This is a genomic window from Streptomyces sp. NPDC058646 (assembly GCF_042716875.1).
Lineage (GTDB): Bacteria > Actinomycetota > Actinomycetes > Streptomycetales > Streptomycetaceae > Streptomyces.
The window spans coordinates 56,756-172,098 of the sequence record NZ_JBHXRK010000014.1 but is presented as its reverse complement, the minus strand read 5'-3'; the positions used below and the strand labels follow the sequence as shown (position 1 = coordinate 172,098).

The following is a 115,343-nucleotide window of genomic DNA, read 5'->3' as shown; positions in this document are numbered from 1 at the left end:
ACCCGCGGCATCCGGAGTGGCCGTGCCGGTGGCCGTCGAGCGGGCCGTGCACCGGGTCGTCCAGGAGGCGTTGACGAACGTCGCCCGGCACGCGCCCGGCCGGCGGGCGACCGTCGCCGTCCGGTACGGGCCGGAGCGGACCGAGGTCACCGTGACCGACGAACCGCCGCCCGGCGCCGCCGCCCCGGCCGGGCCGCCCCGTGCCGGACCTGGCGGCCCCTCCGACCTCGGCGGTCCCGCCGTAACCGGAGCGGGCCACGGCTTCGGACTCATCGGCCTGGACGAACGGGTCCGGCTGGCCGGCGGCACCTTCGCCGCGGGCCCCGAGGGCTCCGGCTTCGCCGTGCGGGCCACGCTCCCGCACCACGCCGGAGCCGTCTGCGCACCGCCCGCCGGCCCCGGCGGGGCGCTGCCCGCCGAGCACCGTACGGCCCGCCGCAGACTGGGCCTGACCGCCGCCGCTGCCGTACTGGTGCCGCTGTGCACCACCACCCTGCTCCTCGGGGGGATCCGGCTGTGGGACACGGCCACGGCACGGCAGTCGGTCCTCGCCCCGCAGGACTACGCCCACCTGCGCGTCGGACAGGCCCGCGCGGACGTGGCGCCGTACCTGCCCCGGCGCCAGACGACCCGCCGGCCGGCCGCACCCACGCCCGGACCGCCGGCCGCTGCCTGCGAGTTCTACGTACAGACCGCCGACCCCTTCGACGACCGCTCGGGCGACCTCTACCGCCTCTGCTTCCAGGCCGGCCGCCTGGTCTCCACCGACGAGTTCACCGGGAAGGACGTCCGATGATCCGGATCCTGATCGCCGACGACGAGCCCATGATCCGCGCGGGCGTCCGCGCCGTCCTCGCCACCGACCCCGGCCTCACCGTCGTAGCCGAGGCGGCCGACGGCCGTCAGGCGGTGGAACTGGTCCGGCGCCACCGCCCCCACGTGGCAGTCCTCGACATCCGGATGCCGGGGACGGACGGCATCTCGGCCGCGGCCGAGATACGGAGGACCGTGCCCGCGACCGGAGTCGTGATGCTGACGACCTTCGGCGAGGACGAGTACATCCTGCGCGCGCTCGGCGAAGGGGCCACCGGCTTCCTGATCAAGTCCGGCGAGCCGGAGGAACTGGTCGCCGGAGTCCGGGCGGTGGCCGACGGCGCGGCCTACCTGTCACCGAAGGTCGCGGCCCGCGTCGTCGCGCACCTCGCCGCCGGCGGCGCGGGGGTCCGGGCCGGCCGCCGCTCGGCGGCCCGCGCCCGCGTCGACGCCCTGACCGCACGGGAGCGGGACGTGCTCGCCTTCCTCGGTGGAGGGCTCTCCAACGGGCAGATCGCGCGCCGCCTGAAACTGGCGGAGGGAACGGTGAAGGCCCACGTCAGCTCCATACTCGCCCGCCTCGGCGTCGACAACCGGGCCGCGGCGGCCGTCGTCGCCCACGAGGCCGGGGTGGTCCCGGTGGCGCCCGGCCGGCTGCCGTACGAGGAGGGCTGACGCAGCCCGGCCCGCGACGGGCAGCGCCAGCAGCCGTACGGTCACCACGGCCGTGGCGGCGAGCACCGCCCCCGCGAGGACGTCGTGCGGGTAGTGCACCCCCGCCAGCACGCGCAGCAGGGCGGCCGCACCGGCCACCGGCAGGGCCAGGGCGGCGAGCCGGGGCCGGGCCGCCGCCAGGCCGACCGCCAGCGCGACGGCCAGGGTGGCGTGGTTGCTGGGGAACGACCAGTCGCCCGCGGCCGGACACGGCGCCAGGGGCAGCAGTCCCGGCAGGGCGCGGCACGGGCGCTCCTCGTCGACGAGGAGCTTCACCGCCTCGCTGAGGCCGTACGCGAGGACGGTCCCGGCAGCGGCCACCGCCGTCCCGGCCAGGGCCGGCGCGTCCCGGCGGCGCAGCGCGGTCCAGCCGGCCCAGGCGAGCAGCAGGCCCAGGCACAGCAGCGTGCCCTCGCTCGCCGCCTCGAGGACGCTCCCGGTCCACTGCGGTGCGTCCGCCAGGCTTCCGTTCAGCGCCCGGTGCACCCGCACCGACAGGCCCGAGGTGACGTGCACCGGTCCCTTCGTGCCCAGGGCTCCGCCGGGTGCCAGCCAGACCACGACCGCCACCCCCGTGACGGCCGTCCCGACTGCCGCCGGCAGCCGGCGGCCCCACCCGTACCCAGTGATCGATTTCATGGAGCCGACGCTAGGATCGCCGAGGCCCGGGCACCCCGGCCGAAGGGCGGCCGTCCACCCCGACGAAGGTCGGGGTGGACGGCCGCGGGGGCGCGCTGCACGGAGCAGGGACGGGACATGCGGGAAGAGCCGCTCGTGGCAGCGGTGCGGAGCGGGGACGCGGGGGCCGTGCACGCCCTGCCGGCCGCGGGTGCCGACCCCGACCCCGCCGACAGTTACGGCGCCCCCGCCCGGACCTGGCCGGGGCCGACAGGCACCCCGCTGCTGCGTGCGGCCGACCGGGACGCGTACGAGACCGCTGACGTGCTCCTGCGCGGCGGAGCGGACGTGCGGGCCGGGGACGCGGAACCGGGGCGACGGGGTGCCGAGCGCCCTCGACCCGGCCGGCGAGGACTCCCCGTACCACTGGCTGCTCCACGACGTGTTCCGGCACCGGTCCCGTCGCGGCTGCGCGCGGCCGCCCGCCCTCCTCGACGGCGAAGGCGAACCTCCGCCTCGCCGGGCCGGCTGCTGCCGCAGGTCCGTGAACATCGTTGCGGCCCGCCTTCCCGTCGCCGCGGGCGCCGATACCGGCCCGGGAAGTCAGGGGGCGGGGCAGCGGTGGAGTGGACGATCTGGGCGGGCTTCGCCGCCGGTCTGCTGATCTCGACGGTGACCGCGCCGGTCGGCGTGTCCGGGGCGGTCTTCCTGCTCCCGGTGCAGCTGATCGTCCTCTGCGTGCCCAGCCCCGCGGTCACGCCGACGAACCTGCTGTTCAACGTGGTGGCCGGGCCGGGCGCCCTGTGGCGCTACCGCCGGGACGGGGCCCTGCGCGGCGGCCTGGCCCGGCGGCTCGTCGCCTGGACGCTGCCCGGCGTCGTCGCCGGCGCCGCCGTCCGCGTCTTCGGCCTGCCCGGGCCGGGCGTCTTCCGCCTGCTGGTCGCCGCCCTGCTCCTGCCGCTCGGGCTGTGGTTGTGCCTGCGCACCCGGCGGCCGAAGGGCGGTGAGCGCGGCCGGACGGCGGCGAGCCCTTCCCGGCCGCGCTCACCGCCCCCGCCCTGGCCGGGGGCGTGGTCGGCGGCCTCTACGGCATCGGCGGCGGCTCACTGCTCGGGCCCGTCCTCGCCGCCCGCGGCATGCCGCTGGCCCGCGTCGCCCCGGCGGCCCTGGCCGCCACCTTCACCACTCGGTCGCCGGGACCACCGCGTACGCCCTGCTGGCCCAGGTGAGCCCCGGGCCCGTCGCGTCCGACCGGTGGCTCGGCCCTGACCTGAAGCGGGAGCCCGGCGGTCCCGGGCGGGGCGAGGCCCCCTGCGGAGAGGCCCGGGCGTGGCGCGCTTGACACGGAATTCGAACATCCATTCTGATGGGTTATCCACAGCCGAACCGGTCGTGGAGGCGCATTGTCAGTGGCAGGCATTAGCGTCAATGGCGTGAAGCGATCGACTCAAGCAAACCGGGTGGAACCCATGGCAGGCACCGACCGCGAGAAGGCTCTCGACGCCGCGCTCGCACAGATTGAACGGCAATTCGGCAAGGGTGCGGTCATGCGCCTCGGCGACAAGCCGAACGACCCCATCGAGGTCATCCCCACCGGGTCGACCGCGCTGGACATCGCCCTCGGCGTCGGCGGGCTCCCCCGCGGCCGTGTGATCGAGGTGTACGGACCGGAGTCCTCCGGTAAGACGACCCTGACCCTCCACGCCGTGGCCAACGCGCAGAAGGCCGGCGGCACCGTCGCCTTCGTGGACGCCGAGCACGCGCTCGACCCCGAGTACGCCAAGGCCCTCGGCGTCGACACCGACAACCTCATCCTGTCCCAGCCGGACACCGGCGAGCAGGCGCTGGAGATCGTGGACATGTTGGTCCGCTCCGGTGCCCTCGACCTGATCGTCATCGACTCCGTGGCGGCCCTTGTCCCGCGCGCGGAGATCGAGGGCGAGATGGGTGACTCGCACGTGGGTCTCCAGGCCCGTCTGATGAGCCAGGCCCTCCGGAAGATCACCGGTGCGCTCAACCAGTCCAAGACCACCGCGATCTTCATCAACCAGCTCCGCGAGAAGATCGGCGTGATGTTCGGCTCGCCCGAGACCACCACCGGTGGCCGCGCGCTGAAGTTCTACGCCTCCGTGCGTCTCGACATCCGCCGCATCGAGACCCTCAAGGACGGTACGGACGCGGTCGGCAACCGCACCCGCGTCAAGGTCGTCAAGAACAAGGTCGCGCCGCCGTTCAAGCAGGCCGAGTTCGACATCCTCTACGGCCAGGGCATCAGCCGCGAGGGCGGCCTGATCGACATGGGCGTGGAGCACGGCTTCGTGCGCAAGGCCGGCGCCTGGTACACGTACGAGGGCGACCAGCTCGGCCAGGGCAAGGAGAACGCCCGCAACTTCCTGAAGGACAACCCGGATCTCGCCAACGAGATCGAGCGCAAGATCAAGGAGAAGCTGGGCGTGGGCGTCCGCAAGGACACCGCCGCCGAGGCCGGTGCCGAAACGGCTGACGCGTCGGCCGCGACCGCCGTGCCCGCCCCGGCGTCGAAGGCCAAGACGACGGCCAAGGCCGCCGTGGCCAAGAGCTGACCCGTGCGGGAGCAGGAAAGGGGCGGTGAGAACCGGAGCGGCCGCGAGGGCCGCCAGGAACTGCCGCCCCAGAGTCCCGAGGAGCAGGCGCGGGCGATCTGCCTGCGCCTGCTCACCGGGAGCCCGCGCACCCGGCGCCAGCTCGCGGACGCCCTGCACAAGCGGGGCATCCCCGAGGAGGTGTCGCAGCAGGTCCTCTCCCGGTACGAGGAGGTGGGCCTGATCGACGACGCCGCTTTCGCCGGGGCCTGGGTCGAGTCCCGCCACCGAGGACGGGGCCTGGCCCGCCGGGCCCTCGCGCAGGAGCTGCGGACCAAGGGGGTGCACGCCACCCTCGTGGAGGAGGCCCTGGAGCGGCTGGACTCCGAGCAGGAGGAGCACACCGCCCGGGAGCTCGTCGAGCGCAGACTCCGCTCCACCCGGGGCCTGGAGCGGGACAAGCGGATCCGGCGCCTCGCCGGGATGCTCGCCCGCAAGGGCTACCCGGAAGGCATGGCCCTGCGGGTGGTCCGCCGTGCGCTGGAGGCGGAGGGCGACGAAGCCGAGGACCTGGGGTACCCGGGGGAGTGAAGGCGCCAGGCCCGGGCCGCAACCCCGGCCGGGAGCCGTGTCCGGGCAGTCCGCCCGAACACCGCCGCAGGGCCGGGGCGGTCCCGGCGCCGGACGGGGCGGGTCAGGGACCGGTGACGGGGAGGCCCGCGGACTTCCAGGCCTGGAAGCCGCCCGTCAGGTCCGTGGCGCGGTGAAGTCCCAGGGCGTGGAGGGAGACCGCCGCCAGGCTGGAGGCGTAACCCTCGTTGCAGATCACCACCACCCGCAGGCCGTGACCCGTGGCCTCGGCGGCGCGGTGGCTGCCCAAGGGGTCGAGGCGCCACTCCAGTTCGTTGCGCTCGACCACCAGCGCGCCCGGGATCAGGCCGTCGCGTTCCCGCAGGGCCTGGTAGCGGATGTCCACCAGCAGGGCGCCGGACAGGGACTCCTCGTAGGCCTCCTGGGGCGTGACGCGGGTCAATCCCGCGCGGACCCGCTCCAGCAGCTCGTCGATCCCGACCGGGACGGGCCCGCTCACTGCCACTCCGCCGGACGCTCGACGTGTTCCAGGGTCAGCACCGGACCGGTGCGGCTGTAGCGGCGGATCAGCGGGAGCGGCGGGTAGTAGGCGTGCACGGAGACCGCGTGCTCCGCCGGGGACCCGTTGAGCACCTCGTGCACGTGGTGCTCGCCGAAGGCCCGCCCGCTGCCCGGTCCCAGACTGCGGCTGCGGTCCACATCGGGGGCGAGCTGCAGCGCATGCCAGCCCTCCGACGGCAGGTGCACGGCCAGCGAGTGCTCGGTGAGGTGGCCCCGGGCGACGGCGAACGCGCCCCGGGACTCGGCGTGGTCGTGCCAGCCGGTACCGGTGCCCGGAGGCCAGCCGATCAGCCAGGCCTCACTGCCGGCCGGGCCGTCGAGCCGGACCCAGGTGCGGCCCTGCGGGTCGAGCGGCAGGGAGGCGACGACCTCCGGATCGGCGGCGGTGCGCAGGGCGAAGTCGAGGAGCTGGGCGGCTGTGGGCCCCCCGGACAGCACGGACTCGGGGGTGTACGCGGGTGCAGACATGAAACGGGACCGTTCCTGGGGTTCGCGGAAGTGCGCGCGGGCCGCCGGCGGTGCGGGGCGCGGGGCGCGCGGGAAAAGGGCGAATCAGCAGGAAGGGCGACACACGCAGCCCGCGTAGCGGAGCAGGTCCATGTGGACCCTCCGCCACAGGCGTACGTCGTTGCCGGTCATGCCCGCGAGTGAACCACGAGCTGCCGGGCCGGTCAATCGGCCACAGCGGAAGGTGTCGTGGAGGGAACGGCGAGCGGAGTCGGAGCGCCCGCGCGGACCGCGTCCGCAGCCTCGTACAGTTCCGCCGGGCGGACCCCGGCGAAGGTCGCCGCGAGGTGCCCGTCCGGCCGGACCAGGAGCACGGTGTGCGCCGGGGCCCCCGGGTAGGCGTCCGCCACCAGCAGGTCCGTGCGGACCGGGAGGGCGCTCACCGCCGCGGCGAGACGGGGCATCAGCCCGGCGCCGAGCCAGTGGCGCCGGTCCCAGACCCCGGTGCCCGGAGCGACCAGGAGCACCAGCAGCCGGCCCCGCCCGAGCAGGTCGCGCAGCGGAACGGTGGATCCGTCGGGCGCCGTCACCGCCACGTTCGCCACCGGGCCGCCGGGTGCGGTCGCCGTCGGGACCTCCCGTACGGCCACCGGCGGGGCGTACGTCGGCTCCGCGCCCAGCGGCCCCCGCCCCAGGTGCCCGTCGGTCAGGAGGGCCTCGGCGGAGCGCGAGGCCCCGGGGAGGTAGGTGCGCAGGCCGCCTCCGGCCCGCAGCACCGGCATCGCCTGGTCGGCCGCGCGCAGCCGGGACGCCACCGCCGTGCGCCGCTCGGCCTCGTAGCTGTCGAGGAGGGCCTCGGAGGCCCCCTGGTGCCAGTCCAGGGCCAGTTTCCAGGCCAGGTTCTCGGCGTCGCGGAGCCCCTCCTCGACGCCCTGGGTGCCGAGCGCGCCCAGCAGGTGGGCGGCGTCCCCGGCGAGGAAGGCCCGGCCGTCGCGCCAGCGGCGGGCGAGGCGGTGGTGCAGCGTGTGGACCCCGGTGTCAAGGAGGTCGTACCGCGGGGTCGTGCCCCCGCACCAGGAGGCGAGGGTGTCCCGGATCAGGTTCACCAGGGTGTCCGGGGTCACCAGGTCCCCGCGGCCCGGGAGCAGCCAGTCCAGCCGCCACACCCCGTCCGGCAGCGGCCGCGCGGTGACCTCGGCCAGCCGGTCGTTGTGGCCGCGGTGCAGCAAGGCCTCGCCCGGCCAGGGGAGGTCGGTGCGCAGGGCGGCCACGGCGTGCCGTTCCACGGCGGTGCGGCCCGGAAAGCGGATGCCGAGCAGTTTGCGCACGGTCGAACGGGCGCCGTCGCAGCCGACCAGATGGCTCCCCCGCCACCACGTGGTCTCGGCGCCCCGGGTGTGGGCGGTGACCCCGCGGCCGTCCTGTTCGACGGCGTCCAGGCGGCAGTCGGTGACCAGCTGGACCAGGGGGTGCGCGGCGGCCGCAGCGCGCAGCCCGCGGGTGAGGGCGTGCTGCGGCAGGTGCAGGGGGGCGGGGCCGTCGTCGAAGGTGCTGCGCTGCGCGGACTGGCGGCGGCGCATGGTGCGCCAGGCGGCGAAGTACGCGCCCTCGTCGCGCAGGGTGGCGCAGCCCAGGCGGTTCGCCATGGCCGCGGTGTCGGCGTGCAGGACGACCGTACGGGCGGGGCGGGATTCCTCCTTGCCGGGCCCTTCGTCGAGCACGACGGAGGGCACGCCCTGGCCGGCCAGGGCGAGGGACAGGGACAGTCCGACGGGCCCCGCGCCGACGACGATCACCGGGTCCATGGCGCGGCTCCCGATGTCCGGTATGTGATCACAGAACGTATGCAACCCACTGGAGGTGCCTGCGTCAAGTGACACCTGTCCGGGAACGCCGCGTGGTGCGGCGGAAGAGTTCCGCCGCACCACGCGTACTACGCACTATGACTGACCCTACGTCAGGCCACGGGCGGGTTCGAACCGGGAGGGAGAGGGGACTAGACGGCCCCGCTGTTCGCCCCGGTGGCCATGTCGTCGACCTTGGGGACGACCGCACCGGTGCTCTTCGTCGACCGGCGCAGCCGGCCCTCCAGCCAGGAGGCGAAGCTGGTGAGGGCGAAGTTCACGGCGATGTAGAGCAGGGCGATCACGACGAGGGTCGCGATGGTGTTGCTGTAGTTGGCCGAGATCTGCCGGTTCATCGACAGTAGTTCGCCGTATCCCAGTACGGCGCCGCCCAGCGCGGTGTCCTTGAGGATCACCACGAGCTGGCTGACCAGAGCCGGCAGCATCGCCGTGACGGCCTGCGGGATCAGCACGTGGGCCATGGTCTGGCCCTTGCGCATGCCGATGGCCTTGGCCGCGTCGGTCTGGCCGGAGGGCAGGGACAGCACGCCCGCCCGGACGATCTCGGCGATGACGGCCGCGTTGTACAGGACCAGGCCGGTCACCACCGCGTACAGCGGGCGGATGTCCGAGGAGACGTCCGTGAACTGCGCGTACAGGGCGAAGCCGAACAGCATCAGCATCAGCACCGGGATGGCGCGGAAGAACTCGACGACCGCGCCGACCGGGACACGGACCCAGGCATGGTCGGAGAGGCGGCCGATGCCCAGCAGGGCGCCCAGCGGGATCGCGATCACCATGGCGATCGCGCCGGCCTTGAGGGTCTCCAGCAGGCCGGGGATCAGGAACGTCGTCCAGATCTCGCCTTCGGCGACGAAGGGGCTCCACTTGTCGGCGTCGAGCTGGCTCTTCTGCGCCATGAGGGACAGTGCCCACCACAGGGCCAGTCCGACCAGCACGACGAAGATGCCGCTGTAGATCCAGTTGCGCGCCTTGGCCTTGGGGCCCGGGGCGTCGTACAGCACCGAGGTCATCGCTTCACCGCCACTCGTTTGGCCACCCAGCCCAGGACCAGGCCGGTCGGCAGGGTCAGCAGGACGAAGCCCAGGGCGAAGACCCCGAAGACGGCGAAGAGCGCGTCCGCCTCGTTCTCGACCATTTCCTTCATCAGCAGGGCCGCCTCTGCCACGCCGATGGCCGCCGCCACCGTGGTGTTCTTGGTGAGTGCGATCAGTACGTTCGTGAGCGGTGCGACGACCGCCCGGAAGGCCTGGGGGAGCACGATCAGTGTGAGCACCTGGAAGAAGCTCAGGCCCAGGGCGCGGGCCGCCTCGGCCTGGCCCACGGGGACCGTGTTGATGCCCGAGCGCAGCGCCTCGCAGACGAAGGTGCCGGTGTAGGCGGTCAGTCCGAGGACCGCGAGCCGGAAACCCGTCTCCTTGAACGTGTCACCGCCCAGCGAGACGCCGAGGGTCTGACTGAGGCCCAGCGAGCAGGCGATGATCAGCACGGTCAGCGGGGTGTTGCGTACGAGGTTGACGTACGCGGTACCGAAGCCCCGCATCATCGGGACCGGGCTGACCCGCATCCCGGCCAGGGCGGTACCCCATATGAGGGATCCGACCGCCGAGTAGAGGGTGAGCTGAACCGTCACCCAGAAGGCTCCGAGCAGGTCGTACTGCCCGGAATCAAGAAAATCGAACACGATGCCCTGCGCTCTCCCCAGGATGGCCGGCGAGGTGCGTCGCCGCCCGTGACAGGGGGGCGGCGACGCTCCTCACCGGTGAATCAGCTGCCTTCGGTGATCTGCGGGGCCGGCTCGTTCTTGTAGTCGGCCGGGCCGAAGTTCTTCTTCACGGCCGCTTCCCAGGCGCCGTCCGCGACCATCTTCTTGAGCGCGGCGTTGATCTTGGTCTGAAGGTCCTTGTCGCCCTTCTTCAGGCCGATGCCGTAGTTCTCGTTGCTCAGGCTCAGCCCGACCAGCTTGAACTTGCCCTTGTTCTTGTCCTGCGCCGCGTAGCCCGCCAGGATCGAGTTGTCCGTGGTCAGCGCATCGACGGCCTTGTTCTCCAGACCCGTCAGGCACTCGGAGTAGCCGCCCTGCTCCAGCAGGTCCGCCTCGGGGGCCAGCTTGGTCTTGACGTTCTGCGCCGAGGTGGAGCCGGTGACCGAGCAGAGCTTCTTCTTGTTCAGGTCCTCGGCCTTGGTGATGCTGGTGTCGTCGGCGCGGACGAGCAGGTCCTGGTGCGCGAGGAAGTACGGGCCGGCGAAGTCGACCTTCTCCTTGCGCTTGTCGTTGATCGAGTAGCTCGCGACGACGAACTTGACGTCGCCGTTGGCGATCAGGTTCTCGCGCTCGGCGCTGACCGCCTGCTTCCACTCGATCTGCTCGGGGGTGTAGCCGAGCTCCTTGGCCACGTAGGTCGCGACGTCGACGTCGAAGCCCGTGTACTTGCCGTCGGGGGTCTTGAGGCCCACACCCGGCTGGTCGAACTTGATGCCGATGACGACCTTGTCCTTGGCGCCACCGCTCGCGGTGCTGCCCGCTTCCTTGTCGCTGGAACCGCCACAGGCGGTCGCGGTCAGCGCCAGGGTGACGGCGATGGCCGCAACCGCACCGGTCTTGAAAACCTTCATGGTGAACTTCCCTCGGATGAGACGGTGTTGAACGACGGGCGACGTGTGCGACGGACGCACCGCCCGCAGGAACGGCTGCGGCGGTGACCCGCCCACCGGATGACTACCAGACGCGGCCGTCAGTGGTGAAGGATCTTCGACAGGAAGTCCTTGGCCCGGTCGCTGCGCGGGTTGCTGAAGAACGCCTCGGGCTCGGCCTCTTCGACGATCTTTCCGTCGGCCATGAAGACGACGCGGTTGGCCGCCGAGCGGGCGAAGCCCATCTCGTGCGTGACGACCACCATCGTCATGCCCTCCCGGGCGAGCTGCTGCATGACCTCCAGCACCTCGTTGATCATTTCCGGGTCGAGGGCCGACGTGGGCTCGTCGAAGAGCATCACCTTCGGCTCCATGGCCAGCGCGCGGGCGATCGCCACGCGCTGCTGCTGACCGCCGGAGAGCTGCGCCGGGTACTTGTCGGCCTGGGAGCCGACGCCCACCCGGTCCAGCAGGGCCACTGCCTTCTCGTGCGCCTTGGCCTGGTCGGTCTTGCGGACCTTGACCTGGCCCAGCATGACGTTCTGCAGCACCGTCTTGTGTGCGAAGAGGTTGAACGACTGGAACACCATGCCGACGTCGGCACGCAGCCGGGCCAGTTCCCTGCCCTCCGAGGGCAGTTCCTTGCCGTCGAGCGTGATGGTGCCCGAATCGATGGTCTCCAGGCGGTTGATGGTCCGGCACAGCGTGGACTTGCCCGATCCCGAAGGACCGATCACGACGACGACCTCACCGCGGGCAATGCTCAGATTGATGTCCTGAAGCACGTGCAGCGCGCCGAAGTGCTTGTTGACGTCGCTCAGTACGACCAGGTCGTCCGCGGCGCCGGCCGCGTCCTGCACGTCCTTGGTCACTGATACTCCGCTCATCGGCTTCTTGCTCCGTCCTCCTCGGTTGGGAGGACAGTAGTGACGTCCTGCGCACAGCGTCATCACATCTGAGGGAGAATTGAGGATAACGATCCGGCCTCCCCCCGATACGCTCCGTACTCCTTCCCCTACGGCCCTCCGCGTACGCGTACCGGGTGCATAACGGAAGGCGCGCCGGACCGGAACCCTCTTGACGTGGGAGTCTTCATCGGCATGGATGCAGGGTGGTCCTGAACGGAAGCTGAAGCAGATGCCACCGAACGAAGAAGAGGAGAGGGGGACGCCATGAGACTGCTGCTCGTCGAGGACGACGACCACGTAGCCGCCGCCCTGTCCGCGATCCTCGCCCGGCACGGCTTCCGGGTGACCCACGCACGCAACGGCGAGGAGGCCCTGCAGGCGCTGCTGCCCGCCGGAGCCCCGGCCGGCGCCTCTCCCTACGGTGTGATCCTGCTCGACCTCGGCCTGCCCGACCAGGACGGCTACGAGGTGTGCGGCAAGATCCGCAAGCGCACCGCCACCCCGGTCATCATGGTCACCGCGCGGGCCGACGTCCGCTCGCGGATCCACGGCCTGAACATGGGCGCCGACGACTACGTCACCAAGCCCTACGACACCGGCGAACTGCTCGCCCGCATCCACGCCGTCGCCCGGCGCACCGGCGCCTCCGAGGAGGCCGCCGCCACCGGAACCGCCGCGCCCGCCGTCGTGCGGCTCGGCCCGGTCAGCATCGAGCTGCCCACCCGCCGCGTCAGCGTGGACGGCGTCGACGTACCCCTCACCCGCAAGGAATTCGACCTCCTCGCCCTGCTCGCCCAGCGACCCGGTGTCGTCTTCCGCCGGGAGCAGATCATCAGCGAGGTGTGGCGCACCAGCTGGGAGGGGACCGGGCGGACCCTGGAGGTCCACGTCGCCTCCCTGCGCTCCAAGCTCGCGATGCCCGCCCTCATCGAGACCGTCCGCGGGGTGGGCTACCGGCTCGTCGCCCCGGCCGCCTCCTAGCGGGGCCCCCGCATGCGCGCCCGGCTGCTCCCCCTGCTCGTCATCCTGATGGCGGGCACCCTGCTCGCGCTCGGCTTCCCCCTCGCCGTGAGCCTGGCCGCCGGACAGCAGCAGCGGGTGGTCGTCGACCGGATCGACGACAGCGCCCGCTTCGCCGCGCTCGCCCAGTTCGTCATCGACGCCGAGAGCTCCGGCGCCTCGGGAGCCGACGAGCGCCGGGGCACCCTCCAGCGCGAACTGGCCCGCTACCAGGAGCTGTACGGCATCCGAGTTGGCATCTTCTACCGCGACGCCAGCGCCAGGGCCCGCTCGCCCGGCTGGTGGCAGCTGCCCGAGACCGCCGAGGGCCAGCGCGCCTTCGAAGCGGCCCTGGCGGGCCGGCGCAGCCACGACCCCGCCCAGGTATGGCCCTGGCAGACCGACGGCAAGCTCCTCGTGATCTCCCCGGTCGTCCTCGACGGCGACGTGGTCGGGGTCATTGCGACCGAATCGCCCACCGACCTCATGCGCGGCCGGATCCTGCGCGGCTGGCTGCTCATCATCGGCGGACTCGCCGCCGCGATGCTCGTCGCCTTCGGCGCCGCCCTGCGGCTCACCAGCTGGGTGCTCAAGCCCGTACGGACCCTGGACGCGGCCGCCCACGGCATCGCGACGGGGCGGATGAACTCCCGCGTGGCGGCTGCCGGCGGGCCGCCCGAACTCCAGCGCCTCGCCGTCTCCTTCAACGAGATGGCCGACAACGTCGAAGAGGTGCTGGAGCAGCAGCGGGCGTTCGTCGCGGACGCCTCCCACCAGCTGCGCAACCCGCTCGCCGCGCTGCTCCTGCGGATCGAGCTGCTCGCCCTCGAACTGCCGGAGGGGAACGAGGAGATCGCCTCCGTACGCACCGAGGGCAAGCGTCTCACCCAGGTGCTGGACGACCTGCTGGACCTGGCGCTGGCCGAGCACGCCTCCGCAGAGATCAGCCTCACCGACATCGGGGCGCTGACCGCCGAGCGGGTCGCGGCCTGGCGCCCGTACGCGGAGGAGAAGGGCGTCCGGCTCGCCGCGACGGGCCTCGGCGCCGTCACCGGCTGGGCCGACCCCATCGCCCTGTCCAGCGCGCTCGACGCCGTCATCGACAACGCCCTCAAGTTCACCCCCGCCGGGGAGGAGGTCGAGGTGTCGGTCGCCGCCGCCGGACACTCCGTCCACGTGGTCGTCGCCGACCGCGGCCCCGGCCTCACCGAGGAGGAGCTGCTGCGCGTCGGCGACCGCTTCTGGCGCAGCGGCCGGCACCAGAACGTCAAGGGCTCCGGACTCGGCCTGTCGATCTCCCGCACCCTGCTGGCCGCGGGCGGCGGGTCCCTCGCGTACGAGACGAACCCGCCGCACGGGCTGCGCGTGACGGTGGCGGTGCCGCGCACCCACCCCGGCACCGGCTGAGGGCCCCCGCCCCCGCCCCGCTACCAGGCGAAGGCGGTCCGCGCCGGCGCGGAGGCCGCGTACAGCTCGTCCACGGCGCGCACCTCCAGCACCGCCGCCCGCTCCCGGCCCGCGCGCAGCACCTCGGGCAGGTGGAGGGCCGTGCCGCAGGTGCCGCCGAGGAAGCGGCGGGTGCCGCCGGGCAGGACGCGGTGCACCTCGTAGTGGCGGAGCCCGGCGGCCGGCCCCGGTGCCCGGTGCCAGCGCAGGCGCAGAGCCGCCCCGCCGTCCCGCGGGGCCGAGGCCTCCACCGTGAGGGGGGCGGGCGCGGCCGGAGGCCGGGTCCGGCCGGCCGCGCGCACCGACAGGGCCCCGAGCCGCCAGGCCACCGGCGCGCCGCCGCGGGCGGTGATCCGTACCGCCAGCCCGTACGCCGTCCCGCCCGGCAGCGCCGCGAGCCCGTACCGCGTCGTGCGCCAGCCCGACCCGTAGCCCTGACCGTCGACGTCCGCGTCCGCGCCCGCCTCCGGGTCCCCGGCGGGCAGGGCTGCGGCGCAGTGCCAGGTGTACGGGACGGGCCCGCCCGGGACGGCCGGCTCCCGGGTGGCCACGCCGACCTCCACGGAGACCGGGCCCATCGACTCGGTGGCGTGCACCAGCTCCAGTACCGTCGGGCGGCCCAGCGGCAGCCGGGTGCAGTGCAGCCCCACCACGGCCGGGGCGGTCAGCGGGCCCGTCACCAGGAGGCTGGAGCCGCCGCGCCAGGCACGGCCGAAGTCCAGGCTCACGGAAGGCCGTTCACCGGCGGTGTCCACGACCCAGCGGCGGCCCGGCAGCCGGTCCTGGAGCCCCAGGTGGTTCCACGGGGCGTCGGAGGTGACCCGGCCCTCCTCGTACCAGCGCTCCCCGTGCCCGGTGTTGAAGGCGCAGGCGAACGGCAGCGAGGCGACGGTGGAGCGGTCGGCGACGACCGTGGCCGGAGCCCGCCAGGTGCCCTCGGGCGCCGGACGGGAGGGGTCGAGGGACTCGCCCGTCCAGAACCGGTCGTCGGCCCGGTGGAAGGCGCCGGGGGAGCGGTCGGCGAGGTGGTTGCGGGTCCACTCGGGCCGGTAGAAGCCGTAGCTGACGACGTGGTCGCGCCCGCGCGGGACGATCGCGTCCCAGTCGACCGCGGAGTCCCAGCCGCGGGACTCGGTGTCCACCGCCGCCCACAGTTCGTGGCGGGAACGGCCCAGCCGGCCGGCGAGGGCGCCGGAGGCGGCCAGGGTCTGCGGGGTCCAGCGGAAGTCCACGAACATCGTGTCCGCGACCGGCCCGGACCGGTCCTCGAAGAACTCCTGGTTCAGGGCGTTGAGCTCCCCCTGCCAGCCGACGCGGCCGGTGCTGTTCATCGCGTCGTACCAGGTGATCCGCAGGCCGTGCGGGGCGCCCGCCGCCCGCAGGGCGCGCAGGAACGCCCGCATCCGCGAGGCCAGTTCGCTGTCGCCGCCGTCCGTCTCGGCATTGACGAACCAGCCGTCGAACCCGTACGCCCGGGCCACCTGCACGAGCTGCTCCGCGATCGGGAAGCGGCCCGCCGCGTCCTGCTGGACCAGCTCCCGGGTCCACCGGAGGTCGCCGCCGTAAGCCACCGGCGGCAGGAACACGTTGCCCGTCACCCGGACCCCGTTGCGGTGGGCGGCGTCGACGACGGGCGCGTTCGGGGCCAGGACGATGCCCTCGCCCGAGGAGCCGCCCCAGAAGACCAGCTCGTCGATGTACGCCCAGTGCGTCAGCGCGTAGGAGTCGGCGGTGGCGGAGCCCTGGGACGGGTTCCCGGCGGTCGGGCCGAAGGAGACGAGGGAGGAGATCCGGGCCTGGCCGGCCCGGACGCCGGGGTGGGGCGGTACGGGGGTGAAGCGCGGCGCGAGCGGCACCGTCGCGGTGTTGTGGGCGAGGTCGCGGTCGGTGCCGGGGCTCCACTCCTTGAGCGAGCGCCACACGATCCCGGGACCGGGGGCGCCCTGCGGCAGCGAGTCCGGGTACCAGTACGAGGCGTACGGGGCCAGGTCGGCCGGGGTCGCCGGACCGGCCGGCGGCACGGCGGGGGCGGCCAGGGCCGGCGCGGGCCCGCCGCCCAGCAGGGCGAGGGCTCCCGCCCCGGCCCCGGCGGCGAGCACCCCGCGCCGGGCCGGGGGCGGGCCGGAACGGGCGGTGGTACGAGGGTCGACGCCGTTGTCGTTCTCGGACATGCGGGGCTCCTCGGATGGGGGAAGGAGGTCAGATGCCGACCTCGTGGACGCGCAGCACCTCGGTGATGCCGCGCGCGGCCAGATGTGCCGGGTCCTCGGCGAGCCCGGCCAGCACCACCGCCGGCCGGACCCCGTCCGCGGCCAGCGCCGACCAGGCTTCGAAGAAGGCACCGCCCGGGGCGCACACCGAACGCCGCGGCCCGTCCTGCGGCGCGTCCTGCGCCCCGCCGACGTCGACGGCCAGCGCCGTGGACCGGGGTGCGGGGCGGTGCTCCCGGCCCCGCCACTCCTCGGCGATCCGCGCGACGACGGCCCCGGCGGGCTTGACGCCACGTTCGTTGGTCAGCAGGCCCAGGCCGTACTCGAGCTCCGGGAAGTCCGCGAGCCCCCGGGACACGTCGTGCGAGCACCACCAGGTCACCCCCCACAGGCCGGGGCAGTCCACGGCGTTCGCGAGGGTGGCCCCGGTGAACCGCGCCGCACCCTCCGGGGGGATCAGCGGCGCGGGGGCGCCGACCTCCTGGAGCCACACCGGGCGGTGCGGGTCGAGCGCCCAGGCCTTGGACAGCTCCACCAGGTACGCGGCGTGGTGCTCGGTCGCGGCACCGGTCGGGCCGTGGCGCTGCGCGGTGCCGTTGAACACCCAGGAGTGGACGGCCGTGGCGGCGCCGAGCCGGGCGGCCTGGGCGGCGGTGAAGGGGTGGCCGTCCTGGTACCAGGCGGCGTCGTACTCGGCGTGCAGGTGGAACCGTCCGGGCGCGCCCTGCTCGCAGGCGGCCAGCATCCGCTCCAGCCAGCGGGAGGCCTGGCCGGGGGTGATGCGGTCGGGATCGGGGTGCGGGGCGCCGGAGAACTGGTTGATCTCGTTCCCGACGGTCATGCCGAGGAAGTTCGGCCGGCCGGCGAGGGCCCCGGCCAGCGTGCGCAGGTACTCCTCCTGCGCGGCCACGACCTCCGGATCGCTGAAGATGTTCCGCCGGTGCCAGGTCCGGGTCCAGGCGGGCAGGAAGTCGAAGCTGGACAGGTGCCCTTGCAGCCCGTCCACGTCGACGTCGAGTCCGCGCTCGGCCGCTGCGTCGGCGAGCGCGACGAGCTGCTCCACGGCGCGCGGCCGGATCAGCGTCCGGTTCGGCTGGAACACCGGCCAGAGCGGGAAGACCCGGATGTGGTCCAGTCCGAGCGCGGCGATCGAGTCGAGGTCGGCGCCGACCTCGTCGAGGTCGAAGTCGAGCCAGTGGTGGAACCAGCCGCGCGCCGGGGTGTAGTTGACGCCGAACCGGAGCGTGCGGGAGGACCCGGAAAGGGCGCCTTGGTCGGCCATGGGGAGTCCTGGAGTTCGGGGAATTCACCGGGCGCCCCACAACCTGCCGCCCCCTCCCGGGGAAAGTCAACAGGGCCCGCATCCGGACGGGGGCGGCCCGGCCGACGGGAATGACCCGGCCTCGAACCCGCTTGCCCGTACGGGTACTTATGCGCTTCAGACCCGTTGACAAGCGGGTACTGAGATCCCAGGCTGACGGTACCTAATGCGGTTTAGCTCCGTCCGTTCCAAGGCGTCGCGCAAGGACGTGTGCGGAAAGGAACAGCTCCATTCCGGCCGTCTCCGCAAAACCTTCCCGCAAAACACCCCCGTCCCTGTTCACCGGACCGCCCGGCAGTCCTTCCCAGGCGGTCGGCTCCTCATCCGCGGACAGCGCCCGACGGCCCGTGTGTCCGGGGCCGCTGTACGGTCGGGCCCCCGCCGTCCACCCGCCGCACCCGACGACGCCGACGCACCCGAAGGATGATGAGGCAGGTCATGGCCCGCAGACCCACCATCAAGGACATCGCCCGCCGGGCCGGGGTGTCGGAGAGCGCCGTGTCCTTCGCGCTCAACGACCGGCCGGGCGTCTCCCAGGACACCCGCGCCCGGATCCGCCGGGTCGCCGAGGAACTCGGCTGGCAGCCCAACAGCGCCGCCCGCGCCCTGTCCGGCGAACGCTCCGGGGCGGTGGGCCTCGTGCTGGCCCGGCCCGCCCACACGCTCGGCGTCGAGTCCTTCTTCCTCCAACTCGTCTCCGGCATACAGGAAGTCCTCTCCGCCTCCCGGATCGCCCTGCTGTTCCAGGTCGTCGACGACATCGACGCGGAGTGCGCGCTCTACCGCCGCTGGTGGGCCGAGCGGCGGGTCGACGGCGTCCTCGTCGTCGACCCGCGTACCCACGACCCGCGCCCCGGCCTCCTGGAGGAGCTGGCCCTGCCCGCGGTCACCGTCGGCGAGGGCGCGCCCGGCCGGCCCGCCGCCACCGTCTCCTCGGTCGGCGCGGACGACGCCGGAGCCATGGCCGAGGTCCTCGCCCACCTGTACGGGCTCGGCCACCGCAGGATCGTCCACGTCGCCGGGCTGCCCGGCCTCGCCCACACCGCCCGCCGCATGGACTCCCTGCGCACGGAGGCGGCGCGCCGCGGCCTCGGCCCGGACCAGGTGCGCTCGGTGGTCACCGACTACTCCGACGCCGAGGGCGCGGCAGCCACCCGCCGGGTCCTCGCCGAGCCCGAGCCCCCCACCGCGCTGATCTACGACAACGACGTGATGGCCGTCGCCGGCAGCGCCGTCGCCGCCGAGCTGGGCATCCCGGTGCCCGGCCGGCTCTCCGTCGTGGCCTGGGACGATTCCGCGCTCTGCCGGGTCACCCACCCCCGGCTCACCGCCCTGGTCCGCGACACCGCGGGCTTCGGGCGGCTGGCCGCGCAGGAGCTCCTGGCCGTGCTCGCGGGGAGCCCCCCGAGGGTCCGCGCGAGCGAGCGGCCCCGGCTGGAGCCCCGCGGGAGCACGGCCCCGCCCCCGGCGCATACTGAATCCTGAACCCCTCCTGGAGCTGCCACCGTGATCACCCCCACCGCCCCCTTCCCCGCACCGCGGGCCGCTGCCTCGGCCGCGGGCCCGACGGTGGCGATCGACATCGGCGGAACGAAGATCGCCGGTGCGCTGGTGCACCCCGACGGCACGATGACCGCCACCACCCGCACCCCGACGCCCCGCGACGCCGGTGCGGAAGCCGTCATGGCCGCGGTCACCGAGGTCATCGCGGACCTGTCCGGCTCGCCGCTGTGGCCCTCGGTGGCCCGCTGCGGGATCGGCAGCGCCGGCCCGGTCGACGCCTCACGGGGCACGGTGTCCCCGGTCAACATCGGGGCCTGGCGGCAGTACCCGCTCCAGGCCCGGATCTCCGCGCAGCTGGCGGCCCACGGGGCGGACGTCCCGACCGTGCTGGCCGGCGACGGGGTCGCCATGACCGCCGCCGAGCACTGGCTGGGCGCGGCCCGCGGGCACGCGAACGCGCTCTGCATGGTGGTCTCCACGGGCGTCGGAGGCGGCCTCGTCCTGAACAACCAGCTCCACCCCGGCCCCACCGGCAACGCGGGCCACATCGGCCACATCAGCGTGGCCTTCGACGGCGAGCCCTGCGTCTGCGGCGGCCACGGCTGCGTCGAGTCCATCGCCTCGGGCACGGCGATCGCGGCCTGGGCCCTCGCCCACGGCTGGACCCCGGCGGACGACGCCACGGCGGCGGGCGTGGCCGCGGCCGCCGCGGCCGGCGACCCCGTCGCCCTGGCGGCCTTCGACCGGGCGGGCCGCGCCCTGGCCGCTGCCATCGCGGCGACGGCGACCCTCGTGGAGACGGACATCGCGGTCATCGGCGGCGGTGTCGCCGCCTGCGGAGACACCCTCTTCACACCGATCCGCAGCCACCTCGCGGCCTACGCCACCCTCTCCTTCGTCAAGGACCTCCAGGTGGTCCCGGCGGCCCTGGGCACCCACGCGGGCCTGATCGGCGCCGCCGCGGCAGCACTGATGCTGCTGCCGACCTGACAGCAGAGGCACCGGGACGCGAAGGTCAGGGCTTGACCGAGCGGTAGTACCGGCCGGCGCCCTCGTGCAGGTCCAGCGGGTCCGTGTAGATGGCCGTCCGCAGGTCCACCAGCTGCGCCGCGTGCACCTGGCGCCCGATGTCGTCGCGGCTGAGGATCACGGTGCGGGTGAACTGCTCCGTCAGCTCCGGGTCCGTGCCCTCCGTGGTCACCAGCAGGTTCGGCACGGCCACCGTCGCCACCGCGCTCGTGTTGCGCGCCCGCGCGTAGGCGTCCTGCGGCATCACCGCCGCCCGGTAGTAGCGCGCCGGGCTCCCGCTGCCCTGGAGCTGCTCCACCAGGTCGCCGAGCTGCACCAACCGGATCTCGAAGCGCTCCGACAGCTCCCGCACGGCGTTGGTGGGAAGGCCGCCGGACCAGAAGAACGCGTCGATCCGACCGGCCTCCAGCTCGGCCGGCATGGTGTCGATCCCTATGGACACCGTGGTGAGGTCCTTCGCCGGGTCCAGCCCCGCCGCCGTCAGCAGGCGCTCCGAGATCAGCCGCACACCCGACCCGGCCTGTCCGACGGCGACCCGCTTGCCCCGCAGGTCACGCGCCGACTGCACCGGGGACCCGGCCGGCACCACCAGCTGCACGTAGTCGTCGTAGAGCCGCGCGCAGCCGCGCAGCAGCTGCGCGCCGGGCTTCCCGTCGAGCCGGTACTTGGCGACCGCGTCCGCCGTTGCCACCGTGAAGTCGGCCTGGCCGTCGGCCACCCGCTGGAGGTTCTGCTGCGAGCCCTCACTGGTCTCCAGCCGGACCCCGACGCCGGGCATGTCCTGCTTGAGCGCCTCCTCCAGCAGCTGCCCGTACCGGTGGTACACCCCGGTCTGCACACCCGTGCTGAAGGTCAGCTCACCCTTCAGCTCCGGCTCGCCGAAGGGCCGCAGCCACCACACCAGGGCAGCGAGCACGGCCAGCACCGCCACGATCCCCCGCAGGGCGTGGCGCCTGCTGATCCGGGGCGGTACGAGAGGCATGCCGGCGATCCTGCCACCCGCCCGTCCTCCTGTCACGGCCCGGGGGACCGGAGGCCTCCGCGGCAGCGCCTACCCTTGTTCCATGACCAGCAGCAGCGACCGGAGCACGGCAGTGGACCTTAAGGGAACTTACGAGGTGCGCACCTACGGGTGCCAGATGAACGTGCACGACTCCGAGCGGCTCTCCGGTCTGCTGGAGGACGCGGGCTACGTCCGCGCGCCCGAGGGCTGCGACGGGGACGCCGACGTCGTGGTCTTCAACACCTGCGCCGTCCGCGAGAACGCCGACAACAAGCTGTACGGCAACCTCGGCCGGCTCGCCCCGATGAAGACGAAGCGCCCCGGCATGCAGATCGCCGTCGGCGGCTGCCTCGCCCAGAAGGACCGCGACACGATCGTCAAGCGGGCCCCCTGGGTCGACGTCGTCTTCGGTACGCACAACATCGGCAAGCTCCCCGTGCTGCTGGAGCGCGCCCGGATCCAGGAAGAGGCGCAGGTCGAGATCGCCGAGTCGCTGGAGGCCTTCCCCTCCACGCTCCCGACCCGCCGCGAGTCCGCGTACGCCGCCTGGGTCTCCATCTCCGTCGGCTGCAACAACACCTGCACCTTCTGCATCGTCCCGGCGCTGCGCGGCAAGGAAGAGGACCGGCGCCCCGGCGACATCCTCGCCGAGGTGGAAGCGCTGGTCGCCGAGGGCGTCTCGGAGATCACCCTGCTCGGGCAGAACGTGAACGCCTACGGTTCCGACCTCGGCGACCGCGAGGCGTTCAGCAAGCTGCTGCGCGCCTGCGGCCGGATCGAGGGCCTGGAGCGGGTCCGCTTCACCTCCCCGCACCCGCGCGACTTCACCGACGACGTGATCGCGGCCATGGCCGAGACCCCGAACGTGATGCCGCAGCTGCACATGCCGATGCAGTCCGGCTCGGACCCGATCCTGAAGGCCATGCGCCGCTCGTACCGCCAGGAGCGCTTCCTCGGCATCATCGAGAAGGTCCGCGCGGCCATCCCGCACGCCGCGATCTCCACCGACATCATCGTGGGCTTCCCCGGTGAGACGGAGGAGGACTTCCAGCAGACGATGCACGCCGTGCGCGAGGCCCGCTTCGCGAACGCGTTCACCTTCCAGTACTCCAAGCGGCCCGGCACCCCCGCGGCCGACATGGACGGGCAGATCCCCAAGGAGGTCGTGCAGGACCGCTACATGCGCCTGGTCGCCCTCCAGGAGGAGATCTCCTGGGAGGAGAACAAGAAGCAGGTCGGCCGCACCCTGGAGGTCATGGTCGCGGAGGGCGAGGGCCGCAAGGACGGCGCGACGCACCGGCTCTCCGGCCGGGCCCCCGACAACCGCCTGGTGCACTTCACCAAGCCGGAGCAGGAGGTCCGCCCCGGCGACGTGGTCACCGTCGCCATCACCTACGCGGCCCCCCACCACCTGCTGGCCGAGGGCCCGACCCTGGGCGTGCGCCGCACCCGTGCGGGCGACGCCTGGGAGAAGCGCAACGCCGCTCCGGCCCAGCCCGCGGGCGTCATGCTCGGCATCCCGACCCTGGGCGTCCCGGCCCCCCTCCCGGCCACCACATCAGGCTGCGCGGCACCCACGTCCTGACCCCACGGGCACGGTCGGCCTCCGGCCCCGGCGGAGCCCGGCGGTCGGCAGGACCCACCCCCGGCCCCGCCCGGTGACGGCTAGGCTGCGGATCATGCTCGTAGCCGCCGCCGTCTGTCCCGCCCCGCCGCTGCTCGTGCCGGAGGTCGCCGCGGGGGCCGCCGCCGAACTCGGCGCCGCCCGCACCGCCTGCTCCGACGCGCTCGCCGTGCTCGCCGCCTCGCGGCCCGACCTGCTCGTCGTCGTCGGAGCCGTTGTCGGAGCCGCCGGCCAGGAGGACGAGGGCCCGTATCCGCCCGGCTCCCGCGGCACCTTCCGCGGCTTCGGCGTCGACGCCGACGTCCAGCTCGGCGAGGGCGGGACGGGCCCCCGGCCGCTGCCCGTCCCGCTGGCGGTCGGTGCCTGGCTGCTCGGGCACGCCCGGTGGGGCGCCGCCCCGGTCGAGGGGCTCGGCGTGCGGGAGTCGCTGGAGACCCCGCGGTGCCTGGAGGCCGGCCGCGAGCTGGCCGGGCGCAAGGCGCGCGTCGCGCTGCTCGTGATGGGCGACGGCAGCGCCTGCCGGACCCTCAAGGCCCCCGGCTACCTGGACGAGCGCGCCGCGGGCTTCGACGCCGGAGCAGCCCGCGCCCTGGGCGCCGCCGACACGGCCGCGCTGGCCGCCCTCGACGCAGGTCTCGCCGCGGAGCTGCAAGCCGCCGGCCGGGCCCCCTGGCAGGTGCTGGCGGGCGCGGCCGAGGGTGCGGGCCTCGACGGGCGGCTGCTGTACGAGGACGCCCCGTACGGCGTGGGCTACTTCGTGGCCGCCTGGTCCTGACGGGCGGCCCGGACGCCGGACACGACGAAGGGGCGCGGAACCCTCAGGTCCCGCGCCCCTTCCGGTATCGCGTCAGGTAGCCGCCGGCGGCGTCGTCGGCCCCCCGGGTGCGTCCTTGTGCGCGATCTTGCCCAGGGCGTCCTTCGCCTTGCCCGTTCCGCTCGTGATCTGGCCGCTGTACTTGCCCTTGGTCTTGGAGTCCACGACCTTGGCCACCTTGTCCAGACTCTCGCCGATCCTGCCCTCGTGCTGCTGCGCGAGGTCTCCGACCTTGTCCTTCGCCGGAGCGAGCTTGGCCTTCAGATTGTCCAGCAGGCCCATGGGTCACCTTCCAGTGGCGGGTGGCTTACGTGCGGGCGCCCTCGCCGGTCTCGCTGTCCGCGGCCACCTCGGCCGACTGCTGGTTCGGAATCTCCACGGCTTCCGCCACCGGAGCTTCCGCGGCAACCGGCTCGGCCTCGGCCGTTCCGGCCGCCGTCAGGCCCCCGGCCGCGCCCTCCTCGGCCGCAACCTCGTCCTTACGGCGAAAAAACCGATCAAAAACGCCCATGTCTACTCCCGTAACGTTACTCGTGTGAGTGAGGTTCCGCCTTGGCCCGACCGGCCTCCGCCGGGCGTACGCCGGGCAGAACCTCGCCAGGGCAACGACCCCGGCCCCGCCCCGTCACGTAACCCGATCGGGTACATGGCCGTGTCTTGACCGGGGGCTGCGAGACTGGGTCGGTGAGGAAAGCAGCCCCCGCCCAGCGGGTCATCGCCGTCGTCGGTCCCACGGCAGCCGGAAAGTCCGATCTGGGCGTCGCCCTGGCCCGCCGTTTCGACGGCGAAGTCGTCAACGCCGACTCCATGCAGCTGTACCGGGGGATGGACATCGGCACCGCCAAGCTGACGACCGGGGAGCGGGGCGGGGTCCCGCACCACCTCCTCGACATCTGGGACGTCACCGAGACCGCGAGCGTCGCCGAGTACCAGCGCCTGGCCCGCGCCGAGATCGACCGGCTGCTCGCGCAGGGCCGTACGCCCGTCCTCGTCGGCGGATCGGGACTGTACGTCCGCGGAGCCCTGGACGCCATGGAGTTCCCCGGGACCGACCCCGAGGTCCGGGCCCGGCTGGAGGAGGAGGCCGTGCTGCGCGGCCCCGGCGCCCTGCACGCCCGGCTCGCCGCCGCCGACCCGGCCGCGGCCAAGGCGATCCTGCCCAGCAACGGCCGGCGCATCGTCCGCGCGCTGGAGGTGATCGAGATCACCGGCCGCCCCTTCACCGCCAACCTCCCCGGTCACGAGTCCGTCTACGACACCGTGCAGATCGGTGTCGACGTGGCCCGGCCCGAGCTCGACGAGCGGATCGCGCGGCGGGTGGACCGTATGTGGGAGGACGGCCTGGTGGACGAGGTGCGGGCCCTGGAGGCCCGCGGTCTGCGCGACGGGATCACCGCCTCCCGGGCGCTCGGCTACCAGCAGGTACTGGCCGCGCTCGCGGGGGAGTGCACCGAGGACGAGGCCCGCGCCGAGACGGTCCGGGCGACCAAGAGGTTCGCCCGCCGCCAGGACTCCTGGTTCCGCCGCGATCCGCGGGTCCACTGGCTCAGCGGGGCGGCCGCCGACCGGGGGGAACTCCCCGGACTCGCGCAGTCGTTGGTCGAACGACCGGTCACAGCCTGATCACGTGATGGCATCGGGAAGCCCCGGGCGCCCGTCCGGGGTCCGGGACCGTGCCATCATCAAACTCCGGCCGGTGCGGTCACCGGCGGCGAACATGCGACGTTCGAAGTCCGAGTGGGGAGGGCGCGTGGCGATGGAGGCCGGCCCTCGCGACACCGGGCGGGACGACGCCCGGCAAGAAGTACAGCCGACGCTTCACGACACTGCGGGCGTGCCCGCCGGTTCCGGGGTGCCCGACGGGCCCGACGGCCTCGGTCTGCCCGCCGATCCCGCGCGGCTGACCCCGGACGGTCCCGACACGCCGGACCCCGCCGAGGCGGCCGCCGCCTCCGGACCGGAGTACGAGGTGGAACTGCGTCCGCAGCGCCGCCTGCGCCTGTGGCAGATCGCGCCCATCGTGATGCTCGCCGCGGCCGGCTCCCTGATGTTCGCCTTCCCCCTCGCCTTCGAGTTCGGCGACGGCGGAGCCGTGGTGGCCATGCTCGGCTTCCTCATCAGCTGCTGCGCGGGCGGCTGGGGCATGATGGCCGCCCGCCGCGTGGGCCACACCTGGCCCGGGCTCCCGGCCCGCGGCAGCGGCCGGCGCCCCGACTGGCGGATGGCCGCGTTGTACGCCGCGTGCGCACTGGCCGTCGTAGCCCTCGCCGTCTACCGGGTCGCCCGGCTGCGCTGACCGCGCCTCGGGCACCGCGACACCGCTGAGCTGGGGCTCGCTACGATGGGCGGGTGACGCACAGCACCCTCTCCTTCCTCAAGGGCCACGGCACCGAGAACGACTTCGTGATCGTCCCGGACCCGGACAACGCCGTCGAGCTGACCCCGGCCGCCGTCGCCAAGCTGTGCGACCGGCGGGCCGGCATCGGCGCCGACGGCGTCCTGCACGTCGTCCGGTCCGCCGCCCACCCCGAGGCGGCCCACCTGGCCGACGAGGCGGAGTGGTTCATGGACTACCGCAACAGCGACGGCTCCGTCGCCGAGATGTGCGGCAACGGCGTACGCGTCTTCGCCCGCTACCTCCACCACGCCGGCCACGTCGAGCCCGGCGGCCTCGCCGTGGCCACCCGGGGCGGCATCAAGCGCGTCCACCTGGACAAGAGCGGCGACGTCACCGTCTCCATGGGCCGCGCCGCGCTCCCCGAGGGCGAGGTCACCGTCACCGTCGGGGACCGCACCTGGCCCGCGCGCAACGTGAACATGGGCAACCCGCACGCCGTGGCCTTCGTCGAGAACCTCGACCACGCCGGGGACCTGTTCACCGCCCCGCCCTTCAGCCCCGCCTCCGCGTACCCCACCGGCGTCAACGTCGAGTTCGTCGTCGACCGCGGCCCCCGGCACGTCGCCATGCGCGTCCACGAACGCGGCTCCGGCGAGACCCGCTCCTGCGGCACCGGCGCCTGTGCCGTCGCCGTGGCCGCCATCCGCCGCGACGGCGCGGACCCGGCCGTCACCGGCGCACCGGTCACCTACACCGTCGACCTCCCCGGCGGCACCCTGGTCATCACCGAGCACCCCGACGGGCAGATCGACATGACCGGACCGGCCGTCATCGTGGCCACGGGCGAGTTCGACGCGGACTGGCTCTCCGAAACGGCTTTCGGCTGAAGCTTCCCTCTAATGGGTGATCCGTTTCACGCTGAGCGAGAGGTGGACTGCGCCACGTGGTGGGGTCGGTAACATCAGGCACCGGCCCTGAGGGCTCACCCCATGCCCACCACCGCCGGTCGAAGCCGCCGGAGGTGCCCATGAGTGCAGAGGCCACGAACCCCGAAGCACACCCCGAAGCGTGCCCCGAACCCCGCAGACGGGGCCGGACCAGGCTCGATCTGCGCCGGCTCGGGCGCGCGGCCCTGCTCGGCCCCGCGTCCCGGGACCGCCTCCCGGACGCGATCGGCCACGTGGCCGAGGCGCACCGTGCCCACCATCCGGACGCCGATCTGTCCATCCTGCGGCGGGCGTACCTCCTCGCGGAGACCTCGCACCGCGGCCAGATGCGCAAGAGCGGTGAGCCGTACATCACACACCCGCTCGCCGTCACCCTGATCCTCGCCGAACTCGGCGCCGAGACCACCACGCTGACGGCCTCTCTGCTCCACGACACGGTCGAGGACACGGACGTGACCCTCGACCAGGTCCGTGCGGAGTTCGGCGACGAGGTCTGCTTCATCGTCGACGGCGTCACCAAGGTGGAGAAGATCGACTACGGCGCCGCCGCCGAACCCGAAACCTTCCGCAAGATGCTCGTCGCCACCGGCAACGACGTCCGCGTGATGTCCATCAAACTCGCCGACCGGCTGCACAACATGCGCACCCTCGGCGTGATGCGCCCCGAGAAACAGGCCCGCATCGCCAAGGTCACCCGTGACGTCCTCATCCCGCTGGCCGAACGGCTCGGCGTACAGGCCCTGAAGACCGAACTGGAAGACCTCGTCTTCGCGATCCTGCATCCCGAGGAGTACGAGAGCACCCGCGCGCTCATCGCGGCCCACGCGGGCGAGCGCGACCCGCTGCCCGCCATCGCCGACTCCGTACGGGCCGTCCTGCGCGAGGCCGGCATCGCCGCCGAAGTACTGGTCCGGCCCCGGCACTTCGTCTCCGTGCACCGGATCGCCCTGAGCCGCGGCGAGCTGCGCGGCTCCGACTTCGGCCGCATCCTCGTCCTGGTCGGCGAGAACGCCGACTGCTACGCGGTCCTGGGCGAGCTGCACACCTGCTTCACCCCCGTCGTCTCGGAGTTCAAGGACTTCATCGCCGTCCCGAAGTTCAACCTCTACCAGTCGCTGCACACCGCCGTGGCCACCCCCGAGGGATGCGTAGCCGAGGTCATCGTGCGGACCCGGCAGATGCACCACGTCGCGGAAGCCGGCGTGGTCGCGCTCGGCAACCCGTACGCCACCGGGACCCCGGAGGCCGGGGCGGACCCGGACGAGGAGCGGGCGGATCCGACCCGGCCCGGCTGGCTGTCGCGGCTGCTCGACTGGCAGCAGTCCGCGCCCGACCCCGACACCTTCTGGACCGTGCTGCGCGCGGACCTCGCACAGGACCGGGAGATCACGGTGTTCCGGGCGGACGGCGGGACCCTGGGCCTGCCCGCCGGGGCCAGCTGCATCGACGCCGCCTACGCGCAGCACGGCGAGGCCGCCCACGGCTGTATCGGCGCCCGGGTCAACGGGCGCCTCACCTCATTGGCCTCCCGGCTGTCCGACGGCGACACCGTGCAGCTGCTGCTCGCCCAGGACGCCTCCTCGGGGCCGGCCGCCGAATGGCTGGAGCACGCGCGCACCCCCGCCGCCCGGATCGCCATCGCCGGCTGGCTCGAAGCCCATCCCGGCCGGGCGATGGCCACCACCACGGCCGCGCGGGCACCCCTGTCCGTCGTCGGGGCCCGCGGCGGCGGCGCCAACGCGGTCGCCGACCTCCCCGACGCCACCGTACGGCTGGCCGGCTGCTGCACGCCGGTGCCGCCCGACGCGGTCGCCGGGTTCGTCGTACGGGGCGGGGCCGTCACCGTGCACCGCATCCACTGCGCGGCGGTGGCCCGGATGCGGGCGGTGGGGCGGACCTCCGTCGCCGTGCACTGGCGCGCGACCGCGGACTGCCGGGTCACGCTCGTCGCTGAATCGTTCGGCCGCCCGCACCTCCTGGCCGATCTCACCGAGGCCATCGCCCGCGAGGGCGTCGAGGTCGTCTCCGCGACCGTGGAAGCGCCGGTCGAACAGCGGGTCCGGCACACCTACACCCTCCAGCTCCCCGACGCGGCGGGCCTGCCCGCGCTGATGCGGGCGATGCGGGACGTGCCCGGCGTGTACGACGTCAGCCGCGCCTGAGCCGGCCCGCCCGCCCGGACAGGGCCCGGGGCGGGGCCGATCGGGCCGGGCGCGGGGGGTGCAGCAGCGGAGGAACCCGTTCGGGTGGCGCCGTCGCGCGTCGGGCGCGGCCGGGGGACGGGCGCTGGTAAGCGATGGGGATGCAGCTCTCCTCCCGCCGCCTGCGTGCCGCCCTGCTCGCCGCGGCCTCCCTCACCCTCGTCGCCGCCGTGCTGCCCCCGCCGCAGGCGCTGGGCATCGGCGACCGCCTCTTCCCGGAACTCGGCAACCCCGGGTACGACGTGCTCTCGTACGACCTGTCCTTCGCCTACAAGGACAACCGCACCCCGCTCGACGCGGTCACCGTCATCAACGCCCGCACCCTGCATCCCCTGGAGCGGATCAACCTGGACTTCAGCCACGGAAAGGTGGCGTCGGCCGAGGTCAACGGGGTGCCGGCCCGGTTCGCGAGCGTGGGCGAGGACCTGGTCCTGACCCCCGCCCGACCGGTGGGGGAGAACACCGCGCTGCGCATCACCGTCCGGCACACCAGCGACCCCCGCGGCGCCGGTGACGGAGGCTGGGTGCCCACCGAGGACGGCCTGGCCATGGCGAACCAGGCGGACGCCGCCCACCGCGTCTTCCCCTGCAACGACCACCCGGCCGACAAGGCGCTCTTCACCTTCCGGGTCACCGCCCCGGCCGGGCTCACGGTCGTCGCCAACGGGGTGCCGGGGCCGCTGCCGGCCCTCAGGACGGGCCGCGCCACGTCATGGACGTACCGGACCCTGCACCCGATGGCCACCGAACTGGCGCAGGTCTCGATCGGCCGCTCCGCCGTCGTGCACGGCACGGGCCCGCACGGTCTGCCCCTGCGCGACGTGGTCCCCGCCGCGGACCGGCAGCGGCTGGACCCCTGGCTGAAGAAGACCGCGGGGCACATCGCGTGGATGGAACAGCGGGTCGGCCGCTACCCCTTCGAGAACTACGGGGTCCTGATCGCGCGGGCGAACACCGGTTTCGAGCTGGAGACGCAGACCCTCTCGCTCTTCGAGCACAGCCTGTTCTCGGGCGAGGGCTACCCCGACTGGTACGTCGAGTCCGTCATGGTCCACGAGCTGGCCCACCAGTGGTTCGGCGACAGCGTCTCCCCCCGGACCTGGTCCGACCTGTGGCTGAACGAGGGCCACGCCACCTGGTACGAGGCCCTCTACGCGGACGGGCTCGGCAAGTACTCCCTGGAGCGGCGCATGCGCGAGGCGTACCAGCGCTCCGACCAGTGGCGGGCGGCCGGCGGGCCCCCGGCCGCCCCGAAGGCGTCCGCCCCCGGGGAGAAGATCGGCCTGTTCCGGCCCGTGGTCTACGACGGGTCCGCGCTGATCCTCTACGCCCTGCGGCAGGAGATCGGCGCCGAGGCCTTCGACCGGATCGAGCGGCGCTGGGTGGCGGAGCACAAGGACGGGGTCGCGGGTACGGAGGACTTCGTACGCCTGGCCTCGCAGGAGGCGGGCCGGGACCTGACGGCCTTCCTGGAGCCGTGGCTGTACGGGAAGACGACCCCGGCGATGCCCGGCCACCCGGAGTGGGGTGGTCCGGCGAAGGCCTGACGGCCACCGGTCACGGACACACGGGCGCGGGGGAGGGACGACGGCGTCCGAAAAGGGTGTGACGGCCGAGGAACGGGCATGTCACCATCGACGGGCCCGTTCGGGGAATCCCCCGGCGGTGTGACACGTTGGACGTGACAGTGTTATGTCACTCGCGGTGCGCAAGGTACCTGCACCGGTCCCCTGGGCGCCGCGGACGTATTCGAATCGACGTAAGGATCCAATGACCTCCTCTTCTTCCCCTTCCCAGGACGCGCGGGACGCACGGGACGTGCCGGACTCGCCGAGCTTCACCGAGAGCCTTCGGGCCGATGCCCTGATGGAAGAGGACGTCGCCTGGAGCCACGAGATCGACGGAGACCGGGACGGCGAGCAGTTCGAACGCTCCGAGCGCGCGGCCCTGCGCCGCGTGGCCGGCCTCTCCACCGAGCTCGAAGACGTCACCGAGGTCGAGTACCGGCAGCTGCGCCTGGAGCGCGTCGTGCTCGTCGGCGTCTGGACCTCCGGAACGGTGAACGACGCGGAGAACTCCCTCGCGGAGCTCGCCGCCCTCGCCGAGACGGCCGGTGCCCTCGTGCTCGACGGCGTGATCCAGCGCCGCGACAAGCCGGACCCCGCCACCTTCATCGGCTCGGGCAAGGCCCGGGAACTGCGCGACATCGTCATGGAGAGCGGCGCCGACACCGTCGTCTGCGACGGCGAGCTCAGCCCCGGCCAGCTCATCGCCCTCGAGGACGTCGTCAAGGTGAAGGTGGTCGACCGGACCGCCCTCATCCTCGACATCTTCGCCCAGCACGCCAAGTCCCGAGAGGGCAAGGCACAGGTCGCCCTCGCGCAGATGCAGTACATGCTCCCGCGCCTGCGCGGCTGGGGTGCCTCGCTGTCCCGGCAGATGGGCGGCGGCGGCGGTGGCGGCATGGCCACCCGAGGCCCCGGTGAGACCAAGATCGAGACGGACCGGCGACGGATCCGCGAGAAGATGGCGAAGATGCGCCGGGAGATCGCGGAGATGAAGACCGGCCGCGACATCAAGCGGCAGGAACGGCGCCGCAACAAGGTGCCCTCGGTCGCCATCGCCGGCTACACCAACGCCGGCAAGTCCTCCCTGCTCAACCGGCTCACCGGCGCGGGCGTGCTGGTGGAGAACGCACTGTTCGCCACCCTCGACCCGACCGTGCGCCGGGCCGAGACGCCGAGCGGCCGGGTCTACACCCTGGCCGACACCGTCGGCTTCGTCCGGCACCTGCCCCACCACCTCGTCGAGGCGTTCCGCTCCACGATGGAGGAGGTCGGCGACTCCGACCTCATCCTGCACATCGTGGACGGCTCCCACCCGGCACCGGAGGAGCAGCTGGCGGCGGTCCGCGAGGTCATCCGCGAGGTCGGCGCGGTGAACGTGCCCGAGATCGTCGTGATCAACAAGGCGGACGCCGCGGACCCGCTGGTCCTCCAGCGGCTGCTGCGGATCGAGCGGCACTCCATCGCCGTATCGGCCCGCACCGGCATGGGCATCGAGGAGCTCCTCGCCCTCATCGACTCCGAGCTGCCGAGGCCGGAGGTCGAGGTGGAGGCCCTGGTGCCGTACACGCTCGGCTCGCTGATCGCCAAGGCGCACGCCGAGGGCGAGGTGATCTCCGAGGAGCACACCGCGGAGGGCACCCTGCTCAAGGCCCGGGTCCACCAGGAGCTGGCGGCGGACCTGGCTCCGTACGCCCTCGCGAAGCAGTGACGGACCGGACGGACCGGACCGTGTGACCGTGTGACGGTGTGAACGGCCGGGGGCCCCCAGCGGTGCTGGGGGCCCCCGGCCGTTCCGCGGTGCCGCGTCGTGGCTGCGCCGGCTACTTGAACTTGCCGCTGACGGCGTCGAAGATGCCCTTCGCCTCCGGACCCAGCCGGGGTCCGGCCAGCCAGCCCGCCTTGGCAGGGCCGATCGAGGTGTTCGACACCAGGGCCGGCTTGCCGTCGGCACCCACCGCGACCCAGCCGCCACCGGAGGAACCGCCGGTCATGGTGCAGCCGATGCGGTACATCACCGGGACGGCGGCGCTCAGGGACAGCCGGCCCGGCTTGTCCGTGCACTGGAAGGCCTTCTGGCCGTCGAACGGAGCCGCCGCCGGGTAGCCCGTGGCCGTGATGCCCGGGACCTTCTGCACGGCCGGGGCGTTGAACTCCACCGGGAGCGCCGAACCGACCGTCTCCTCCAGCGACTTGCCGCTGCCCTTCTCCGGGGTCACGTGCAGCACCGCGAAGTCGTACGGGGCACCCGCGCCGCCCGTCGGACCGCCGGTCGCGATCCACTGGTCGGAGGTCTGCGCCCAGTCGCTCCACCAGACGCCGTACGGAGCCACCTGCTCACGCGGCGCACCCTTGAGCTGCGCCGACGGCTTGCCCGCGTTGTTGTAGGACGGGACGAAGGCGATGTTGCGGTACCAGCCGCCCGCCTTGCCCGCGTGCACGCAGTGGCCGGCCGTCCACACCAGGTTGGACTTGCCGGGGTGGGCGGGGTCCTTCACGACGGTCGCCGAGCAGACCATCGAGCCCTCGGGCCCGTCGAAGAAGACCTTGCCGGACTCCGGAATGCTCTGGTGGTAGGGCGGGTTCGCGGCCTTCGCCGTCACCGGAGCGGGGGTCGGGTCGGTGACGCCCTGGTCCTTGCCCGCGTCCGGGTCGACGGACGGGCGCTGCGGCTGCTCCGCGTCACGCATCCGGTCCGGGTCCCAGAGGTCCTCGATGATCGGGTTGATGTAGTCGCCCGCCTCGCGGAGCCAGTCCTCCTTCTTCCAGTTCTTCCACTCACCCCCCTTCCACTTCTCCAGGTCGAGGCCGTGCTCCTTCAGCTTCTCCTTCAGCTGGTCCGGGATCTTTATCCCGTCGGCCCCGGCCGGGAGGCTCGCCGCCGCGGTCGGCTTGGCGTCGCCGCCGGCCTCCCCGTCGCCGGGTCCGCAGGCCGCGGCGGTCAGCGCGAGCGCGGCCGCGCACAGGATCGCGGTGACCGGTCGGTTCGGTCGCATGTCGTCAGTCCCCCTGGTGGTTCCGGTAGTGAGGCGGTGCGGTGCGGCGGAGTCCCGCTGGGTGCAGCCCCCCACTATGCCGCTGCTGCGCAGGACGACACAGCCCGGGGCGCCGGTTCCCCTGCCGGGCCCTCCGGGACGCGGATCACGGTCCCGGCGGGCAAGGATCTTCGGCCCACCCGTGATCCGCCGCCGTCACCGTCGTTGGACGTACGGGGGACGGGGATGCAGCGTTCGTGTTCGAGGCGCAATCCGGAAGAGGAATCCGTGCGGGAGGACCGACACTCGTGGCTTTGACAGACCAGGCCGCAGCCGCCGCGGCCGTCGCGGCACAACTCCCGCCCCCCGGCGCGCCCCTGCCGCACGTGGCACCGCAGGTACCGGCGCAAGGGATCCGGGCCGCCGCGGCCCCCGGCCCGGGCGCCCCGCCTCCCGGTGCGCCCGCCTCCGCCACCGCCTCCGCCGAGGGCATCCTGCGGCGGCAGACCCAACGGGAGTCCGCGGCCCGGACGTACGCGCGCTCCCTTCCCGTCGTCCCCGTGCGCGCGCGGGGGCTGACGATCGAGGGCGCCGACGGGCGGCGCTACCTCGACTGCCTCTCCGGAGCCGGCACCCTCGCCCTCGGGCACAACCACCCGGTGGTCCTCGAAGCCATCCGAGGAGTCCTCGACTCCGGCGCCCCGCTTCACGTGCTCGACCTCGCGACCCCGGTCAAGGACGCCTTCACCACCGAGCTGTTCACGAACCTGCCGCCCGCCCTGGCCGCCGACGCCCGCATCCAGTTCTGCGGGCCGGCCGGCACCGACGCGGTGGAGGCCGCGCTCAAGCTGGTCCGCACCGCCACCGGACGCCCGGGGCTGCTCGCCTTCACCGGGGCCTACCACGGCATGACCGCCGGGGCCCTGGAGGCGTCGGGCGGTGCCGCGGACGTACGGGTGACCCGGCTGCCCTACCCGCAGGACCGGCACTGCCCCTTCGGCGTCGGCGGGGCCGAGGGCGCGCGGCTCGCCGCCCACTGGACCGAGAACCTCCTGGACGACCCCAAGAGTGGGGTGAGCACACCGGCGGGCATGATCGTCGAGCCCGTGCAGGGGGAGGGCGGGGTCATTCCCGCCCCGGACGGCTGGCTGCGCCGGATGCGCGAGATCACCGCGGAGCGGGGGATCCCGCTGATCGCCGACGAGGTGCAGACGGGCGTCGGGCGGACCGGCGCCTACTGGGGGGTGGACCACGCCGGGGTGGTGCCCGACGTGATGGTCCTGTCCAAGGCGATCGGGGGGAGCCTGCCGCTCGCGGTGATCGTGTACCGGTCCGGCCTCGACGTCTGGGCACCCGGGGCCCATGCCGGAACGTTCCGCGGCAACCAGCTGGCCATGGCCGCCGGAACCGCCACGCTCGCCTTCGTACGCGAGAACCGGCTGGCGGAGCGTGCGGCGGTCCTCGGCGGACGGATGCTCGCCGCCCTGCGCGGCCTGGCCACGGACCACCCCTGCATCGGCGAGGTCCGGGGGCGCGGCCTGATGATCGGCCTCGAACTCGTCGACCCCGACACGGGATCCGCCGCCCCCGCCCTCGCCGCGGCCGTCCGCCAGGAGTGCCTGGCCCGCGGGCTGATCGTCGAACTCGGCGGCCGCCACGCCGCCGTGGTCCGCCTGCTGCCCCCGCTGACCCTGACGGACGAGCAGGCCGCAGCGGTCCTCGACCGCCTGGCCGACGCCATCCCGGCCGCCGCCCGCCGGCTCCACTGACCCGCACCCCAAGGACCCGCGATGCCCGAGCCGCACCCGTCCACCCCCGCCTCCGCCTCCGCCCCGGGACCCCACGCCCGGGAAGCCGCCCCGCCCGGCAGCGGTGCGCCGCCGTGGTCACCGGTCGCCGGCGGCAGCGGCCCGCACCGGGCCCCCGGCCCGGGCGACTTCTCCATCCGCCCCGCCGCGCGGCAGGAACCGCCCCCCGGAGCGGCCTCGGGCCGGCCGCCGACGCCCGCCCCCGGCGCGGGCGCCATGCCTGCGGCGCCGCCGCGCCGGGAGCGCGAGGCCCAGGCCCCCGATTCCTCCCCGCGCCCCGCCGCGCTCCCCGGAGCGGCCTCGGGCCGGCCGCCGACGCCCGCCCCCGGCCCGGGTGCCACGCCAGCGGCGCCGCCGCGCCGCGCGCCGCTCCTGGCCCGGCAACTCGCCGACTCCGTCCCCGACTTCACCCCCACACCTCCGCCCCCCGCACGGCCCGCCACCCCGGCGACCCCCACCGAGCCGCCCCGTGCAGCCCCGTCCGCGGCCGGGCCGCCCCAGGGCCTTGCGGAGCCCCCCACCACCCGCCCGACCCCGGCGGGGCCATCCTGCGATGGGCGGCCACGGGGTGGTACGGAGCACCCCCGGGCCACGTCGGCCTCCGCCGCCCAGTGGCCGGGCAGTGCGATGTACCTGTCGGCCGTGCCTGCTTCTCCCGGGCAGACCCCGCCTGATCCGGCCCGGCCCGCTGCCCCGCCCGTTCACCCAGGCCCTGCCGAACAGCGGCCGTCCGGTGCGCCGCACTTCACGGCTTGGCCTGCTTCCCCCGGGCAGCCCCCGGCCGGCCCGGCCACGGCACAACCCGCGGGCGGTACGGAGGGCCGCACGGCCCCGTCGGCCCCCGCCCGGCTGACGCGGGGTGGCGCGGAGCACCCCCCTGCCTCACCGGTCTCTGTCGGGCTGTCGCCGGGCAGTGCGCCGCCCCCGCCCGTCCCGCCCGCCCTGGCCGATCGCCCCGCGGGTGCGGAGCCCCCTTCTGCCTTGTCGGCGTCCGCCGGGCCGTCGCGGAGCAGTGCGCTGCACCGGTCCGCCCCACCGGCTCCGCCCCACCGCTCCGCAGGTGCGGAGCCTCCTTCTGCCTCGCCGGCGTCCGCCGGGCTGACCCCGGGTGGCGCGGCGCGCCCTTCGGCTCCGTCGGCCTCTGCCGGGCTGTCACCGAGCAGTGCGCTGCACCCGCCCCTCCCGCCGGCTCTCGCCGACGGCTCCGCGGGTACGGAGAACCCCTCGGCCTCCGCCGAGCTGCGCCCGGGCGGCGCGACGTACCTCGCAGCCTGGCCTGCTGCCGACGGGCAGACCGCGGGCGGCCCGGCCCGCCCGGCCGCGCTGCCGCCGAACAGCGCGCAACCCGCGGGAAGTACGGAGTACCCCGTTGCTTCCTCGGCCTCTACCGGGCTGTCGCAGGGCACTGCGCCGCGCATCCCGGCGGCCCCCGCCGACCGCTCGCCGGGCGCGGAGCCTCCCTCTGCCTGGTCGGCGTCCGCCGGGCCGGCCCCGGGTGGTGGGGAGTCCCCCGCTGCCCTGTCGGCTCCCGCCGGGGTGTCGCCGGGCAGTGCGCCGTACCCGTCCGTCCCGGCGGCCTCCGCCGGCCGTTCCGCGGGTGCGGAGCACCCGTCTGGCCCGCCGGCGTCCGCCAGGCGGGCCACGGGTGGCGCGGAGCAGCCCCCTGCTTCGTCTGCCTCCGCAGGGCCGGCCCCCGATGGTGTGAAGCACCCCCCGGCGGCTTCGGCCGGGCTGACCCCCGAGGGCCCCACCCCCCGGGACCCCGCCGAGCAGGACCCGGTCGGTACGGCCCCCGCTACCGGTGGTCAGAGCCCCGGCGGATCCGCGTACCCGGCTGCGGGGCAGGACCACCGGACGCCCGCCCCCGGAGCCCTGCCCGCAGCGGCGGCCTCAGACGGCGCCGTCGACGAGCCCGCCACGGAACCCTCCGGCCCGGCCGACCCACAGCACGGCGGGTCCCCCGAGGCGGCGTCGGGCCGGCTCCAGCGCCGGCCCGATCCGGCGAGCCCGCCCCGCCCCGGCGCACCCCGGCGGCCCGACGGCGCCGCAGCCCGACCGCCGTACCCCCCGTACCCGCCGGGCCCGGCAGCGCCCGGCGAGCGCGGAGCGGATCGGCCCGGCGAGGCCCCGGCCCCCGGCGCGGCGGCGACCGTGCCCCGCCAGAAGGACGGCACGCCCAGGCTCCGGCCCGGCTGGACCGGGCCCCTCGGCCCGGAGCCGGCCGCCCTGCCCGACCTCCTGGACCACCCCGACCCGGCCGTCGCCGCCGAGGCCGCCACGGTGGAGAACCTGCTCAGGTGCTGGGTCCGCGAAGCCGGCATCGCCCGGCCCGACGGCCCCGCCGGAACCCTCCTGCGCATCCCCCTCCCCGCATCCGGCGTCGCCCTGCTCGTGGCGGTCCGGCACTGGTCCCCGGCGGGCTGGCACCGCTTCGCCCCCGCCCGGCTCGAAGGCGCGCCCGCGGGCGCCCCCGCCGTGGACGCCGTCACCCTCGCCGCCCTCCTCGCCCGCGAAGGCACCGGCGGCGGACGCGGCGGCGCCGACCTCGTCGGCCGCGTCTGCGACTCGGTCCGCCGTACCGCCGAGTTCATCGCGGACCGGCGCGCCCGCCCCACCGCCCCCGCCCCCGTCGCCGGGGACCGGTTCCTGACCGCCGAACAGTCCCTCCTCCTCGGCCACCCCCTCCAACCGGACCCGAAGAGCCGCGAAGGCCTCACCGAAGCCGAAGTGCGCAGCTACTCGCCCGAACTGCACGGCTCCTTCCCCCTGCACTGGTTCGCCGTCGAGCCCGCTGCCCTCGCCACGGACTCCGCCTGGACCGAACGCGGCCGCCCCGTCCCCGCCGCGCAGCTCCTCGGCCGGCTCGCCCCGGGCCTCCCGCTCCCCGCCGGCACCACCCCCCTTCCCCTGCACCCCTGGCAGGCCCGCGACCTGCTCCGGCGTCCCGCGGTCGCCGCCCTCCGCGACGCCGGACTCCTCCACGACCTGGGACCCCACGGCGAGCCCTGGTACCCCACCTCCTCCGTCCGCACCGTCCACCGCCCCGGCGCCCCCGCGATGCTCAAGCTCTCCCTGGGCCTGCGCATCACCAACTCCCGCCGCGAGAACCTCCGCAAGGAGCTGCACCGCGGCATCGAGGTGCACCGGCTGCTCCGGACCGGCCTCGCCGAGCAGTGGCAGCGGGCCCACCCCCGCTTCGACATCGTCCGCGACCCCGCCTGGGTCGCCGTCGACGCCCCGGACGGCACCCCCGTCCCCGGCCTCGACGCCCTGCTGCGCCACAACCCCTTCCGCCCGGGCGACGACGCCGTCTGCGTCGCCGCACTCACCGCCCCCCGCCCCTGGCCCGGCCGCAGCACCATGCGCTCCCGGCTCGCCGAGATCGTCTGCTCCCTCGCCGCCGCCACCGGACACAGCCCGTCCGCCGTCGCCGCCGAGTGGTTCCTGCGCTACCTCGACCACGTCGTCCTGCCGGTCCTCGCCTTCGACGCGCTCGCCGGCATCGCCCTCGAAGCACACCAGCAGAACACCCTGGTCCTCCTCGACCCGGCGGGCTGGCCGGCCGGCGGCCGCTACCGCGACAACCAGGGCTACTACTTCCGCGCGTCCCGCCGCAGCGAACTGGAGCAGCGGCTCCCCGGTATCGGCGGCATCAGCGACACCTTCGTCTCCGACGCCGTCACCGACGAACGCTTCGCCTACTACCTCGGCATCAACAACGTCCTCGGGCTCATCGGTGCCTTCGGATCCCAACGGCTCGCCGACGAACGCGTACTCCTCGCCGCCTTCCGCCGCTTCCTCGGCAAGGCGTCAGGCCTCGGCCCGCTCCCCGCACGACTGCTCGACTCACCCACCCTGCGGTGCAAGGCGAACCTCCTCACCCGCCTGGGAGGCCTCGACGAACTCGTCGGACCCGTCGACACCCAGTCCGTCTACGTCACCATCGCCAACCCCCTTCACGACTGACGCGTCAGCGCGGACGCGGAGAAGAGCCCGATGCCGTCCACCGACTCACCCGCCGGCCCCGCCGCGGACGAACTGCCCCTCATGCCCCACCTGCTGCCCCTGCTCGCCGAGGCCGACCTCCTCGATTCCCCCGCCGCCTGGGGCGCCGCCGCCACCCCCGCCGGAGCCTTCCGCCTCGAACCCGTACGGCCGGACCGGGACCTGGAGCTCCTCACGCGGTGGATGAACGACCCCGAGGTGGCCCCGTACTGGGAGCTGGCCGGACCCGCCGCCGTCACCGCCGCCCACCTGCGGGCGCAGCGCGACGGGGACGGCCGCAGCATCCCCTGCCTCGGCCTCCTCGACGGCCGGCCCATGAGCTACTGGGAGATCTACCGGGCCGACCTCGACCCGCTCTCCCGGTACTACCCGGCGCGCCCCCACGACACGGGTGTCCACCTGCTCATCGGAGACGGCACCTTCCGCGGCCGCGGCCTGGGCACCGCGCTGCTGCGCGCCGTGGCCGACCTGGTGCTGGACAACCGACCCCGCTGCACACGGGTCGTCGCGGAACCGGACGTCCGCAACACCCGCTCCGTATCGGCCTTCCTGAGTTCAGGATTCCGCTGTTCCACGGAAATCGACCTTCCCGGGAAGCGCGCCGCCCTGATGATCCGGGAGCGGGCGCTGCGCAACCTCCTCTGAGGCCGCCCCGCCCCGTGCTCCGCACCTTCGAAACGCCGCGTCACGCAGCCAAGGTCCCGATCCCCGAGGAGTCCCGTGCCGAACGTCCCCGCAGCCCCCGACTCCGCTGTTCCGGACTTCCCGGGCCCCGGCGCCCCGGCCCCCCGCCCGGAGGGCGCCGGCGTGCCCCCGTCGCCCCATGCCCCCCGGACGCCACCGGAGCTCAACGGCTCGACCTGGGACGGGGCGGCCCGCCGGCTGCTCGCCAAGATGCTCTCGGAGTTCGCCTACGAGGAGATCGTCAGGCCGGTCCCGGCCCCCTCCGCCGCGGGCGACGCGTGGACCCTCACCCTCGACGACGGCAGCAGCCTCGGCTTCCGGGCGCGCCGCCGCGCGTACGACAGCTGGCACGTCGCCCCCGACTCCCCCACCCTCACCCCGCCGCCCTCCGCCGGCGGCCCGTCCACCGCGTTCGGGGACCCGTACGACTTCCTCGTCCGCGCCCGCACGCTCCTCGGCCTCGACGGGGCCACCCTCGGCCACCTCGTCCGCGAGCTCAGCGCCACCCTCGCCGCCGACGCCCGCATCGACCACACCGCGCTCACCGCGGACGTCCTCGCCGACCTCGACTACGCGGCCCTGGAAGGCCACCAGACCGGCCACCCCTGGCTCGTCCTCAACAAGGGGCGCCTCGGCCTCTCCGGATCCGACACCGCGGCCTGGGCCCCCGAGGCGCGCACCCGCCAGCGGCTGCCCTGGCTCGCCGCCCACCACTCGCTCGCCGCCTACCGCGGCACCGCCGGCCTGGAGGATCCCGCCCGTCTCTACGCCGCCGAGCTCGACTCCAGCACCCGTGCCGCCTTCGACCGGATCCTGCGCGACCGCGGCTTCGACCCGCTCCGCTACCTCTACCTGCCCGTCCACCCCTGGCAGTGGGACGAGGTCGTCCTGCCCCTCTTCGCCCCGGCCCTCGCCTCAGGCGCCCTGGTCCCGCTGCCCGCGGACCCCGACGTACGCCTCCCGCAGCAGTCCATCCGCACCTTCCTCAACCTCACCCGACCCGACCGGCACAGCGTCAAGCTCCCGCTCTCCGTCTTCAACACCATGGTCTGGCGGGGCCTGCCCAGCGACCTCACCCTCGCGGCCCCGGCCGTCACCGCCTGGATCCACTCCCTCCGCGACGGGGACCCCTTCCTCCGCGACGAATGCAGGGTCGTCCTGCTCGGCGAGGTCGCCTCCGTCACCGTCCGCCATCCCGTCTACGACCGGCTGCCCGAGGTGCCCTACCAGTACAAGGAGCTCCTCGGCGCGATCTGGCGGGAACCACTGACCGGCCGGCTGGCGCCGGGGGAGCGCGCCCGCACCCTCGCCTCCCTCCTCCACACCGACCCGCGGGGCCGTTCCTTCACGGCCGAACTCGTCGCCCGTTCCGGGCTGGGCGCCGGCGTATGGCTGCAGCGCCTCTTCGCCGCTCTGCTGCCGCCGCTCCTGCACTTCCTCTACCGCTACGGCACGGTGTTCTCCCCGCACGGGGAGAACACCATCGTGATCTTCGACGAGCAGGACGTCCCGGTCCGGCTCGCGATGAAGGACTTCGTCGACGACGTCAAGATCAGCGCGCAGCCCCTCCCCGAGCTCGACACCCTGCCCGACGAGGTCCGGGCGGTCCTGCTCGCCGAGCCCGCCGACTTCCTGCCGCAGTTCATCCACTCCGGGCTCTTCATCGGCGTCTTCCGCTACCTCTCCGCCCTGTGCGAGGACCGCCTCGGCGTCCCGGAGGAGGACTTCTGGTCCCTCGTCCGGAGGGAGATCCTGCGCCACCAGGCCCGCTTCCCGGAGCTCAAGGAGCGGTACGCGCTCTTCGGCCTGCTCGGCGAACGCATCGGCCGGCTCTGCCTCAACCGGAACCGGCTCTACGAGGACGGCTACCGCGACCGCCCCGACCGCCCCCGCGCCGTCCGGTACGGCACCGTCCCCAACCCCTTGTACCGGCCATGAATCCTCGCCGGTGCCGTCCCTGTCGGTGCGGCCCCGTAGGGTTGGCAGTGCTATGACGAAGCCCTCCCTCCCCGACCTGCTGCACGCCGCCGTCTCCGCCGTCGGCGGCACGGAGCGCCCCGGCCAGGTAGCCATGGCGGAAGCCGTCGCCGACGCGATCGACGACAATTCCCACCGCCTCATCCAGGCCGGCACCGGCACCGGCAAGTCCCTCGGGTACCTGGTGCCGGCCCTCGCGCACGGCGAGCGCGTGGTCGTGGCGACCGCGACCCTCGCCCTGCAGCGCCAGCTCGTCGAGCGCGACCTGCCCCGCACGGTGGACGCGCTGCATCCGCAGCTGCGCCGCCGCCCGCAGTTCGCCATGCTCAAGGGCCGCTCCAACTACCTGTGCCTGCACCGGCTGCACGAGGGCGCCCCGCAGGACGAGGAGGACGGCCTCTTCGACCAGTTCGAGGCGGCCGCCCCCACCAGCAAGCTCGGTCAGGACCTGATGCGGCTGCGCGACTGGGCGGACGAGACCGAGACCGGCGACCGCGACGACCTGACCCCCGGCGTCTCGGACAAGGCCTGGTCGCAGATCTCCGTCTCCTCCCGGGAATGCCTCGGCGCGACGAAGTGTGCGTACGGAGCCGAATGCTTCGCGGAGGCCGCCCGCGAGCGGGCCAAGCTCGCGGACGTCGTCGTCACCAACCACGCGCTGCTCGCCATCGACGCCATCGAGGGCGCCCCGGTGCTGCCGCAGCACGAGGTGCTCATCGTGGACGAGGCCCACGAGCTGGTCTCCCGGGTCACCGGGGTCGCCACCGGTGAGCTCACCCCGGGGCAGGTCAACCGAGCGGTGAAGCGAGCGGCGAAGCTGGTCGACGAGAAGACGGCCGACTCCCTGCAGACCGCCTCCGAGTCCTTCGAGCGGGTCATGGAGCTGGCCCTCCCCGGCCGGCTGGAAGTGCTCCCCGAGGACCTGGGATACGCGCTGATGTCCCTGCGGGACGCCGCGCGCAACGTCATCTCGGCGATCGGTTCGACCCGCGACAAGTCCGTCCAGGACGAGGACGCCGTCCGCAAGCAGGCCCTGGCCGCCGTGGAGAACGTCCACGCGGTGGCGGAGCGGATCTGCAACGGCTCCGAGTACGACGTCGTCTGGTACGAGCGCCACGACCGCTTCGGCGCCACCCTGCGGGTCGCCCCCCTGTCGGTGTCGGGTCTGCTGCGCGAGAAGCTCTTCGAGGACCGCTCCGTGGTCCTCACCTCGGCCACCCTCAAGCTCGGCGGGGACTTCAACGGGGTCGCCGCCTCCCTGGGCCTGTCCCCCGAGGGCGTCGAGGGCGACGACGTACCGCTGTGGAAGGGCCTCGACGTCGGCTCCCCCTTCGACTACCCGAAGCAGGGCATCCTCTACGTCGCCAAGCACCTGGCCACCCCGGGCCGCGAGGGCACCCGCGGCGACATGATGGACGAGCTCGCCGAGCTGATCGAGGCGGCGGGCGGCCGGACCCTCGGGCTGTTCTCCTCCATGCGCGGAGCCAAGGCGGCGGCCGAGGAACTGCGCGGCCGGCTGGAGAACCCGATCCTGCTCCAGGGCGAGGAGACGCTGGGCGAGCTGATCAAGGCGTTCGCGGCCGACCCGAAGACCTGCCTGTTCGGGACGCTGTCGCTGTGGCAGGGCGTGGACGTGCCCGGCCCCAGCTGCCAGCTCGTGGTGATGGACCGCATCCCGTTCCCGCGCCCCGACGACCCGCTGATGAGCGCCCGGCAGAAGTCGGTCGAGGAGCACGGCGGCAACGGCTTCATGGCCGTCGCCGCCACCCACGCCGCGCTGCTCATGGCCCAGGGCGCGGGACGCCTCGTACGGGCCACGGGTGACCGCGGTGTCGTCGCGGTCCTGGACCCCCGGCTGGCCACGGCCCGGTACGGGAGCTTCCTGCGCGCCACCCTCCCGGACTTCTGGTACACCACGGACCGCAACCAGGTCCGCCGCTCCCTGTCCGCGATCGACGCGACCGCGCAGGCCGACGGGAAGTAGGGGGCGGGGTAGGCGGGCGGTGGCGGGTCACCGGTCGGCCCCCGCACACAAAGCAGCCCTGGGACCGGCGCAGTAGGTCCCAGGGCTGGCGAGGGGCGGCGGGGGTCAGACCCGACGCAGCACGGCGACGACCTTGCCGAGGATGGTCGCCTCGTCACCGGGGATCGGCTGGTACGCGGCGTTGTGCGGGAGGAGCCAGACGTGGCCGTCCTCGCGCTTGAACCGCTTGACCGTGGCCTCGCCGTCCAGCATCGCCGCGACGATGTCGCCGTTCTCCGCGACCGGCTGGCGACGGACCGTGACCCAGTCGCCGTCACAGATGGCGGCCTCGATCATCGAGTCACCGACGACCTTGAGGACGAAGAGCTCGCCGTCGCCGACCAGCTGGCGGGGGAGCGGGAACACGTCCTCGACCGACTCCTCGGCGAGGATCGGGCCGCCGGCCGCGATCCGGCCGACCAGGGGAACGTACGAGGCGGCGGGCTTGCCCGTGGTGTCCGTGGGCTGCGAGCTCGGCTGGTCGGAGCCGCGCACCTCGTAGGCGCGGGGGCGGTGCGGGTCGCGGCGCAGGAAGCCCTTGCGCTCCAGGGCCATCAGCTGGTGGGCGACGGAGGACGTGCTGGAGAGGCCGACCGCCTGGCCGATCTCGCGCATCGACGGCGGGTAGCCCCGCCGCTGCACGGAATCACGGATGACCTCGATGACCCTCCGCTGCCGGTCCGTGAGCCCGGAGCTGTCGGCGCGGATGCCTGGAGGTCGACCTGGCAGCGAGCGTGCGGGGCGTACGGGCTCCGCCTCCGGGTTCAGGTTTGCGTCGTTCATGGCATGCACCGGCTCAAGTCGGCTCTGGGAGCGGTTCTGGGCAGTGATGGTGGCACTGTCTGCGGTGGTGGTCACGTCGGCCCCTCTCGAAATGTTCTCCCTAGCTGGACAACGGTAGTTGCTTTCGAAAGGTTGCGCCAAACACACGTTCGAGTGAAAAATCGCAGATCGCCCGGCGTGTGCATATGGAGCGGTGTATGGACCGTCGGTGCCGAACGTGGGTTCGGCTGGGCATCCGCCGCTTACGGTACCCTTCCCGGTCGGACAGCCACCCTGCGGGCCGCGGTCCAGTCTGGCACCGCGGAGCCTCGTGACCGCCTGTCGGGCACGGCGACACGCGGAGCCACGTAAATCCGCCGCAACCCAAGATCTAGTGGTTGGATGAGCGCTGCCGCCCAGAAGTTGTGGTCCTCGAGTCTGCTGAGGCTCCTGGCATCGCATATGCTGGTGGCTGCTTCACCGGCCCCCGGGAGAGATCCGTCCCTTCCGTTCAGGGGCTGTGTGGGGTGTTTCAGTCGTGCCGAAGAGGGAGGGTGAGGGAACCATGCACTGCCCCTTCTGCAGGCACCCCGACAGCCGCGTCGTCGACAGCCGCACCACGGACGACGGCACGTCGATCCGCCGGCGCCGTCAGTGCCCCGACTGCTCCCGTCGCTTCACGACGGTGGAGACGGCCTCGCTGATGGTGATCAAGCGCAGCGGGGTGACCGAACCCTTCAGCCGTACCAAGGTCATCTCCGGCGTGCGCAAGGCGTGCCAAGGGCGGCCGGTCACCGAGGACGCCCTCGCCAAGCTCGGCCAGCGGGTCGAGGAGGCGGTGCGCGCCACCGGGAGCGCCGAGCTGACCACCCACGACGTGGGTCTGGCCATACTCGGCCCTCTGCAGGAACTCGACCTCGTCGCGTACCTGCGGTTCGCGTCCGTCTACAAAGCGTTCGACACCCTTGACGACTTCGAGACCGCCATCGCGGAACTGCGCGAGCGGCGGCCTCGCACCGAGGAGTGCGAGCCCGGTGGGACCGGATCGGTCCCCGTGCCCGCCTCCGCCGCCGACTGACCGGACGGCCCGCACCGCCGCGCACCCCCCTCGCACGGCGGCGTGGCCGGCCAGGCCGGCGGTCCCCCCAGCGCCTCGGGCTGGGGGAAGCAGAGACGTAGATAAAGACACAGCATCGTGCCGCGGAATAACGCGGGCACTTTAGGGCGTTTTTGCCCGCATATGGGAGGCCTGGCATGACAGAGACGGCGAGCAGCTCGGCACGTGGTTCCCGCACCAAGGGGACCAAGGCCGCCAAGGGCGGCCTGCGGATCGAGCGCATCCACACCACCCCGGGCGTGCACCCGTACGACGAGGTGAGCTGGGAGCGCCGTGACGTCGTCATGACCAACTGGCGCGACGGCTCGGTCAACTTCGAGCAGCGCGGTGTGGAGTTCCCCGACTTCTGGTCGGTGAACGCGGTCAACATCGTCACCAGCAAGTACTTCCGCGGCGCGGTCGGCACCCCGCAGCGCGAGACCGGTCTGAAGCAGCTGATCGACCGGATCGTGAAGACGTACACGAAGGCCGGCGAGGACTTCGACTACTTCTCCTCGCCCGCCGACGCCGAGATCTTCGAGCACGAGCTCACCTACGCCCTGCTCCACCAGATCTTCAGCTTCAACTCGCCGGTGTGGTTCAACGTCGGCACGCCCCAGCCGCAGCAGGTGTCCGCCTGCTTCATCCTGGCCGTCGACGACTCCATGGAGTCGATCCTCGACTGGTACAAGGAAGAGGGCATGATCTTCAAGGGCGGCTCCGGCGCCGGCCTGAACCTCTCCCGCATCCGCTCCTCCAAGGAGCTGCTCTCCTCCGGCGGCAACGCCTCCGGCCCGGTCTCCTTCATGCGCGGAGCCGACGCGTCCGCCGGAACGATCAAGTCGGGCGGCGCCACCCGCCGCGCGGCCAAGATGGTCGTCCTCGACGTGGACCACCCGGACGTCGAGGCCTTCATCGAGACCAAGGTGAAGGAGGAGGAGAAGATCCGCGCCCTGCGCGACGCGGGCTTCGACATGGACCTGGGCGGCGACGACATCACGTCCGTCCAGTACCAGAACGCCAACAACTCCGTCCGCGTGAACGACGAGTTCATGACGGCCGTCGAGAACGGCACCACGTTCGGCCTGCGTGCCCGCATGACCGGTGAGGTCATCGAGGAGGTCGACGCCAAGGCGCTCTTCCGCAAGCTGGCCGAGGCCGCGTGGGCCTGTGCCGACCCGGGCATCCAGTACGACGGCGTGATCAACAACTGGCACACCTGCCCCGAGTCCGGCCGCATCACCGCGTCCAACCCGTGCAGCGAGTACATGCACCTGGACAACACGTCCTGCAACCTCGCCTCGCTGAACCTGATGAAGTTCCTGAACGACGACGGCAAGGGCAACCAGTCCTTCGACGCCGAGCGCTTCGCCAAGGTCGTCGAACTCGTCATCACCGCGATGGACATCTCCATCTGCTTCGCGGACTTCCCGACGCAGAAGATCGGCGAGAACACCCGCGCCTTCCGCCAGCTGGGCATCGGCTACGCCAACCTCGGCGCCCTGCTGATGGCCACCGGCCACGCCTACGACTCGGACGGCGGCCGCACCCTGGCCGCGTCGATCACCTCGCTGATGACCGGCACCGCGTACAAGCGCTCCGCCGAGCTCGCCGCGATCGTCGGCCCGTACGAGGGCTACGCCCGCAACGCCGACGCCCACAAGCGCGTCATGAAGCAGCACGCCGATGCCAACGCCGTCGCGCCGCGCACCGAGGACCTGGACAACACGATCTGGGCCGCGGCCACCGAGGCCTGGCAGGACGTCCTGCGCCTCGGCGAGAGGAACGGCTTCCGCAACTCCCAGGCCTCCGTCCTCGCGCCGACCGGCACCATCGGTCTCGCGATGTCCTGCGACACCACCGGTGTCGAGCCGGACCTGGCCCTGGTCAAGTTCAAGAAGCTCGTCGGCGGCGGCTCGATGCAGATCGTCAACGGCACCGTCCCGCAGGCCCTGCGCCGCATGGGCTACCAGGAAGAGCAGATCGAGGCGATCGTCGCCCACATCGCCGAGCACGGCGTGGTCGTCGACGCCCCGGGTCTCAAGCCCGAGCACTACTCGGTGTTCGACTGCGCCATGGGCGAGCGTTCCATCTCCGCGATGGGCCACGTCCGCATGATGGCCGCGATCCAGCCCTGGATCTCCGGCGCGATCTCCAAGACGGTCAACATGCCGGAGACGGCGACCGTCGAGGAGATCGAGGAGATCTACTTCGAGGCGTGGAAGATGGGCGTCAAGGCGCTCGCGATCTACCGCGACAACTGCAAGGTCGGCCAGCCCCTCTCCGCCAAGAAGAAGGAGGAGGAGAAGGAGGAGGTCACCGCCAGGACGGAGGAGACCATCCGCACCGCGGTCGAGAAGGTCATCGAGTACCGTCCCGTCCGCAAGCGCCTCCCCAAGGGCCGCCCGGGCATCACCACCTCCTTCACGGTCGGTGGCGCCGAGGGCTACATGACGGCGAACTCCTACCCGGACGACGGCCTGGGCGAGGTCTTCCTGAAGATGTCCAAGCAGGGCTCGACCCTCGCGGGCATGATGGACGCCTTCTCGATCGCCGTCTCCGTCGGACTGCAGTACGGCGTGCCGCTGGAGACCTACGTCTCGAAGTTCACCAACATGCGCTTCGAGCCGGCCGGCATGACGGACGACCCGGACGTGCGGATGGCGCAGTCGATCGTCGACTACATCTTCCGCCGCCTGGCGCTCGACTTCCTGCCCTTCGAGACCCGCTCGGCCCTCGGCATCCACACCGCCGAGGAGCGCCAGCGCCACCTGGAGACCGGTTCCTACGAGCCCCTCGACGAGGAGCTGGACACCGAGTCGCTGGCCCAGTCGGCCCCGCTCGCCGCGGTGCCCTCGGAGCCGAAGCCGGCCGTGACCGCCTCGCTCCCGGCCCCCAAGACGGCGCACAGCAGCGCCGAACTGGTCGAGATGCAGCTCGGCGTCTCCGCCGACGCCCCGCTCTGCTTCTCCTGCGGTACGAAGATGCAGCGCGCCGGCTCCTGCTACATCTGCGAGGGCTGCGGCTCCACCAGCGGCTGCAGCTGATGACGGGCGGTATTGCGCCGCACGCACCATCCGGCGCACGCCGCGCAGGTGGCTGACCAGCAGCTACGAAGGGGACCGGCCGAAAGCCGGTCCCCTTCTTCGTGCCTCGACCGTCCGGGCCGGCCGTCGTCAGTGCGGGATGCGGAGGGACGGTCTGGTGACGATCTCCTCCCGGAATTCCGCGATCCGGGAATGGACCTGGCGCATCAGGTGCGTGTCCTCGATGCGGTCCAGGTAGAGGCAGCGCGCGGCCAGGCCCGGCAGGTCGAAGGCGAAGCACAGCGACATCAGCGGGTTCACGAACAGTTCGCTGCCCCGGGTGCGGGTGGTGAACTGGACATCGCCGAAGGAGCCCCGGACGGCCGCGGCGATCGAGCCGTTCACGATGCTCGGGCGGTCGGGGGTCTGGTCCTGGGCGTGGGCCACCGCGTCCAGGAAGAGCGCCCCCTCGCGGCTGGCGCGCGACAGGGAGAACGCGCCGAGGTAGGCGCCCTCGTGCTCCAGCGCCGCGATGTTCTCCAGCACCAGGCCGTGGCTCACCCCGTGGTAGGCGTCCACGCCGAAGCCGACCGACACGACGAGGCGTTCCGGTACGTCGTCCAGCGCGGCTATCGCGGCGACGCTGGTCAGGTCCTCCTCGGGGGTGCCGAGGCCCGCTTCGTCGCCCCGCATCAGGATGTCCGTGCCGCCGTCGGCCAGCACGATCGCGTCGATGCGGTGGAGGTCGACCAGCGCGCGGTAGGCGGCGCGCAGCGGCTGCACCCCGGTCTGGGGGAAGGCGTACACGGTGGTCGGGTAGCCGTGCAGCCCCAACCACCGGGCCAGCGTCCGCTCGGGGAAATAGGCCTGGTGGGGCGCGGTGTGCGGGGTGATGACAGCGAGGTCGGGCGCTGCCCAGTCCTCGGCGGGCAGTCCGGCGAGGGAGCTGAAGGCGAGGTTGGCCAGATGGACCTCCTTGCCCTGGTGCAGGAGGGAGAGGGCCACGGGCAGCCCCGCGTAGATGTCGAAGCCGCCGCCCGCGCCGGCGACCAGGATGCGTTCGGCGCCGGCGAGCCGGGCGAAGAGCGGGTTGGTGTGCAGGGCCGTCATGGTGATCATTGTGCGGGCGCGGACGCACCGGAGTACCGGGATTTCACGGCGAGCGACGGCAGGGGCCCGGGGAGCGCGGCCCGCGGAGCGCGGGGACGGGGAAGTGCGGGGAGACGGGGAGCCATGTGGAGCGGTGACGAACTGGACCTGGACGCGTATCTGGCGCGGATCGGTTACGAGGGCGCGTGCGGGGGCGACGGCGCGGGCGGCGCCGGCCGGGAACTGCGGCCGGACCTGCGCACGTTGAAGGAGGTGCACCGCGCCCACACCGCCGCCATCACCTTCGAGAACCTGGACGTGCTGCTCGGCCGCCCCGTCGAGCTGGAGGTCAAGGCCGTCGAGGACAAGCTCGTCCGGGCCGGCCGCGGAGGTTACTGCTACGAGCAGAACTCGCTGCTGGCCGCCGCCCTGGAGCGGATCGGCTTCGAGGTCTCCGGACGCGGCGCCCGCAACCGCACCCGCGGGGACGCCCTGCGCCCGGTCACGCACGCCGTCCTCGTGGCGACCGTCGAGGGCGAACCGTGGCTGTGCGACGCCGGGTTCGGCTACCAGGGACCCCGCGAGCCCGTCCCCCTCGGCCGGCCGGGCACCACGGTGGAGCAGGGTGACGGGACGTACCGGGTCCGCGAGGAGGAGGACGGCGTCCTCGTGCTCTGCCTGCTGCGCGACGGCGGGTGGCGGGACCTCTACGCGTTCTCCCCGCAGCGGTACCACCCCGTCGACTACGTCCTGTTGAACCACTACAGCTCCTCGCACCCCCGGTCCGCCTTCGTCGGGCAGGTCGTCGTCCAGCAGCCGGGAGACGGCGTACGGCCCCGCCGGGCGCTGGTCGGCCGGGACCTCACGTACCTCCACCCCGACGGGCGGACCGAGCGGCGGGTCGTCGGCTCCGGGGAACTGCCCGCCGTGCTCGACCGGGAGTTCGGGATCCGGCTGCCCGAGCGGGACGCGGCGGAACTCATAGGGATCCAGCGGGCCGGGGACTGACCCGGGCCGCGCCGGGCCCGTACGATGGCGCCGTGCTGGTCAAGTGGATTCGCTGCACGGTGACGGACCGACGCGGGTTCGAGCGGGGGCAGCGAAAATGGGCGGGGCTGCCGGGCGAGCCGGGATTCCGGGGGCAGGGCGGCGGCTGGAGCCGGGGCCGGCAGGGGGTCGCGCACGTCTTCGCGTTCTGGGAGAGCCGCTCCTTCTACGACTCCTTCATGGCCCGCAGCCACGACCGGCTGGCCGCCGCGCAGAACGGCACCTACACCGATCCGCGGGTGACCCTCTTCGACCACCGCTTCGACGTGAAGACCGGGTTCGAGCCGCGCTTCACCGACGCCGACGTCGTCCGGGTCGCCCACACCCGGGTACGGGAGGGCCGCGTCGACCACTTCGCCCTCATGCAGGAGAAGGTGTGGAACCCGGCCATGGCGGGCTCGCCAGGAATGGTCCGCGGCCTCTTCGGCGAAGCCCCCGGCCGGGAATTCCTGGTGCTCTCCATGTGGCACGCGGCCGCCGAGCACGGCAAGTACCGGCAGGAGCGCGTCGAGCGGCTGTCCCTGCGGGCCCAGATCCAGGCGGACGTCGAGGCCCTCACGGGTGACGTGGTCGACCTGGAACCCTCCTGGACCGTATGACCGTACGATGATCGCCGCGCCGATCGGCGTGCCCGGTCGGCCCGCCCGAGGACGGCCGAATAAGGTCGGGGGATGGTTCGACCACGCCGCATCGTCCTCATCCGCCACGGTGAGTCGGAAGGCAATGCCGACGACACCGTCTACGAGCGGGAGCCCGACCACGCCCTGCGGCTGACGCGGAACGGACGTGAGCAGGCCGCCGAGGCCGGCGTACGGCTGCGCGAACTCTTCGGCGACGAGCACATCAGCGCGTACGTCTCCCCGTACCGCAGGACCCTGCAGACCTTCCGGGAACTGCGGCTCGACCCGACACGGGTCCGGATGCGCGAGGAACCGAGGCTGCGCGAACAGGACTGGGGGAACTGGCAGGAGCGGGACGACGTACGGCTCCAGAAGGCCTACCGGGACGCCTACGGGCACTTCTTCTACCGCTTCGCTCAGGGCGAGTCCGGGGCGGACGTCTACGACCGGGTCGGCTCCTTCCTGGAGAGCCTCTACCGCAGCTTCGAGGCCCCGGACCATCCGGAGAACGTCCTGCTGGTCACGCACGGACTGACGATGCGGCTGTTCTGCATGCGCTGGTTCCACTGGTCGGTGGCCGAGTTCGAGGCCCTGTCCAACCCGGGGAACGGCGAATTCCGGGTGCTGATGCTCGGTCCGGACGGCCGGTACCGGATGGACCGCCCGTTTGAGCGCTGGACCACGCCCGAGCCCTACGACCTGGACGGCTAGAGTGACCCGCGATGACCCCTGATTCCTCTCCAGAACGGCGCTACGCTCGCGCCCTGGCCAGCCTCCGCGGGCTGGCCCTGGGTGATGCCCTGGGCTCCCAGTACTTCGTCCCCGTGAACTACCCGTTGCTCAAGCGGCGCGAGCTGCCCGCCGGCACCGGGACGTGGCAGTGGACCGACGACACCGAGATGGCCTGCTCGGTGGTGGCCGTCCTCGCCGAGCACGGACGGATCGACCAGGACGCCCTCGCGCTCTCCTTCGCCCACCACCACGACTTCGACCGCGGCTACGGGCCGGCCGTGAACCGCATGCTGCGCCTCGTCCGGGAGGGCGAGGACTGGCGCACGCTGGCGGCCGAACTCTTCAACGGGCAGGGCTCGTGGGGCAACGGCGCGGCCATGCGGATCGCCCCGCTGGGTGCCTGGTACGCCGACGACCCGGAGCAGGCCACCCACCAGGCGGAGATCTCCGCCTACACCACCCACCAGCACCGCGAAGCCGTGTGCGGGGCCATGGCCGTCGCCGCCGCCGCCGCGCTGGCGGCGGACCCGGCGGGTCCGCCGAAGGCCGCGGACCTGCTGGACGGGGTCGTCGCGCTGGTACCGCGCAGTGCGGTGGGCGCAGGGCTGCGGCGGGCGCGGGACATGCTGGACTACGGTGACGCGACCACGGTGGCGGCGGTCCTGGGCTGCGGGCGGCGCACCAGCGCCCACGACACCGTGCCCTTCGCCCTGTGGTCGGCGGCGCGGGCGTTGGAGGACTACGAGCGGGCGTTCTGGACCACCGCTCAGGTCGGCGGTGACGTCGACACCACCTGTGCGATCGTCGGCGGCGTACTCGGAGCGCGCGGGGAGGCGGTCCTTCCGGCTGCGTGGCTGGCCCGCACCGAGGCCCTGCCGGCCTGGCTGCCGGAGACCCCGGCCGGCTGAAACCATGGCGCTCCGGCCCCGGTGGGGGCCGGACGACCGGGAGGCTTCGGATTGTCACGGTCCTGCCACAGGGCCCCGTCCGCCCGGCAGAAGCCGCACGTCACGGGCCTACTCTGTCCGCTGCGCCGCCTCCACCGGAACGCCGGGGGCGGCCGACAGGGGAGGGCTAGGCGATGTCAGAGAACACCGACGGGGCGGACGGCACCGAGGCCGGTACCGCGCGGGGCGAGGACCGGACGCCGGACCGGCAAGCAGGCCGCACCGCACCGACGCCGGAGCCGGCTCCGGCCACCCCACCGCAGACCCCGAGGGACGCCAGGGTTCCGCCTCAGGCCGACCCCGTCGCTGCTGCGCCGGCGGCTGGGGCTGCCCCTGCAGGGCCGGCGGTGGCCGGGTCCCTGCCTGCCGATCCCGTCGCTGCTGCGCCTGCGCCTGCGCCTGCGCCTGCGGTTGCCCCTGCAGGGCCGGCGCCGGGTGGCGCTGGCGGGCCCGAGCCGGGTGCCGCCACGGCCGGGCCGGGCGCGCCCCAGCCGGGGCCCGCCGCCGCGTCGATGCGCGCCAGGGTGCCCGCCGAGGTCGCCGCGTGGCAGGCGCACCAGCGTCAGCAGGCCGCCGCCGGGCCCGAGTGGCCCCGTCTGATCCGCTCCGCCGAGGCCGCGCCGGTCCACACCGCCACCCTCGTCGCGGCCCTCGTCGCCGGCCTCGCCTTCGCCCTGCTGCTGGGCGACGGCATGGGCCCCGGGCTGCTGCTCGCGGCGGTGCCCGCCATGGTCGCCGCGTACGCCGCCGCACGCACGGCCCGCCGCCGCGCCCGACCCTGGCCCCTCGTCTGGGTGGCCGGCTGCATCGCCCTCCTCCTCATCCCCGCGCTGCGGGACTCCGCGTGGCCGTCGACGCTCGCGATCCTTGCCACCGCCCTGCTCGGCGCCCTGGCACTGCACGGCAGCCGTACCTGGCCCGGGGTGCTCCTCAGCCCGTTCGGCTTCGCCGACGCCGCCGTGTCCGGACTCGGCTGGGCCTGGGCCGGGCTGCGCTCGCGCAGCGGCGTGAGCAAGGACCGCTGGCTGCCGATGGCCAAGGCGGTGGCGGTCGCCGCGGCCCTGCTGCTGCTCTTCGGCGGGCTGTTCGCCTCCGCCGACGCCGCCTTCGCGGACCTGCTCGCAGGCCTCGTCCCCGACGTCTCCCTCGGGGACGGGCCGCTGCGCACCGTGCTCTTCCTCTTCGGCGCCCTCGTCGCACTGACGGCCGCCCGCGCCGCCGCCGCCCCGCTGCGCTGGGACCGCATCAAGGTCACCCCGGGCACGTCGCGGTCCCGCCTCGAGTGGGCTCTTCCGCTCGTCCTGCTCAACCTGCTCTTCGCCGGATTCATCGCCGTCCAGCTGACCGTCCTGTTCGGCGGTTACGACAAGGTCCTGAACAGCCCTGGACCCGCCTACTCCGAGTACGCCCGGCAGGGCTTCTGGCAGCTGCTCTGGGCCACCCTGCTCACCCTCGTGGTGATCGCGCTCGCCCTGCGCTGGGCCCCGCGCGGCGGACCGGGCGACCGGCGCTTCGTCCGCGTCGTGCTCGGAGCTCTGTGCATGCTGACCCTGGTCGTGGTCGCCTCCGCGCTGCGCCGCATGGACCTCTACGTGGACGCGTACGGACTGACCCGGCTGCGCGTCTCCGTGGCCGCCATGGAACTGTGGCTCGGGCTGGTCATCGTACTGATCATGGCGGCCGGTGTGTTCGGCGCACGCTGGCTGCCGCGCGCTGTCATGGGGAGCGCGGCGGCCGCCGTTCTCGTCTTCGGCCTGATGTCCCCGGACGGGATGGTCGCCGAACGCAACGTGGCCCGCTTCCAGCAGGACGAAAAGATCGACCTCGCCTACGTCCAGTCCCTGTCGGCGGACGCGGTGCCGGGCCTGGACGCACTGCCGGAGCCCCTGCGCTCCTGCGCCCTGCGCGGGATCAACGACGAGATGGCGAGGGCCGGTCGGGTGCCCTGGTACGCCATGAGCTTCGGCGAGTACCGGGCGCGGACGATCCTGCGCGACCGGCCGGTCACGGCTTCGTACGAGGTCTGCTCGCGCCTGGGCGCCTTCGGAACCCGCACCGAGAACTAGGAAGCCACCCGCGCCCGCGGTTCACAGGTGCGAGCACATGACGTCAGGGCGGTGTCGCGGAAGCCTCCCGAGGGGCCCGCTCCGGACTCGCTCGGGGACCCGGAAGGGGCCTGGTGAGGCAAGTGAGGGAAGGGGTGACCGGCTCGGGCCGGCGCCCGTGGCCCGCTGCGCGGGGATGGCCGCGCGCCGGCCCCGCTGTGAGATTTCGGCGTGTGCGGGGGTGAACGCAGAGCTTTGATCTGGGGCGGATCCCCCGGACCGGGCGAGGGTTCATCCGCCCGGTAGCCGGCGCGGCGCGCACCCCGCGGAAGGCGTGGTGCGGGCTCGGCTCGCGAGCCGGAGCCGGGCCGGGGTGTGCAGGCGGCGCGGGGCGGCGTAACCTTGCTGGCGCCATGCCGTACGAAGCACCCACCCACACCGTCGAACGCTCCCTCCGTGCAACCACCGGCGCCAAGGTCATCGCCGGGGTCGACGAAGTCGGACGAGGGGCCTGGGCCGGTCCCGTCACCGTGTGCGCGGCGGTCACCGGTCTGCGCCGGCCGCCCGCGGGGCTCACCGACTCCAAACTGCTCACCGCCAAGCGGCGCGACGTTCTCGTCGGCGTCCTGGAGGACTGGGTCACCGCGTACGCCCTCGGGCACGCCTCCCCGGAGGAGATCGACGAACTCGGGATGACGGCCGCCCTGCGGCTCGCCGCGGAGCGCGCCCTGGGGGGCCTCCCGGTGCGGCCCGATGCGGTGATCCTGGACGGGAAGCACGACTACCTCGGCACGCCCTGGCAGGTCCGGACGGTGATCAAGGGCGATCAGTCCTGCGTCGCCGTCGCGGCCGCCTCGGTCATCGCCAAGGTCCGGCGCGACCGGATGATGGTCGAACTCGGTCAACAAGGTGGCGGAATAGAGGACTTCGCTTTCGCCGCCAATGCCGGTTACCCGTCTCCCGTGCACCGTGCGGCACTTGAACAACTGGGGCCCACCCCGTACCACCGACTGTCGTGGTCCTACCTCGACGCACTGCCCCAGTGGCGCCACCTCAAGAAGGTACGCCGCAGCGAGGAAGCGGTGGAGCTGGAAAACGGAGGCCAACTCGGCTTCGATTTCTGATCGCACCCATGTGCCACCGGCCGGTACGTTTCGTACCGGTGTTTGATAGAAATCAACTCATGCCTCTCACCCCCGCCATCGAGGAGCCTCAGATTCACGAGAGTGCCCAGGGTCCCCGCGTCACGCCGGCCGCGAGCCGCACCGCGCAGACCCCCCGCCCCGTACCTGGTCCGCGTCCTGTCGCCGTACCGCGGCCCGGGCGCCCCGGTCCCGTAAGGCCCGCACCGCCCGCGCAGCGTGCGCCGCAGGCCGCCACCGGAACCGTTCCCGCCGCCCCCGTGGCCCCCGCCGCGCCGTCGGTCTCGGCCGCGGTGCCGCAGATCCAGCTGATCCCGGCCTCGGTGGAGGGTGCGCTGGACGCGGCCGAGGAGGCCGTCGACCTGCTGCTCGACACCGGGCGCGCGCCCGGCGACATCCTGGTGCTGACCACCGGCGACCCGCACCCGTGGGCCGCACACGAGCTGTCCTTCGGCGAGGCCGCCTACTGGGCCCTGCACGACGCCAAGGACGACGTCTTCTACGCGGACGCGGCGCAGGTCCAGCGCGCCACGGACCGTCCCGTCGTGGTCTTCGCGGCCAACGGCGGACCGGCCGGCGCGATGGCCGGCGCCCTGCCGGTCGCGCTCGCACGGGCCGGTGCGCTGCTGATCGTGTGCGGCGACCCGCAGCAGATCAACTCCGTGCTGGGCGCGGGCGTCTGACGCCCCGTATCCGGCGCGGGCGAGGGGCGGGGCAGGCCGTGGGCCGGCCCCGCTGAAGCCCGAGGCCTGATCAGCCGTACGCCCGACCGGGTGTACGGCCGTGAGGCCTGCCCGGAGGGCGGGTGGCCGGGCCGCCCTGCCGGTGATGGCGGGGCGCCGTGCCATCGGGCCCTCGCGGCGCACCGCTGGGTCCGTACGCCGGTCCTGTCCGTACGCCCGTCCGCGTGCCGCTGCCCGTGCGCACCGGCACAACGGCCTTCTTCCGGTACGGGGTTCAGCGCGCGGCGGTGCGCCGCAGGGCCTCGGCCGCCCCGCCGCCGGAGTGCAGGGTGAAGGGCGCGAACTCGGCCGAGGTGTCACCGAGGCGCTGGGGCCGCGAGTCGGAGCTGGGCCTGCGGCCGCCCCGGCCCTCGCCCAGCACCTGCCAGCCGTCGGGGGTCAGCGTGATGTACGCGCCGCAGCGCAGCCCGTGCAGGGTGCAGGCGTCCCGCAGCCCCCACATCCAGGCCCCGTCCTCCTCGGTCCACTGCCCGTCACCGTCGCGGCAGTAGAGCAGGACCGCCGTGCGCACCGGGGTCCGCCGCCGCAGGTCGTGCGGGAGGACCCGGCGCAGCCGCGACAGCAGGGCGTTGCGGTAGTCCCAGCCGTCGGCGGAGGCCGACCGCTGCACGAAGGAGGCGCTCGCCACGAGTTGGTCCTCCGGGCCGAGGACGGCGATCACCGCGGTGGACGGGACGGGGCCGTGCCGCGAGTGCAGTCCGCTGACGACCTCACGCGGATTGCGCAGCAGCGGAATGCCCGCGGCCGTCCACTCGGCGGGCTCCAGCCGTCTGCCGTGCCGGTGGGCTCCGGCGGTGGCCGTTCTCAGGGACGTGCTCGAGGGCGGGGCGGATCCGAAGGTCACGGTCCTCCCTTCGGGTACACGCCCGCGGACGGGCACGGCTGGAGTATGGGCGCGCCGCAGCGCGGCCCAGGAGGTGCCGAGGAGCCGAGCGGGAGCACTCCGATTCTCGCGTGGCTCCGGAGGATGCGGCAACGAGCAATTGGCGCCGCCGACCGGAATTCGCCGGTATGCCGTTCATATCCTTGCCCCGCCACGCGGGAAATGACGCATTCGGCTACGGCTGGAGTGCCAGCACCAGCGGGAACACCCCCTTCGCGCCCTCCCGTCGCAACAGCCGGGCGGCCACGGCCACGGTCCATCCGCTCTCCGCACGGTCGTCCACGAGGAGCACCGGCCCCGCTGCCTGTGCCAGTGTGTCAGCCAGCGCCGGGGGGACGGTCAAAGCCTGGTGGAGCCCCCGTACGCGCTGAGCGCTGTTGGAAGACGGCAGTCCGGACTCCGGGACCTGGTCCGTGTACGCGATCGTCCCGAGCAGGGGCATCCGCCCGACCTCCGCGATCCGGGCCGCCAGCGATCCGACCAGCTGGGGCCGGCTGCGCGAGGGCAGGGCGACCACGCCCACCGGCCGGGCCGGAGCGTCCGCGGCCCCGGACGCCCAACCGCCCGGTCCCCGCGCCCAGTCGGCCAGGACGGCCACGACGGCTTGTGCGACATCGTCCGGAACCGGCTGGTCAGGCGCGTTCGGGGCGAGCATCGGGCGCAGCCGGTTGCCCCAGCCGATGTCGGACAGCCGGCCCAGCGCCCGGCCCGTGGAGGCCTGTTCCCCTGCCGGGATACGGCCCTTGAGGTCGACGCCGACGGCCGCGAGCCCGGTCGGCCACATCTTGCGCGGCTCCAGCTCCACCCCGGGACGGCCGAGTTCACCGCGCGCGGTGTCCAGTGCGGTGGCCGACACGTCCACCGTGAACCGGGCGCCGGCGCAGTTGTCGCAGCGGCCGCAGGGCGCGGCCTCCTCGTCGTCGAGCTGTTGGCGCAGGAACTCCATCCGGCATCCGGTGGCCGCCGCATAGTCGCGCATCGCCTGCTGCTCGGCAGCGCGCTGGCGGGCCACCCAGGCGTAGCGCTCGGCGTCGTAGACCCACGGCTCGCCCGTCGAGGTCCAGCCGCCCTTCACCCGGTGCACGGCCCCGTCCACGTCGAGGACCTTGAGCATGGTCTCCAGGCGGGTCCGGCGCAGGTCGACCAGCGGCTCCAGGGCGGGCAGCGACAACGGCCGGCCGGCCCGGGCCAGCACGTCCAGGGTGCGGCGGACCTGCTCCTCCGGAGGGAAGGCCACCGAGGCGAAGTACTGCCAGATCGCCTCGTCCTCCCGGCCCGGGAGCAGCAGCACCTCGGCGTGCTCCACTCCGCGTCCCGCGCGGCCGACCTGCTGGTAGTAGGCGATGGGGGAGGAGGGCGAGCCCAGGTGCACCACGAAGCCCAGGTCGGGCTTGTCGAAGCCCATGCCCAGGGCCGAGGTGGCCACCAGTGCCTTGACCCGGTTCGCCTGCAGGTCGTCCTCGGCCTGCTGCCGGTCGGCGTTCTCGGTCTTGCCGGTGTACGAGGAGACCGTGTGGCCCCGGTGGCGCAGGTACGCGGTGACCTCCTCGGCCGCCGCGACGGTCAGCGTGTAGATGATCCCGGAGCCCGGCAGCTCCCCCAGGTGGTCGGCGAGCCAGGCCAGCCGGTGCGCCGCGTCGGGCAGGGTCAGCACGGCCAGACTGAGGCTCTCGCGGTCCAGCGGGCCGCGCAGCACCAGGGCGTCGGTGCCCGCCCCCGTACCGAGCTGCTCGGCCACGTCGGCGGTCACGCGGGCGTTGGCGGTGGCGGTCGTGGCCAGGACCGGGACGCCCGGAGGGAGATCGGCCAGCATGGTGCGCAGCCGCCGGTAGTCGGGCCGGAAGTCGTGCCCCCAGTCGGAGATGCAGTGGGCCTCGTCCACCACGAGCAGGCCGGTCGCGGCGGAGAGCTTGGGGAGCACCTGGTCGCGGAAGTCGGGGTTGTTGAGCCGCTCGGGGCTGACCAGCAGGACGTCCACCTCGCCCGCGGCGACCTCGGCCTGGATGCCCTCCCACTCCTCGGGGTTGGCCGAGTTGATGGTGCGGGCGCGGATTCCCGCCCGCGCGGCGGCTTCGACCTGATTGCGCATCAGCGCGAGGAGCGGGGAGACGATCACGGTGGGGCCGGCGCCGCTCGCACGCAGCAGCGAGGTGGCGACGAAGTACACGGCGGACTTGCCCCAGCCGGTGCGCTGCACCACGAGCGCCCGCCGCTTGTGCGCGACGAGGGCTTCGATCGCCCGCCACTGGTCCTCGCGCAGCCGAGCGGTGCCCGTGGGATCACCCACGAGACGGGTTAGGACGGTGTCGGCGGAGGACCTCAGGTCTGGGTTCATGCCTCCATGCAACCCGATGCCTGCGACATCGCGCCAATGGCGACCTGACCCTGTGGACATTGAAGCATCAACAGTTATCCACAGGGCTTTCGGGATCCGGGGACGCGCGGGACCTTCGGGACATGACGAACAACCACGAATCACGCACCCCGTCCGTCCGGCCCTCCGCCGTCGGGACCGGATCCGCCGTCGCCCCCCAGATCACCCTGCGCAGCCCGGCCGAGCTGGCCGACGCGCTGCCCTACATGCTCGGCTTCCACCCGACCGACTCCCTCGTCATGGTCGCCGTCCACGGGGAGGGCGGCCGTTTCGGAGGCCGCCTCCGGGTCGGCATCCCCGCCGCCTCCGCGGAATGGGAGGACACCGCACGGCAGGTCGCCGAGACCCTCGTGCGCGGCAGTGAACGGCGCGGAGGCCGGCCCGACGGCATCGTCGTCTTCCTCTGCCAGGATCCGCGCGGCGACGACAGCGGCCAGCGGGTCATGAACCGGCTGAGGCCGCTCGCCCAGCGGATCAGGCTGGCGTGCGGAGCGCTGGACGTGCCCGTCCTGGAGGCCCTGTGCCTCTCCGGGGGCCGCTACTGGTCCTACAGCTGCCCCGACGAGCGCTGCTGCCCCGCCGAGGGCCGCCTGCTGGCCGCGGTCGGCACCTCCGTGCTGGCCGCCACGGCCACCTTCGCGGGCCTCCAGGTCCGGGGCTCGCTCAAGGAGATCGAAGGAAGGCTGTCACCCCTGCGCGGGGCCGTGGCCGAGGAGATGGAGGCGGCCCTGGACCGCGCCGCCACCGCCATGGTGCCGAAGATCCTCGACGGGACCACCCGGGAGGAGGTCGGCGCCCGGACGATCACGCTGGCCAGGACCCTGATGCAGCGCATGGTGCTCGCCCCGCCCGCCGAAGGCGGCCCCTGCGCCGACGAGTGGGACGACGCCCTGCTCGGCCACGACGAGGCCGCCTCCCTGATCCTCGGCCTCCAGGACCGCGAGATCCGGGACGTCGCCGCCGAGTGGATGGAGCACGAGGAGGCCGCCCCCGCGCTGCGGCTGTGGCGGGCCCTCGCCCGCCGCTGCGTCGGCGCCTACGGGGAGCACGCGGCGGCCCCCCTCACCCTCGCGGGCTGGGTCTCCTGGTCCGCCGGGGACGAGCCGACCGCGCGGATCGCCTTCGGGATGGCCTTGCGGGCGGACGCCGAGTACCGCTTCGCCCAGCTGCTCCACCACGCCTGCAACGAGGGCATCGACCCCGAAGGGCTTCGGCAGTGCCTGCGCGAGGAGCGGCGGCGCCGCGAGCCCCGGCGGGGGCGCAAGGCCGCGGCCACCCGCCCCCCGGGCCGCCGGGGACGCACCGGTGCCCGCCGTGCATCCCGCCGCGCAGCGGGGAGCGAGCAGTGATCGCCCGCAGGCTACCGGGACGGCACGCCGCGCCGCAGCGGCTGCGCGGTGCCCTGGGCACGGGCCTGCGCCGCTTGCTCCGCCCCGGGCCGACCCGGCCGCGGCCCGTGACCCGGGCAGGGGCGGGGGCGTTCACCTGGGGGGCGGTGGGGCCCCGGCCGCGCTGCCGCCCCGCCGAACCCACCGGAGCGCAGACAAGGCGACGCATGTCTCACCCCGCACCCGCACCTTCCCGCCCACCCGGAGTCCCCGCCGCCCGCCGGCCCGAGCTGCCGCCCGTGCACGGTGCCGTCATCTGCATCGCCGCCCCCTGCCTGGTGATCTCGCCCGAACACGGCCAGCTGACCGGCCGGGGGATCGAGGGGGTCTACCGCTCGGGGCGCAGACTGCTCTCCCGGTGCGTCCTGCGCGTCGCAGGCCGGGACCCCGTCCCGGTGCAGTCGCGCAGCCTCGGCGCCGACCGGGCCGCCTTCACCGCCACGGTCCGCACCGGGGCCGACCCGGGACCGGACCCGGACATCGGGGTGGAGCGGGTCCGGCACGCCGACGGAACGGAGCGGATCACCCTGCGCAGTTTCACGGCCCGTCCGGTGCGCCTGCCCGTGGAAGTCTCCCTGGGCAGCGACCTCGCCGAGCTGGCCGCCGTGGCCGCCGGGCGGGCCGGACCCGAGCTTCCTGCCGGAGTGCATGCCGCCGGGCTGCGCTGGAGCACCGGAAGTGCCCAGGCCGTCACCGTCGCCGAGCCGGCCCCCGACGACGCCCTGGCCTCCGCCGGGCTGCTGCGCTGGCAGCTGGAACTGGCGCCCGGGCAGTCACGCACCATCGAACTGCGGACCGGCCAGGACCGCACCGCGCGGGCTCCGGCCGGTCAGGTGGCCAACCCGCTGGCCGACGCCCGGGCCGAAGCGGACGACCCGCGGGCCGAGAGCTGGTTCCGCACCAGCCTCGAGGACCTGGGCGCCCTGCTGCTGAGGGACACCGGGGACCAGGCCGACGCCTACGCGGCGGCGGGCGTGCCGTGGCGGCTCGGCCTGGCCCCGGCGGAATCGCTGTGGGCCGCCCGGATGGCACTGCCGCTGGGGACCGGCCTGGCGGCCGCCACCCTGCGGATCCTGGCCCGGACCCAGCGGGACGGGTCCGGCCCCGACGCCGGGATGATCCCCGGACCGCTGCGCGGGGCGGGCCCCCAGCTCCCGCCCGGATGCACCGGCACCGAGGCGACGCTCGCCTTCCCCGCGGTACTGGCCGAGGCCCGGCTCTGGGGACTGCCGGAGGAGGAGGTGGACAGGCTGCTCCCGGCCGCCGAGCGGTGCCTAGGCTGGCTGCGCGGCGCTCTCGGGGAGAACGGCTTCCTGGCCGACCCGGACCCCGGACCGAGGCGCTGCGAGACCCAGGCCCACGCCCACCGGGCCGCGCTGCTCGGAGCCGAGCTGCTCGACGGGTGCGGGCGGGAGGGAGCCGGGGAATGGCGGGAGCGGGCGGCGGCGCTGCGGGAGAGGTTCCGGGCCGGGTTCTGGATCGACGGCCCCGACGGCGGCCGCCCGGCCTCGGCCCTGCACCCCGACGGGCGCCCGCTGCCCCGGCTGACGGGAGCCGCCGCCCACCTGCTCGACACCGGCCTGCTCGGCGGCGGCAGGCCGGCCCCGGGGCTGCTGGACAAAGCCCGCACCGAGCAGCTCGCCCGGCTGCTCGGTGCCCCCGGGATGGACTCCGGGTGGGGGCTGCGGAGCATGGCGGTCCGGGAGCCCGGCCACAATCCGTTCGGCCACCGCTCCGGCTCGGTGCGGGCGTACGAGAGCGCCGTGGCGGTGGCAGGCCTGGCCCAGGCCGGCTTCGAGAAGGAGGCCGCCGGTCTGCTCCGGGGGCTGCTGTACGCGGCGGAGGCCTTCGGGTACCGGCTGCCGGAGATGTTCGCGGCCGAGCAGCGCACCGCGGGCAGCGCACCCCTGCCGCACCCGGCGGCCTGCCGCCCCGCCGCGGTGGCCGCGGCGGCCGGGATCCACGTACTGACTGCCTTGGCGGGGATCCGCCCCGATGCCCCTGCCGGCACCGTCGCCCTCGTACCCCTGCCAGGGGCGCCCCTGGGTGCGTTGCGGCTGTCGGGCCTGCGGGTCTCGGGGGAGCCGTTCGCCGTCCGGATCAGCCGGCTCGGCCTCGGCATGGTGGAGGAGGCCGCAGATGCGCTCCAGCTGGGAGGCTAGCCTCCGGATCGGCCTCCTCGAGGTCACGAAAGCGCTGTTTATCGTCAGGCAGACGACTATGATCGCGGCATGTCGCCCTACGACCCGTCGGCCTTTCCGCCCTTCGCCGTCACCGTCGACCTGGTCGTGCTCACCGTTCGGCGCCACGCGCTCTGCGCGCTGGTGGTCCGGCGCGGCGAGCAGCCGTTCCAGGGGCGCTGGGCCCTGCCCGGAGGCTTCGTCCGCGCAGACGAGGACCTGGCCGGCGCCGCGGCCAGGGAGCTGTCCGAGGAGACCGGGCTGTGCGCGCACGACCCGGCCGTGCCGGACGGGGGCAACGGGGCGCACCTCGAACAGCTGGCGACCTACGGCGATCCGAAACGGGATCCGCGGATGCGCGTCGTCAGCGTGGCGCACCTGGTGCTGGCTCCGGACCTGCCGGCGCCCCGGGCGGGCGGGGACGCCAACAGCGCGCGCTGGGCCCCCGTCGACGAGCTCCTGGCCGCCGACGACACCCAGAGCGCGGCTGGGCTGGCCTTCGACCACGCGAGGATCCTCGCCGACGGAGTGGAACGCGCCCGGTCGAAGATCGAGTACTCCTCCCTGGCCACCGCGTTCTGCCCGCCGGAGTTCACCGTCGGCGAGCTGCGCCGGGTCTACGAGGCGGTCTGGGGCGTGGCCCTCGATCCGCGCAACTTCCACCGCAAGGTCACCGGGACCCCCGGATTCCTCGTGCCGGCCGGAGGGACGACGACCCGTCAGGGTGGTCGTCCCGCCCAGCTCTTCCGCGCGGGCGGGGCCACCCTGCTCAACCCGCCGATGCTGCGGCCGGAAGTCTGACACCATCCGGCCGGACCCGTCCGTGCACCGGGTCCGGCCGCCGTGCCGGGCTCCGGCCCGGGGGTGCCACCGGGTCCCGCCGTACCGGAGCGGGCAGGCCGGCCCTTCCTGCGCGCCGCGCCTGACGGCCATACCGGTGTTCCCTCGGACCGGTTGCGCAGAAAATCGGACATATAGCGTTATCTTGCGTGGGGTACCCACCCTGCCGAAGAGCGGTCTCACACCCTGCGAGAGAAGCGATGCTCCAGGCCATCGGACTCACCAGTACACCCCGCCGCAACGCCCCGCCCCGCGTGGACGACCTCACCTTCGAGGCCCGCCCGGGCAGTGTGACCGCCCTGCTCGGTGAGCCGGGCTCGGGCAGGACCACCGCGTTGCGGCTCATGCTCGAACTCGAACCGGGACGCGGAGTCACCTACTTCCGCGGCCGTCCGCTCCACCGGATCGCGCACCCCGGCCGCGAGGTCGGCGTACTCCTCGGCGACGTGCCCGGCAACCCGTCGCGGACCGTCCGCAACCAGCTGCGGATGCTCTGCGCCGCGGCCGGGGTCCCGGCCTCGCGGGCCGACACCATGCTGGAGGTCGTCGGCATCGCGGGCCTGCGGGACCAGCGGCTCGGATCGCTCTCGCTCGGCATGGAGCGCCGGGTGGGGCTGGCGGCAGCCCTGCTCGCCGACCCCTGCACCCTTCTCCTGGACGAGCCGAGCGCCGGACTCTCCCCCCGCGAGAGCGGATGGCTGCACAGCCTGCTGCGCGGCCACGCCTCCCTGGGCGGCGCGGTGCTCTTCACCACCGGGGACGCGAAGGAGGCCGCCCGCAGCGCCGACCGGGTCGTCAGCATCGAGGCGGGGCGGCTCGTCGCCGACCAGGACGCCGCCGAGTTCGCCCGGACCCGGCTGCGTCCCCGGGTCGCCGTGCGCACCCCGCACGCCGCCCGGCTGGCCGACGTACTGGGCCGGGAGGCGCGGGCCGCCCACCGCGCGGTGGAGATCGTCGAGGAGAGCGGCAGCCGCCTCTCCGTGTACGGCAGCAACTGCGCCGAGGTCGGCGAAGCGGCTTTCCGGCACGGCGTGCTGGTCCACCAGCTCGCCGACGAGACCGGAGACGCGGGCGCACCCGGGACCGCGGTCCCGCCCGCCCGCGCCCGCGCCGACGCCGGGGCGGCGGCCCCGGTCCCCGGCGAAGCCTGCGGTGACGCGTCCGGGGAGGCGGGCGGCGGACGGCTGTTCCGGGCGGAACGTTCCCGGCGGCCCGCCTCCGCGGTGCGCCGGGTCGGCGGACCGCTGCGCCCGCTCCGCTACGAGCTGCTCCGCGTCTTCGGCACCTCCACCCCCGTCCTCACTGCGGCCCTCGTCGTGGCCGCCTCCGTCGTCACCGCCCTCGTCCTGGCCCGGACCGGCCAGACCCCGCAGAACCGGCTGCTCGCCGCCTGGCCGGAGCTGCTGCCGCTGCCGCCCGCGGCGCTCGGCGCGGGACTGCTCGGCGCCCTGGCCTTCGGTGAGGAGTACCGCTACCCGGCGCTCGCCGCCGACCGCGGCACCGTGCCCCGCCGTCTGGGGCTGCTGGCCGCCAAGCTCGGAGTCTGCGCCGCCCTCGCCCTCTTCCTCGGCGCCCTGACCGTGACCGCGGACGCCGCAGCCCTGGCGCTGGTCTTCGACAGCGGTCCGCCGCGCACCCCGGTGGAGTGGCTGGCCCCGGGCGTCAGCTGGGCGGGGCTGCTGGTCGGCTGCGCCTGGGCGGGAGTTCTCGCCTCCGGGGTCTTCCGCTCCGCCACCGCGGGCCTGGCCGCGGTGCTCGCCGTACCGGTCGTGGTGGTCCCGCTCGTGCGCAAGGCGCTGGACGGCCCCTCCGCGTACCCCACGGACGGACTCGCGTCCCGGCTGCGCGGCCTGGCCTGGGCGCAGTGGCCGCCGGAGGCGGACCGCATCGTCCTCGGCGCCCTCCGGGTCATGGCCCAACCCGTGGGCACCGCACTGGTGTTGTCGCTGATGGTCCTGTTGTGCGCCTATGGGTTCACCGGACTGCGCAGTCGAGTCCGTTGGTGATCGTTCCGGTGCGGGACGAGGCCGGGTCGGACCGTTGAAGTCCGCGGCGCGTGAAGCGGACCGCAAGTCCCCGTAAAAGGCCCGGTTCTTTACGATAAGGCGTCAATTGCGTAGGTGGCACCGATCACCCTTTCGTGTGCTTTTCACCAAAGACCTCAAGGGTCGTGGAAGCACGGCCGACAAAGGATTCGTGAGTACCCTTGCGCACACCATGATGACCGCCGCCCGCCACGCCGACTCCGGCCTCGCCGGCCCGGGCGAACTCGACCGCTACCCGTACGCGGAGACCCCCGGGTCCGACCGGGTGGGAGCGCCGCACTGGGACGGCGCCGATGTGGAGTTGAGCCGGGTCGGCCGCCGCGCCGCCGGCAGCCGCGGCCGCGGACTGCACGGCCAACTCGTCCAGCAGCTCGGCCAGATGATCGTCTCCGGAGACCTCGGCGCGGACCGCCCGCTGGTGCCCGAGGAGATCGGCCAGCGCTTCGAGGTCTCCCGCACCGTCGTCCGCGAATCGCTGCGGGTGCTGGAGGCCAAGGGCCTCGTCAGCGCCCGCCCCAACGTCGGCACCCGGGTGAGGCCCGTCGCCGACTGGAACCTGCTCGACCCCGACATCATCGAGTGGCGCGCCTTCGGCCCACTGCGCGACGACCAGCGCCGCGAACTGGGAGAGCTCCGCTGGACCATCGAACCGCTCGCCGCCCGTCTCGCCGCCGGCCACGGCCGCCCGGACATCCAGCAGCGCCTCGCGGACATGGTCGAGATCATGGGCCACGCCCTCGGCCAGGGTGACGCGATCACCTTCGCGCGGGCCGACAACGAGTTCCACGCGCTCCTCATCCAGGCCGCGGGCAACCGCATGCTGGAGCACCTGTCCGGCATCGTCTCCGCCGCGCTCCAGGTCTCCGGCAGCCCGATCACCTCGTGCGACCGCCCGAGTGAGACCTGCGTCGCCCACCACGCGCGGATGGTCGAGGCCGTCGCCGCCGGTGACGCCCTGGGCGCGGAGAACGCCATGCGCCAGCTGCTGACGGTGCATCCGGAGGTCGAGCGCGTGGTCCCGGCCCCGCGCGAGCACTGACAGGCGGACGCGCGGGGGAGCGGGGGTGCACGACACGTCGCCGGGCCCGGTCGGGTCCGGCGACACCGGCGTGCTGAGCCGGACGCCGCATGCGGACCGCTCGCCCCCTCGGGGTCCGCGGCCGGGCCGCCGCCGAGCCGCCCCCGGCCGGACGCCCGGCGGCGACGGAACCACACGTATGGCCCTATCACGGGCATCGGCGGATACGGGGTGTGACTCGGGCCACGAAGATTGGGCGTAACGCTCCGCGAGGTCACGCGATGACTCAAGAGGTGATGGCCGACGGAGGGAAGACAGCAGCCCTTGCGGGTGCTGTGCAGCTCCCCGGCCCCTGCCCGCGCCCCCGGCCCATCCCCAGTCGGTGGTCGTCGGCTCCGGTCCAGCACCACCAGGCCCGGGGTCGGAAGCCGTTCCCATCGTTCCGAGAGGTTGTTCGTGTCGGCCAGCACATCCCGTACGCTCCCGCCGGAGATCGCCGATTCCGAGTCTGTGATGGCGCTCATCGAGCGGGGCAAGGCCGAGGGGCAGATCGCCGGCGATGACGTGCGTCGGGCCTTCGAGGCTGACCAGATTCCTGCGACCCAGTGGAAGAATGTTCTGCGCAGCCTCAACCAGATCCTCGAGGAAGAGGGTGTGACGCTGATGGTCAGTGCCGCGGAGTCGCCCAAGCGCACCACCCGCAAGAGCGTCGCAGCCAAGAGCCCCGCCAAGCGGACGGCCACGAAGACCGTCACGGCGAAGACGACGGCGGCCCAGCCGGCCGCCACCACCTCCGCGGAGCCCCCGGCGGCCGGGACGGCGGACCCGGACGCCGCGAACGCTCTCGCGGACGAGACCGCGACCGAGCCTCCTGCCAAGAAGGCCGCCGCGAAGAAGACGGCGGCGAAGAAGGCCGCGCCCGCCAGGAAGACCGCCGCCAAGAAGACCGCGGCGAAGAAGACCGCCGCCAAGAAGGACTCCGACGAGGGCGACGACGAGACCCCGGAAGAGGGTCCGGACGCGGCGAAGGCCGAGGGCGACGAGGAGGAGGAAGGCGGAGAGAACAAGGGCTTCGTCATCTCCGACGACGAGGACGACGCCCCCGCCCAGCAGGTCGTCGTCGCCGGCGCCACCGCCGACCCCGTCAAGGACTACCTCAAGCAGATCGGCAAGGTCCCGCTCCTCAACGCCGAGCAGGAGGTCGAGCTCGCCAAGCGCATCGAGGCGGGCCTCTTCGCCGAGGACAAGCTGGCGAACTCCGACAAGCTCGCGCCGAAGCTCAAGCGCGAACTGGAGATCATCGCCGAGGACGGCCGCCGCGCCAAGAACCACCTGCTGGAGGCCAACCTCCGCCTCGTGGTCTCCCTCGCCAAGCGCTACACGGGCCGCGGCATGCTCTTCCTGGACCTGATCCAGGAGGGCAACCTGGGTCTGATCCGCGCGGTCGAGAAGTTCGACTACACCAAGGGCTACAAGTTCTCCACGTACGCGACCTGGTGGATCCGGCAGGCGATCACCCGCGCCATGGCCGACCAGGCCCGCACCATCCGCATCCCGGTGCACATGGTCGAGGTCATCAACAAGCTCGCCCGCGTGCAGCGCCAGATGCTCCAGGACCTGGGCCGCGAGCCCACCCCGGAGGAGCTGGCCAAGGAACTCGACATGACCCCCGAGAAGGTCATCGAGGTCCAGAAGTACGGCCGTGAGCCGATCTCCCTGCACACGCCGCTCGGCGAGGACGGCGACAGCGAGTTCGGTGACCTCATCGAGGACTCCGAGGCCGTGGTCCCCGCCGACGCCGTGAGCTTCACGCTCCTGCAGGAGCAGCTGCACTCGGTGCTCGACACGCTGAGCGAGCGCGAGGCCGGCGTGGTCTCGATGCGCTTCGGCCTCACGGACGGCCAGCCGAAGACCCTCGACGAGATCGGCAAGGTCTACGGCGTCACGCGCGAGCGGATCCGTCAGATCGAGTCGAAGACGATGTCGAAGCTGCGGCACCCGTCCCGTTCCCAGGTCCTGCGCGACTACCTGGACTGACCGGCCCGGGGACGTCGACGGTGGCCGTGCGCGGGTGCGCACGGCCACCGGGCATCCCACTCTGGGTGGAGTCATGCACACTCGGAGTCAGGAGGCCTCATGCGTCGTCCCTTTGCCCGTGTCCTGGCGGGCGCGCTGACCTTGGTGGCGGGGGCGGCCGCGGCGCCGCTGGCCCAGCTGCCGCAGGCGGCAGCGGACAGCGTGGTGATCGGCGGAAAGCCGGTGAAGGTGGCCGACAGCCCCTGGGTCGTGGCCCTCGCCAGCCGTGACCGGTTCGGGGGTACGCGGGGCGGACAGTTCTGCGGGGGTGTGATCGTGACCCCGACCAAGGTCCTCACCGCGGCCCACTGCCTCGCCCCCCAGGTGCTGGGCGGCCCGGTCGAGTCCGTCCCCGACTTCCGCGTGATCGCCGGCCGTACCGAGCTGCGCGCGTCCGACGGACGCGAGATCCCGGTGCGCGCGGCCCGGGTGAACCCGGCCTACGACCCGCGGAGCAATGCCGGGGACCTCGCCGTACTGGAGCTGGACGAGGCCGTTCCCGCCGCCTACGTCCTGCCGATGGCGGGGGAGGGCCACCCCGGCTACGCCCCGGGCACGGAGGCGGCCGTGTACGGCTGGGGCGACACGAGCGGCTTTGGTGACTATGCGTACGCACTGCGTGCGGCACGGGTGACCGTCCTGGCGGACGAGGTCTGCGGCCGGGCCTACCCGGGGGACTCCGACGGGCAGTACCGCGCCGAGTCCATGGTGTGCGCGGGGCACGGCGGGGGCGGCAAGGACGCCTGCCAGGGGGACAGCGGGGGGCCGCTCGTCGCCCAGGGGAGGCTCATCGGCCTGGTGTCGTGGGGCCGCGGCTGCGGGCGGGCCGACAGTCCGGGGGTGTACACGCGCATCGCGCCGCTGGCGGACTTCGTGACGGGGCCGGAGACGGCCCCGCACACGCAGGAGGTCCGGGAAGACGCACCCGGGGCTGCGGGGGCCTCCGGGCCGCGAGGATGGCCCGCGCAGGGGCATCGCACGCCTTAGCGACCGTCCGCACGCGGACGGCGGACATGAGGACGGGCGGCTCCCCTGGGTCTCAGGGGAGCCGCCCGTCGACCGGCCTGGCCGGTCCTGGCTCGTCGGATGCGAGGGATAGGCCTGTGTCAGCGGTCCTCGGGTTCGGCAGCGGCTGCCGGAGCGGACGTGAGCCGCTCGGTCTCATCCTGTATTTCCGCGGCGATCTTCTTGAGTTCCGGCTCGAACTTGCGCCCGTGGTGGGCGCAGAAGAGCAGTTCACCGCCGCTCAGCAGGACGACGCGCAGATATGCCTGGGCGCCGCAACGGTCGCATCGGTCAGCGGCCGTCAGCGGGGTCGCGGGTGTCAGAACAGTAGTCACGTCGCCTCTTCTCTAGCTCGACGAGCTGTCGTACCAGGGTCAACATCCAACCAGGCCGAAAACGTTCCCGCTCGCGGCTTTTCCTCGAAACTTCCTTCCGAAGCTGGCCGGCTGTTGCCGGTTGGCGGCGAAGGAGCCGTATTGCGTTGCTTTACGGTTTCGCGTTGTCAGTCGTTCGCTTGTTGCAGTTCCATCCTCCCCCAGCTGGCTGCCAGGTTGTTCATGAGGACGTGCCCGAACCCTAAATGGTTCATGCCTGGAAGGGAACGTGATGTTTCCTTCACTCCCCCGGGCGATCGAACATCCGTACGGATCTGCACTAGGCTGATGAACCGCGAGGGTGGCGTTGCATCGGCTCTACCAGGCCTCGGTACCCTTCGACGGGCACCCGAGCCACCCCTGCGCCCGACCGGGCCAGAAAAGAAATTCAGCGAGGAGCGAACTGCGTGACCGCCGACACGTCCGTGCCTTCCAGCGCGCTGCTGTCCGGAGCAGACCGGGACGGTTCCAACTACACCGCGCGGCACCTGCTCGTCCTCGAAGGCCTCGAGGCCGTCCGCAAGCGCCCCGGCATGTATATCGGTTCCACCGACAGCCGAGGCCTGATGCACTGCCTCTGGGAGATCATCGACAATTCAGTCGACGAGGCCCTGGGCGGCTACTGTGATCACATCGAGGTGATCCTCCACGAGGACGCCTCCGTCGAGGTCCGGGACAACGGCCGCGGCATCCCCGTCGACGTCGAGCCCAAGACCGGGCTGTCGGGCGTCGAGGTCGTCATGACCAAGCTGCACGCCGGCGGCAAGTTCGGCGGAGGCTCGTACGCGGCCTCCGGCGGCCTGCACGGCGTCGGCGCCTCCGTGGTCAACGCCCTCTCCGCCCGTCTGGACGTCGAGGTCGACCGCAACAGCGCGGCGCACGCCATCAGCTTCCGCCGCGGCGTCCCCGGGATGTTCACCGAGCAGGGCCCCGACAGCCCCTTCGACCCCGCCAACGGCCTGCGCAAGGTCAAGCGCGTGCCCAAGGGCCGCACCGGCACCCGCATCCGCTACTGGGCCGACCGCCAGATCTTCCTCAAGGACGCCCGGCTCAACCTGGAGACGCTCTACCAGCGCGCCCGCCAGACGGCCTTCCTCGTTCCCGGGCTGACCCTGGTCGTCCGTGACGAGCGGGGCATCGACGGCGCCGGGAAGACCGAGGAGACCTTCCGCTTCGACGGGGGCATCAGCGAGTTCTGCGAGTACCTCACCCAGGACAAGGCCGTCTGCGACGTGCAGCGCCTGAGCGGCACGGGCACCTTCAAGGAGACCGTCCCGGTCCTCGACGAGCGCGGCCACATGACCCCCACCGAGGTCACCCGCGAACTCGGCGTGGACATCGCCCTGCGCTGGGGCACGGGGTACGAGACCAGCGTCAAGTCCTTCGTGAACATCATCGCCACCCCCAAGGGCGGAACCCACGTCTCCGGCTTCGAGCGCTCGGTCACCAAGACCGTGAACGAGGTGCTGCGCTCGGCCAAGCTGCTGCGCGTCGCCGAGGACGACGTGGTCAAGGACGACGCGATGGAGGGCATGACGGCCGTCGTCACCGTCCGTCTCGCCGAGCCGCAGTTCGAGGGCCAGACCAAGGAGGTCCTCGGCACCTCGGCGGCCACCCGGATCGTCTCCGCCGTCGTCGCGAAGGAACTCAAGGCCTTCCTGACCTCGACCAAGCGCGACGACAAGCAGCAGGCCCGCGCCGTGATGGAGAAGATCGTCGCGGCGGCCCGGACCCGGATCGCGGCCCGCCAGCACAAGGAGGCGCAGCGTCGCAAGACCGCGCTGGAGTCCTCCTCGCTGCCCGCCAAGCTGGCCGACTGCCGCAGTGACGACGTGGACCGCAGCGAGCTCTTCATCGTCGAGGGAGACTCCGCCCTCGGTACGGCCAAGCTCGCCCGCAACTCCGAGTTCCAGGCACTCCTGCCCATCCGCGGCAAGATCCTCAACGTCCAGAAGTCCTCGGTGTCGGACATGCTCAAGAACACCGAGTGCGGGGCGATCATCCAGGTCATAGGAGCCGGCTCGGGCCGGACCTTCGACATCGACGCCGCGCGTTACGGGAAGATCGTCCTGCTCGTCGACGCCGACGTGGACGGCGCGCACATCCGCTGCCTGCTGCTGACGCTCTTCCAGCGGTACATGCGCCCGATGGTCGAGGCCGGGCGGGTCTTCGCGGCCGTACCGCCGCTGCACCGGATCGAGCTGGTCCAGCCGAAGAAGGGCCAGGACAAGTACGTGTACACGTACTCGGACGGCGAGCTGCGCCAGACCCTGCTGGAGTACCAGCGCAAGAACATCCGCTACAAGGACTCGATCCAGCGCTACAAGGGCCTCGGCGAGATGGACGCGGACCAGCTCGCGGAGACCACCATGGACCCCCGGTTCCGGACCCTGCGCCGGATCAACATCGGCGACCTGGACTCGGCCGAGCAGGTTTTCGACCTGCTCATGGGCAACGAGGTGGCCCCGCGCAAGGAGTTCATCACCAGCTCCGCGGCCACCTTGGACCGCTCGCGCATCGACGCCTGACCGGAAGCGGTCCTCCCCGGCCCCGGGGAGGACCGCTGAGCGGACCGCGGCAGGCGTCCCCGCTGCCACGGGACGGTGCGACGGCACACCGGTGCCCTTCACTCCATCACCTGATGGAGTGAAGAGCACCGGGACACCAGTCCGGAAACCGTCCATTCCGCACATCCTTGTGGGCACGCGGCCAATGCGGCGGCGGACAAGGAGAGTTCGGTGGACAAGCACGAAGGTCCCGATGCCGGAACGATCCGGCTGACCGACCCCTGGTACGACGCGCTCGCCGTCGGCTGGGGTGAGGGGGAGGAAGCGTCCCCGACGCCCCCGGCCCCCGGCAGCCGGCCCGCACCCGGTGCGTCCGACATCTACCTGGAAGTGCAGCGCAGCGCCGCCTTCCAGGAGGTCCGCAGCCGCTACCGCAGGTTCGTCGTCCCCGCGACCGCCGGATTCCTCCTCTGGTACGTCGCCTACGTGGTCGCCGCCACCGCGGCGCCCGGCCTGATGGCCCGGCCGGTGTTCGGCGCGGTCAACGTGGCCCTGCTGGCGGGGCTCGGCCAGTTCCTCAGCACCTTCCTGCTGACCTGGGCGTACGTCCGGCACGCGCGCCTGCGCCGGGACCGTGCCGCCCTGGACCTGCGCTGGACCGTCTACGAGCAGGAGCAGGTCCGCCGGACGGATGCCGGACAGCGGTCCCGGTCCACCAGGGGGGACGGCCGGTGACCACCGAGCACCAGACCCTCGCGCTGATCCTCTTCAGCCTCTTCATCGCCGTCACCCTCGGCATCACCACCTGGGTCAGCCGCAACCGGCACGGCTCGGCGGAGGAGTTCTACGCGGGCGGGCGGCTTTTCTCCCCCATGGAGAACGGTTTCGCCATCGCGGGCGACTACATGTCGGCCGCTTCCTTCCTCGGCATCTCGGGCCTCATCGCCCTCTTCGGCTACGACGGCCTGCTGTACTCCGTGGGTTTCCTCGTCGCCTGGCTGGTGGTGCTGTTCCTGGTGGCCGAACTGGTCCGCAACTGCGGGCGCTTCACCCTCGCCGACGTGGTCGCCGCCCGGATGAGCGAGCGACCGGTACGGATCGCGGCCGGCAGCGCCTCGGTGGTCGTCTCGGTGCTGTACCTCGTCGCGCAGATGGTCGGCGCGGGCAGCCTGGTCGGGCTGCTGCTCGGCAGTTCGAGCGCCACGGCCCGCACGCTGACCGTGATCGGGGTCGGCGCCCTGATGGTGGTCTACGTGACCTTCGGCGGGATGCGGGCCACCACCTGGATCCAGATCGTGAAGGCCGTCCTGCTGATGGGCGGGGCGATCACCCTCACCGTGCTCGTGCTGCTCCGCTTCCACGGAAACTTCGACCAGCTGCTCACCACCGCGGCCGACCGCAGCGGGCACGGGGTGCGGTTCCTGAGCCCCGGTCTCAAGTACGGCGGGGACTGGACGGCCCGCTTGGACTTCATGAGCCTCGGTCTCGCACTCGTCCTCGGGACCGCAGGGCTGCCGCACATCCTGTCGCGCTTCTACACGGTGCCCACGGCGCGGGCCGCCCGCCGCTCGGTGGTCTGGGCGATCGCGCTGATCGGCGGCTTCTACCTGATGACGATCGTGCTGGGCTTCGGCGCGGCCGCCCTGGTGGGACCCGGGGAGGTCCGGGCCTCCAACGCCTCGGGGAACACGGCCGTACCGCTGCTCGCCGCCCACCTGGGCGGGGGCGCGGGCTCCACCGGGGGCACGGTGCTGTTCGCCTTCGTGGCCGCCATCGCCTTCGCGACCATCCTCGCCGTGGTCGCCGGGATCACCCTGGCCTCCTCGGCCTCCGTCGCCCACGACCTGTACGCCTCCCTCAAGCGCCGCAGGGCCCGGCAGCGCAGCGAGGTCGCGGTGGCCCGGGTCGCGGCCGTCGGTGTCGGAGCCGTGGCGATCGCCCTGGGGCTGTTCGCCCAGGACCTCAACGTGGCCTTCCTGGTGGGGCTGGCCTTCGCCGTGGCCGCGTCGGCGAACCTGCCGGTGCTGCTGTACTCGCTGTTCTGGCGCGGCTTCACGACCCGGGGCGCGGTCTGGTCGGTGTACGGGGGGCTGCTTCCGGCGCTGGTCCTGGTCGTGCTCTCGCCGGTGGTCTCCGGCAGCCCCGACGCGTTCTTCCCGGGCGTCGACTTCCAGCTCTTCCCGCTCCAGAACCCGGGCCTCGTCTCGATTCCGCTGGGCTTCCTGGCGGGCTGGCTGGGCACGGTCACCTCCGGCGAGGAACCGGACCGGGCGAAGCACGCGGAGACGGAGGTCCGTTCCCTCACGGGCGCCGGGGCGGTCTGAGCCCCCTCAGGGAGCGCCCTCGGAGGGGAGCCAGGTGTAGCGGTGCTCGGGGCGGCCTGTCTCGCCGTAGCGGAGGGCGAGCGTCACGCGGCCGGACCGTTCGAGGAGTTTCAGGTAGCGCTGGGCGGTCTGCCGGCTGATCCCCGCCCGGTCGGCGACCTGCTGGGTGGAGAGCGGCCCCGGGGCAGCGCGCAGGACCTGGCGCACCAGGTCGGCGGTGGTGGGGGAGTGCCCCTTGGGAAGCTCGTTGGGGGTGCCGGCCGCGGCGAGCGTGCCGAAGATGCGGTCCACCTCGGACTGCTCCGCCTCGCCGCCGGTCTCCAGGGTGCGGCGCAGGGCCCCGTAGGCCTCCAGCCGGGCCCGCAGGCCGGCGAAGGTGAAGGGCTTGACCAGGTACTGGAGGGCGCCCAGGCGCATGGCCGCCTGGACGGTCGCCAGGTCGCGGGCGGCGGTGACCATGATCACGTCGGTGCGGTGGCCGAGCTGGCGCAGGCGGCGGACCAGGTCCAGGCCGTTCTCGTCCGGGAGGTAGTGGTCGAGGAGGACCAGGTCCACCGGGTGGGCGGTGAGGAAGCCGAGGGCCTCGGCCGCCGAATGGGCCTGCGCCGCCACCCGGAAGCCGGGAACCTTCGCCACGTACGCCGCGTTGATCCGGGCGACGCGCACGTCGTCGTCGACGACCAGTACGTCCAGGACACGGCTCGGGGTCCCGTTCACCGCAGGGCCTCCGGGAGGACGACGGAGAACTCCGCCCCTCCGTCCGCTGCTTCACCGGCCAGGGCGGTACCGCCCTGCCGTTCCGCGAGACGGCGTACGAGGGCGAGACCCAGGCCGCGCTCGCGGTGGGCCTCGGGCTGCTTGGTCGACCAGCCCTCCGTGAAGATGTCCTCGCGGCGCTCGGCGGGGACGCCGGGCCCGCTGTCGCGCACCCGCAGGACGGCCGTGCGGCCCTCCGCGCGCAGTTCGACCTCGACCAGGGGCGCGGCCGAACCGGCGGCCGCGTCCAGGGCGTTGTCCACCAGGTTTCCGACGATCGTCACGCAGCCGCCCGGGTCCACGAGACGGTCGGGGAGGAGGGTGGTCCCGGCCAGCCGCAGGGGGACGCCCCGTTCGGCGGCTACGGTCGCCTTGCCGACCAGCAGGGCGGCCAGCAGCGGGTCGTGGACCTTCTCCGTGACCTGTTCGGCGGTGGTGCGGTGGACGCCGGCGACCTCGGTCACGAATTCCATCGCCTCCTCGTGCAGGCCCAGCTCCAGCAGGCCGAGGAGGGTGTGGAGGCGGTTGGCGTGCTCGTGGTCCTGGGCGCGCAGGGCGTCGATCAGGCCCCGGGTGGAGTCGAGCTCGCGGCTCAGGTGCTCCAGCTCGGTGCGGTCGCGCAGGGTGGCCACGGCACCGCCGTCCTCGGTGGGCATCCGGTTCGCGACCAGGACCCGCTCGCCCTGGACCGTGAGCAGGTCGCGGCCGGTGACGCGGCCGGCCAGTACGTCGGTGGTGCGGCCCGCACCGAGTACGTCGTCCAGCGGGCGCCCCGCGAGCGTCGCGGGGGAGTCCGGGGCGAGGCCCAGCAGCCGGGCGGCCTCGTCGTTGACGAGCCGGACACGGCCGGTCCGGTCGAGGGCGATGACGCCTTCGCGGACGGAGTGCAGCATCGCCTCGCGTTCGGCGAGGAGGCCGGCGATATCGGAGAAGGCCAGATCCCGGGTCTGCCGCTGGATCCGGCGGGACACCAGGTAGGCGGCCAGCGCACCCGCCGCGAGGGCTCCGCCCGCGTAGGCGAGCATCCCCGGGATGGCGCCGAGCAGCCGGTCGCGCACGCTGTCGTAGGCGATCCCGACGGAGACGGCGCCGATGATCTCGCCGTCGGCGGCGACGAGCGGGACCTTGCCGCGGGCGGAGCGGCCCAGCGTCCCCTCGTCGATCTCCATGACCTCGCGGCCGGCCAGGGCGTCGCTCGGGTCGGTGGAGACGGGCAGCCCGATCCGGTCGGTGGCGGGATGCGAGCGGCGGATCCCGCCGAGGTCGAGGACGACCACGTACTCGGCCCCGGTGGCCCGGCGGATCCGTTCGGCGGAGGCCTGGACCGGGCTGTCCGCGGAGGCCCCCGAAGCCAGTACCCCGGCGGCCAGCGAGGGGTCGGAGGCCGCGCTCTGCGCGATGGCCAGCGCCCGCCGCATCGCCTGGTCGTCGAGCTGCGCGCTCAGCGGCGCCAGGAAGAGCCCCGTGGCCAGCACGGCGACGCCCGCGGCGATGGCCAGCTGGGTCAGGAGGATCTGGGAGACGGCCCGCCTGGGCAGCCCGAGGCGCCGAGCGCTCATGAGGAGGAACCGCATGAGGAGCAACGGTAGGTCGGTTCCGGCCCAAGCGGAATCCTCCGGCCGGCGGCGGTTCCGCCGGCGCCTCCACCCCGCCCGACCAGAAGGCCGAGGTCACCCTGTCCATCGACTGCATGCCGCCCGCGGTCAAGGCGGCCGGGCTGAAGGAGCGGAAGGAGGACGTGGCAGAGTTCATGAAGATGTACCGGAACGTCACGATCCTGGACGTCCTCAGGCGCGAGGGCGGCGGCTCGCCGAAGTGGCCGGCGCCGCCGGGTGCCGTCGTTCGCCCGCCCGGACGGGCTGCTCTGCGTGGTCGACCTGTCGCCGGACCCGGTTCCGCTGCCGGGCCGGGCGGAACTCCTGCTGGGCAGTTCCGCCCCGGAGGGCGCGGGGCTGCTCCCGCAGGACACGGCGGTCCGGCTGCGGACCCGACGCCGCAGCCGGACCGTTCCCCCCGGCGGAGCGCCAGGCACCGGGCGCCGCGGGCGGGGCCTCGGACCGGGTGCGCCCGTCACGGCAGGGGCTGAGGCGGGCGGGGCCCCTGGTACTGCCCGCTCGGCCGCATCCGCAGCGGCCGTTCCTGGTACTCCTCCAGCGCGTGGGCGATCCAGCCCGCGGTCCGGGCCACCGCGAAGACCGTCTCCCCGGCCTCCGCGGGCATCCCGCAGGACACGGTCAGCACCGCCAGCGCCAGGTCCACGTTGGCGTGCAGCCCGCCCTGCCGGGCCATCACCGCGGCCACCCCGCGCGCCGCCGCCAGCGCCGGGCCGGCCTGGGCGAGGCCGTCCAGCCGGGCGAACAGCGCCGTCGCCCGCGGATCCTCGCCCCGGTACAGCCGGTGGCCGAGTCCCGGCACCGGCCTGCCCGCCCGCAGGTGGTCGGCGACCACGGGCGCGGCCCCGCCCCGCTCCAGCACCTCCGCCAGCATCCGGTGGGCGAGCCGCCCGGCCGCGCCGTGCAGGGGCCCCTCCAGCGCGCCGAGCCCGGCCGAGACCGCCGCGTACGGGTGGGCCCGCGCCGAAGCCGCCAGCCGCACGGCCAGGGTCGAGGCCGCCAGGTCGTGGTCGGCCAGCAGGGCCAGCGCCAGATCGAGCACGCGCAGCGCCTGCTCGTCCGGCTCCCGCGGGGTCAGGCGCGACCACAGCTGCCGGGCCAGCAGCCCGTCACCCGGGTCCGCCGGGCCCACCTCGGGCAGGGCGCCGACCAGGGTGGGGATCAGGCAGCGGGCGGAACCGAGGACCGCCCCCTCGGACAGGTCGAAGCGCAGCGGATCCGCCACGGCGGCAGCGGCGACCGCCACCCGGAGCCGGTCGAGCGGACCGCTGTGCGCGGGCAGGGCGGCCACGGCCCGCCGGGCGGCGACCAGGGCCTCGGGGGGAGCGGTGAACCGTGCACCGTGCGGCAGGGTTCCCGTCCACAGCCACTCGGCGACCTCCTCGTACGGGTACCGGGAGGCCAGCTCCACGGCGTCCACGCCCCGGAAGTAGTACCGGTCGGGCTCGATGAGCGTGAGCGAGGTCCGCACCGCGAGGTCCCCGGGGGGCGCCGCCGCCGCCTCGCGCCTGCTCCGCCGGGCCAGTGCCTCCACCTCGGCGGCGTCGAAGCTGCTGCCGCGTCCGACGGCCTCGCGGCGCCTGGTGAGCTGGCCGCGGCTGACGTACGCGTACACGGTCGCCGGCTTCACCCCCAGCAGCCGGGCCGCCTCCTGGGTGCCGATCCGGCGGCCGGCCTCCGTCTGCTCATCCATATCGGACACCTTACAGAGAAGCGTTGAGATTGATTCAATCAATATTGACATCGATTGAATGCATCATGGATGGTCAATCCATGAACACCAGCGTGGAAGTACCCCGCGGACTCGCGGGAGTCGTGGTCACCGAGACCGAACTGGGCGACGTCAGGGGCCGGGAGGGCTTCTACCACTACCGCCAGTACTCGGCCGTCGAGCTCGCCGGCAGCCGCACCTTCGAAGACGTCTGGCACCTGATGTTCCGCGGGGTGCTGCCCGCCGACGCCGCCGGGCGGGCCGCATTCACCGCCGAGACCGCCCCGCTGCGCAGACTGCCCGACGAGGTGCGCGACGCCCTGCCCGCCCTCGCCCGCGCCACCGCCCTCTCCGGTCCCCTCGCGGGCCTGCGCACCGCCCTCTCGCTGCTCGGCGCCTCCGCCGGCTTCCGCCCCGTCTACGACCTCGACCCCGGCCGCCGCGCCCACGACGCGATGGCCGCCTGCGCCGCCGTACCGACCCTGCTCACCGCACTGCACCGGCTGGGGCAGGGGCTGGAGCCGGTCGAGCCTCGCGCGGACCTCCCGTACGCAGCCAATTACCTGTACATGCTGACCGGCGAGGAACCCGACCCGGTCACCTCCCGCGCGGTCGAGCGGTACCTGATCTCCACCGTCGACCACGGATTCAACGCCTCCACCTTCACCGCCCGTGTGATCGCCTCCACCGGTGCCGACGTCGCGGCCTGCCTGACCGGAGCGATCGGCGCGCTCTCCGGCCCTCTGCACGGAGGCGCCCCCAGCCGGGCCCTGGACACCCTCGACGCCATCGGCACCACGGACCGGATCGGGCCCTGGATCCGCGGGCGCGTCCTGGCGGGGGAGCGGATCATGGGCTTCGGGCACCCCGTCTACCGTACGGAGGACCCGCGCTCGCGCATGCTGCGCGACATCGCCCGGCAGTTCGGCGGACCGCTCGTGGACTTCGCGGTGGAGGTCGAGCGCCAGGTCGAGGAGATCCTCGCCGAGCTGAAGCCCGGCCGCGAACTCCACACCAACGTGGAGTTCTACGCGGGGGTGGTCATGGAGCTGTGCGGCATCCCGCGCGCGATGTTCACCCCGACGTTCTGCGCCGCCCGCGTCGTCGGCTGGGGCGCGAACGTCCTCGAACAGGCCGCCGACTCGAAGATCATCCGTCCGGCCGCCCGGTACACCGGCCCGACCCCGCCGCAGCCGGTACCTCCCCTCGGCTGACGGAGGCTGGCTACGATCGACCGGGTGAACAGCAGGCAGCCCATCCCCGTCGTCGTCCTCGCCGGATTCCTCGGATCCGGCAAGACCACCGTGCTCAACCACCTCCTCGGCAACCGGGGAGGCACCCGGATCGGAGTCGTGGTCAACGACTTCGGCGCCATCGAGGTCGACGCGATGTCCGTGGCCGGCCAGGTCGGCGACTCGATGGTCTCCCTCGGCGGCGGCTGCCTGTGCTGCGCGGTCGACGGCAGCGAGCTGGACGCGTACCTGGAGAAGCTCGCCGCCCCCGCCCACCGGATCGACGTGATCGTCATCGAGGCGAGCGGGCTGGCCGAGCCCCAGGAGATGGTGCGCATGCTGATGGCCAGCGAGAACCCGGACGTCCGCTACGGCGGCATGGTGCAGGTCGTGGACGCCGCGGAGTTCGACGCCACCCGGGCCCGGCACCCGGAGACCGACCGCCACCTCGCCGTCGCGGACCTGGTGGTACTCAACAAGACCGACCGGGTGGACGTCGCCGAGCGGGCCCGCATCGAAGCACGGCTCGCGGAGCTCTGCGGCCCCGGCATCCCGGTCGTGGGCACCGAGCACGGGCGGATCGACCCGGAACTGCTCTTCGACCGCCGCCCCTGGACGGAGACCCGAGGCCAGCTCTCCTTCGAGGACCTGCTCGCGCAGGACCAGGACCCGGGGCACGGCCACGGCCCCGGGAACTGCGCCCACGCGCACGCGGCCTACGAGAGCACGGAGTTCGTGTCCGAACAGGCCCTCAGCCCCCGGCGGTTCATCGACTTCCTCGACCGCCGCCCGGCCGGGCTCTACCGGATCAAGGGCTACGTCTACTTCGGCGTCCCCGGGCACCAGGAACGGTACGAGGTCCAGGCGGTCGGCCGGTTCCTCCGCTTCGCCCCGCAGCCCTGGGGGCGGGGCGAAGCCCGCCTGACCCAGCTCGTCCTGATCGGCTCGGGCACCGACCGCCCCGCACTCCTCGCCGAGCTGGAGGCCTGCCGCGAGCCGGCCCCGCAGGAGGCGCGGCCCGAGAGCATGTGGGGCGTCCTGCGGTACGTCGACCGGCCCGCGCAGCGCGACGAGGACGACGAGGCGGCCGCGGACGGGGCCCCGGCGCTCCAGGTGACCGAGCCGTGGGCCCCGGCTCCGGCCAGGGGGAAGGCGGCAACCCCCTGAGGGCACCCCTGAAACCGATCCGGGTGGGTCCTGCCCGTCACCCGTACACCAGAAAGGATCGCGGCATGTCCAGTGACCGCCTCATGCGCATCCACAGCGCCGAGTTCCAGGCCATGGCCGAAAGGGTCCGGCGGGTCACCGAGCTCACCTCCCGCCTGAACGTCCTGCCGTTCGAGGACGAAGCGGGCAAGGCGGAACTGTTCGAACAGATCCTCGGCAAGCCACTGCCGGCGGGAGTCACGATCCATCCGCCCTTCTACACGGACCACGGCCTCCGCCTCGACCTCGCCGAGCGCGTGTTCATCAACCAGAACTGCACCTTCCTGGACTACGCCGGCATCCGGATCGGCGAGCGCGTGATGATCGGTCCGCGGGTCACCTTCATCACCAGCGGCCACCCGGTCGATCCCGAGGACCGGCGGCTCCACCTCACCGGCGCACCGATCGACGTCGCGGAGAACGTGTGGATCGGCGCCGGGGCCACCATCCTGCCCGGCGTCACCATCGGCCGCGATGCCGTGGTCGCCGCCGGTGCGGTCGTGGCCGACGACGTTCCGCCCGCAAGCCTGGTGACCGGGAGCAAGGCGACCGTGCACCGGACGTGGTGACGGCCTCACCGGCGACCCGCCGGGCAGCGGCCACGGCAGCACCGACCCCGCCGGAGGCCCGGCGCCCCACGCCCTTGGACCGCTCGCCTAGGCCACCTCGACGCCGTACTCCCGCAGCAGGTCCTCCAGGCCGCCCCGGTAGCCCTTGCCACCGATCACGAAGTCCCAGTCGCCGTTGGCCCGGCGCCGGAAGGAGCCGAGCACCAGCGCCGTCTCGCCGGCCCGGCCGTCGGAGACCTCCAGCTGCCCGGCCTCCGCGCCGGAGGCGTCCAGGAGGCGGATCCGGGCCTGCGTGAAACCGGCCAGGTCGGCGTGCGGATCGGCCTCCGGGTCGATGGCGGCCACCAGGACCAGGCGGTCGGCCTCGCGCGGCAGGGCCTCGAAGGAGACCTCCAGCGCGGCCTTGTCGGGTGCGGCATGCGGGCGGGCCCGCACCGAACCGTCCGGGGTCCGCGGGTTGTTGTAGAAGACGAAGTGGTCCTCGCTCAGCACCCGGCTGCCCGTGCAGACGAGCGCGCACACGTCCAGCGCCACCGAGCCCGACCAGGACATGCCGAGCACGTTGTGGCCGGCCGCCGGAGCGGGCTCGGGTGCGGCCGCCCGCTGCGCCGGGACACCCGCGCCGGAACCCCCGCCGAGGCGGCCCCGCAGCCCGTACTGGTGCAGCAGCCGGACCAGCTCGACGCCGGGAACCAACTCCAGCGGCTTGCCGTTGGCAAAGGTGTACGACCCGGGCCCGAAGGACGCGGTGGTGACCAGCACCCCCTTGTTCGCCCCCTTGTCCTGGACCGTGCCGTACAGGTCCCGTACCGCCGTGGGCGGCACGGTGTTGCGGTAGCGCTTGACCTGCACCACGATCCGGCCGCCCCGGATCGGGGCCGGGTCCAGCGCCTCCACGTCGACGCCGCCGTCGCCCGACCGCTGGGTGGTCACCGCTTCCATGCCCATGGCCCGGAAGAGCTCCGCCACCAGGTTCTCGAAGGCGATCGGGTCCATCTCGAAGAGGTCCGGCTCCTCCTCGCCGCCGCCCGCGTGCCCGCCGTGGCTGACGACACCGCCCACCTCTCCGGGCCGGCGGCCGGGCCGTACCGCGGCCAGCTGGTCGGGCCGCGCCGCGAGCTGCCCGCGCAGGCCCTCCACCAGGCAGTCCACCGCACTGACCTGCTCCAGCCGCAGCCCGGCGAACGCGGACCGCGCCGCCGACACCGAGGCGAGGACGATCTGCGCCTCCTGCCCCGTCACCGGGTCGTGGTCGTCCACGAAGCCGTTGACCACCACCGAGTCCAGAACGCCGAACTCGTCCGCCGCGTACAGGTCGCGCACCACCAGCAGCACGACCTGCGCCAGCAGGTCCCGGTACAGCGCCCGCCGCTGGGTGACCGGGCGGGCCGTCTCCTTGTCCTGGTCGGTACTCGGCATGTACCGCACCGACTTGACCTCGGGGACGACCTGGAACCCGGGCAGCTGCCAGTCCAGCACCAGCTCGCGCGCCCCCGGGTCGTACGCGGCCGCGACCTGCCGGGGCAGCGATTCGGGCCAGGCGGTGGAGGCGTACAGCGCCGCCGAGAAGTACTCGACCACGGCCTCGGCGTCACCCCCGCGCAGCGCCCCGGCCAGCTCGGTGAGTCCTTCGTTGTGCGCCCGGATCCCGGCGAGCTGCTGCGCCGCCCACCGGTCGTACTGCTGCCGGTACGACGCCAGTTGCTGCTGCCGCCGGGCCTCCGCCGCGTGCGCCGTCTGCCAGGCCTGGGTGTACCGGGCGTGGGCCTCGCGCTCCGCCTGCGCCCGGCGGTTCCCGCCGAAGCCCCAGCCGGAGTCCTGCTGCTGGAACTGCTCGATGCGGGGCATCGGCACCGGATGCGCCAGGTTCCCCGGGGTGAAGGGCTCCAGCTGCTCGGACCTGACCAGCGCGGCCGTACGGAAGGCCGGTGCCCGGCAGCCCGCGGCCAGCAGGCCCTGCAGGGCGGCGACCTCCGCCTCGATCTCTTCGGTGCGCCGCCGGGCCCCGGCCTCGCGGTGCTGGCGGTGGGCGGCCTGCTGCTCGCGCTGGCCCCGGGCCACGTCCCGTTCGTACGCCCGCTGCCGGCGTTCCGCCTCGCGCTGCTGGATCAGCTGCGTCTGCTGCATCCGCCGCTGGGCCTCGGCCCAGTCCCCGATCAATCCACCCGGCCGACGACTCATCAGCTCTGTGTCTCCCCGCCCCACCCGACAGTGCCAAGAGGGGAAACACTAGTCGCCATTCGGGTGGTACGTCCCCCGGACGTACCACCCGAATGGCCACGAACTCCTACAGTGCGCCGCCCGCCAGTGCCGCGACCGACGCGGGCAGCGCCGTCCCCGAGCCGTCACGGCGCGGGTCCACGGCCGGCAGCTCGGCCGGGGCGCCGTTCGCGGCCGCCGCGCGGACCGGCGCGTTCCCCGTCCAGGCCAGCACCAGCACGTCCTCACCCTTGAGGAAGCGCTGGCAGCGCACCCCGCCGGTGGCACGGCCCTTGCGCGGGTACTGGTCGAAGGGGGTCAGCTTCCCGGACTGCACGGAGTCGTCCAGCGTCCCGTGCGAGCCCGCCACCGTGAACACCACCGCGTCCCGCGCCGGGTCCACCGCCGTGAAGTGGATCACCTTGGCGCCGCCGGTGAGCTTGATGCCCGCCATGCCGCCCGCGGGGCGGCCCTGCGGGCGCACCTGGCCCGCCGGGTAGCGCAGCAGCTGGGCGTCGTCGGTGACGAAGACCAGGTCCTCCTCGCCCGTGCGCAGCTCCACGGCGCCGACGATCCGGTCGCCGTCCTTGAGGGTGATGACCTCCAGCTCCTCCTTGTTGGCCGGGTAGTCCGGCACGACGCGCTTGACCACGCCCTGCTCGGTGCCCAGGGCCAGACCCTGGGAGGACTCGTCCAGCGAGGTCAGGCAGACCACCTTCTCGTCCGGCTCCAGCGCGGAGAGGAACTCCGTGACCGGGGCGCCGCCCGCCAGGTTCGGCGCGGCGTGCGTGTCCGGCAGCTGCGGCAGGTCGATCACCGACAGGCGCAGCAGCCGCCCGAGGGAGGTGACCACGCCCACGTCGGCCCGGGCGGTGGCGGCGACCTGCGAGACGACCAGGTCGTGCCGGGCCCGTGCTCCGCCCTCCTCCTCCGGCAGCGGATCGCCGTTCGCGGTGCGGGCCAGCAGGCCGGTCGAGGACAGCAGCACCCGGCACGGGTCGTCCGCGACCTCCAGCGGAACCGCCGCGATCGCGGTGCCCGCCGACTCCAGCAGGACCGTACGACGCTCCGTGCCGAACTTCTTCGCCACCGCCGCCAGTTCCGCGGAGACCAGCTTGCGCAGTTCGCTGTCGGACTCCAGGATCCCGGTCAGTTCGTCGATCTCGCCGGTCAGCCGGTCGCGCTCGGACTCCAGCTCGATCCGGTCGAACTTGGTGAGGCGGCGCAGCGGGGTGTCCAGGATGTACTGGGTCTGGATCTCGCTCAGCGAGAACCGCTCCATCAGCCGGGCCTTGGCCTGCGCCGAGTTCTCGCTGTCCCGGATGAGCCGGATGACCTCGTCGATGTCGATGAGCGCCACCAGCAGGCCCTCGACCAGGTGCAGCCGGTCGCGGCGCTTGGTACGGCGGAACTCGCTGCGCCGGCGGACGACCTCGAAGCGGTGGTCCAGGTAGACCTCCAGGAGCTCCTTGAGACCCAGCGTCAGCGGCTGCCCGTCCACCAGCGCCACGTTGTTGATGCCGAAGGACTCCTCCATCGGCGTCAGCTTGTAGAGCTGCTCCAGGACGGCCTCGGGGTGGAAGCCGTTCTTGATCTCGATGACCAGGCGCAGCCCGTGCGAGCGGTCGGTGAGGTCCTTGACGTCGGCGATGCCCTGGAGCTTCTTCGAGCCGACCAGGTCCTTGATCTTCGCGATGACCTTCTCGGGGCCGACCGTGAAGGGCAGTTCGGTGACGACCAGGCCCTTGCGGCGCGCCGTCACGTTCTCCACGGCCACCGTCGCGCGGATCTTGAAGGTGCCGCGGCCGTTCTCGTACGCGTCCTTGATCCCGGACAGGCCCACGATGCGGCCGCCGGTGGGCAGGTCGGGCCCCGGCACGAAGCGCATCAGCGCTTCCAGGTCCGCGTGCGGGTGGCGGATCAGGTGGCGGGCGGCCGCGATGACCTCGCCGAGGTTGTGCGGGGGCATGTTGGTGGCCATGCCGACGGCGATCCCGGAGGCGCCGTTGACCAGCAGGTTCGGGTACGCCGCGGGCAGGGCGACCGGCTCCCGTTCCTGGCCGTCGTAGTTGGCGGTGAAGTCGACGGTGTCCTCGTCGATCGACTCCGTCATGAGCGACGTGGCGTCGGCCATCCGGCACTCGGTGTAACGCATCGCGGCCGGCGGGTCGTCGTTGCCGAGGGAACCGAAGTTGCCGTGGCCGTCGACCAGCGGGAGCCGCATCGAGAAGGGCTGGGCCATGCGGACGAGGGCGTCGTAGATGGACGCGTCCCCGTGCGGGTGGAGCTTGCCCATGACCTCGCCCACGACGCGGGCGCACTTCACGTAGCCGCGGTCGGGGCGCAGGCCCATCTCGTTCATCTGGTAGACGATGCGCCGGTGCACCGGCTTCATGCCGTCCCGGGCGTCGGGGAGGGCGCGGGAGTAGATCACCGAGTACGCGTACTCGAGGAAGGAGCCCTGCATTTCGTCGACGACGTCGATGTCGAGGATCCTCTCCTCGAAATCCTCCGGCGGCGGGGTCTTCGTGCTGCGGCGGGCCATCGCTGCGCGGCTCCTTAACCAAGAAAGGGATGTGCTGGGGTCTGGCGGTCTTGCGGGTCCGACTGGTCCGGCGGGTCCGGCTGGTCTGGCGGTCCGGCGGGTCCGCCGGGGTGCGGGCGTCCGACCGGGCCGCCGCGGACCACCATTGTGGCCCGAGGCACCGACAACGCGGACTCCGACCCCGGGGGTCCCCCGGACGGAGTCCGGGGGAGTGACCCGGGAACTTATCCGGTGGCCGACGCGCTTGCATACAGTGGCAGGTCTGACAGAAATCTCTGCATCGCGATCGAAGGGACCACATGCCCATGGGTCACACGGCCACAGCTCAGGCCGGCTCCGGCGGCCTGACAGCGACCGAGCACCGGCTGGCCAACGGCCTGCGCGTGGTGCTTTCCGAGGACCACCTGACCCCGGTCGCCGCGGTCTGCCTCTGGTACGACGTCGGCTCGCGCCACGAAGTCAAGGGACGCACCGGCCTGGCTCACCTCTTCGAGCACCTGATGTTCCAGGGCTCGGCGAGCGTACCCGGCAACGGGCACTTCGAGCTGGTCCAGGGTGCGGGCGGCTCCCTCAACGGCACCACCAGCTTCGAGCGCACCAACTACTTCGAGACCATGCCGACCCACCAGCTGGAGCTCGCCCTGTGGCTGGAGGCGGACCGGATGGGCTCGCTGCTGGCCGCCCTGGACGACGAGTCCATGGAGAACCAGCGCGACGTCGTCAAGAACGAGCGCCGCCAGCGGTACGACAACGTCCCGTACGGCACGGCCTTCGAGAAGCTGACCGCCCTGGCGTACCCCGAGGGCCACCCGTACCACCACACCCCGATCGGCTCCATGGCCGACCTGGACGCCGCCTCGCTGGAGGACGCGCGCGCCTTCTTCCGCACGTACTACGCGCCGAACAACGCGGTGCTGTCGGTCGTCGGCGACATCGACCCCGAGCGGACGCTCGCCTGGGTCGAGAAGTACTTCGGCACCATCCCCGCGCACGACGGGAAGCAGCCGCCGCGTGACGGCGGCCTCCCCGAGATCATCGGGGAGCAGCTGCGCGAGGAGATCGTCGAGGAGGTTCCGGCGCGCGCGCTCATGGCCGCCTACCGGCTCCCGCACGACGGCACCCGCGAGTGCGACGCCGCCGACGTGGCGCTGACGATCCTGGGCGGCGGCGAGTCCTCGCTGCTCCACAACCGCCTGGTACGCCGCGACCAGACGGCCGTCGCGGCCGGCTTCGGCATGCTGCGGCTGGCCGGCGCCCCCTCGCTGGGCTGGCTCGACGTCAAGACCTCCAGCGGGGTCGAGATCCCCACCATCGAGGCGGCCGTGGACGAGGAGCTCGCGCGCTTCGCCGCCGAGGGCCCGACGGCCGAGGAGATGGAGCGCGCCCAGGCGCAGCTGGAGCGGGAATGGCTGGACCGGCTCAGCACGGTGGCCGGCCGCGCCGACGAACTGTGCCGCTTCGCGGTGCTGTTCGGTGACCCGCAGCTGGCGCTGACCGCCGTCCAGCGCGTCCTCGACGTCACCGCCGAGGAGGTGCAGGCCGTGGCCGCGGCCCGGCTGCGCCCGGACAACCGGGCGGTGCTCGTGTACGAGCCGCTGGCCGCGACCGGCGAGGACGCCGCAGGGAACGCCGAGCACGCCGAGCACACTGAGAACGAAGGGGCGGAGCAGCAGTGAGCGACACCGCAGCCGTCACGATGACCTTCCACCCCCGGCCGCAGGCGGGCGAGCCTCAGCCGTGGGCCTTCCCGGCGCCCGAGCGCTCGGTGCTGGCCAACGGTCTCACCCTGCTGCGCTGCCACCGGCCCGGCCAGCAGGTGGTGGCCGTGGAGGTCAACCTCGCCGCCCCGCTGGACGCGGAGCCCGAGGGCCTGGACGGCGTGGCCACCATCATGGCCCGCGCGCTGTCCGAGGGCACCGACAAGCACTCCGCCGAGGAGTTCGCCGCCGAGCTGGAGCGCTGCGGTGCCACGCTCGACTCGCACGCCGACCACCCGGGCGTACGGGTCTCCCTGGAGGTTCCGGCGTCCCGGCTGGCGAAGGCGCTCGGCCTGCTCGCCGAGGCGCTGAGCGCGCCGGCCTTCGCCGACGCCGAGGTCGACCGGCTGGTGCGCAACCGGCTGGACGAGATCCCGCACGAGCTGGCCAACCCGCAGCGCCGTGCCGCCAAGCAGCTCTCCAAGGAGCTCTTCCCGGCCTCCCTGCGGATGTCGCGCCCGCGCCAGGGCACCGAGGAGACGGTCGCCCGCATCGACTCGGCGGCCGTACGCGCCTTCTACGAGGCCCACGTACGCCCCGCCACGGCCACCGCGGTGGTCGTGGGCGACCTGACCGGCATCGACCTGGACGCCGTCCTGGGCGACACCCTGGGCGTCTGGACGGGCGACACCGCCGCACCCCTCCCGGTGCCGCCGGTGACCGCCGACGACACCGGCCGCGTGGTCATCGTCGACCGGCCCGGCGCGGTCCAGACGCAGCTGCTGATCGGCCGGATCGGGCCGGACCGGCACGACCGGGTGTGGGCGGCCCAGGTGCTCGGCACGTACTGCCTCGGCGGCACCCTCACCTCCCGCCTGGACAAGGTCCTGCGCGAGGAGAAGGGGTACACCTACGGCGTGCGCTCCTTCGGCCAGGTCCTGCGCTCCACCGCCGACGGCAAGGGCGCCTCGATGCTCGCCATCAGCGGCTCGGTGGACACCCCCAACACGGGCCCGGCGCTGGAGGACCTCTGGAAGGTGCTCCGCACCCTCGCGGAGGGCGGTCTGACCGACGCCGAACGGGACGTGGCGGTGCAGAACTTGGTGGGCGTGGCCCCGCTGAAGTTCGAGACGGCGGCCTCCGTGGCCGGCACCCTCGCCGACCAGGTCGAGCAGGAGCTCCCGGACGACTACCAGGCCCAGTTGTACGCGCGGCTCGCCGAAACCGGCACGGTCGAGGCGACTTCGGCGGTCGTGAACGCCTTCCCGGTGGACCGGCTGGTGACGGTCCTCGTGGGCGACGCGTCGCAGATCGAGGAGCCGGTCCGGGCCCTCGGGATCGGTGAGGTCAGCGTCGTCAGCAACTGACGGATAAGGGAGGGGCTCTGGCGGTTTGTTCGCCAGGGCCCCTTTTGTCCGTTTAGTGGTGAGGTTGCTTGTATGCGGTGTGGCGTACGCAACAAAAAGGCGCGTCTGTTTGGCGATTGACTGATGATCCGCCTAGCGTCGGCCGTGCTGTTCGTCAGTTGTACCCGCCGCACCCGCGGCACCGGACAGCGATCGCCGAGTCCCCGTCAGGCGCGAGCCTGGGGAGCCGGGGACCCACATCAGTCCCTGGGGTGAATCGGACCGCCTCGCAAGAGGAGGCCCGTAGGAGACCTTCCTGCTCCGAACCCGTCAGCTAACCCGGTAGGCGAGAGGGAAGGAAAGGATCAATCCCTTCATGGCGTTTGGCAGTCGTCCCGCCGGTTCCGGTAAGCACCGTGGCTCCAGCCGTCTGAGCCGCAAGACCGCCGGCTACGCCGGTATCGCCGCCCTCGCCACCACGGGTGTCGTCGGCACCCTCGCCGGTCCGGCCTTCGCAGCCGACCACAGCGACAAGTCCGTCCAGGACAACGGCCTCGCCGCCGCGGTCGTGGCCGAGGACCTCGCGGGTGACATCGAGGCCCAGGCCGCATCCCAGCAGCGGGCCGCCGAGCACGCCGCGGCCAAGGCGCAGGCCGAGGCCGATGCCAAGCAGCGCGCCGCCGAAGCCAAGCGCTTCGCGGAGGCCAAGGCGAAGGCCGAGCGCGAGGCGGCCGAGCGCGCCGCCCGCGAGGAGGAGCGCAAGCGCCTCAACACCTTCGTCGCCCCGGTCGGCGGCGGCATCAGCACCCAGTACCACGCCGGCGGCGGCATGTGGTCCTCCGGCAGCCACACCGGCATCGACTTCCGCGCCGCCTCCGGCACCTCGGTCCACGCGGTGGGCCTCGGTACGGTCGTCGAGGCGGGCTGGGGCGGCGCCTACGGCAACAACGTCGTCATCAAGCACAACGACGGCACCTACACCCAGTACGGGCACCTGTCCTCGCTGAACGTCTCCGTCGGCCAGCAGGTGACCCCGGGCCAGCAGATCGGCCTGTCCGGCTCCACCGGCAACTCCAGCGGCCCGCACCTGCACTTCGAGGCCCGCACCGGTGCCGACTACGGCTCGGACATCGACCCGGTCGCGTACCTGCGCTCGCACGGCGTCAACCTCTGACACCCGGCGCCCTCGCGCACTTCCGCTTCACCGAAGACCCCGGCTCCCCGAGCCGGGGTCTTCGTGTCGTACCGCCCCGGTAAATGTTTCGGATTTCCGGCCGCGCTCGGAAAATATCGCGTGTTGCAATAGAGTTGCAGCACGCACATGCGTGTTCCCTGGCGGCGGTCGGAAATAGGCGGAGGTCCGGTCTTGCGTATTCCTGCGCACGCGGTATGCACGGCAATTCGCGACGACATCGTGTCCGGCGTCTTCGAACCGGGAAGCAGGCTGACCGAGGAAGTTCTGGCCCGCCGGTACGGGGTCTCGCGCGTCCCGGTCCGCGAGGCGCTGCGGACCCTGGAGTCCGAGGGGTTCGTGACCACGCGGCGGCACGCCGGAGCCTGCGTGGCCGAGCCGACCGGGCAGGAGGCCGCCGACCTCCTGGAGCTGCGGATGCTGCTCGAACCCCTGGCGGCCGCCCGGGCCGCCCGGCGGCGCACCGAGGCCCACCTCAAGGTGCTGCGCGGGCTGGTCCGGCTGGGCCAGGAGCGGGCCAGGCGGGGCCAGGGGGAGGACCTGCGGTCGCTGGGCGCCTGGTTCCACGAGACGCTCGCCCAGGCCTCCGGCAGCCCCGGGCTGATCGCGCTGCTGACCCAGATGCGGCACAAGATCGCGTGGATGTACGTGGTGGGGACCCCGGAGCGGCCCGTGGAGTCCTGGGCGGAGCACGGCGCGATCGTCGACGCGGTGGCCCGCGGGGACGCGGAGCGGGCCAGGGCGCTGACCGCCGTCCATGCCGACCGGGCGGCCGCGGTGCACCGGCTGCGGCCGCGGGCCGCAGTGAGCACTTCGCAACCTGCCGTAAACATGTCGAGCGGCCGGCATTAACAGGGGCCGTATACAAAGGCCTGGTATCCGGCCTGTGAATTCGCTGCGCGGTGGCGGAATCATGGCTGCATGGAAATGCTGCCCGGAATTCCGCGCGGAGTCTTTTCCTGGCCGATTGCGCCTGCGACCTGATGGTGCGGGGCGGGCTTTCCTGCGCCCGCATTTCCGCACGCCCGGGATCTCCGCCGGACCGGGGGGAGCGGACCTTCCGTACGGCTCACGGGTCGACGGCGCCGGCGGGAGCGGCCCGGCGAACGCTCCGCCCGCGGGCCACCGGCTGCAACGGCCGGTCGGGCCCCGGGGTGCTGCCGCCGCGGGCGGGCACGGATTGGGGAGAGAGGGGCGCGTGGGGCACCGGGTTGCTCCGGCAGCGGCCGGTGTCGGCCGGGTGGGCGGATGCGACGGTGCCCGGGAGGCGTTCCAGCGGGCCGGGTCGCACGGGCCGGGTCGATCGCTGCGAAGGCCGGACGGGCCCGAGGCGAAATACTCGTGCGGGGTGCGGGGTGCGGGGTGCGGGCCAGTCAGCCGTCCGCGCGGGCTGGGCCGCGGCTCACGGGTCGCTCCCTGCGGACGGGCCCCGGCGGGCCGGGGCGGGGAACGGAGAAGCCGTGGCCCTCCGGTTGCCCGGGGAGCCACGGCTTCTGCGAACCCGAAGGGGTCAGACGGTCTCGGGGAGCTCCTCGAGCCCCTCGGCGACCAGCTTCGCGAGGCGGTCCAGCGCGGCCTCCGCACCCTCGGCCTCGGAGGCGAGGACGATCTCCTCGCCACCCTGGGCACCCAGGCCCAGGACCGCCAGCATGGAAGCGGCGTTGACGGGGTCGCCACCGGCCTTGGCGATGGTCACCGGGACGCCGGAAGCGGTCGTCGCGCGGACGAAGATCGAGGCGGGACGAGCGTGCAGGCCCTCGGCCCAGCCGACGTTGACGCGGCGCTCTGCCATGGTGATGCCCTTCAGGTTCTTACGGTTGTCTAGACCAGTCTCTCACGACGCCCCGAATGCTCCGACCGACCTTCGGCCCGGATCCGCTGCCGTTCGACCTTCCCCAGCTTGCACTGGTTTGCGCGGGCCTGCCCGATGCGCCGCGCCAGGGTCATCCGGCCCGGGAACCGCCTAAGGTGGCCCCATGACCACCGAGTCGGACCCCTCGTACCCGGCCCACTGGGAAGCGGACGTCGTCCTGCGCGACGGCGGAACGGCCCGGATCAGGCCCATCACCGCCGCGGACGCCGGCCGGCTGGTCAGCTTCTACGAGCAGGTCTCCGACGAGTCGAAGTACTACCGCTTCTTCGCCCCCTACCCGCGGCTCTCCGACCGCGACGTGCACCGCTTCACGCACCACGACTTCGTGGACCGGGTCGGACTCGCCGCGACGATCGGCGGCGAGTTCATCGGCACCGTCCGCTACGACCGGATCGGCTCCGACGGCCGGCCCGCCACCGCCCCCTCCGACGAGGCCGAGGTGGCCTTCCTCGTCCAGGACGCCCACCAGGGCCGCGGGGTCGCCTCGGCCCTCCTCGAACACATCGGCGCGGTGGCCCGGGAACGGGGCATCCGCCGGTTCGCCGCGGAGGTGCTGCCCGCCAACAACAAGATGATCAAGGTCTTCACGGACGCCGGCTACCAGCAGAAGCGCAGCTTCGAGGACGGCTCCGTCCGCCTCACCCTCGACCTCGAACCCACCGCCGAGTCCCTCGCCGTCCAGCGCGCCCGCGAGCAGCGGGCCGAGGCCCGATCGGTCCAGCGGCTGCTGGCGCCCGGTTCCGTGGCGGTGGTCGGAGTCAGCCGCTCCGGCGCGGGCCTCGGCGCCGCGACCCTGCGCAACCTGCGCGACAGCGGCTTCCACGGCCACCTGTACGCCGTGAACGAGGCGGTCGAGGCCGACCTGCTCGACGGCGTACGGGCGTACCGCGCGCTCGGGGACATCGGCGCCCCCGTCGACCTCGCGGTGCTCACGGTCCCGGCGGACCGGGTCCCCGAGGCGGTCGCGGCCTGCGGCGAGCACGGGGTGCAGGGGCTCGTGGTGCTGTCCGCCGGATACGGGGAGTCCGGCCCGGCCGGACTCGCCCGCCAGCGCGAACTCGTGCGGCAGGTGCGCTCGTACGGGATGCGCCTCATCGGCCCGAACGCCTACGGGGTCATCAACACCGCCCCGGAAGTGGAACTCAACGCCTCCCTCACGCCCTCACCGATGCCGCTGCACGGCCGGATCGGGCTGTTCACGCAGTCCGGGGCCATCGGGATCGCCCTGCTCTCCGCGCTGCTGCGCCGCGGCGAGGGGCTGTCCTCCTTCGTCTCGGCCGGCAACCGGGCCGACGTCTCCGGGAACGACATCCTCCAGTACTGGTACGAGGACGAGGCGACGGACGTCGCGCTGCTCTACCTGGAAACCCTCGGCAACCCGAGGAAGTTCACCCGCCTCGCCCGCCGCACGGCCGCCGTGAAGCCGGTGGTCGTCGCCAAGGGCGGCCGCCACACCCCGGCCGGGCACGTCGTCCCCGGCACCCGGCTGCCGGAGGCCACCGTCTCCGCCCTGCTGGGGCAGGCGGGCGTGATCCGGGTCGACACGGTCACGGAGCTGGTGGACGTCGGCCTGCTGCTCGCCTCGCAGCCGTTGCCCGCGGGCCCCCGCATCGCGATCCTCGGCAACTCGGAGTCCCTCGGGGTCCTCACCTACGACGCCTGCCTGACCCAGGGCCTGCGGCCGATGCCGCCCCTGGACCTGACGACCGCGGCCACGCCCGAGGACTTCCGCGACGCGCTCGCCGGGGCCCTGGCGTCCCCCGCCAACGACGCGGTCGTCGTCACGGCGATCCCGTGGGTCAGCGAGCACGAGCTCGCCGACGACCTCGCCGAAGCCCTCCGGGAGGCGGTGGCCGCACATCCCGGCAAGCCGGTGGCGGTGGTCCACGTCGAGCTGGGCGCCCTGGCCGACGCCCTCTCCGCGGCGACCGCCTCCGCCCCGGCCGCGGCGCCGGACCCCGCCCCGGCCGCGGCGCCGGACCCCGCCCCGGCCGCGGCGCCGGACCCCGCCACGCCGCCGTCCGGGCCGCAGCCGCAGGGTCCCACCGCGCCGGCAGCGGAACCGGCGGAGCGGCCGCCGGCGCCCGTGCCGTCCGCGCCGTCCGTGCCGTCACAGGGGGCCCGGATCCCCGCCTACCCCGCCGCCGAGCGCGCCGTGAAGGCCGTCGCGGAGGCCGTGCGGTACGGGCAGTGGCGGCGGGCCAACGCCGAGGCCGGCCATGTCCCGGAGTACGAGGACATCGACGAGGCCGGGGCCGGTGCCCAGCTGGCCCGGCTGCTGGCCGACGTCGACGGGGAAGCCGTGCTGACCCTGGGCGACTTCGACGCCCACACCCTCCTCGGCCGGTACGGGATCCACGTCCTGCCCACCCTGCCCGCGCTCTCGTCCGACGCCGCCGCCCGGGCCGCGCGCGCCCTGGGCTACCCCGTGGTGCTCAAGACCACCGCCCCGCACCTGCGCCACCGCGCCGACCTGGGCGGCGTACGCCTCGACCTGACGACCGAGGCCGAGCTGAGGCGCTCGTACGAGGAGCTCACCGAGGCGCTGGGCAAGCCCACCGAGATCCAGCCGGTGGTGCAGGCCATGGTGCCGCGCGGGGTCGACACCGTGCTCCGGTCCGTGATCGACCCGGCCGCCGGAGCCGTCCTCTCCTTCGGGCTCGCCGGGGTCGCCTCCGAACTGCTGGGCGACACCGCGCACCGCCTCGTCCCCGCCACCGACCGCGACGCCGCCGGACTGGTCCGCTCCATCCGCACCGCCCCCCTCCTCTTCGGCTGGCGCGGCAGCGACCCCGTGGACACCCCGGCCCTGGAGGAGCTCCTGCTGCGCCTGTCCCGGCTCGTGGACGACCACCCCGAGGTGATCGGCGTCTGTCTGGAGCCGGTCGTCGTCGCCACGGAGGGCCTCTCCGTGCTCGGCGCGACGGTCCGGGTCGCCCACCCGCCGGCCCGCAGCGACCTCGGGCCGCGCACGCTTCCCAGCTATTAGGGGATGTCAAGTTCCGACTGTGCGTCCACGCGGCGGCCGGGGTGTGCCGTGCGGGCCTTAGGATGGACCTCATGGCGAAATCCGGTACGACGACCCAGGGGCTGCGCACGGCGATCGAGCGCAGCGGCTACTACCCGGCCCTCGTGGCCGAGGCCGTGGAGGCCGCGGTGGGCGGCGAGCCGATCTCGTCGTACCTGGTCCACCAGGAGACGACCTTCGATTCCAACGAGGTGCGCCGCCACGTCACCGTGCTGGTCCTGACCGGCAACCGGTTCATCGTCTCCCACACCGACGAGCAGGCCGCCGACGCGGGCTCCCCGTCCCCGTACGCGACCACCTCCACCGAGTCGGTCAAGCTGTCCAGCATCTCCTCGGTGGTGCTCAGCCGCGTCGTCGCCAACCCGGAGTCCTACACCCCCGGCACCCTGCCCCGCGAGGTCGTCCTGACCATCGGCTGGGGAGCGGTCTCCCGGATCGACCTGGAGCCCGCCGCCTGCGGCGACCCGAACTGTGACTCCGACCACGGTTACACCGGCAACTCCACCGCCGACGACCTGAGCCTGCGGGTCAGCGAGGCCGGGGACGGTCCGGAGACGGTGCGCCAGACCCTGGTCTTCGCGCAGGCCCTCTCCGAGGCGACGGCGGCCAGCTCTGCCCCCTCCGCCCGCTGATGGCGTACCCCGCGGCGCAGAACTGGCAGGACGAGCCGGAGCAGCTGGACCTCGCCACCGCTCCCGTTCCCGCGTACGGGGCGGGCTCGCTGGCCGACCTGCTGCCGACCCTCGTGGCGGGGCAGGGCGTCCCTGGGTTCACCGCCTCCATCACCGAGCTGACCCCGGCCGACCGGAACTGCGTCTTCCTGGTCGACGGCATGGGCTGGGAGCAGATCAAGGCCCACCCGGACGAGGCCCCGTACCTGACCTCCCTGCTCGCGAGTTCGCGCGGCGGCACCGGGCGTCCGATCACCGCCGGCTTCCCGGCGACCACCGCCACCTCGCTGGCCTCCGTCGGCACCGGCCTCCCGCCGGCCCGCCACGGCCTGCCCGGCTACGCCGTGCGCAATCCGGCCTCCGGCGAACTGATGAACCAGCTCCGCTGGCATCCGTGGACCCCGCCGAAGGCCTGGCAGCCGTACCCGACCGTCTTCCAGCTGGCCGACAAGGCGGGGGTGGCGACCGCGCAGGTGTCCTCGCCCGCCTTCCAGACCACCCCGCTCACCAAGGTCGCGCTGAGCGGCGGCACCTTCCTGGGCCGGATGACCGGCGAGGAGCGGATGGACCTCGCCGCCGAGCGGCTCGCGGCCGGTGACCGCTCCCTCGTGTACACGTACTACAGCGAGCTCGACGGAGCCGGACACCGCCACGGGGTGGACTCCGACGCCTGGCGCGGCCAGCTCATGTACGTCGACCGGCTCGTGCAGCGGCTCGCCGAGCAGCTGCCGCCGCGCACCGCGCTGTACGTGACCGCGGACCACGGCATGGTGGACGTCCCCTTCGACGAGGACTCCCGCATCGACTACGACGAGGACTGGGAACTCGGCGCGGGCGTGGCCCTGCTGGGCGGCGAAGGCCGGGCCCGGCACGTGTACGCGGTCCCGGGTGCCGAGGCCGACGTGCTGACCGTGTGGCGCGAGGTGCTGGGCGACCGCTTCTGGATCGCGAGCCGCGAAGAGGCTCTGGAACTGGGCTGGTTCGGCGCGCCGGGGGACTGCGACGAGCGCGTCCTCGGCCGGATCGGCGACGTGGTCGCCGCCGCCCAGGCCGATGTCGCCATCACCGCCTCGCGCAACGAGCCCAACGAGTCCGCCCTCGTCGGCATGCACGGCTCGATGACCGCGGCCGAGCAGCTGGTCCCGCTGCTCGAAGTCCGCTCCTGACCGACTCTCCCTGCCCACCCCTGCCCCCCCTCGCCCACGGCCCGAAAGGTCTCGTACTTCCCATGCCCGAGCTGGTGTTCTTCTCCGGAACGATGGACTGCGGAAAGAGCACACTGGCGCTCCAGATCGCCCACAACCGCGACGCGCGGGGGCTCCAGGGTGTGATCTTCACGCGGGACGACCGGGCGGGTGAGGGGAAGCTGTCCTCCCGGCTCGGGCTGGTCACCGAGGCGGTCGAGGCGCCGGAGGGCATGGACCTGTACGCGTACCTGGTCGCCCAGCTGTCCAAGGGCGGCAAGGCGGACTACGTGATCGTGGACGAGGCCCAGTTCCTCGCGCCGGAGCAGATCGACCAGTTGGCGCGCATCGTGGACGACCTCGGCCTGGACGTCTTCGCCTTCGGGATCACCACGGACTTCCGTACGAAGCTCTTCCCGGGCTCGCAGCGGCTGATCGAGCTGGCGGACCGGCTGGAGCAGCTCCAGGTCGAGGCGCTGTGCTGGTGCGGCGCCCGCGCCACCCACAACGCCCGCACGGTGGGCGGCGAAATGGTGGTGGAGGGCGCCCAGGTGGTGGTCGGTGACGTGAACCGCCCGGCGGAGGAGATCGGCTACGAGGTCCTGTGCCGCCGCCACCACCGCAAGCGCATGACCTCGGCCGCGGCCCACGCCGGAGCCCTCTCCCCGGACGTCCTCCCGGTCAACCACGCCTGACCGTCCTCCTCGGCGCGAGCACACCCTCATCTGCTGCCGCAGATACACCCGGGATGACTGCTAGCAGCGTGCCGCGATACCCCGGGCAGCCAGGATCTCCAGGGAGCCGGGGATCATGTGCTCCAGCGCCCGCCCGCCGGTGAAGAGCTTGAGGTTCGCCAGCAGGTCCAGGTCTTCGAGGGAGCGGACGTCGAAGAGGTCGTCCTCGCCGTCCCAGACCGGGGCGCACTCCATGAAGACCCGGTGCCCGCCGTCGAAGGTCAGCTCGTCCACGGTAGCGAGCAGATCCGCGGGGATCTCCAGCTCCTGGAAGTACGCGCGGGCCTCGTCGAGGACGGTGTACTCCAAGTCGTTGTCCTCGACGTAGGTGTCGAGGTCATCGACGCCAAGTGCCCGCATGTGCTCCCTCAGGCTGAACACGGGCTTCAGCGTCTCGTCCCAGTACATGAGCTTCTCGATGACGAGGAGCTTGAAGTTGAAGTCACGGAAGAACGGCATGGGCCACGTATATCAACAGCGACTGACATCCTGGCCGCAGCGTCTCCCGCCCATGACGGTGAACGGCTCCGCGGCGCCCCCGCTTTGAAAGCCGCCGGTCCAGGAGATCATCACGCGGAACCGTACGCGCATCGCCGTCGCCGGCGGCGGGCGGGCGGTTCAGGCGCGGCGGTGGACCGAGGCCAGCAGGGCCTGCGCCGAGGCGAGGCCGCAGGTGTCGCGCTCGCCCGAGGCCAGGCTGTGGGTGATCTCGGCGAGCAGGACGGCGAGCCGGCCGTCGTTCGTCCGCGTCAGCGGCTCGGAGCCTTCCCAGATCGCGTCGCGTACGGAGTGCTCGGTGAGGCAGCCGACGGCGGTCGAGGCGGTCAGCAGCTGACGGGTGATGCTCCGCTCCAGGTCGGTGGGGACCCAGGCACCGGTGTCGAGGTCCTTGGCGAGGTCGAGGGTGCGCTCGCGCAGGGAGGTGGGCGTCATGGCGTGCTCCGTAGGGTGTGGGGCGGCCGGGAGGGGCCGGATGCGGCTCATGAGGTGGGCAGGACCGGCAGCAGGGCCCGGGGGTGGCCCCGCTGCCGGAGCGGGTGGGCGCCGGCCCGGATCAGCGGGGCTGGCGCGCGCGGTGGACGAGGGGACGGATCGGCGTGATCCGGGTGGCCATGCCGGGAGGGGGCAGGTCCCGCAGGATCAGGGAGTGGGCGCGGATGCGGTTCCCGCTCGACACCGTGATCGGCCCGAGCAGGGAGGCGCCGACACCGATCAGGACGTCGTCGCCCACGACCGGATGCCGGCGCGCGGTGGGGTCGCCGTTGTGGGACCAGCCGCGGGAGCCGAGGGTGACGCCGTGGTAGAGCGTCACGTCGTCGCCGACCCGGGCGGTCTCGCCGATGACCACGCCGAAGCCGTGGTCGATGAACAGCCGCCGGCCGATGCGCGCCCCCGGGTGGATCTCCATGCCCGAGAGCAGCCGGCCCACGAGGGTCAGCAGGCCGGCGGCGAACCGGTGGCCACCCGTGTGGAGGCGGTGGGCGGCCCGGTGGAGGACCAGCCCGTGCCAGGGCGAGTGCAGGAAGGCCTCACGCCGGCGCGGACGGGAGGGGTCACGGGCCACGACCGCGTCCAGGTCCTCGCGGATCTGACGCAGGAGGGAGATCGGCTTCCGGTCCGCGGTCACGGCTGCTCCAGCCGGTTGATGCGGTACATCGTGCGCTGGAACAGGTCGTGCGCCGTCAGCGCCGGGTAGCGGTCGGGTTCGCCGCCGGCGGTGCAGGACCGCAGCGGGGCGAGGACCGTCCACGGGGTGGGGTGGCAGAACTGTACGAGGGAGAGCCGGCCCCCCTCCTGGTCCGGTGAGGCGACGACGCGGTGCAGCGCGGCCCGGGCCAGACCGCCGGTGAGGCGCTCCAGGACCATGCCGACGTTGAGGACGGCGTACCCCTCGGGGACCACGACCGGGGTCCACTCGCCGTCCATCCGTACTTCGAGGCCGGCGGCGGTGGCCCGGGGCAGGGCGGTGATCAGGTCGAAGTCCTGGTGTTCGACCATCCAGATGTGGTCGGCGGAGGGTGCCTGCGCCATGGGCGGGTACCAGGTGGCGCGGTTGACGACGGGGCCGTCCGTCAGCATCTCCTCGAAGTAGCCGGGCGTCGCACCGAGGGCCCCGGCCAGCCGGCGTACGACGGCGAGCTGGAACCGGGCGGTCCGGGCGTGCAGTTCACCGAGGGTGTCGCTCATGCCGGGGACCAGGTGGTCGGGGAAGTAGGGCTGCGGGTAGCGGGCGGGGTAGCGCTCGCGCAGCGGATGGGCGGCGGGCAGGGGGGCACCCCAGTGGAAGAGTTCCTTCCAGTCCGGGGCACGTCCCTTCTCGCCCTTTTCCACCAGGGGCGGGAGGTACCCGGACTGGCCGTTGGTACCGGGGATCCGGCAGTCGGCCTTGACGCCGGCGGGCAGCTCGAAGAACGCGCCGAGCTGTGCGTACGCCTCGTCCAGCAGGCTGTCCGGAACGGTGTTGCGGACCAGGAAGAAGCCGTCGCGCAGGGCGGCGCGGATGTGCTTGTCGTCGCCCTTGGCTTCGAGTTCGATCTCCTTGAGCACGGTCCGGGTCTCCTCTCGCTTCCCCGTCGCTCAGACGGCGACGAAGGACAGGGTCAGGTACTTGAGCTGGTGGCCCTCGTACTCGAAGTGGCGGTCGATCTCGAGACGTCCGGTGAACCGCAGGCCGCCCGCCTCGTAGAGCTCCACGACCAGTTCCTCGGTGAGCCACCAGTTCAGACGGCCGTCCGGGAGGGCGTGCGGGGTGATCCTTCCGTCCGGGGAGAGGAACACGCTCACGACCCAGGCGCCGCCGGGGCGGAGCATCTTGCGGCCGTGCTCCACCCAGGCCGGCCAGTCCTCGCGGCGCTGGTGGTGCAGGCAGCCGTTGTCGACGAGCAGGTCCAGGCCGTCCGCGTGGAAGCCCAGGAAGTCGCCCTGGTGGAAGCGGATCGTGCCGTGCGCGACCTCCGGGGTGTCCCACACGTCGAGCAGGTCGAGGCCGGTGACGTCGGCCTCCAGCCATTCGGCGAGGGAGGCCGTCTGCAGACCGCGGCCGCAGCCGATGTCCAGGACGCGGGTGGGTCCCGCGTCCGGTTCCTCCTGGTCGGTGGGGGCGGCGGCGATCGCGAAGTGCGTGACGCGGTCGTTGGTGGTCGTACCGGACCAGGAGTCGCGGTTGTCCTTGTACCACTGCTGGAAGGAGTTGCGGACGATCTCGCGGTAGCCGCAGTAGTTGCGCGCCGCCGCCTCGCCGGCCGCGGCGCCCCCGGTGGCGGCCGGTGCGTCCGTGCCGGGGTGGGCCGGATCGTTCCGGCCGGTGTTCTCAGTGTGCTGTGGCATGCTCCCACTCCTCGATCGTTCCGCGGCCTGCGACGACCGCGACGGCATTGCGCCCTGGGGGGCCTTGATCGACTTCCGCGGAGGCACTCAGCCATGCGCCCGCGCCGCTGCCGGAGACGGCGATGCCGTGTTCCCGGCGCAGGTGGCGCATGGCGTGCAGAGCCTGCGGATAGGCGATGTCGGTGTAGCTGATCCGCCCTTCGGGGAAGGCGGAGAGCAGCGGTTGGCGGATTCCGAGTCCGAGTCCTCCCGTGCCGTTCATCCGGGGGGTCGGGCTCGGCGCGCGCTCGTCGCCGTAGACGGCCTCGGCGGGGAAGACCGCGAGGGCGCGGCAGTGCGGCCAGGCCGCGGTGAGGGCCATCGCGGTACCGGCCAGGCTGCCGCCGGTACCGACGGCGGCAGCCAGGGCGACCGGCTCCACGCCGTACCCGGAGAGCCGGCCGACGATCTCGGTGCCGGTGTGCTCGCGGTGCATGGCGGCGGCCTCGGCCGCGCAGTGCTGGAGCAGCAGCCGCCGGTCCTCGCGTTCGGCGACGCGGACGGCCTCGTCCATGGAGCCGAGGAAGCCGGTGCCCGGACGGCCGTGGGAGACCTGGGCGCCCTGGCGGAGCAGGGCGGACACGAGCCGTTGCGGTGCGCCGTGCGGGACCACCAGGTGGATGTCCAGCCCGAGCAGGCCGCAGAGGTCGGCCAGGGCGACGGCGAGGCTGCCGCCCGAGTACTCGGCGAGCCGCACCTCGGGCGTGCCGGCGCGGGCCACGGCCGCGCACAGGAGGGCGTACGCGGTACGGGACTTGACCGTGCCGGAGGCGTTGGCGGCCTCCGTCTTCAGCCATACCCGGCCGCGGCCGGCCAGGCTGGGGACCGGTACCAGCGGGGTGTCGCCGATGGTGGGGCGGACGGCGGCGAGCCGGGGCAGCAGCCGGTGGGCCTCGGCCTCCAGCGGAGCGAAGGCGGCGGTCAGGTCGGACAGGGCCGGGGCCCGGGCGGCCAGGACGCGGCGGATGTCCTCGAAGCCCGCGCCGGCCGCCGTCCGGGCCGGGGCGGCGGCCGTCATGCGGGGCGCTCGCTGGTGGCCAGGCGGAAGCCGACGGGGTAGAGGGGGCCCGGGAAGGCGCCGTGACGGCGCCGGGTGCGGGTGAGGTCGCCGAAGCGGGAGAAGGACCCGCCGCGGGCGACGCGGTAGGTGCCCATCGTCTCGACCAGGTGGTCGGCGACGTAGGGGCCGCCCGGGTAGGGCGCGTAGTCGTCGGCGGTGAACTCCTCGACGTTGCCGCCCATGTCGTGGGCGCCGTACGGGGAGCGGCCGGCCGGGAAGGCGCCGACCGGGGTCGTGGTGTGCACCTCGGACTCACGGGTGTTGGCCGCGGCCGGGTCGAAGGCGCCCGGCCAGGGGTAGGGGAGGCCGTCGGGGCCCTTCGCGGCGTGCTCCCACTCGGCTTCCGTGGGCAGCCGCCACGGGTGGCCGGTGCGGGTGGTCAGCCAGGCCGCGTAGGCGTCGGCGTGCTCGGGACGGACACCGGCGACCGGGTGGTTGGAGCGGTCCCAGGGGTAGGCGCCGAGATACCAGGTGGTGGGGCGTTCCTCCAGGCCGGTGTCGGCCAGGAACTCGCGGTACTCGCCGTTGGTCACGGGGTAGGTGGCGATCCAGAAGTCGGCGAGCTCGACGCCGTGCTCGGGGCACTCCTTGCGGATCCACCCCTCCTCGACGCCCACGTGCGCCCAGGCGGCCGTGACGTACCCGGACTCGCCGTCGGGGAGGCCGATGCGGACCGGGCCGCCGGGGACGAAGGAGGCCGCGGGATTCTGCCCGGCACCGGGGGAGGGGATGCGGGGGTCGCCGACGAGGCCGAGGACCGCGCCGGCGGCGAGCCGCTCGGCCAGCGGCAGTTCGGGGTTCTCGACGGCGGCGGCCAGCCGTTCGGGGTCGGTGCCGGGCAGGCCCGCCGGGTGGATCCGTACGGGGGCGGCGAGGTCGGCGTACTCCTTGAAGTGCGGGGAGAGGGCGACGTCTTCGAGCTTCATGCTGCGGTCTCCTGGAGCCGGGGCAGGTGGTGACCGCCGATCTCGGCCTTGGCGGCGAGGTAGCGGGCGTTCTCGGAGGTGACGTACACGCCCGTGGGCAGGACCTCGGTGATCTCGATGCCGTGTTCGCGCAACTCCCGGACCTTGTCGGGGTTGTTGGTGAGCAGACGGATCCGGGTGAGGCCCAGGGCGCGGAGCATGGCGGCCGCGGCCCCGTACTCGCGCTCGTCGTCGCCGCGGCCGATCATGCGGTTGGCGGCGAAGGTGTCGTAGTCCTGCTGCTGGAGGACGTACGTGTCGAGCTTGTTGTACAGGCCGATGCCGCGGCCCTCCTGGCGCAGGTACAGGACGGCGCCGCCCTGGTCGGCGATGGACTGCAGGGCCTCGTCGAGCTGCGGGCCGCAGTCGCAGCGGGCCGAGCCGAGGACGTCCCCGGTCAGGCACTCGCTGTGCAGGCGCACCAGGGGCGCTTCGGCGCCGGCCGGCCGCGCGTCGGTGGTGGTGACCGCGGCGGGCGGGGCGGGTACGACGACGGCGAAGTGCTCGCCGGGGTCGGGCAGGCCGTGGAAGGTGACGAGGTCGGCGCTGCGGTCCCGTACGCGGGAGAGCGTGACGGGGACGCGGGCCCGGACCGTCGCCGGGGCCGTTCCCGGCGGGCCCGGCGGTGTGCCGGGCGGTGTGTACGTCGGTGTGTCGGACGGGTTCGTCATGCTGCCACCTGCTTCCGGCCCGCGGACCGCGCGATGTCGTCGATGTGGAGGATGTGCTCGATGAAGGCGACCCCGCCGGGCTGTGCGCCGACGAGGGCGATCCGGCCGTCCCAGCCCGCGACGGCGACGCGGCCGTCGGCGAGCGGGAGCATGCACGACAGGCCCTGGCCGAACTCGGCGAGGACCCGGCCGGAGGCGAGGGTTCCCGCCGAGTCCGCCCAGTCGACCTGCCAGGTGTAGAGGTTGAAGTCGTAGGAGCCGGCCAGCACGGTGGGCCGGCCGGGGTCCCCGAGGAGGGCCACGCACTTCACGGACTCGTCGGAGCCCAGCAGGGTCTGGACCTGCCCAGAGCTCCAGCTGCCGTCCTCGGTGCGGGTGATCCGCCCGACCTTGACGGTGTGGTCGCGGGAGGCGCTGGCGGCGACGGAGCCGCGCAGTCCTGCCACGGCGTTGACGAGGTTGCCGTGCTCCCACAGCCGGGTGCGTCCGTGCAGGGCGCCCGCTTCGACGGTGCGGTCGGTGGCCGCGGACAGGAAGCCGCCGCCGGGGAGCGGGGCGAGGGACTTCACCGACCCGCCGTGCGCCTCGATGCGTTCCTGGAGGAGGAGCGTGCGCGGGTCCAGGACGAGGAACTCGCCGTTGTAGGTGCCCGCGACGACGCGGCCGCCGTCGACGGTGAGGGAGGGGATCGGCGCGCCGAGCCGCTCGCTCACCAGGCGGGTGCCGTCGTAGCGGACGACCTGGCCCGAGTAGGTGCCGGCGTAGATCGTGTCGCCGTCGGTGGCCAGGGACAGGATCGGGCCCTCGGTGAGCTCGATCGCGGTGACCTCGGGGTGGGCGGTGTCCGCACCGCGGACGGCGAAGACGGTGCCGCTGTCGCCGCCGACGAGGAGCTCGTCCCCGCGGGCCGCGAGGGCGTTGGGGCCGTGGGTGGCGCGGTCGGGCCCGGACAGCTCACGGGCGTCCGCCATGTCGTACAGGTGCGGGGCGTTGCGGAAGGATCCGGCGGCGACCAGGCCGTGGGCGGCCGACACCGAGCGCGGCCACACGCGGAGGTCGGCGACGGTGTGCAGCCGCTCGCCGGACCGGCTGAACCAGTGCAGGGAGCCGTCGTAGGCACCGACGACGAACGCCGAGTCGTCCTCGGCCCAGTCGACGGCACGGGCGGCGGAGGTGGAGACCTCGACGGTCAGGACGTGGTCCAGCTCGCGCGTCAGCAGGTCGACGGAGCCGTCGTCACGGGCCACGGCGAGCAGGTCGCCGGCCCGGGACCAGGCGCACCCCTCGATCGAGGACTCGTAGTGGCGCTTGCGGGGCGCGGAGGCGCCCTCGGAACCGGCGGTCGCGGAGGTGTCGGTGACGGCGACGAGGCCGTCCTCGCCGACGGTGGCGGCGAGGCCCTCGGCGCTGACGGAGACCATCATGCAGTGCGCCTCGTGCGAGCCGACCTCGGTGACGAACGTGCCGTCGAGGGCCGACCAGAGGGTGGCGCGACCGTCCTCGGAGACGCAGATCAGACGCTCGCCGTCGGGCAGCCAGGCCACGGAGTTGATGTCGTCGGTGTGCCGGGCGAGGACGTTGACCAGAGTGGCCCGGCCGCTGCGGGGGATGCGCCAGATGCCGACCGTCTTGTCGGCCGAGGCCGTGGCGAGCAGGGTCGGATCGGCCGGGTTCCAGGCAGAGGAGTTGACGAGGCGGCGATGGCGGAGGGTGGCCGTCTCGAGGGGGCGCCCGGGGTCGGACGCGTCCCAGACGATCGCCGTCCCGTCGTAGGAGCAGGTGGCCAGGCGGGAGCCGTCCGGACTGAAGGCCACGTGGGTGATCGGGGCCGAGTGTCCGGTGCCGGATTTCGGAATATCGATGGTCAGCACGCTGTCTCTGTCCTTTTCCTCGGCTGCCTCTGCAGTTCTCTGCAGCACAAGGTAAGAGGAGCAGGTCAGGACGGACAACGGCCCTCGCATTAATGTGGGAGGTTATCGCACCTGATGGATCCTGATATTTATTCTTGACTTATGTCCCCAGTTCAGCAGGGGTGTGGGCGGGATCGGACCGGTATCGGGGCGGGAATGGAACAGGAATGGAACAGGAATGGAACAGGAAGAGGTGATGGAGTGCTTCGGAGTTTGCCTTCCCTGCTTGCCCCGCGCCCCCATGGCCTCGATGCTTCGACAGAACAAGAGGAGCCAGGGGGCTGAGCGAATGCATGTTGTATTGCTGGAGACGGCATCCATCAGAGGTTTTGACATCGTCGCCGAAATGGCTGACGAAGGAATCGAGGTCAGCTTCGTCACGGAACGCCTGGACGCGTACCGCGGCAAGCCCGGCTTCGAGTTGATCGCACGGGCCGCGCGCGTCGTGGAGGTGCCGGAGCTGGCAGGCTGCCAGGACCTCGCCGCGAAGCTGCACGACAGGCTCGGCCCCCACCGCCCCGACGGCATCATCTGCCGTGACGAGGTGCACCTCCACAGCGCCGCACTGTTCGCCCGCGACCTGGGTCTGCCCCACGAATCGCTGGAGGCGGCGCGGCTGCTCGGTGACAAGGGAGCCGTCCGGGAACGCCTCGGGAAGGCCGGTATCGGCTCCCTGCGCTGGCGCCGGGCCGTCACCGAGGAGGAAGGGCTGGCGGCCGTCGAGGAGATCGGCCTGCCCTGCGTCGTCAAGCCGACGGCCGGCGGCTGGTCGGTGGGCGTCACCGTGGCCTGGACCCGCGAGGACGCGGCCCGTGCGCTGGCCGAGGTGCTCGGCGTACCGCTGGGGCCCGGCGGGGAGCCGCCCGTCGCCCTGGTGGAGGAGTACGCGGTCGGACGCCACGTCAGTGCCGAACTGCTGGTGCAGGACGGCCGCACCGTCGTGCTCGGGTTCGCGGAGCGGCTGCCCGCACCGTCCGGGACCACCGCCGAGCTGGGCGGGCACTTCCCGGCCCGCTTCGAAGGGCTGGGCGCCGCCCGGCGGTTCGTCCTCGACGCGGTCGAGGCGCTGGGCATCCGCGCGAGCGCGCTCCACGTCGAACTGCTGATGACCCCCACCGGCCCGGAGCTGATCGAGGTCAACGGCCGGATCGCCGGGCACGTGGTGACCCGCCAGATGTCCCTGGCGCTGGGCCGCTCCATCGCCCGGGACCTGGTGGCGCTGGCCACCGGGGCCCCGGTCGCGGACGAGGCGCCGCCGGTGGCCACGGTCGCCCTGCACACCCTGTGGAGCCGGACGGGCGGGATCGTCCGGGGCGCCGCGCCGACGCCGGCCGAGCTGCCGGCCGGAGTGGTCGACTGCCAGGTCGGCGTCGTGGCCGGCGACCGGGTGCCGGCGCTGGCCACCAACCACGACCGGTTCGGGTACGTGATGGTGACGGGCGCGGACGCCGAGCAGGCGGCCGCGGCCGCTGCGCAGGCGGCCGAGCGGGTGCGGGAGTCCCTGCGCCTCGAACCCCTCGACGGCGCCTCCGCCTCCGATGTCGGTCCCGGTGCCGGACCGGCCCGCGGCGAGCACCTCGTGCTCCTGCTGGGCGGCGACGACCCGGTCGAGCGGATCGTGACCGCGGCCGGTGCGGTGACCGCACGGCTGACGGTCCTGCGGCGCGACGAACTGACCTTCGACGAGGCCCGGAACGCGTTCGGCCGGGCGCACGCCCGGCATCCGGTGGCCGGGGTGCTGTCCTGGTCGGACGGGTACGAGGCCGAGGCGCGGATCCTGCGCCGCCTCGCCGGAGCCGGAGCCGACGGCGCCGGCGGTACCGGCCGTTCCGCCGAGGGAGCCGCGACCGCGGACCCGGTCCGCGGACCGGCCCGGCAGGCGGAGCCGGGCGCGCTGCACGAACTGCACGAGCCGGGGGAGTGGCGGGAGCCGGACGGGCTGGAGGAGCCGGCCTTCGTCAGCGACCCCGTGCACACCGTCCTGGCCGTCGCCGCCGGGCAGCGGGTCGACGTGCTCGCCGTCGTGGACGAGAGCGGCGACCAGGGCCCCGGCGACGAGGGCACCGAGCGGCGGATGACCGCCGGCGCGGTCCCCGGGCAGCTCGCCGCCCGGGCCGTGCGGGCGGTCGTGGCCGCCGGGATCGAAGGGCCCGCGCGGGTCGTCTTCGGGGGCGGCGGACAGCAACCGCTGGTCCTGGCCGGCTTCGACGAGCCGGCGCTCGACCTCTACGACGCCGTCCACCGGCGGAGCCTGGTGACGGCGGCCGCGGAGAGCGCGCTGGGCCGCCCCGTCCGCCCCGCCCTGCCCGACGCCGGGCGCACCGCCGTCCAGCGGATCCTGCCCAGCGGTACGGGCCGCTTCCGCATCGTGGCCGCGACCGTCGCCGAGGACCTGTACGACTGGCCCGAACTGGCCCGCGCCCACACGCCGCTCGGCCGCAGCGGCACGCACACCGGCCCCGCCCCGCGGCTGCGGTACACCGTGGCCGCGGGGGGCGCCGTACGCGCGGAGCAGGCGGCCGACCGGATCGAGCGCTCCCTGGTGTGGCGCACCGAGCCGGCCGACCGTACGCACGTCCTGCTGCTGGACCGGATCGGCCCCTCGGTGTGGACGCGGGACGACGGATCACCCCTGCTGGACCCGGACCGCTTCCGGGTCAGCATGCTCGGCTCCGCGGCTCGCGACGAGGGCGCCGCCACCGACTTCGCGGCGCGGGCGGACGTGTTCGACGCGGAAGCGGTACGGGTCCTCGCGGGCGCGGTGAACGCGCTGCACCCGGTGGACCGGGTGGCGACCGTCTCCGAGCGGTTGCAGGAACCGGCCGCCGAGCTGCGGAAGATGTTCGGCGCGGCCGGCGACGACCCGGCCACGGCGCGGAAGTTCGTCGACAAGGCGGTCATGAAGCGCATCGCCCGGCGGGCGGGCATCCGCACGGCCGAAGGCCACCTCGTCCATACCCCCGAGGACGTGGTGGACCTCTTCGGCCGGCACGGCCGGGTCGTCGTCAAGCCGCGCGCCGGATCCGGCTCCTTCGGGGTGTCCGTCCTGCGGGACGCCGCCCAGGTCGAGCGGTGGCTCCGGGAGGAGTTCCAGCCCGGCACGCACCTGTGCGAGGGGTTCGTGGACGGGGACATGTGCCACATCGACGCCGTGCTGTACGAGGGCGATGTCGTGTGGGACGTGTCCCGCTACAGGACGGACACCCTGGCGGTCTCCCGCGCCGAACCGCTGTCCTCGGTCACGGTCGCCGACCCGGTCCTGCGGGCCGCGGCGCACGAGCTGCTCGGCCAGGTCGTCGACGCCTGGCAGGTCAGGACGGGGGTGCTCCACCTGGAGGCGTTCGTCGCCGAGGGCGGTCTCACCTTCTGCGAGGTCGCGGCCCGGCCCGGCGGCGCGGGCATCTCCGAGGCGTTCCGCGCCACCACGGGCATCGACCTCGACCACGCCAAGATCTGCACGGACGCGGGAGCGGACCCGAGGGCCGGGCGCCGTGCACCGGTCGGTGCGTACGCGGGCTGGACGGTGCACTACACGCAGGGCGGCAGGCTGCTCGACTTCGACGACTCGGCGGTGGCGGAGGACGCCTACTTCCGGGGGGTCGCCTACCGCATCGGCGACGTGGTCCCCGCACAGCGGTTCTCGGGTTCGGGCGTCAGCACGCACGTCTTCACCCACGACTCGCACGCCGAGGTCGAGCGGCTCGTCGCCCGCGCCGAGAGCGAGGTGCGGCTGGTCCTGGACCCCGGGCCGCAGCCGCCGAGCGGGCCCGGAGCCGCGGGGGCCGTGCGGTGATCCTCGGCATCCTCGGCAGCCCGGCCCCGGACTCGGTCTCGCGCCGGGTCCTGGAGCTGGCCGCAAACCGCATCCGGGCGGAGGGGACGGCGTACGAACTCCTGGACCTCAGCCGGGAGTTCACCGCCCGCCACCGGCTTGCCGACTACGAGGACCCGCCGCCCGGCAGCCAGACCGCCGCGCTGCGGGCCCTCATCGCCCGGTCCGGCGGGGTCGTCCTGGCGACGCCCGTCTACCACGGCTCGTACAGCGGCCTGCTCAAGAACGCGCTGGACCACCTCGCCGGCGACGCCCTCGCCGACCGGCCCGCCGCCCTGATCGCCGCGGGCGGCGGCCCGCGCGGGGCGGGGACGGCCTGCGACCAGATGCGGTCGGTGGTGCGGGCGCTCAGCGGCTGGGCCGTCCCCACCCACATCGCGGCCACCGGCGGGGACTTCGCACCGGGGGAGCCGCTGGAGGGGCTTCACGAGCGGTTGGACGACATGGTCGCCGAACTGCTCTCCTTCCGCTCCGCCCGGCGGCCCCACCGGCCGTCCGTACGCGGTCACGGGCCCGCCCGCCCCCTCCACGCACCCTGCCCGCCGCCCGCCTTCATCAGCATCTGACCCCCGCGTCAGCGAAAGGACCAGCCATGACGACCCCCGCACCCCACCTCCTGCTGATCTCGGGCATCGGCGGCCACGCCCCCGAGGACGCACTGGACTCCCTCGCCCGCCTCAGCACCGCGGTCTCCGTCCTCCACCTCTCGGCCTGGGGCGACCCGGAGCCGGTCCGGGCCGACTGGGCCCGGCGCGGACTGGACGGGGAGTTCCTGACCGCGCCGGACCTGGACGAGGCGGTCACCGTGGGCCTCGCCCTGCACGAGCGGCACGCGCTGTCCGGGGTCGTCACCTACTCCGAGCTGCTGCTGCGCCCGCAGGCCGAGCTCGCCGAGCGGCTCGGGCTCCCGGGGAACACCCTGGCCGCGGTGACCGTCGCACAGTCCAAGTCCCTGCAGCGGCAGGTCTTCGCCGACCAGGGCGTGCCGTCGCCGCGGTTCGCCGTCGTGCGCGAGGAGCGGGACCTGGCCGCCGCGGCCCGCGAGATCGGCCTGCCGGCCGTCTTCAAGCCGTCGCTGGGCGCGGGCAGCCAGAGCGTGCGCCTCGTCACCACCTACGAGGAGCTCCTGGAGGCCTACCGCGACGGCAGGGCCACGGTCTCGGCCTTCCTCCAGGAGGAGGACGTCTTCCTGCTGGAGGAGCGCCTGGAGCTGGAGGCCGACGGCGACACCGGCTGGGCCGCGTACTGCAGCGTGGAATCGCTGCTGGCCGCCGGCGAACGGCACCACCTGGTCGTCTCCGACCGGCTGCCGCTGACGCACGGATACGCCGAAGAGGGCGTGTCGATGCCCTCCCGGCTCGACGCCGGGGCCCAGGCCGCCGCCGTCGACTGTGCGGACCAGGCGATCAGAGCCATCGGGCTGACCACCGGGGCCGTGCACACCGAGATCGCGCTGACCCCGCAGGGGCCGCGCGTGATCGAGGTCAACGCCCGGGCGGGCGGACCGATGCCGGTCATGTTCGAAGTGGGCGCGGACTACGACTACGCCGGACAGATCGCCCGCAGCGCACTGGGGCTCCCACCCGACACCGCGCCGGAGTTCAGCAGGGTCGCACTGCTGCGGATGCTGCCCATCCCGGCGGGCGAGTGGCTGGTGACGGCGCAGACACCGACGGAGGAGGTCCTCGCCGACTTCCCCGAACTGGCCTACGTCGCACCCCGGTTCCGGCCCGGCGGGCAGGTGAGCCGCAACCGCACCCTGCACCTGGCCACCTTCCTGCTCGGTGCGCCGACGCCGGGTGAGGCCCGCGCGCTCGCCGACCGCGTGGAGCGGGCCCTCGGCATCGAACTCGAGGAGGCCGGCGCGCCGCCGGTCCCTGCGCGGGCCGCCTGAAGCGGCCCCGCGATCCCCTTCGCTCACATGATGGGACCGCCCTGATGAAGAAACGCTTCTATGCCACCGGGCTCTCCGACGCCGTCGGACTCGGCATGTACCTGTCCCTGTCCGTCCTCTTCTTCGACAAAGCGGTGGAACTGCCCAACGCGCAGATCGGCCTGGTCCTCAGCGTCGCCGGCATCACGTCGCTCCTGGGCGCCATGCCCATCGCGCGGGCCGCCGAACGCTTCGGCACCCGCACCGTCCTCACCGTCCTCTTCCTCGCGCGGGCGGCGGCCTTCCTCGCGCTGTCCGTGTCCCACTCCTTCGTCGCCGCCCTGCTCGCCTCCGCCGTGGCTGGCGTCCTGAGCCGCGGCATCAGCCCGCTCATCGAGTCCGAACTCATCGCCCAGGCCACCGGCAAGGAGGCGGTCGGAGCCCTCGCCCGGCTGAGGTCGCTGCGCAACGCGGGCATGGCGGCGGGGGCCCTGCCCTCCGGGGCGGCCATCGCCATCGGCGAGCCCTGGGCCTACCGGGGGGTGATGGTGCTCTCCGCCGTCCTGTTCGTCGGCTGCGCCCTGATCTCCCGCACCTTCGGCGACAGCGGGCACACGGCCGGGTCCGCCGAGGGCGGGCCTTCGCGCGTCAGCGTCCTGAAGGACCGGGTCTTCCTGCGGATCACCGCCCTGTACGGGGCCCTGACCATGTCGGCGCTCGTGCTCGGGCTCGGCGTCCCGCTGTGGGTGGTCCAGCAGACCCAGGCCCCCGCCTGGACGGTCACCCTGATCCAGGTCCTCAACACCGCCCTCGTCGTCGTGCTCCAGGTCCGGGTGAGCCGGGGCTCCGAGAACCTCGGGACGGCCCGCCGGATGATGAGGCGCGGCGGGCTGCTGTCGGCGCTGGCCGCGGTCCTCGTACCGCTGACGGCGTTCGGCGACGCAGGAACGGACCTGGCTCTGGTGGTGGCGGCCGCGCTGCTGTTCTCCCTCGGGGAGCTGTACATCATCTCCGGCACCACCGGTGCCGCTCTGCTGCACATCCCCGAGGGGCGCAAGACCGCCTACCTCGCCGCCTTCAACCTCGGCTTCGCCGTCACCACCGTGGTGGGACCGCCGCTCATCACCGCTTCCGTCGGCTGGGACGTCTGGGGATGGCTGGGCTGGGGCGTCTACTTCACCGTCGTCGGCGCGGTCGCGATGCGCGTACCTGCGCCCCTGCCGGCCGGTGCCGGGCCGCGGCGGCCCGTCGGGTCCGCCGCGTGAGGCGGGCCGGGGAACGGGTGGAGCGAAGCCCGAACACTCCCCTTTGCGCGGCGTACCGTCACCCTCGCACGACACGGCTCAGTCCGTCTGCCGCTGCGGCCGGCCCACGGCCCGACTGCCGGCCGCACCCGCCGCCCGCATGCGGGATGCAGCGTGGTCGGCGCCGATCGAGACGATGTGGGCGGCCGAGGAGAGCGTGAGGTGGCGGTGCCAGGCCTGGAAGGAGCGGCCGGTGAAGTCCCGCAGGCCGACCTGCTCCCCGGTGGCGGCGCTGTCGAAGGCCGTCCGCTTCGAGAGCTTGGCCAGCCGGGTCAGCCCGTCGAGCGACATCGTGGTGAGGTCCGTCAGCCACAGCTCGCTCGGCGGGCCGTTGCGGTCGGTCCACTCGCCCATCAGCA

90 protein-coding genes, 2 pseudogenes and 1 riboswitch (2 of these 93 running past the window's edge) are annotated in these 115,343 nt (G+C 73.4%); of the genes and pseudogenes, 56 read left to right on the top strand and 36 right to left on the bottom strand.

The window, feature by feature from the left end:
- Both ACFWUZ_RS19160 and ACFWUZ_RS19155 read left to right on the top strand, forming a co-directional pair.
- Positions 1–796, top strand: partial view of a sensor histidine kinase gene (locus ACFWUZ_RS19160; RefSeq protein WP_384373734.1) — the 3' portion only. 746 nt of this gene lie to the left of the window's left edge; only the last 796 of its 1,542 coding nucleotides appear in the window; its start codon lies off the left edge, out of view; its stop codon occupies positions 794–796.
- Complete coding sequence (locus ACFWUZ_RS19155) at positions 793–1,488, top strand: response regulator (RefSeq protein ID WP_384373731.1); 696 nt, start codon at positions 793–795, stop codon at positions 1,486–1,488. Before ACFWUZ_RS19160 ends, ACFWUZ_RS19155 begins: the two co-directional genes overlap by 4 nt.
- Before the next feature lie 96 nt (positions 1,489–1,584).
- Here ACFWUZ_RS19155 and ACFWUZ_RS19150 read toward each other — a convergent pair.
- Positions 1,585–2,166 (bottom strand): annotated as a pseudogene (locus ACFWUZ_RS19150) (phosphatase PAP2 family protein); the annotation flags it as partial.
- Positions 2,167–2,766: 600 nt separating this feature from the next.
- On the opposite strand from ACFWUZ_RS19150, the pseudogene ACFWUZ_RS19145 reads away from it, so the two are divergent.
- The 3 genes and pseudogenes from ACFWUZ_RS19145 to recX form a co-directional block, all read left to right on the top strand.
- A pseudogene (locus ACFWUZ_RS19145) lies at positions 2,767–3,409 on the top strand (TSUP family transporter); the annotation flags it as partial.
- A 205-nt stretch (positions 3,410–3,614) separates the two neighbouring features.
- Positions 3,615–4,727: a recombinase RecA gene (gene recA / locus ACFWUZ_RS19140; protein WP_384373728.1), complete on the top strand. Its 1,113-nt coding sequence runs from the start codon at positions 3,615–3,617 to the stop codon at positions 4,725–4,727.
- A 3-nt stretch (positions 4,728–4,730) separates the two neighbouring features.
- A complete protein-coding gene (recX, locus tag ACFWUZ_RS19135) occupies positions 4,731–5,297 on the top strand; it encodes a recombination regulator RecX (protein WP_384373725.1) in 567 nt (188 codons plus the stop codon).
- 103 nt (positions 5,298–5,400) lie between these two features.
- On the opposite strand, the gene ACFWUZ_RS19130 is transcribed toward recX, so the two are convergent.
- The 8 genes from ACFWUZ_RS19130 to ACFWUZ_RS19095 form a co-directional block, all read right to left on the bottom strand.
- Positions 5,401–5,802 (bottom strand): rhodanese-like domain-containing protein, encoded by a 402-nt coding sequence (locus ACFWUZ_RS19130; protein WP_384373722.1) that lies wholly within the window; start codon positions 5,800–5,802, stop codon positions 5,401–5,403.
- A complete protein-coding gene (locus ACFWUZ_RS19125) occupies positions 5,793–6,326 on the bottom strand; it encodes a cysteine dioxygenase (RefSeq protein ID WP_384373719.1) in 534 nt (177 codons plus the stop codon). The genes ACFWUZ_RS19130 and ACFWUZ_RS19125 overlap by 10 nt, the downstream gene beginning before the upstream one ends.
- A gap of 84 nt (positions 6,327–6,410) precedes the next feature.
- Complete coding sequence (locus tag ACFWUZ_RS19120) at positions 6,411–6,497, bottom strand: putative leader peptide (protein WP_311318651.1); 87 nt, start codon at positions 6,495–6,497, stop codon at positions 6,411–6,413.
- Positions 6,498–6,529: 32 nt separating this feature from the next.
- Positions 6,530–8,110 (bottom strand): FAD-dependent monooxygenase, encoded by a 1,581-nt coding sequence (locus ACFWUZ_RS19115; protein ID WP_384373716.1) that lies wholly within the window; start codon positions 8,108–8,110, stop codon positions 6,530–6,532.
- A gap of 191 nt (positions 8,111–8,301) precedes the next feature.
- The gene (locus tag ACFWUZ_RS19110) at positions 8,302–9,183 is read right to left on the bottom strand and encodes an amino acid ABC transporter permease (RefSeq protein ID WP_384373713.1); all 882 of its coding nucleotides are present in this window, start codon (positions 9,181–9,183) and stop codon (positions 8,302–8,304) included.
- Positions 9,180–9,854 (bottom strand): amino acid ABC transporter permease, encoded by a 675-nt coding sequence (locus ACFWUZ_RS19105; protein ID WP_384373709.1) that lies wholly within the window; start codon positions 9,852–9,854, stop codon positions 9,180–9,182. Before ACFWUZ_RS19105 ends, ACFWUZ_RS19110 begins: the two co-directional genes overlap by 4 nt.
- 83 nt (positions 9,855–9,937) lie before the next feature.
- Entirely contained in the window at positions 9,938–10,786 is an 849-nt protein-coding gene (locus ACFWUZ_RS19100) for a glutamate ABC transporter substrate-binding protein (protein ID WP_384373706.1), read from the bottom strand.
- A gap of 119 nt (positions 10,787–10,905) precedes the next feature.
- Positions 10,906–11,691, bottom strand: coding sequence for an amino acid ABC transporter ATP-binding protein (locus ACFWUZ_RS19095; protein ID WP_384373703.1), 786 nt, complete (start codon positions 11,689–11,691; stop codon positions 10,906–10,908).
- Positions 11,692–11,976: 285 nt separating this feature from the next.
- On the opposite strand from ACFWUZ_RS19095, the gene ACFWUZ_RS19090 reads away from it, so the two are divergent.
- Together ACFWUZ_RS19090 and ACFWUZ_RS19085 are read left to right on the top strand one after the other, a co-directional pair.
- On the top strand, positions 11,977–12,693 hold the full coding sequence (locus ACFWUZ_RS19090; RefSeq protein WP_384373700.1) for a response regulator transcription factor: 717 nt from the start codon (positions 11,977–11,979) through the stop codon (positions 12,691–12,693).
- A gap of 12 nt (positions 12,694–12,705) precedes the next feature.
- The gene (locus tag ACFWUZ_RS19085) at positions 12,706–14,118 is read left to right on the top strand and encodes an ATP-binding protein (protein WP_384373697.1); all 1,413 of its coding nucleotides are present in this window, start codon (positions 12,706–12,708) and stop codon (positions 14,116–14,118) included.
- Positions 14,119–14,138: 20 nt separating this feature from the next.
- Here the strand turns inward: ACFWUZ_RS19085 and ACFWUZ_RS19080 are convergent, their stop codons facing one another.
- A complete protein-coding gene (locus ACFWUZ_RS19080; protein ID WP_384373694.1) occupies positions 14,139–16,328 on the bottom strand; it encodes an endo-beta-N-acetylglucosaminidase in 2,190 nt (729 codons plus the stop codon).
- Between the two features lie 28 nt (positions 16,329–16,356).
- Positions 16,357–17,649 (bottom strand): glycosyl hydrolase, encoded by a 1,293-nt coding sequence (locus ACFWUZ_RS19075; RefSeq protein ID WP_384373691.1) that lies wholly within the window; start codon positions 17,647–17,649, stop codon positions 16,357–16,359.
- 477 nt (positions 17,650–18,126) lie between these two features.
- Between ACFWUZ_RS19075 and ACFWUZ_RS19070 the strand changes: the two genes are divergently transcribed.
- Together ACFWUZ_RS19070 and ACFWUZ_RS19065 are read left to right on the top strand one after the other, a co-directional pair.
- Positions 18,127–19,173 carry a LacI family DNA-binding transcriptional regulator gene (locus ACFWUZ_RS19070; RefSeq protein WP_384373687.1) on the top strand — a complete coding sequence of 349 codons (1,047 nt, stop codon included), beginning with the start codon at positions 18,127–18,129 and terminating at the stop codon, positions 19,171–19,173.
- Positions 19,174–19,257: 84 nt separating this feature from the next.
- Positions 19,258–20,181 (top strand): ROK family protein, encoded by a 924-nt coding sequence (locus ACFWUZ_RS19065; RefSeq protein ID WP_384373806.1) that lies wholly within the window; start codon positions 19,258–19,260, stop codon positions 20,179–20,181.
- Between the two features lie 25 nt (positions 20,182–20,206).
- Here ACFWUZ_RS19065 and ACFWUZ_RS19060 read toward each other — a convergent pair whose 3' ends face one another.
- The gene (locus ACFWUZ_RS19060) at positions 20,207–21,202 is read right to left on the bottom strand and encodes a TAXI family TRAP transporter solute-binding subunit (RefSeq protein WP_384373684.1); all 996 of its coding nucleotides are present in this window, start codon (positions 21,200–21,202) and stop codon (positions 20,207–20,209) included.
- An 82-nt stretch (positions 21,203–21,284) separates the two neighbouring features.
- Here ACFWUZ_RS19060 and miaB point away from each other — a divergent pair, with 82 nt between their 5' ends.
- Both miaB and ACFWUZ_RS19050 read left to right on the top strand, forming a co-directional pair.
- Entirely contained in the window at positions 21,285–22,808 is a 1,524-nt protein-coding gene (gene miaB, locus ACFWUZ_RS19055; RefSeq protein WP_384373681.1) for a tRNA (N6-isopentenyl adenosine(37)-C2)-methylthiotransferase MiaB, read from the top strand.
- Positions 22,809–22,902: 94 nt separating this feature from the next.
- Complete coding sequence (locus ACFWUZ_RS19050; protein ID WP_384373678.1) at positions 22,903–23,622, top strand: hypothetical protein; 720 nt, start codon at positions 22,903–22,905, stop codon at positions 23,620–23,622.
- Positions 23,623–23,694: 72 nt separating this feature from the next.
- Here ACFWUZ_RS19050 and ACFWUZ_RS19045 read toward each other — a convergent pair whose 3' ends face one another.
- Together ACFWUZ_RS19045 and ACFWUZ_RS19040 are read right to left on the bottom strand one after the other, a co-directional pair.
- The gene (locus tag ACFWUZ_RS19045; RefSeq protein ID WP_384373675.1) at positions 23,695–23,943 is read right to left on the bottom strand and encodes an antitoxin; all 249 of its coding nucleotides are present in this window, start codon (positions 23,941–23,943) and stop codon (positions 23,695–23,697) included.
- Positions 23,944–23,968: 25 nt separating this feature from the next.
- A complete protein-coding gene (locus ACFWUZ_RS19040; protein WP_384373672.1) occupies positions 23,969–24,172 on the bottom strand; it encodes a gliding motility protein in 204 nt (67 codons plus the stop codon).
- A 173-nt stretch (positions 24,173–24,345) separates the two neighbouring features.
- Here ACFWUZ_RS19040 and miaA point away from each other — a divergent pair, with 173 nt between their 5' ends.
- From miaA to hflX, 6 genes are all read left to right on the top strand, one after another.
- Complete coding sequence (miaA, locus tag ACFWUZ_RS19035; RefSeq protein ID WP_384373669.1) at positions 24,346–25,284, top strand: tRNA (adenosine(37)-N6)-dimethylallyltransferase MiaA; 939 nt, start codon at positions 24,346–24,348, stop codon at positions 25,282–25,284.
- 133 nt (positions 25,285–25,417) lie between these two features.
- Positions 25,418–25,957 (top strand): hypothetical protein, encoded by a 540-nt coding sequence (locus ACFWUZ_RS19030; protein WP_384373803.1) that lies wholly within the window; start codon positions 25,418–25,420, stop codon positions 25,955–25,957.
- A 53-nt stretch (positions 25,958–26,010) separates the two neighbouring features.
- Positions 26,011–26,886: a diaminopimelate epimerase gene (gene dapF / locus ACFWUZ_RS19025; protein WP_384373665.1), complete on the top strand. Its 876-nt coding sequence runs from the start codon at positions 26,011–26,013 to the stop codon at positions 26,884–26,886.
- A gap of 140 nt (positions 26,887–27,026) precedes the next feature.
- The gene (locus tag ACFWUZ_RS19020) at positions 27,027–29,108 is read left to right on the top strand and encodes a RelA/SpoT family protein (protein WP_384373662.1); all 2,082 of its coding nucleotides are present in this window, start codon (positions 27,027–27,029) and stop codon (positions 29,106–29,108) included.
- Positions 29,109–29,248: 140 nt separating this feature from the next.
- A complete protein-coding gene (locus tag ACFWUZ_RS19015; protein WP_384373659.1) occupies positions 29,249–30,694 on the top strand; it encodes a M1 family metallopeptidase in 1,446 nt (481 codons plus the stop codon).
- Positions 30,695–30,917: 223 nt separating this feature from the next.
- Positions 30,918–32,423: a GTPase HflX gene (gene hflX, locus ACFWUZ_RS19010; protein ID WP_384373656.1), complete on the top strand. Its 1,506-nt coding sequence runs from the start codon at positions 30,918–30,920 to the stop codon at positions 32,421–32,423.
- A gap of 112 nt (positions 32,424–32,535) precedes the next feature.
- Here the strand turns inward: hflX and ACFWUZ_RS19005 are convergent, their stop codons facing one another.
- On the bottom strand, positions 32,536–33,708 hold the full coding sequence (locus ACFWUZ_RS19005) for a trypsin-like serine peptidase (RefSeq protein ID WP_384373653.1): 1,173 nt from the start codon (positions 33,706–33,708) through the stop codon (positions 32,536–32,538).
- Between the two features lie 470 nt (positions 33,709–34,178).
- Here ACFWUZ_RS19005 and ACFWUZ_RS19000 point away from each other — a divergent pair, with 470 nt between their 5' ends.
- The 5 genes from ACFWUZ_RS19000 (at position 34,179) to ACFWUZ_RS18980 (ending at position 44,145) form a co-directional block, all read left to right on the top strand.
- On the top strand, positions 34,179–35,456 hold the full coding sequence (locus ACFWUZ_RS19000; protein ID WP_384373800.1) for a diaminobutyrate--2-oxoglutarate transaminase family protein: 1,278 nt from the start codon (positions 34,179–34,181) through the stop codon (positions 35,454–35,456).
- A 1,740-nt stretch (positions 35,457–37,196) separates the two neighbouring features.
- Entirely contained in the window at positions 37,197–39,461 is a 2,265-nt protein-coding gene (locus tag ACFWUZ_RS18995) for an IucA/IucC family protein (protein ID WP_384373650.1), read from the top strand.
- A 30-nt stretch (positions 39,462–39,491) separates the two neighbouring features.
- The gene (locus ACFWUZ_RS18990; RefSeq protein ID WP_384373647.1) at positions 39,492–40,145 is read left to right on the top strand and encodes a GNAT family N-acetyltransferase; all 654 of its coding nucleotides are present in this window, start codon (positions 39,492–39,494) and stop codon (positions 40,143–40,145) included.
- A gap of 75 nt (positions 40,146–40,220) precedes the next feature.
- Positions 40,221–42,122 (top strand): IucA/IucC family protein, encoded by a 1,902-nt coding sequence (locus ACFWUZ_RS18985; protein WP_384373644.1) that lies wholly within the window; start codon positions 40,221–40,223, stop codon positions 42,120–42,122.
- Between the two features lie 52 nt (positions 42,123–42,174).
- Positions 42,175–44,145 carry an ATP-dependent DNA helicase gene (locus tag ACFWUZ_RS18980; protein WP_384373641.1) on the top strand — a complete coding sequence of 657 codons (1,971 nt, stop codon included), beginning with the start codon at positions 42,175–42,177 and terminating at the stop codon, positions 44,143–44,145.
- A 105-nt stretch (positions 44,146–44,250) separates the two neighbouring features.
- Here the strand turns inward: ACFWUZ_RS18980 and lexA are convergent, their stop codons facing one another.
- The gene (gene lexA, locus ACFWUZ_RS18975; protein ID WP_031142326.1) at positions 44,251–45,042 is read right to left on the bottom strand and encodes a transcriptional repressor LexA; all 792 of its coding nucleotides are present in this window, start codon (positions 45,040–45,042) and stop codon (positions 44,251–44,253) included.
- 469 nt (positions 45,043–45,511) lie between these two features.
- On the opposite strand from lexA, the gene nrdR reads away from it, so the two are divergent.
- Together nrdR and ACFWUZ_RS18965 are read left to right on the top strand one after the other, a co-directional pair.
- Complete coding sequence (nrdR, locus tag ACFWUZ_RS18970; RefSeq protein ID WP_384373637.1) at positions 45,512–46,024, top strand: transcriptional regulator NrdR; 513 nt, start codon at positions 45,512–45,514, stop codon at positions 46,022–46,024.
- 176 nt (positions 46,025–46,200) lie between these two features.
- Positions 46,201–49,089, top strand: coding sequence for a vitamin B12-dependent ribonucleotide reductase (locus ACFWUZ_RS18965; protein WP_384373634.1), 2,889 nt, complete (start codon positions 46,201–46,203; stop codon positions 49,087–49,089).
- A 129-nt stretch (positions 49,090–49,218) separates the two neighbouring features.
- On the opposite strand, the gene ACFWUZ_RS18960 is transcribed toward ACFWUZ_RS18965, so the two are convergent.
- Positions 49,219–50,178 carry a DUF1152 domain-containing protein gene (locus ACFWUZ_RS18960; protein ID WP_384373631.1) on the bottom strand — a complete coding sequence of 320 codons (960 nt, stop codon included), beginning with the start codon at positions 50,176–50,178 and terminating at the stop codon, positions 49,219–49,221.
- Between the two features lie 123 nt (positions 50,179–50,301).
- On the opposite strand from ACFWUZ_RS18960, the gene ACFWUZ_RS18955 reads away from it, so the two are divergent.
- The 7 genes from ACFWUZ_RS18955 (at position 50,302) to ACFWUZ_RS18925 (ending at position 57,373) form a co-directional block, all read left to right on the top strand.
- Entirely contained in the window at positions 50,302–51,165 is an 864-nt protein-coding gene (locus ACFWUZ_RS18955) for an arylamine N-acetyltransferase (RefSeq protein WP_384373628.1), read from the top strand.
- Between the two features lie 32 nt (positions 51,166–51,197).
- Positions 51,198–51,803 (top strand): YdbC family protein, encoded by a 606-nt coding sequence (locus ACFWUZ_RS18950; RefSeq protein ID WP_384373625.1) that lies wholly within the window; start codon positions 51,198–51,200, stop codon positions 51,801–51,803.
- 72 nt (positions 51,804–51,875) lie between these two features.
- The gene (locus ACFWUZ_RS18945; RefSeq protein WP_384373622.1) at positions 51,876–52,535 is read left to right on the top strand and encodes a histidine phosphatase family protein; all 660 of its coding nucleotides are present in this window, start codon (positions 51,876–51,878) and stop codon (positions 52,533–52,535) included.
- Positions 52,536–52,546: 11 nt separating this feature from the next.
- Positions 52,547–53,464: an ADP-ribosylglycohydrolase family protein gene (locus ACFWUZ_RS18940; protein WP_384373619.1), complete on the top strand. Its 918-nt coding sequence runs from the start codon at positions 52,547–52,549 to the stop codon at positions 53,462–53,464.
- Positions 53,465–54,015: 551 nt separating this feature from the next.
- The gene (locus ACFWUZ_RS18935; protein WP_384373616.1) at positions 54,016–55,569 is read left to right on the top strand and encodes a DUF4173 domain-containing protein; all 1,554 of its coding nucleotides are present in this window, start codon (positions 54,016–54,018) and stop codon (positions 55,567–55,569) included.
- 392 nt (positions 55,570–55,961) lie between these two features.
- Positions 55,962–56,672, top strand: a complete 711-nt coding sequence (locus ACFWUZ_RS18930) for a ribonuclease HII (protein WP_384373613.1) — start codon at positions 55,962–55,964, stop codon at positions 56,670–56,672.
- 59 nt (positions 56,673–56,731) lie between these two features.
- Positions 56,732–57,373, top strand: a complete 642-nt coding sequence (locus ACFWUZ_RS18925; RefSeq protein ID WP_384373610.1) for a hypothetical protein — start codon at positions 56,732–56,734, stop codon at positions 57,371–57,373.
- Positions 57,374–57,647: 274 nt separating this feature from the next.
- Here the strand turns inward: ACFWUZ_RS18925 and ACFWUZ_RS18920 are convergent, their stop codons facing one another.
- Both ACFWUZ_RS18920 and ACFWUZ_RS18915 read right to left on the bottom strand, forming a co-directional pair.
- A complete protein-coding gene (locus tag ACFWUZ_RS18920; RefSeq protein WP_384373607.1) occupies positions 57,648–58,277 on the bottom strand; it encodes a hypothetical protein in 630 nt (209 codons plus the stop codon).
- Positions 58,278–58,491: 214 nt separating this feature from the next.
- On the bottom strand, positions 58,492–60,651 hold the full coding sequence (locus tag ACFWUZ_RS18915) for a RecQ family ATP-dependent DNA helicase (protein ID WP_384373604.1): 2,160 nt from the start codon (positions 60,649–60,651) through the stop codon (positions 58,492–58,494).
- 122 nt (positions 60,652–60,773) lie between these two features.
- On the opposite strand from ACFWUZ_RS18915, the gene ACFWUZ_RS18910 reads away from it, so the two are divergent.
- The 7 genes from ACFWUZ_RS18910 (at position 60,774) to ACFWUZ_RS18880 (ending at position 71,224) form a co-directional block, all read left to right on the top strand.
- The gene (locus ACFWUZ_RS18910) at positions 60,774–62,039 is read left to right on the top strand and encodes a DUF4192 domain-containing protein (RefSeq protein WP_384373601.1); all 1,266 of its coding nucleotides are present in this window, start codon (positions 60,774–60,776) and stop codon (positions 62,037–62,039) included.
- A gap of 206 nt (positions 62,040–62,245) precedes the next feature.
- Positions 62,246–64,240, top strand: a complete 1,995-nt coding sequence (locus ACFWUZ_RS18905; protein ID WP_384373598.1) for a glycogen debranching N-terminal domain-containing protein — start codon at positions 62,246–62,248, stop codon at positions 64,238–64,240.
- 69 nt (positions 64,241–64,309) lie between these two features.
- Positions 64,310–65,059: an NUDIX domain-containing protein gene (locus ACFWUZ_RS18900; RefSeq protein ID WP_384373595.1), complete on the top strand. Its 750-nt coding sequence runs from the start codon at positions 64,310–64,312 to the stop codon at positions 65,057–65,059.
- 239 nt (positions 65,060–65,298) lie between these two features.
- On the top strand, positions 65,299–67,104 hold the full coding sequence (locus tag ACFWUZ_RS18895; RefSeq protein ID WP_384373592.1) for an ATP-binding cassette domain-containing protein: 1,806 nt from the start codon (positions 65,299–65,301) through the stop codon (positions 67,102–67,104).
- Between the two features lie 190 nt (positions 67,105–67,294).
- Complete coding sequence (locus ACFWUZ_RS18890) at positions 67,295–68,182, top strand: FadR/GntR family transcriptional regulator (RefSeq protein ID WP_384373589.1); 888 nt, start codon at positions 67,295–67,297, stop codon at positions 68,180–68,182.
- A gap of 435 nt (positions 68,183–68,617) precedes the next feature.
- Complete coding sequence (locus tag ACFWUZ_RS18885; protein ID WP_384373586.1) at positions 68,618–70,198, top strand: RNA polymerase sigma factor; 1,581 nt, start codon at positions 68,618–68,620, stop codon at positions 70,196–70,198.
- 99 nt (positions 70,199–70,297) lie between these two features.
- Complete coding sequence (locus tag ACFWUZ_RS18880; RefSeq protein ID WP_384373583.1) at positions 70,298–71,224, top strand: S1 family peptidase; 927 nt, start codon at positions 70,298–70,300, stop codon at positions 71,222–71,224.
- Between the two features lie 119 nt (positions 71,225–71,343).
- Here ACFWUZ_RS18880 and ACFWUZ_RS18875 read toward each other — a convergent pair whose 3' ends face one another.
- On the bottom strand, positions 71,344–71,577 hold the full coding sequence (locus ACFWUZ_RS18875; RefSeq protein ID WP_384373581.1) for a hypothetical protein: 234 nt from the start codon (positions 71,575–71,577) through the stop codon (positions 71,344–71,346).
- A gap of 446 nt (positions 71,578–72,023) precedes the next feature.
- Between ACFWUZ_RS18875 and ACFWUZ_RS18870 the strand changes: the two genes are divergently transcribed.
- The 3 genes from ACFWUZ_RS18870 (at position 72,024) to ACFWUZ_RS18860 (ending at position 76,447) form a co-directional block, all read left to right on the top strand.
- Positions 72,024–74,144, top strand: a complete 2,121-nt coding sequence (locus ACFWUZ_RS18870) for a type IIA DNA topoisomerase subunit B (RefSeq protein ID WP_384373578.1) — start codon at positions 72,024–72,026, stop codon at positions 74,142–74,144.
- A 210-nt stretch (positions 74,145–74,354) separates the two neighbouring features.
- Positions 74,355–74,858, top strand: a complete 504-nt coding sequence (locus ACFWUZ_RS18865; RefSeq protein ID WP_384373575.1) for a DUF485 domain-containing protein — start codon at positions 74,355–74,357, stop codon at positions 74,856–74,858.
- Positions 74,855–76,447: a cation acetate symporter gene (locus ACFWUZ_RS18860; protein ID WP_384373572.1), complete on the top strand. Its 1,593-nt coding sequence runs from the start codon at positions 74,855–74,857 to the stop codon at positions 76,445–76,447. The genes ACFWUZ_RS18865 and ACFWUZ_RS18860 overlap by 4 nt, the downstream gene beginning before the upstream one ends.
- 6 nt (positions 76,448–76,453) lie before the next feature.
- Here ACFWUZ_RS18860 and ACFWUZ_RS18855 read toward each other — a convergent pair whose 3' ends face one another.
- The 3 genes from ACFWUZ_RS18855 to ACFWUZ_RS18845 form a co-directional block, all read right to left on the bottom strand.
- On the bottom strand, positions 76,454–77,164 hold the full coding sequence (locus ACFWUZ_RS18855; protein ID WP_384373570.1) for a response regulator: 711 nt from the start codon (positions 77,162–77,164) through the stop codon (positions 76,454–76,456).
- A complete protein-coding gene (locus ACFWUZ_RS18850) occupies positions 77,161–78,762 on the bottom strand; it encodes an ATP-binding protein (protein ID WP_384373567.1) in 1,602 nt (533 codons plus the stop codon). The genes ACFWUZ_RS18855 and ACFWUZ_RS18850 overlap by 4 nt, the downstream gene beginning before the upstream one ends.
- A gap of 511 nt (positions 78,763–79,273) precedes the next feature.
- Entirely contained in the window at positions 79,274–80,509 is a 1,236-nt protein-coding gene (locus ACFWUZ_RS18845) for a citrate/2-methylcitrate synthase (protein WP_384373564.1), read from the bottom strand.
- Positions 80,510–80,574: 65 nt separating this feature from the next.
- Between ACFWUZ_RS18845 and ACFWUZ_RS18840 the strand changes: the two genes are divergently transcribed.
- From ACFWUZ_RS18840 to ACFWUZ_RS18830, 3 genes are all read left to right on the top strand, one after another.
- Positions 80,575–81,741: a citrate synthase/methylcitrate synthase gene (locus ACFWUZ_RS18840; protein WP_384373561.1), complete on the top strand. Its 1,167-nt coding sequence runs from the start codon at positions 80,575–80,577 to the stop codon at positions 81,739–81,741.
- Between the two features lie 24 nt (positions 81,742–81,765).
- Positions 81,766–82,926: a CobW family GTP-binding protein gene (locus tag ACFWUZ_RS18835; protein ID WP_384373558.1), complete on the top strand. Its 1,161-nt coding sequence runs from the start codon at positions 81,766–81,768 to the stop codon at positions 82,924–82,926.
- Between the two features lie 65 nt (positions 82,927–82,991).
- Entirely contained in the window at positions 82,992–83,534 is a 543-nt protein-coding gene (locus tag ACFWUZ_RS18830; RefSeq protein ID WP_384373555.1) for a DapH/DapD/GlmU-related protein, read from the top strand.
- An 87-nt stretch (positions 83,535–83,621) separates the two neighbouring features.
- Here ACFWUZ_RS18830 and ACFWUZ_RS18825 read toward each other — a convergent pair whose 3' ends face one another.
- Positions 83,622–85,715: a restriction endonuclease gene (locus ACFWUZ_RS18825; RefSeq protein ID WP_384373552.1), complete on the bottom strand. Its 2,094-nt coding sequence runs from the start codon at positions 85,713–85,715 to the stop codon at positions 83,622–83,624.
- A 106-nt stretch (positions 85,716–85,821) separates the two neighbouring features.
- Positions 85,822–88,278 carry a DNA topoisomerase (ATP-hydrolyzing) subunit A gene (locus ACFWUZ_RS18820; protein ID WP_384373549.1) on the bottom strand — a complete coding sequence of 819 codons (2,457 nt, stop codon included), beginning with the start codon at positions 88,276–88,278 and terminating at the stop codon, positions 85,822–85,824.
- Positions 88,279–88,583: 305 nt separating this feature from the next.
- Here ACFWUZ_RS18820 and ACFWUZ_RS18815 point away from each other — a divergent pair, with 305 nt between their 5' ends.
- The 4 genes from ACFWUZ_RS18815 to ACFWUZ_RS18800 all read left to right on the top strand — a co-directional run bounded on the left by ACFWUZ_RS18815 (position 88,584) and on the right by ACFWUZ_RS18800 (position 93,365).
- On the top strand, positions 88,584–89,954 hold the full coding sequence (locus tag ACFWUZ_RS18815) for a M16 family metallopeptidase (RefSeq protein WP_384373546.1): 1,371 nt from the start codon (positions 88,584–88,586) through the stop codon (positions 89,952–89,954).
- Positions 89,955–89,974: 20 nt separating this feature from the next.
- Positions 89,975–91,342: a M16 family metallopeptidase gene (locus ACFWUZ_RS18810; RefSeq protein ID WP_384373797.1), complete on the top strand. Its 1,368-nt coding sequence runs from the start codon at positions 89,975–89,977 to the stop codon at positions 91,340–91,342.
- 183 nt (positions 91,343–91,525) lie between these two features.
- A riboswitch (cyclic di-AMP (ydaO/yuaA leader) is annotated at positions 91,526–91,685 on the top strand.
- A gap of 12 nt (positions 91,686–91,697) precedes the next feature.
- Positions 91,698–92,495: a M23 family metallopeptidase gene (locus ACFWUZ_RS18805; protein WP_384373543.1), complete on the top strand. Its 798-nt coding sequence runs from the start codon at positions 91,698–91,700 to the stop codon at positions 92,493–92,495.
- A 192-nt stretch (positions 92,496–92,687) separates the two neighbouring features.
- The gene (locus ACFWUZ_RS18800) at positions 92,688–93,365 is read left to right on the top strand and encodes a GntR family transcriptional regulator (protein WP_384373540.1); all 678 of its coding nucleotides are present in this window, start codon (positions 92,688–92,690) and stop codon (positions 93,363–93,365) included.
- 658 nt (positions 93,366–94,023) lie between these two features.
- Here ACFWUZ_RS18800 and ACFWUZ_RS18795 read toward each other — a convergent pair.
- Complete coding sequence (locus tag ACFWUZ_RS18795; protein ID WP_079430157.1) at positions 94,024–94,305, bottom strand: HPr family phosphocarrier protein; 282 nt, start codon at positions 94,303–94,305, stop codon at positions 94,024–94,026.
- A gap of 184 nt (positions 94,306–94,489) precedes the next feature.
- On the opposite strand from ACFWUZ_RS18795, the gene ACFWUZ_RS18790 reads away from it, so the two are divergent.
- The 4 genes from ACFWUZ_RS18790 (at position 94,490) to ACFWUZ_RS18775 (ending at position 99,964) form a co-directional block, all read left to right on the top strand.
- Entirely contained in the window at positions 94,490–97,375 is a 2,886-nt protein-coding gene (locus ACFWUZ_RS18790) for a GNAT family N-acetyltransferase (protein ID WP_384373537.1), read from the top strand.
- 71 nt (positions 97,376–97,446) lie between these two features.
- Positions 97,447–98,046 (top strand): DUF5998 family protein, encoded by a 600-nt coding sequence (locus ACFWUZ_RS18785; protein ID WP_384373534.1) that lies wholly within the window; start codon positions 97,447–97,449, stop codon positions 98,044–98,046.
- Positions 98,046–99,251, top strand: a complete 1,206-nt coding sequence (locus tag ACFWUZ_RS18780; protein ID WP_384373531.1) for an alkaline phosphatase family protein — start codon at positions 98,046–98,048, stop codon at positions 99,249–99,251. Before ACFWUZ_RS18785 ends, ACFWUZ_RS18780 begins: the two co-directional genes overlap by 1 nt.
- A 62-nt stretch (positions 99,252–99,313) precedes the next feature.
- Positions 99,314–99,964, top strand: a complete 651-nt coding sequence (locus tag ACFWUZ_RS18775) for a thymidine kinase (protein WP_330298993.1) — start codon at positions 99,314–99,316, stop codon at positions 99,962–99,964.
- 60 nt (positions 99,965–100,024) lie between these two features.
- Here the strand turns inward: ACFWUZ_RS18775 and ACFWUZ_RS18770 are convergent, their stop codons facing one another.
- The 9 genes from ACFWUZ_RS18770 to ACFWUZ_RS18730 all read right to left on the bottom strand — a co-directional run bounded on the left by ACFWUZ_RS18770 (position 100,025) and on the right by ACFWUZ_RS18730 (position 107,936).
- Complete coding sequence (locus tag ACFWUZ_RS18770) at positions 100,025–100,462, bottom strand: DUF6892 domain-containing protein (RefSeq protein ID WP_384373528.1); 438 nt, start codon at positions 100,460–100,462, stop codon at positions 100,025–100,027.
- Between the two features lie 159 nt (positions 100,463–100,621).
- The gene (locus ACFWUZ_RS18765; protein WP_384373525.1) at positions 100,622–100,936 is read right to left on the bottom strand and encodes a hypothetical protein; all 315 of its coding nucleotides are present in this window, start codon (positions 100,934–100,936) and stop codon (positions 100,622–100,624) included.
- A gap of 121 nt (positions 100,937–101,057) precedes the next feature.
- Positions 101,058–101,630, bottom strand: a complete 573-nt coding sequence (locus tag ACFWUZ_RS18760; protein WP_384373522.1) for a serine O-acetyltransferase — start codon at positions 101,628–101,630, stop codon at positions 101,058–101,060.
- Positions 101,627–102,550 (bottom strand): isopenicillin N synthase family dioxygenase, encoded by a 924-nt coding sequence (locus tag ACFWUZ_RS18755; RefSeq protein WP_384373519.1) that lies wholly within the window; start codon positions 102,548–102,550, stop codon positions 101,627–101,629. Before ACFWUZ_RS18755 ends, ACFWUZ_RS18760 begins: the two co-directional genes overlap by 4 nt.
- 30 nt (positions 102,551–102,580) lie before the next feature.
- A complete protein-coding gene (locus ACFWUZ_RS18750) occupies positions 102,581–103,330 on the bottom strand; it encodes a class I SAM-dependent methyltransferase (RefSeq protein ID WP_384373517.1) in 750 nt (249 codons plus the stop codon).
- Entirely contained in the window at positions 103,314–104,387 is a 1,074-nt protein-coding gene (locus ACFWUZ_RS18745) for a pyridoxal-phosphate dependent enzyme (protein WP_384373514.1), read from the bottom strand. Before ACFWUZ_RS18745 ends, ACFWUZ_RS18750 begins: the two co-directional genes overlap by 17 nt.
- Positions 104,384–105,355 carry a formylglycine-generating enzyme family protein gene (locus ACFWUZ_RS18740; RefSeq protein ID WP_384373511.1) on the bottom strand — a complete coding sequence of 324 codons (972 nt, stop codon included), beginning with the start codon at positions 105,353–105,355 and terminating at the stop codon, positions 104,384–104,386. Before ACFWUZ_RS18740 ends, ACFWUZ_RS18745 begins: the two co-directional genes overlap by 4 nt.
- Entirely contained in the window at positions 105,352–106,065 is a 714-nt protein-coding gene (gene ribA / locus ACFWUZ_RS18735; protein WP_384373508.1) for a GTP cyclohydrolase II RibA, read from the bottom strand. Before ribA ends, ACFWUZ_RS18740 begins: the two co-directional genes overlap by 4 nt.
- Positions 106,062–107,936 carry a WD40 repeat domain-containing protein gene (locus tag ACFWUZ_RS18730; protein WP_384373505.1) on the bottom strand — a complete coding sequence of 625 codons (1,875 nt, stop codon included), beginning with the start codon at positions 107,934–107,936 and terminating at the stop codon, positions 106,062–106,064. The genes ribA and ACFWUZ_RS18730 overlap by 4 nt, the downstream gene beginning before the upstream one ends.
- A 385-nt stretch (positions 107,937–108,321) precedes the next feature.
- Between ACFWUZ_RS18730 and ACFWUZ_RS18725 the strand changes: the two genes are divergently transcribed.
- From ACFWUZ_RS18725 to ACFWUZ_RS18710, 4 genes are read left to right on the top strand one after another with little or no spacing between them, the layout of a single operon-like run.
- Positions 108,322–111,768, top strand: a complete 3,447-nt coding sequence (locus ACFWUZ_RS18725; protein ID WP_384373502.1) for an acetyl-CoA carboxylase biotin carboxylase subunit family protein — start codon at positions 108,322–108,324, stop codon at positions 111,766–111,768.
- Positions 111,765–112,373, top strand: coding sequence for an NADPH-dependent FMN reductase (locus tag ACFWUZ_RS18720; RefSeq protein ID WP_384373499.1), 609 nt, complete (start codon positions 111,765–111,767; stop codon positions 112,371–112,373). The genes ACFWUZ_RS18725 and ACFWUZ_RS18720 overlap by 4 nt, the downstream gene beginning before the upstream one ends.
- Before the next feature lie 26 nt (positions 112,374–112,399).
- Positions 112,400–113,701 (top strand): acetyl-CoA carboxylase biotin carboxylase subunit family protein, encoded by a 1,302-nt coding sequence (locus ACFWUZ_RS18715; protein WP_384373496.1) that lies wholly within the window; start codon positions 112,400–112,402, stop codon positions 113,699–113,701.
- A 44-nt stretch (positions 113,702–113,745) separates the two neighbouring features.
- Positions 113,746–114,945, top strand: coding sequence for an MFS transporter (locus tag ACFWUZ_RS18710; RefSeq protein ID WP_384373493.1), 1,200 nt, complete (start codon positions 113,746–113,748; stop codon positions 114,943–114,945).
- A gap of 78 nt (positions 114,946–115,023) precedes the next feature.
- Here ACFWUZ_RS18710 and ACFWUZ_RS18705 read toward each other — a convergent pair whose 3' ends face one another.
- A protein-coding gene (locus ACFWUZ_RS18705) for an IS701 family transposase (protein WP_384373490.1) crosses the window boundary here: on the bottom strand, positions 115,024–115,343 show its end. Its footprint extends 859 nt past the window's final position; 320 of the gene's 1,179 nt are visible here — the last part of the coding sequence; its start codon lies beyond the right edge, outside the window — the gene reads right to left on this strand; it ends in the stop codon at positions 115,024–115,026.

What these genes read in the sequence shown, in the direction of transcription:
- ACFWUZ_RS18795 (WP_079430157.1), bottom strand. Translation starts at nt 94,305, where the DNA reads ATGGCAGAGCGCCGCGTCAACGTCGGCTGGGCCGAGGGCCTGCACGCT.
- nrdR (WP_384373637.1), top strand. Translation starts at nt 45,512, where the DNA reads ATGCACTGCCCCTTCTGCAGGCACCCCGACAGCCGCGTCGTCGACAGC.
- ACFWUZ_RS18945 (WP_384373622.1), top strand. Translation starts at nt 51,876, where the DNA reads ATGGTTCGACCACGCCGCATCGTCCTCATCCGCCACGGTGAGTCGGAA.
- ACFWUZ_RS19090 (WP_384373700.1), top strand. Translation starts at nt 11,977, where the DNA reads ATGAGACTGCTGCTCGTCGAGGACGACGACCACGTAGCCGCCGCCCTG.
- ACFWUZ_RS18965 (WP_384373634.1), top strand. Translation starts at nt 46,201, where the DNA reads ATGACAGAGACGGCGAGCAGCTCGGCACGTGGTTCCCGCACCAAGGGG.
- ACFWUZ_RS18815 (WP_384373546.1), top strand. Translation starts at nt 88,584, where the DNA reads ATGGGTCACACGGCCACAGCTCAGGCCGGCTCCGGCGGCCTGACAGCG.
- ACFWUZ_RS18775 (WP_330298993.1), top strand. Translation starts at nt 99,314, where the DNA reads ATGCCCGAGCTGGTGTTCTTCTCCGGAACGATGGACTGCGGAAAGAGC.
- ACFWUZ_RS18925 (WP_384373610.1), top strand. Translation starts at nt 56,732, where the DNA reads ATGCCTCTCACCCCCGCCATCGAGGAGCCTCAGATTCACGAGAGTGCC.
- ACFWUZ_RS18910 (WP_384373601.1), top strand. Translation starts at nt 60,774, where the DNA reads ATGACGAACAACCACGAATCACGCACCCCGTCCGTCCGGCCCTCCGCC.
- ACFWUZ_RS19080 (WP_384373694.1), bottom strand. Translation starts at nt 16,328, where the DNA reads ATGTCCGAGAACGACAACGGCGTCGACCCTCGTACCACCGCCCGTTCC.
- ACFWUZ_RS18725 (WP_384373502.1), top strand. Translation starts at nt 108,322, where the DNA reads ATGGCTGACGAAGGAATCGAGGTCAGCTTCGTCACGGAACGCCTGGAC.
- ACFWUZ_RS18750 (WP_384373517.1), bottom strand. Translation starts at nt 103,330, where the DNA reads ATGCCACAGCACACTGAGAACACCGGCCGGAACGATCCGGCCCACCCC.
- ACFWUZ_RS18900 (WP_384373595.1), top strand. Translation starts at nt 64,310, where the DNA reads ATGTCGCCCTACGACCCGTCGGCCTTTCCGCCCTTCGCCGTCACCGTC.
- ACFWUZ_RS18940 (WP_384373619.1), top strand. Translation starts at nt 52,547, where the DNA reads ATGACCCCTGATTCCTCTCCAGAACGGCGCTACGCTCGCGCCCTGGCC.
- ACFWUZ_RS19005 (WP_384373653.1), bottom strand. Translation starts at nt 33,708, where the DNA reads ATGCGACCGAACCGACCGGTCACCGCGATCCTGTGCGCGGCCGCGCTC.
- ACFWUZ_RS18830 (WP_384373555.1), top strand. Translation starts at nt 82,992, where the DNA reads ATGTCCAGTGACCGCCTCATGCGCATCCACAGCGCCGAGTTCCAGGCC.
- ACFWUZ_RS18955 (WP_384373628.1), top strand. Translation starts at nt 50,302, where the DNA reads ATGTGGAGCGGTGACGAACTGGACCTGGACGCGTATCTGGCGCGGATC.
- ACFWUZ_RS18780 (WP_384373531.1), top strand. Translation starts at nt 98,046, where the DNA reads ATGGCGTACCCCGCGGCGCAGAACTGGCAGGACGAGCCGGAGCAGCTG.
- ACFWUZ_RS19045 (WP_384373675.1), bottom strand. Translation starts at nt 23,943, where the DNA reads ATGGGCCTGCTGGACAATCTGAAGGCCAAGCTCGCTCCGGCGAAGGAC.
- ACFWUZ_RS18915 (WP_384373604.1), bottom strand. Translation starts at nt 60,651, where the DNA reads ATGAACCCAGACCTGAGGTCCTCCGCCGACACCGTCCTAACCCGTCTC.
- ACFWUZ_RS19075 (WP_384373691.1), bottom strand. Translation starts at nt 17,649, where the DNA reads ATGGCCGACCAAGGCGCCCTTTCCGGGTCCTCCCGCACGCTCCGGTTC.
- ACFWUZ_RS19085 (WP_384373697.1), top strand. Translation starts at nt 12,706, where the DNA reads ATGCGCGCCCGGCTGCTCCCCCTGCTCGTCATCCTGATGGCGGGCACC.
- ACFWUZ_RS18930 (WP_384373613.1), top strand. Translation starts at nt 55,962, where the DNA reads ATGCCGTACGAAGCACCCACCCACACCGTCGAACGCTCCCTCCGTGCA.
- ACFWUZ_RS19070 (WP_384373687.1), top strand. Translation starts at nt 18,127, where the DNA reads ATGGCCCGCAGACCCACCATCAAGGACATCGCCCGCCGGGCCGGGGTG.
- ACFWUZ_RS18745 (WP_384373514.1), bottom strand. Translation starts at nt 104,387, where the DNA reads ATGACGGCCGCCGCCCCGGCCCGGACGGCGGCCGGCGCGGGCTTCGAG.
- ACFWUZ_RS19015 (WP_384373659.1), top strand. Translation starts at nt 29,249, where the DNA reads ATGCAGCTCTCCTCCCGCCGCCTGCGTGCCGCCCTGCTCGCCGCGGCC.
- hflX (WP_384373656.1), top strand. Translation starts at nt 30,918, where the DNA reads ATGACCTCCTCTTCTTCCCCTTCCCAGGACGCGCGGGACGCACGGGAC.
- ACFWUZ_RS18840 (WP_384373561.1), top strand. Translation starts at nt 80,575, where the DNA reads ATGGATGGTCAATCCATGAACACCAGCGTGGAAGTACCCCGCGGACTC.
- ACFWUZ_RS18880 (WP_384373583.1), top strand. Translation starts at nt 70,298, where the DNA reads ATGCGTCGTCCCTTTGCCCGTGTCCTGGCGGGCGCGCTGACCTTGGTG.
- ACFWUZ_RS18785 (WP_384373534.1), top strand. Translation starts at nt 97,447, where the DNA reads ATGGCGAAATCCGGTACGACGACCCAGGGGCTGCGCACGGCGATCGAG.
- ACFWUZ_RS18820 (WP_384373549.1), bottom strand. Translation starts at nt 88,278, where the DNA reads ATGGCCCGCCGCAGCACGAAGACCCCGCCGCCGGAGGATTTCGAGGAG.
- ACFWUZ_RS18765 (WP_384373525.1), bottom strand. Translation starts at nt 100,936, where the DNA reads ATGACGCCCACCTCCCTGCGCGAGCGCACCCTCGACCTCGCCAAGGAC.
- ACFWUZ_RS19155 (WP_384373731.1), top strand. Translation starts at nt 793, where the DNA reads ATGATCCGGATCCTGATCGCCGACGACGAGCCCATGATCCGCGCGGGC.
- ACFWUZ_RS18790 (WP_384373537.1), top strand. Translation starts at nt 94,490, where the DNA reads ATGACCACCGAGTCGGACCCCTCGTACCCGGCCCACTGGGAAGCGGAC.
- ribA (WP_384373508.1), bottom strand. Translation starts at nt 106,065, where the DNA reads ATGACGAACCCGTCCGACACACCGACGTACACACCGCCCGGCACACCG.
- ACFWUZ_RS19100 (WP_384373706.1), bottom strand. Translation starts at nt 10,786, where the DNA reads ATGAAGGTTTTCAAGACCGGTGCGGTTGCGGCCATCGCCGTCACCCTG.
- ACFWUZ_RS19060 (WP_384373684.1), bottom strand. Translation starts at nt 21,202, where the DNA reads ATGCCTCTCGTACCGCCCCGGATCAGCAGGCGCCACGCCCTGCGGGGG.
- ACFWUZ_RS18980 (WP_384373641.1), top strand. Translation starts at nt 42,175, where the DNA reads ATGACGAAGCCCTCCCTCCCCGACCTGCTGCACGCCGCCGTCTCCGCC.
- ACFWUZ_RS18990 (WP_384373647.1), top strand. Translation starts at nt 39,492, where the DNA reads ATGCCGTCCACCGACTCACCCGCCGGCCCCGCCGCGGACGAACTGCCC.
- ACFWUZ_RS18810 (WP_384373797.1), top strand. Translation starts at nt 89,975, where the DNA reads ATGACCTTCCACCCCCGGCCGCAGGCGGGCGAGCCTCAGCCGTGGGCC.
- ACFWUZ_RS18805 (WP_384373543.1), top strand. Translation starts at nt 91,698, where the DNA reads ATGGCGTTTGGCAGTCGTCCCGCCGGTTCCGGTAAGCACCGTGGCTCC.
- ACFWUZ_RS19115 (WP_384373716.1), bottom strand. Translation starts at nt 8,110, where the DNA reads ATGGACCCGGTGATCGTCGTCGGCGCGGGGCCCGTCGGACTGTCCCTG.
- ACFWUZ_RS19040 (WP_384373672.1), bottom strand. Translation starts at nt 24,172, where the DNA reads ATGGGCGTTTTTGATCGGTTTTTTCGCCGTAAGGACGAGGTTGCGGCC.
- ACFWUZ_RS18825 (WP_384373552.1), bottom strand. Translation starts at nt 85,715, where the DNA reads ATGAGTCGTCGGCCGGGTGGATTGATCGGGGACTGGGCCGAGGCCCAG.
- ACFWUZ_RS19020 (WP_384373662.1), top strand. Translation starts at nt 27,027, where the DNA reads ATGAGTGCAGAGGCCACGAACCCCGAAGCACACCCCGAAGCGTGCCCC.
- ACFWUZ_RS18905 (WP_384373598.1), top strand. Translation starts at nt 62,246, where the DNA reads ATGTCTCACCCCGCACCCGCACCTTCCCGCCCACCCGGAGTCCCCGCC.
- recA (WP_384373728.1), top strand. Translation starts at nt 3,615, where the DNA reads ATGGCAGGCACCGACCGCGAGAAGGCTCTCGACGCCGCGCTCGCACAG.
- ACFWUZ_RS18850 (WP_384373567.1), bottom strand. Translation starts at nt 78,762, where the DNA reads ATGAGCGCTCGGCGCCTCGGGCTGCCCAGGCGGGCCGTCTCCCAGATC.
- miaB (WP_384373681.1), top strand. Translation starts at nt 21,285, where the DNA reads ATGACCAGCAGCAGCGACCGGAGCACGGCAGTGGACCTTAAGGGAACT.
- ACFWUZ_RS19050 (WP_384373678.1), top strand. Translation starts at nt 22,903, where the DNA reads ATGCTCGTAGCCGCCGCCGTCTGTCCCGCCCCGCCGCTGCTCGTGCCG.
- ACFWUZ_RS19095 (WP_384373703.1), bottom strand. Translation starts at nt 11,691, where the DNA reads ATGAGCGGAGTATCAGTGACCAAGGACGTGCAGGACGCGGCCGGCGCC.
- ACFWUZ_RS18710 (WP_384373493.1), top strand. Translation starts at nt 113,746, where the DNA reads ATGAAGAAACGCTTCTATGCCACCGGGCTCTCCGACGCCGTCGGACTC.
- ACFWUZ_RS18715 (WP_384373496.1), top strand. Translation starts at nt 112,400, where the DNA reads ATGACGACCCCCGCACCCCACCTCCTGCTGATCTCGGGCATCGGCGGC.
- ACFWUZ_RS19110 (WP_384373713.1), bottom strand. Translation starts at nt 9,183, where the DNA reads ATGACCTCGGTGCTGTACGACGCCCCGGGCCCCAAGGCCAAGGCGCGC.
- ACFWUZ_RS18740 (WP_384373511.1), bottom strand. Translation starts at nt 105,355, where the DNA reads ATGAAGCTCGAAGACGTCGCCCTCTCCCCGCACTTCAAGGAGTACGCC.
- ACFWUZ_RS19120 (WP_311318651.1), bottom strand. Translation starts at nt 6,497, where the DNA reads ATGACCGGCAACGACGTACGCCTGTGGCGGAGGGTCCACATGGACCTG.
- ACFWUZ_RS19125 (WP_384373719.1), bottom strand. Translation starts at nt 6,326, where the DNA reads ATGTCTGCACCCGCGTACACCCCCGAGTCCGTGCTGTCCGGGGGGCCC.
- ACFWUZ_RS18935 (WP_384373616.1), top strand. Translation starts at nt 54,016, where the DNA reads ATGCGCGCCAGGGTGCCCGCCGAGGTCGCCGCGTGGCAGGCGCACCAG.
- ACFWUZ_RS18895 (WP_384373592.1), top strand. Translation starts at nt 65,299, where the DNA reads ATGCTCCAGGCCATCGGACTCACCAGTACACCCCGCCGCAACGCCCCG.
- ACFWUZ_RS19030 (WP_384373803.1), top strand. Translation starts at nt 25,418, where the DNA reads ATGGAGGCCGGCCCTCGCGACACCGGGCGGGACGACGCCCGGCAAGAA.
- ACFWUZ_RS18845 (WP_384373564.1), bottom strand. Translation starts at nt 80,509, where the DNA reads ATGGATGAGCAGACGGAGGCCGGCCGCCGGATCGGCACCCAGGAGGCG.
- ACFWUZ_RS18960 (WP_384373631.1), bottom strand. Translation starts at nt 50,178, where the DNA reads ATGACGGCCCTGCACACCAACCCGCTCTTCGCCCGGCTCGCCGGCGCC.
- ACFWUZ_RS18770 (WP_384373528.1), bottom strand. Translation starts at nt 100,462, where the DNA reads ATGCCGTTCTTCCGTGACTTCAACTTCAAGCTCCTCGTCATCGAGAAG.